Annotated in this window: 107 protein-coding genes, 2 tRNA genes, 1 riboswitch and 1 other annotated feature; of the genes, 57 read left to right on the top strand and 52 right to left on the bottom strand. The window is 54.7% G+C overall.

Annotated elements, in window-relative coordinates:
- Positions 1–463 precede the first annotated feature (463 nt).
- Positions 464–628 (top strand): hypothetical protein, encoded by a 165-nt coding sequence (locus tag VMX96_02565; protein ID HUU62791.1) that lies wholly within the window; start codon positions 464–466, stop codon positions 626–628.
- Between the two features lie 116 nt (positions 629–744).
- Here the strand turns inward: VMX96_02565 and VMX96_02560 are convergent, their stop codons facing one another.
- Together VMX96_02560 and VMX96_02555 are read right to left on the bottom strand one after the other, a co-directional pair.
- Positions 745–1,002 carry a phage integrase N-terminal SAM-like domain-containing protein gene (locus tag VMX96_02560; GenBank protein HUU62790.1) on the bottom strand — a complete coding sequence of 86 codons (258 nt, stop codon included), beginning with the start codon at positions 1,000–1,002 and terminating at the stop codon, positions 745–747.
- A 106-nt stretch (positions 1,003–1,108) separates the two neighbouring features.
- Positions 1,109–1,187 (bottom strand) — tRNA-Pro (locus VMX96_02555).
- Positions 1,188–1,300: 113 nt separating this feature from the next.
- Here VMX96_02555 and VMX96_02550 point away from each other — a divergent pair.
- From VMX96_02550 to VMX96_02520, 7 genes are all read left to right on the top strand, one after another.
- Positions 1,301–1,615 (top strand): FmdB family zinc ribbon protein, encoded by a 315-nt coding sequence (locus tag VMX96_02550; GenBank protein HUU62789.1) that lies wholly within the window; start codon positions 1,301–1,303, stop codon positions 1,613–1,615.
- Complete coding sequence (gene dtd / locus VMX96_02545) at positions 1,612–2,070, top strand: D-aminoacyl-tRNA deacylase (protein HUU62788.1); 459 nt, start codon at positions 1,612–1,614, stop codon at positions 2,068–2,070. Before VMX96_02550 ends, dtd begins: the two co-directional genes overlap by 4 nt.
- Positions 2,071–2,177: 107 nt before the next feature.
- On the top strand, positions 2,178–2,600 hold the full coding sequence (locus tag VMX96_02540) for a Fur family transcriptional regulator (protein HUU62787.1): 423 nt from the start codon (positions 2,178–2,180) through the stop codon (positions 2,598–2,600).
- Between the two features lie 68 nt (positions 2,601–2,668).
- Positions 2,669–3,307: an energy-coupling factor ABC transporter permease gene (locus VMX96_02535; protein ID HUU62786.1), complete on the top strand. Its 639-nt coding sequence runs from the start codon at positions 2,669–2,671 to the stop codon at positions 3,305–3,307.
- A gap of 9 nt (positions 3,308–3,316) precedes the next feature.
- Positions 3,317–3,607 carry a PDGLE domain-containing protein gene (locus VMX96_02530; protein HUU62785.1) on the top strand — a complete coding sequence of 97 codons (291 nt, stop codon included), beginning with the start codon at positions 3,317–3,319 and terminating at the stop codon, positions 3,605–3,607.
- A 28-nt stretch (positions 3,608–3,635) separates the two neighbouring features.
- Positions 3,636–4,403, top strand: a complete 768-nt coding sequence (gene cbiQ / locus VMX96_02525) for a cobalt ECF transporter T component CbiQ (protein HUU62784.1) — start codon at positions 3,636–3,638, stop codon at positions 4,401–4,403.
- A gap of 19 nt (positions 4,404–4,422) precedes the next feature.
- Entirely contained in the window at positions 4,423–5,148 is a 726-nt protein-coding gene (locus VMX96_02520) for an ABC transporter ATP-binding protein (GenBank protein HUU62783.1), read from the top strand.
- A gap of 38 nt (positions 5,149–5,186) precedes the next feature.
- On the opposite strand, the gene VMX96_02515 is transcribed toward VMX96_02520, so the two are convergent.
- From VMX96_02515 to VMX96_02470, 10 genes are all read right to left on the bottom strand, one after another.
- The gene (locus tag VMX96_02515) at positions 5,187–5,930 is read right to left on the bottom strand and encodes an HAD family hydrolase (protein HUU62782.1); all 744 of its coding nucleotides are present in this window, start codon (positions 5,928–5,930) and stop codon (positions 5,187–5,189) included.
- A gap of 6 nt (positions 5,931–5,936) precedes the next feature.
- Positions 5,937–6,800 (bottom strand): carboxylating nicotinate-nucleotide diphosphorylase, encoded by an 864-nt coding sequence (gene nadC, locus VMX96_02510; GenBank protein ID HUU62781.1) that lies wholly within the window; start codon positions 6,798–6,800, stop codon positions 5,937–5,939.
- A gap of 22 nt (positions 6,801–6,822) precedes the next feature.
- Positions 6,823–7,272, bottom strand: coding sequence for a DUF3795 domain-containing protein (locus VMX96_02505; GenBank protein ID HUU62780.1), 450 nt, complete (start codon positions 7,270–7,272; stop codon positions 6,823–6,825).
- A 286-nt stretch (positions 7,273–7,558) separates the two neighbouring features.
- Positions 7,559–8,404, bottom strand: a complete 846-nt coding sequence (locus VMX96_02500; GenBank protein HUU62779.1) for a glutaminyl-peptide cyclotransferase — start codon at positions 8,402–8,404, stop codon at positions 7,559–7,561.
- A 75-nt stretch (positions 8,405–8,479) separates the two neighbouring features.
- Positions 8,480–10,024: an L-aspartate oxidase gene (nadB, locus tag VMX96_02495; protein HUU62778.1), complete on the bottom strand. Its 1,545-nt coding sequence runs from the start codon at positions 10,022–10,024 to the stop codon at positions 8,480–8,482.
- A gap of 80 nt (positions 10,025–10,104) precedes the next feature.
- The gene (gene nadA / locus VMX96_02490; protein ID HUU62777.1) at positions 10,105–11,013 is read right to left on the bottom strand and encodes a quinolinate synthase NadA; all 909 of its coding nucleotides are present in this window, start codon (positions 11,011–11,013) and stop codon (positions 10,105–10,107) included.
- A 56-nt stretch (positions 11,014–11,069) separates the two neighbouring features.
- Positions 11,070–11,240: a hypothetical protein gene (locus VMX96_02485; GenBank protein HUU62776.1), complete on the bottom strand. Its 171-nt coding sequence runs from the start codon at positions 11,238–11,240 to the stop codon at positions 11,070–11,072.
- Positions 11,237–12,499 carry a tRNA (N6-isopentenyl adenosine(37)-C2)-methylthiotransferase MiaB gene (miaB, locus tag VMX96_02480; protein HUU62775.1) on the bottom strand — a complete coding sequence of 421 codons (1,263 nt, stop codon included), beginning with the start codon at positions 12,497–12,499 and terminating at the stop codon, positions 11,237–11,239. The genes VMX96_02485 and miaB overlap by 4 nt, the downstream gene beginning before the upstream one ends.
- 258 nt (positions 12,500–12,757) lie before the next feature.
- Positions 12,758–13,252 carry a hydrolase gene (locus VMX96_02475; protein ID HUU62774.1) on the bottom strand — a complete coding sequence of 165 codons (495 nt, stop codon included), beginning with the start codon at positions 13,250–13,252 and terminating at the stop codon, positions 12,758–12,760.
- A 68-nt stretch (positions 13,253–13,320) separates the two neighbouring features.
- A tRNA-Ser gene (locus VMX96_02470) sits at positions 13,321–13,412 on the bottom strand.
- Between the two features lie 101 nt (positions 13,413–13,513).
- Here VMX96_02470 and rpsB point away from each other — a divergent pair.
- The 17 genes from rpsB to VMX96_02385 all read left to right on the top strand — a co-directional run bounded on the left by rpsB (position 13,514) and on the right by VMX96_02385 (position 28,415).
- Positions 13,514–14,356 (top strand): 30S ribosomal protein S2, encoded by an 843-nt coding sequence (gene rpsB / locus VMX96_02465; protein ID HUU62773.1) that lies wholly within the window; start codon positions 13,514–13,516, stop codon positions 14,354–14,356.
- Complete coding sequence (tsf, locus tag VMX96_02460) at positions 14,353–14,850, top strand: translation elongation factor Ts (GenBank protein HUU62772.1); 498 nt, start codon at positions 14,353–14,355, stop codon at positions 14,848–14,850. The genes rpsB and tsf overlap by 4 nt, the downstream gene beginning before the upstream one ends.
- 3 nt (positions 14,851–14,853) lie before the next feature.
- Entirely contained in the window at positions 14,854–15,573 is a 720-nt protein-coding gene (gene pyrH, locus VMX96_02455; GenBank protein ID HUU62771.1) for a UMP kinase, read from the top strand.
- 9 nt (positions 15,574–15,582) lie between these two features.
- The gene (gene frr / locus VMX96_02450) at positions 15,583–16,140 is read left to right on the top strand and encodes a ribosome recycling factor (protein ID HUU62770.1); all 558 of its coding nucleotides are present in this window, start codon (positions 15,583–15,585) and stop codon (positions 16,138–16,140) included.
- 36 nt (positions 16,141–16,176) lie between these two features.
- A complete protein-coding gene (uppS, locus tag VMX96_02445) occupies positions 16,177–16,893 on the top strand; it encodes a polyprenyl diphosphate synthase (GenBank protein ID HUU62769.1) in 717 nt (238 codons plus the stop codon).
- Between the two features lie 14 nt (positions 16,894–16,907).
- Positions 16,908–17,699 (top strand): phosphatidate cytidylyltransferase, encoded by a 792-nt coding sequence (locus tag VMX96_02440; GenBank protein ID HUU62768.1) that lies wholly within the window; start codon positions 16,908–16,910, stop codon positions 17,697–17,699.
- Positions 17,684–18,808 carry a 1-deoxy-D-xylulose-5-phosphate reductoisomerase gene (locus VMX96_02435; protein HUU62767.1) on the top strand — a complete coding sequence of 375 codons (1,125 nt, stop codon included), beginning with the start codon at positions 17,684–17,686 and terminating at the stop codon, positions 18,806–18,808. The genes VMX96_02440 and VMX96_02435 overlap by 16 nt, the downstream gene beginning before the upstream one ends.
- Complete coding sequence (rseP, locus tag VMX96_02430; GenBank protein ID HUU62766.1) at positions 18,805–19,875, top strand: RIP metalloprotease RseP; 1,071 nt, start codon at positions 18,805–18,807, stop codon at positions 19,873–19,875. The genes VMX96_02435 and rseP overlap by 4 nt, the downstream gene beginning before the upstream one ends.
- Positions 19,872–20,918, top strand: coding sequence for a flavodoxin-dependent (E)-4-hydroxy-3-methylbut-2-enyl-diphosphate synthase (ispG, locus tag VMX96_02425; GenBank protein ID HUU62765.1), 1,047 nt, complete (start codon positions 19,872–19,874; stop codon positions 20,916–20,918). Before rseP ends, ispG begins: the two co-directional genes overlap by 4 nt.
- Before the next feature lie 2 nt (positions 20,919–20,920).
- On the top strand, positions 20,921–21,496 hold the full coding sequence (locus VMX96_02420) for a hypothetical protein (GenBank protein HUU62764.1): 576 nt from the start codon (positions 20,921–20,923) through the stop codon (positions 21,494–21,496).
- Positions 21,497–21,508: 12 nt separating this feature from the next.
- A complete protein-coding gene (locus tag VMX96_02415) occupies positions 21,509–23,209 on the top strand; it encodes a proline--tRNA ligase (GenBank protein HUU62763.1) in 1,701 nt (566 codons plus the stop codon).
- Positions 23,210–23,319: 110 nt separating this feature from the next.
- Positions 23,320–24,771, top strand: coding sequence for a transcription termination factor NusA (gene nusA / locus VMX96_02410; GenBank protein HUU62762.1), 1,452 nt, complete (start codon positions 23,320–23,322; stop codon positions 24,769–24,771).
- Positions 24,772–24,776: 5 nt separating this feature from the next.
- Positions 24,777–25,079 (top strand): YlxR family protein, encoded by a 303-nt coding sequence (locus tag VMX96_02405; GenBank protein ID HUU62761.1) that lies wholly within the window; start codon positions 24,777–24,779, stop codon positions 25,077–25,079.
- Between the two features lie 9 nt (positions 25,080–25,088).
- Positions 25,089–26,945 carry a translation initiation factor IF-2 gene (gene infB / locus VMX96_02400; protein ID HUU62760.1) on the top strand — a complete coding sequence of 619 codons (1,857 nt, stop codon included), beginning with the start codon at positions 25,089–25,091 and terminating at the stop codon, positions 26,943–26,945.
- A 2-nt stretch (positions 26,946–26,947) separates the two neighbouring features.
- Positions 26,948–27,313 (top strand): 30S ribosome-binding factor RbfA, encoded by a 366-nt coding sequence (rbfA, locus tag VMX96_02395; protein ID HUU62759.1) that lies wholly within the window; start codon positions 26,948–26,950, stop codon positions 27,311–27,313.
- Entirely contained in the window at positions 27,303–28,196 is an 894-nt protein-coding gene (gene truB / locus VMX96_02390; protein HUU62758.1) for a tRNA pseudouridine(55) synthase TruB, read from the top strand. The genes rbfA and truB overlap by 11 nt, the downstream gene beginning before the upstream one ends.
- A gap of 78 nt (positions 28,197–28,274) precedes the next feature.
- Positions 28,275–28,415: a DUF5679 domain-containing protein gene (locus VMX96_02385; GenBank protein HUU62757.1), complete on the top strand. Its 141-nt coding sequence runs from the start codon at positions 28,275–28,277 to the stop codon at positions 28,413–28,415.
- Positions 28,416–28,461: 46 nt separating this feature from the next.
- Here VMX96_02385 and VMX96_02380 read toward each other — a convergent pair whose 3' ends face one another.
- The gene (locus VMX96_02380) at positions 28,462–29,130 is read right to left on the bottom strand and encodes a histidinol phosphate phosphatase domain-containing protein (GenBank protein ID HUU62756.1); all 669 of its coding nucleotides are present in this window, start codon (positions 29,128–29,130) and stop codon (positions 28,462–28,464) included.
- 42 nt (positions 29,131–29,172) lie between these two features.
- On the opposite strand from VMX96_02380, the gene VMX96_02375 reads away from it, so the two are divergent.
- The 4 genes from VMX96_02375 (at position 29,173) to VMX96_02360 (ending at position 33,001) form a co-directional block, all read left to right on the top strand.
- On the top strand, positions 29,173–30,249 hold the full coding sequence (locus tag VMX96_02375; protein HUU62755.1) for an inositol-3-phosphate synthase: 1,077 nt from the start codon (positions 29,173–29,175) through the stop codon (positions 30,247–30,249).
- A gap of 192 nt (positions 30,250–30,441) precedes the next feature.
- A complete protein-coding gene (locus tag VMX96_02370) occupies positions 30,442–31,209 on the top strand; it encodes a PHP domain-containing protein (GenBank protein HUU62754.1) in 768 nt (255 codons plus the stop codon).
- Positions 31,206–32,318 (top strand): glycosyltransferase family 4 protein, encoded by a 1,113-nt coding sequence (locus VMX96_02365; GenBank protein ID HUU62753.1) that lies wholly within the window; start codon positions 31,206–31,208, stop codon positions 32,316–32,318. The genes VMX96_02370 and VMX96_02365 overlap by 4 nt, the downstream gene beginning before the upstream one ends.
- Before the next feature lie 71 nt (positions 32,319–32,389).
- The gene (locus VMX96_02360) at positions 32,390–33,001 is read left to right on the top strand and encodes a CDP-alcohol phosphatidyltransferase family protein (protein HUU62752.1); all 612 of its coding nucleotides are present in this window, start codon (positions 32,390–32,392) and stop codon (positions 32,999–33,001) included.
- Between the two features lie 16 nt (positions 33,002–33,017).
- On the opposite strand, the gene VMX96_02355 is transcribed toward VMX96_02360, so the two are convergent.
- The 4 genes from VMX96_02355 to nfi form a co-directional block, all read right to left on the bottom strand.
- Positions 33,018–34,268, bottom strand: coding sequence for a peptidase MA family metallohydrolase (locus VMX96_02355; protein ID HUU62751.1), 1,251 nt, complete (start codon positions 34,266–34,268; stop codon positions 33,018–33,020).
- Positions 34,265–35,315 (bottom strand): peptide chain release factor 2 gene (prfB, locus tag VMX96_02350; protein ID HUU62750.1). Its coding sequence is split into 2 segments (ribosomal slippage): positions 34,265–35,302 and positions 35,304–35,315, totalling 1,050 coding nucleotides; the frame shifts between segments, so codons are not numbered across the junction. Before prfB ends, VMX96_02355 begins: the two co-directional genes overlap by 4 nt.
- Positions 35,316–35,391: 76 nt before the next feature.
- On the bottom strand, positions 35,392–35,799 hold the full coding sequence (locus VMX96_02345) for a hypothetical protein (protein HUU62749.1): 408 nt from the start codon (positions 35,797–35,799) through the stop codon (positions 35,392–35,394).
- A 31-nt stretch (positions 35,800–35,830) separates the two neighbouring features.
- Positions 35,831–36,538, bottom strand: coding sequence for a deoxyribonuclease V (gene nfi, locus VMX96_02340; GenBank protein ID HUU62748.1), 708 nt, complete (start codon positions 36,536–36,538; stop codon positions 35,831–35,833).
- A gap of 441 nt (positions 36,539–36,979) precedes the next feature.
- Between nfi and rpsP the strand changes: the two genes are divergently transcribed.
- The 4 genes from rpsP (at position 36,980) to VMX96_02320 (ending at position 39,025) form a co-directional block, all read left to right on the top strand.
- Positions 36,980–37,453 (top strand): 30S ribosomal protein S16, encoded by a 474-nt coding sequence (rpsP, locus tag VMX96_02335; protein ID HUU62747.1) that lies wholly within the window; start codon positions 36,980–36,982, stop codon positions 37,451–37,453.
- Positions 37,454–37,503: 50 nt separating this feature from the next.
- The gene (locus VMX96_02330) at positions 37,504–37,731 is read left to right on the top strand and encodes a KH domain-containing protein (GenBank protein HUU62746.1); all 228 of its coding nucleotides are present in this window, start codon (positions 37,504–37,506) and stop codon (positions 37,729–37,731) included.
- Positions 37,732–37,748: 17 nt separating this feature from the next.
- Complete coding sequence (gene rimM / locus VMX96_02325) at positions 37,749–38,264, top strand: ribosome maturation factor RimM (protein HUU62745.1); 516 nt, start codon at positions 37,749–37,751, stop codon at positions 38,262–38,264.
- A 128-nt stretch (positions 38,265–38,392) separates the two neighbouring features.
- Positions 38,393–39,025, top strand: coding sequence for a redox-sensing transcriptional repressor Rex (locus VMX96_02320; protein HUU62744.1), 633 nt, complete (start codon positions 38,393–38,395; stop codon positions 39,023–39,025).
- Here the strand turns inward: VMX96_02320 and VMX96_02315 are convergent.
- From VMX96_02315 to VMX96_02265, 11 genes are all read right to left on the bottom strand, one after another.
- On the bottom strand, positions 39,002–39,442 hold the full coding sequence (locus VMX96_02315) for a F0F1 ATP synthase subunit epsilon (protein ID HUU62743.1): 441 nt from the start codon (positions 39,440–39,442) through the stop codon (positions 39,002–39,004). The two genes, VMX96_02320 and VMX96_02315, sit on opposite strands and share 24 nt — an antisense overlap.
- A gap of 289 nt (positions 39,443–39,731) precedes the next feature.
- Positions 39,732–41,126, bottom strand: a complete 1,395-nt coding sequence (atpD, locus tag VMX96_02310) for a F0F1 ATP synthase subunit beta (GenBank protein ID HUU62742.1) — start codon at positions 41,124–41,126, stop codon at positions 39,732–39,734.
- A 73-nt stretch (positions 41,127–41,199) separates the two neighbouring features.
- Positions 41,200–42,057, bottom strand: coding sequence for an ATP synthase F1 subunit gamma (atpG, locus tag VMX96_02305; protein ID HUU62741.1), 858 nt, complete (start codon positions 42,055–42,057; stop codon positions 41,200–41,202).
- Between the two features lie 107 nt (positions 42,058–42,164).
- Positions 42,165–43,673, bottom strand: coding sequence for a F0F1 ATP synthase subunit alpha (gene atpA / locus VMX96_02300; GenBank protein ID HUU62740.1), 1,509 nt, complete (start codon positions 43,671–43,673; stop codon positions 42,165–42,167).
- Between the two features lie 94 nt (positions 43,674–43,767).
- Positions 43,768–44,295: an ATP synthase F1 subunit delta gene (atpH, locus tag VMX96_02295; GenBank protein HUU62739.1), complete on the bottom strand. Its 528-nt coding sequence runs from the start codon at positions 44,293–44,295 to the stop codon at positions 43,768–43,770.
- A gap of 57 nt (positions 44,296–44,352) precedes the next feature.
- A complete protein-coding gene (gene atpF, locus VMX96_02290) occupies positions 44,353–44,850 on the bottom strand; it encodes a F0F1 ATP synthase subunit B (GenBank protein ID HUU62738.1) in 498 nt (165 codons plus the stop codon).
- Positions 44,851–44,883: 33 nt separating this feature from the next.
- Positions 44,884–45,114 (bottom strand): ATP synthase F0 subunit C, encoded by a 231-nt coding sequence (locus tag VMX96_02285; protein ID HUU62737.1) that lies wholly within the window; start codon positions 45,112–45,114, stop codon positions 44,884–44,886.
- A 29-nt stretch (positions 45,115–45,143) separates the two neighbouring features.
- The gene (locus tag VMX96_02280; protein HUU62736.1) at positions 45,144–46,040 is read right to left on the bottom strand and encodes a FoF1 ATP synthase subunit a; all 897 of its coding nucleotides are present in this window, start codon (positions 46,038–46,040) and stop codon (positions 45,144–45,146) included.
- A gap of 29 nt (positions 46,041–46,069) precedes the next feature.
- Positions 46,070–46,285 (bottom strand): AtpZ/AtpI family protein, encoded by a 216-nt coding sequence (locus VMX96_02275; protein ID HUU62735.1) that lies wholly within the window; start codon positions 46,283–46,285, stop codon positions 46,070–46,072.
- A 116-nt stretch (positions 46,286–46,401) separates the two neighbouring features.
- Positions 46,402–46,725, bottom strand: coding sequence for a hypothetical protein (locus tag VMX96_02270; GenBank protein ID HUU62734.1), 324 nt, complete (start codon positions 46,723–46,725; stop codon positions 46,402–46,404).
- A gap of 21 nt (positions 46,726–46,746) precedes the next feature.
- A complete protein-coding gene (locus tag VMX96_02265; protein HUU62733.1) occupies positions 46,747–47,250 on the bottom strand; it encodes a bifunctional nuclease family protein in 504 nt (167 codons plus the stop codon).
- A 327-nt stretch (positions 47,251–47,577) separates the two neighbouring features.
- Between VMX96_02265 and VMX96_02260 the strand changes: the two genes are divergently transcribed.
- The 3 genes from VMX96_02260 (at position 47,578) to VMX96_02250 (ending at position 53,627) form a co-directional block, all read left to right on the top strand.
- Entirely contained in the window at positions 47,578–49,929 is a 2,352-nt protein-coding gene (locus tag VMX96_02260) for an SBBP repeat-containing protein (GenBank protein HUU62732.1), read from the top strand.
- A gap of 249 nt (positions 49,930–50,178) precedes the next feature.
- Positions 50,179–52,506, top strand: coding sequence for an SBBP repeat-containing protein (locus tag VMX96_02255; GenBank protein ID HUU62731.1), 2,328 nt, complete (start codon positions 50,179–50,181; stop codon positions 52,504–52,506).
- 569 nt (positions 52,507–53,075) lie between these two features.
- Positions 53,076–53,627, top strand: a complete 552-nt coding sequence (locus VMX96_02250) for a nitroreductase family protein (protein HUU62730.1) — start codon at positions 53,076–53,078, stop codon at positions 53,625–53,627.
- Positions 53,628–54,672: 1,045 nt separating this feature from the next.
- Here the strand turns inward: VMX96_02250 and VMX96_02245 are convergent.
- The 4 genes from VMX96_02245 to pyrF form a co-directional block, all read right to left on the bottom strand.
- Positions 54,673–55,563 (bottom strand): cysteine synthase family protein, encoded by an 891-nt coding sequence (locus tag VMX96_02245; protein ID HUU62729.1) that lies wholly within the window; start codon positions 55,561–55,563, stop codon positions 54,673–54,675.
- A gap of 190 nt (positions 55,564–55,753) precedes the next feature.
- The gene (locus tag VMX96_02240; protein HUU62728.1) at positions 55,754–56,182 is read right to left on the bottom strand and encodes a thioesterase family protein; all 429 of its coding nucleotides are present in this window, start codon (positions 56,180–56,182) and stop codon (positions 55,754–55,756) included.
- A complete protein-coding gene (locus VMX96_02235; protein HUU62727.1) occupies positions 56,169–56,405 on the bottom strand; it encodes a DUF951 domain-containing protein in 237 nt (78 codons plus the stop codon). Before VMX96_02235 ends, VMX96_02240 begins: the two co-directional genes overlap by 14 nt.
- Positions 56,402–57,244: an orotidine-5'-phosphate decarboxylase gene (gene pyrF, locus VMX96_02230; GenBank protein ID HUU62726.1), complete on the bottom strand. Its 843-nt coding sequence runs from the start codon at positions 57,242–57,244 to the stop codon at positions 56,402–56,404. Before pyrF ends, VMX96_02235 begins: the two co-directional genes overlap by 4 nt.
- A 105-nt stretch (positions 57,245–57,349) precedes the next feature.
- Between pyrF and ybeY the strand changes: the two genes are divergently transcribed.
- From ybeY to VMX96_02165, 13 genes are all read left to right on the top strand, one after another.
- Complete coding sequence (gene ybeY / locus VMX96_02225) at positions 57,350–57,838, top strand: rRNA maturation RNase YbeY (GenBank protein ID HUU62725.1); 489 nt, start codon at positions 57,350–57,352, stop codon at positions 57,836–57,838.
- Complete coding sequence (locus tag VMX96_02220; GenBank protein HUU62724.1) at positions 57,822–58,799, top strand: radical SAM protein; 978 nt, start codon at positions 57,822–57,824, stop codon at positions 58,797–58,799. The genes ybeY and VMX96_02220 overlap by 17 nt, the downstream gene beginning before the upstream one ends.
- Positions 58,800–58,861: 62 nt before the next feature.
- Positions 58,862–60,535, top strand: a complete 1,674-nt coding sequence (dnaX, locus tag VMX96_02215) for a DNA polymerase III subunit gamma/tau (protein HUU62723.1) — start codon at positions 58,862–58,864, stop codon at positions 60,533–60,535.
- Positions 60,532–60,831, top strand: coding sequence for a YbaB/EbfC family nucleoid-associated protein (locus VMX96_02210; GenBank protein ID HUU62722.1), 300 nt, complete (start codon positions 60,532–60,534; stop codon positions 60,829–60,831). The genes dnaX and VMX96_02210 overlap by 4 nt, the downstream gene beginning before the upstream one ends.
- Before the next feature lie 84 nt (positions 60,832–60,915).
- On the top strand, positions 60,916–61,536 hold the full coding sequence (gene recR, locus VMX96_02205) for a recombination mediator RecR (GenBank protein ID HUU62721.1): 621 nt from the start codon (positions 60,916–60,918) through the stop codon (positions 61,534–61,536).
- 63 nt (positions 61,537–61,599) lie between these two features.
- Positions 61,600–62,244, top strand: coding sequence for a hypothetical protein (locus tag VMX96_02200; GenBank protein HUU62720.1), 645 nt, complete (start codon positions 61,600–61,602; stop codon positions 62,242–62,244).
- Positions 62,245–62,499: 255 nt separating this feature from the next.
- Complete coding sequence (locus VMX96_02195) at positions 62,500–62,784, top strand: hypothetical protein (GenBank protein ID HUU62719.1); 285 nt, start codon at positions 62,500–62,502, stop codon at positions 62,782–62,784.
- Positions 62,785–63,082: 298 nt separating this feature from the next.
- Entirely contained in the window at positions 63,083–63,661 is a 579-nt protein-coding gene (locus VMX96_02190; protein HUU62718.1) for an isoprenylcysteine carboxylmethyltransferase family protein, read from the top strand.
- Between the two features lie 167 nt (positions 63,662–63,828).
- On the top strand, positions 63,829–64,395 hold the full coding sequence (locus tag VMX96_02185; protein ID HUU62717.1) for a hypothetical protein: 567 nt from the start codon (positions 63,829–63,831) through the stop codon (positions 64,393–64,395).
- Positions 64,392–64,991, top strand: coding sequence for an FKBP-type peptidyl-prolyl cis-trans isomerase (locus VMX96_02180; GenBank protein HUU62716.1), 600 nt, complete (start codon positions 64,392–64,394; stop codon positions 64,989–64,991). The genes VMX96_02185 and VMX96_02180 overlap by 4 nt, the downstream gene beginning before the upstream one ends.
- Before the next feature lie 65 nt (positions 64,992–65,056).
- The gene (locus tag VMX96_02175; GenBank protein ID HUU62715.1) at positions 65,057–65,725 is read left to right on the top strand and encodes a DNA alkylation repair protein; all 669 of its coding nucleotides are present in this window, start codon (positions 65,057–65,059) and stop codon (positions 65,723–65,725) included.
- 8 nt (positions 65,726–65,733) lie between these two features.
- Positions 65,734–66,540 (top strand): DNA repair protein RecO, encoded by an 807-nt coding sequence (gene recO, locus VMX96_02170; protein ID HUU62714.1) that lies wholly within the window; start codon positions 65,734–65,736, stop codon positions 66,538–66,540.
- Positions 66,541–66,557: 17 nt separating this feature from the next.
- Positions 66,558–66,830: a DUF3303 family protein gene (locus VMX96_02165; protein HUU62713.1), complete on the top strand. Its 273-nt coding sequence runs from the start codon at positions 66,558–66,560 to the stop codon at positions 66,828–66,830.
- A gap of 30 nt (positions 66,831–66,860) precedes the next feature.
- On the opposite strand, the gene VMX96_02160 is transcribed toward VMX96_02165, so the two are convergent.
- The 5 genes from VMX96_02160 to VMX96_02140 all read right to left on the bottom strand — a co-directional run bounded on the left by VMX96_02160 (position 66,861) and on the right by VMX96_02140 (position 71,528).
- Entirely contained in the window at positions 66,861–67,826 is a 966-nt protein-coding gene (locus tag VMX96_02160) for a polyprenyl synthetase family protein (GenBank protein HUU62712.1), read from the bottom strand.
- A gap of 14 nt (positions 67,827–67,840) precedes the next feature.
- Positions 67,841–68,647 carry a TatD family hydrolase gene (locus VMX96_02155; protein HUU62711.1) on the bottom strand — a complete coding sequence of 269 codons (807 nt, stop codon included), beginning with the start codon at positions 68,645–68,647 and terminating at the stop codon, positions 67,841–67,843.
- On the bottom strand, positions 68,631–70,304 hold the full coding sequence (gene metG, locus VMX96_02150; GenBank protein ID HUU62710.1) for a methionine--tRNA ligase: 1,674 nt from the start codon (positions 70,302–70,304) through the stop codon (positions 68,631–68,633). The genes VMX96_02155 and metG overlap by 17 nt, the downstream gene beginning before the upstream one ends.
- 202 nt (positions 70,305–70,506) lie before the next feature.
- The gene (rsmI, locus tag VMX96_02145; protein HUU62709.1) at positions 70,507–71,319 is read right to left on the bottom strand and encodes a 16S rRNA (cytidine(1402)-2'-O)-methyltransferase; all 813 of its coding nucleotides are present in this window, start codon (positions 71,317–71,319) and stop codon (positions 70,507–70,509) included.
- Between the two features lie 14 nt (positions 71,320–71,333).
- Positions 71,334–71,528 carry a hypothetical protein gene (locus tag VMX96_02140; GenBank protein ID HUU62708.1) on the bottom strand — a complete coding sequence of 65 codons (195 nt, stop codon included), beginning with the start codon at positions 71,526–71,528 and terminating at the stop codon, positions 71,334–71,336.
- 215 nt (positions 71,529–71,743) lie between these two features.
- Here VMX96_02140 and VMX96_02135 point away from each other — a divergent pair, with 215 nt between their 5' ends.
- The 3 genes from VMX96_02135 to VMX96_02125 all read left to right on the top strand — a co-directional run bounded on the left by VMX96_02135 (position 71,744) and on the right by VMX96_02125 (position 75,001).
- A complete protein-coding gene (locus VMX96_02135; protein HUU62707.1) occupies positions 71,744–72,877 on the top strand; it encodes a GuaB3 family IMP dehydrogenase-related protein in 1,134 nt (377 codons plus the stop codon).
- Between the two features lie 118 nt (positions 72,878–72,995).
- Entirely contained in the window at positions 72,996–73,754 is a 759-nt protein-coding gene (locus VMX96_02130) for an enoyl-CoA hydratase-related protein (GenBank protein HUU62706.1), read from the top strand.
- A 188-nt stretch (positions 73,755–73,942) separates the two neighbouring features.
- Positions 73,943–75,001, top strand: a complete 1,059-nt coding sequence (locus tag VMX96_02125) for a hypothetical protein (protein HUU62705.1) — start codon at positions 73,943–73,945, stop codon at positions 74,999–75,001.
- Positions 75,002–75,242: 241 nt separating this feature from the next.
- On the opposite strand, the gene VMX96_02120 is transcribed toward VMX96_02125, so the two are convergent.
- The 10 genes from VMX96_02120 to trpE form a co-directional block, all read right to left on the bottom strand.
- Positions 75,243–76,577 carry a DUF1015 domain-containing protein gene (locus tag VMX96_02120; GenBank protein ID HUU62704.1) on the bottom strand — a complete coding sequence of 445 codons (1,335 nt, stop codon included), beginning with the start codon at positions 76,575–76,577 and terminating at the stop codon, positions 75,243–75,245.
- Between the two features lie 755 nt (positions 76,578–77,332).
- A complete protein-coding gene (locus VMX96_02115; protein HUU62703.1) occupies positions 77,333–77,650 on the bottom strand; it encodes a DUF4282 domain-containing protein in 318 nt (105 codons plus the stop codon).
- 95 nt (positions 77,651–77,745) lie between these two features.
- Positions 77,746–80,739, bottom strand: coding sequence for an SBBP repeat-containing protein (locus tag VMX96_02110; GenBank protein HUU62702.1), 2,994 nt, complete (start codon positions 80,737–80,739; stop codon positions 77,746–77,748).
- Between the two features lie 885 nt (positions 80,740–81,624).
- Positions 81,625–82,434 (bottom strand): tryptophan synthase subunit alpha, encoded by an 810-nt coding sequence (gene trpA, locus VMX96_02105; GenBank protein ID HUU62701.1) that lies wholly within the window; start codon positions 82,432–82,434, stop codon positions 81,625–81,627.
- Between the two features lie 70 nt (positions 82,435–82,504).
- Positions 82,505–83,704 (bottom strand): tryptophan synthase subunit beta, encoded by a 1,200-nt coding sequence (gene trpB / locus VMX96_02100; protein ID HUU62700.1) that lies wholly within the window; start codon positions 83,702–83,704, stop codon positions 82,505–82,507.
- On the bottom strand, positions 83,701–84,372 hold the full coding sequence (locus VMX96_02095; GenBank protein HUU62699.1) for a phosphoribosylanthranilate isomerase: 672 nt from the start codon (positions 84,370–84,372) through the stop codon (positions 83,701–83,703). Before VMX96_02095 ends, trpB begins: the two co-directional genes overlap by 4 nt.
- Complete coding sequence (trpC, locus tag VMX96_02090; GenBank protein HUU62698.1) at positions 84,369–85,136, bottom strand: indole-3-glycerol phosphate synthase TrpC; 768 nt, start codon at positions 85,134–85,136, stop codon at positions 84,369–84,371. The genes VMX96_02095 and trpC overlap by 4 nt, the downstream gene beginning before the upstream one ends.
- A 95-nt stretch (positions 85,137–85,231) precedes the next feature.
- Positions 85,232–86,242 (bottom strand): anthranilate phosphoribosyltransferase, encoded by a 1,011-nt coding sequence (trpD, locus tag VMX96_02085; GenBank protein HUU62697.1) that lies wholly within the window; start codon positions 86,240–86,242, stop codon positions 85,232–85,234.
- Complete coding sequence (locus VMX96_02080) at positions 86,235–86,816, bottom strand: aminodeoxychorismate/anthranilate synthase component II (protein ID HUU62696.1); 582 nt, start codon at positions 86,814–86,816, stop codon at positions 86,235–86,237. Before VMX96_02080 ends, trpD begins: the two co-directional genes overlap by 8 nt.
- Before the next feature lie 2 nt (positions 86,817–86,818).
- Positions 86,819–88,270: an anthranilate synthase component I gene (trpE, locus tag VMX96_02075; protein HUU62695.1), complete on the bottom strand. Its 1,452-nt coding sequence runs from the start codon at positions 88,268–88,270 to the stop codon at positions 86,819–86,821.
- 248 nt (positions 88,271–88,518) lie between these two features.
- Positions 88,519–88,818: a binding site (T-box leader), on the bottom strand.
- A gap of 234 nt (positions 88,819–89,052) precedes the next feature.
- Here trpE and VMX96_02070 point away from each other — a divergent pair.
- Positions 89,053–90,228 carry a cell division protein FtsZ gene (locus VMX96_02070; protein ID HUU62694.1) on the top strand — a complete coding sequence of 392 codons (1,176 nt, stop codon included), beginning with the start codon at positions 89,053–89,055 and terminating at the stop codon, positions 90,226–90,228.
- A 252-nt stretch (positions 90,229–90,480) separates the two neighbouring features.
- On the opposite strand, the gene VMX96_02065 is transcribed toward VMX96_02070, so the two are convergent.
- Positions 90,481–92,799 (bottom strand): PAS domain S-box protein, encoded by a 2,319-nt coding sequence (locus tag VMX96_02065; protein HUU62693.1) that lies wholly within the window; start codon positions 92,797–92,799, stop codon positions 90,481–90,483.
- A gap of 60 nt (positions 92,800–92,859) precedes the next feature.
- The gene (locus VMX96_02060) at positions 92,860–93,045 is read right to left on the bottom strand and encodes a HAMP domain-containing sensor histidine kinase (GenBank protein ID HUU62692.1); all 186 of its coding nucleotides are present in this window, start codon (positions 93,043–93,045) and stop codon (positions 92,860–92,862) included.
- A gap of 23 nt (positions 93,046–93,068) precedes the next feature.
- Between VMX96_02060 and VMX96_02055 the strand changes: the two genes are divergently transcribed.
- Positions 93,069–93,269: a hypothetical protein gene (locus VMX96_02055; GenBank protein HUU62691.1), complete on the top strand. Its 201-nt coding sequence runs from the start codon at positions 93,069–93,071 to the stop codon at positions 93,267–93,269.
- A gap of 57 nt (positions 93,270–93,326) precedes the next feature.
- On the opposite strand, the gene VMX96_02050 is transcribed toward VMX96_02055, so the two are convergent.
- Positions 93,327–93,863 (bottom strand): response regulator, encoded by a 537-nt coding sequence (locus VMX96_02050; protein HUU62690.1) that lies wholly within the window; start codon positions 93,861–93,863, stop codon positions 93,327–93,329.
- A gap of 1,883 nt (positions 93,864–95,746) precedes the next feature.
- On the opposite strand from VMX96_02050, the gene VMX96_02045 reads away from it, so the two are divergent.
- On the top strand, positions 95,747–96,001 hold the full coding sequence (locus tag VMX96_02045; GenBank protein ID HUU62689.1) for a DUF2283 domain-containing protein: 255 nt from the start codon (positions 95,747–95,749) through the stop codon (positions 95,999–96,001).
- A 33-nt stretch (positions 96,002–96,034) separates the two neighbouring features.
- Here VMX96_02045 and VMX96_02040 read toward each other — a convergent pair whose 3' ends face one another.
- Both VMX96_02040 and VMX96_02035 read right to left on the bottom strand, forming a co-directional pair.
- Complete coding sequence (locus tag VMX96_02040) at positions 96,035–96,742, bottom strand: IS6 family transposase (GenBank protein ID HUU62688.1); 708 nt, start codon at positions 96,740–96,742, stop codon at positions 96,035–96,037.
- A gap of 109 nt (positions 96,743–96,851) precedes the next feature.
- The gene (locus tag VMX96_02035; GenBank protein HUU62687.1) at positions 96,852–97,340 is read right to left on the bottom strand and encodes a hypothetical protein; all 489 of its coding nucleotides are present in this window, start codon (positions 97,338–97,340) and stop codon (positions 96,852–96,854) included.
- A 237-nt stretch (positions 97,341–97,577) separates the two neighbouring features.
- A riboswitch (cyclic di-GMP riboswitch) is annotated at positions 97,578–97,662 on the top strand.
- Between the two features lie 84 nt (positions 97,663–97,746).
- On the opposite strand from VMX96_02035, the gene VMX96_02030 reads away from it, so the two are divergent.
- On the top strand, positions 97,747–97,950 hold the full coding sequence (locus VMX96_02030) for a MerR family transcriptional regulator (protein ID HUU62686.1): 204 nt from the start codon (positions 97,747–97,749) through the stop codon (positions 97,948–97,950).
- A gap of 49 nt (positions 97,951–97,999) precedes the next feature.
- A partial coding sequence (locus VMX96_02025; GenBank protein HUU62685.1) for a PAS domain S-box protein occupies positions 98,000–99,816 on the top strand: 1,817 nt, incomplete at its 3' end.

The following is a 99,816-nucleotide window of genomic DNA, read 5'->3' as shown; positions in this document are numbered from 1 at the left end:
CAGGTACCATATAAAGACTACCGGGAAGAGGATGAGAGGTGCCACCACCACCAGAGCCACTATAATTTGCCATTCCATCTCAGTCCCTCCTTTCCTGAGGCTTCATGCCTCTTTTTTCTTTCACTATCACTATAACACCCTGATGATACAACTGACTTCCGCCGTAATACCTGTTTCTGCTTGCCGAAATGTCGCATGCCCATGATCAATGGATAGGTATTTATGCCTAGTGAGAATGATGGAAGTGGGTGGCCACCTTGATGTTAAGATAGCCTTGATCGGGCACAACGGCTGATGGCAAACCAGTGGCGACCTGCAAAACTTCAGGCTATCACTAAAGCTTACTGAACCTCTTATCCGCGATAATACCAGTCAATTGGTCGAACAGGGTATTTCCAGAGATATAGACCCGGATTTGCTCGCCTATGCCCCTGTTGGTCTTATTGAGATAATGTCGTTTCGAATGACAGTGGATAAAAAATACTCATTTGAACAAATCATGGATTTCCTTTTCGATTTCGTTATGAATGGCGTGACCCTGAAAAATGGCGGCAATCTGATTAGAAGTCAGGTGCTGGTTCACCCGTTCAGCCAGCTTCGAGATAACCGCATCACCAAGCTGGCATAAAACAGTGAAAATACTTGGCGAAGCTTGAGTAGTTCGGCCTCCTAAGGGGCTTTTCCCTCATATCAATCCGCTCTTTGTTCAGGCGCTCGATATCGCGACTCAGGGCATAGTAGATGTCAGCGCACACGCTCAAAATGCTCGGGCCCTTTCCCTGACCTCTTACCGTCATGGGTGACGGCGAGGTGGTGGAAGAACGATTGGATGTGATGCTTGGTTATGCGATTGATGTCCGAGGGGATGCCTGCGCTATCTGCCCACCGCAGAAAGCGGCGGATCTCTCCGCAGTAGTACTCGACCGTCCGGGGCCTAGTGATGACCTCTAACTCGTACCTGAAGCCTTCCAGTAGCTGCTTTGTGTTTAACCCTGTCTGCACCTTTCATTTCGGGGAGCCCGCCTGGTGCAAGTGGTCTAGACTAGCTTTACCTTTTATCTGAACTTTTACCCTGTGCAAGTGGTCTAGAATACTTATTCCCTATGTCTGGTCGGGGTGAGAGGATTCGAACCTCCGACCTCTTGCACCCCATGCAAGCGCGCTAAACCGGACTGCGCCACACCCCGCTTTTCCCAGCTATCACATTATATCGATGTCCAGCATGAAATTCAAGGCGAGCGAGTACAGACGCTTGCTTTAGCTTGCTAGAAATGCTAGAATCTTTAGTGCTACATATCCGATGCCTATCTACGAATACGAATGCAGTGTCTGCCACTCCCGTTTCGACCAAAGACAGAGATTCGATGAAGAGGCAGTGAGTATATGTCCCCACTGCCAGGGCAAGGCGAACCGCGTCTTCCATGCCGTGCCCATTCTCTTTAAGGGGAGTGGTTTTTATGTCACCGACCACGGTCGGGGGCGGGTAGCTTCTACCGGCAGGGAAAAAGCGGAGCCTGACGCCAAGGAACCCGCAAAGAAGGAAGGTGAGGATACCACACCCAAGAAACCCCCGGAGAGCAAGACCGAGGATAAAAGTAGCGTTAAGGTCAGTTGAAAGCACTACTACAAAGGGTGAGCGAAGCCTCGGTAAGTGTCGCCGGCGAGGTGGTGGGGAAGATCGGCGGGGGGCTGGTGGTATTCCTGGGAATATCCAGGGGGGACACCGAGCCGGATGCGCGGTACCTGGCGGAGAAAACGGTGAGCCTGCGCATCTTCTCCGATAGTGAAGGCAGGTTCAACCTCTCCGCTATCGATATCCGGGGCGAGCTCCTGGTGGTAAGCCAGTTCACCCTTTTAAGCGATACACGGAAAGGGAGACGCCCCAGCTTCACCCAGGCGGCACCGCCGCAGGAGGCAGAAGCACTCTTCGAGAAGTTCCTCTCCTATCTTCGCTCAAGCGGGCTTAGGGTAGAGAGCGGCATGTTTCAGCAGCACATGCTGGTTAAGATCCATAATGACGGACCGGTAACCATCATGCTCGACAGCAAAGAGAAGCACGCCGAGCATTAACAACCACCAGAAAACCCATAAAAAGCCGATACTTATTGCCTCCAGTTGCACCTGCAAACTATTGCAATTATTTCTGAACTGTGCTACCATACAACACGATGAAGGAATTGAACCGGCCCAAAGAGACGGGCGAGACACTTCGGGAGCAAGGCTACCGAATGACCCCACAGCGCCAGCTCATCCTGGCCGCCCTCCAGCAGAGTAATGACCACATAAGTGCTGAAGAGATCCATGCCCATGTCTGCGCCATATATCCCCAGGTGAATATTTCCACTATCTATCGCAACCTGGAGCTGCTGAAGAAAATGGGCCTAGTAACCGAGACCGACCTGGGGAGCGGTAGATTTCGCTATCATCCCGCCGAAAAGGGTCACCACCACCACCTGATCTGTGAGAAGTGCGGCGCCACAATAGAGACCACGGAATCCCCGTTCCTGACCTTGAGGCACACCCTGCTCAAGGAGTACCGGTTCCGGGCCAACATAAGCCATCTCGCCATCTTCGGGCGCTGCTCCAAGTGCCGGGGGTGATTTTTTTGGGTAACTATTGCAACTAGTTGCAAATACAACAAGGTGCGCTAAGACAAAGGGGGATTTGAGTGCACATCCCTGATGGTTTTCTGAACATTGCCACCGTGACCACCACCTATGCAGTATCGGCGGGCGGTATCGGCTATGGGCTCAGGGAGGCACGGAAAAAACTGGATGAAAAGCATGTGCCACTAATGGGCATAATGGCCGCCTTCATATTCGCCGCTCAGATGCTCAACTTCCCCATCATTGGCGGCACCTCGGGGCATCTCATCGGCGCTGCCCTGGCAGCCATCCTCCTCGGCCCCTGGGCTGCAATGCTTATCATGGCCTGCGTCCTCATCGCTCAGAGCCTCATCTTCCAGGACGGGGGACTGCTCGCCCTGGGGGCTAATGTCCTTAACATGGGTATTATCGCCACCTTCTCCGGCTACTACCTCTACCGCTTCACGACCCGCCTCACGGGAATGGGTAGACGGAGTCAACTCTTGGGCAGCTTCATCGCCGCCTGGTGCTCGGTGCTGCTGGCCTCTATCGCCTGCGCCATAGAGCTCTGGGTCTCAGGCGTATTGCCCATCCAGGCAGCACTACCGGCGATGGCCGGCTGGCACGTACTCATTGGCGTCGGTGAGGGGTTAATCACAGTGGCAGTGCTCAGCCTGGTAATGGCCACCCGGAGCGACCTGATGGCGCTGGAGAGGATATAGTAAGGAAAAATGCGGGTGAAATGGTGGTATATCGCTCTTGTTATTTGCCTGGCGGTAGCCTTCATCTCGCCGCTGGCCTCAACCTCCCCCGATGGACTGGAGAAGGTTGCCGAGGATCACGAGTTTATCGGGTTTGCCGAGGAGGCTCCGTTCCAGATTATCGCCGATTACCTCTTCCCCGGTATAGAGAATGAAGCCCTGGCCACCATTCTGGCGGGGATAATTGGCACACTTGTTATCTTCGGCGCTGTCTACGGGCTCGCCCGACTTCTGAGATTGAGGAAACAGCAGGAAGAATAGATATGAACAGTAATCAACGGGGATCGCCATGAAACACAGCTTTCTGGACCGCTATAGCGACCTTGACAGCTTTATCCACAGGCTGGACCCCCGCACCAAGGTCATCACCACCTTTGCATTTATCCTGTTGGTAGTGCTTACGCCACCAACAGGCTGGCAGGCCTTTGCCCTTTATTTCGCCATCATAGCCGGCCTGGTCCTCCTCTCCAGGATACCCACGCTCTATGTCCTGAAGCGGTCTCTGGTCATCGTGCCCTTCGTGCTCTTCATCGCCATCTTCATCCCCTTCCTCAAGTCAGGTGAGCCATCCGGCAGCTACAACATCTGGATATGGCAGGTATCAAGTAGCGGCCTGCTCATCCTGTGGAATGTCCTTATCAAGGCCTGGCTCTCCATGCTGAGCCTGATCCTGCTCTCCTCAACGACGAAATTCTCCGAACTGCTAAACGGGCTGGAGCAACTGCGCCTGCCAAAAGTGATGGTAATGATCCTGTCCTTCATGTATCGCTATATCTTCGTCCTGGTTGACGAGGTTATCCGGATGAAGCAGGCAAGGGACAGCCGTAACTTCGGCGGCAAGCGCACCTGGCGACTCAAGACTATCGGCAATATGGTGGGCACCCTTTTCCTTCGTAGTTATGAGCGAGGGGAACGGGTCTACGGGGCAATGGTCGCCCGCGGCTTCGATGGTGAGACGCGAACGCTCTCCACACCGCACTTCAGAATGGCAGACCTGTATTTCGCCGCCGTCTTCCTCATTTGCCTCGCACTGGTCGGATTATCCCTTCTTATCTAAGGAGCATGCTTTGGACAAGGTGGTAGAGATCGAAAACCTATCCTACAGCTACCCTGACGGGCAGCAGGCACTTTATGGTATTAACCTCGCCGTCGGTCTTGACGAGACGGTAGCGCTCATCGGGCCCAATGGCGCGGGGAAATCAACCCTGCTGCTTCACCTGAACGGCATAATGAGGAGCGATGGGACAGTGAGGATTCTCGGCATACCCCTGGAGGACAAAAACCTGAAGTGGGTGAGGAGCAAGGTGGGGCTAGTGTTCCAGGACCCCGACGACCAGCTCTTCATGCCCACCGTTTTCGACGATGTGGCCTTCGGCCCCATAAATATGGGCTATGCTGAGGAGGAGGTAAGAGGACGGGTAAGTAAGGCCCTTCAGTGGGTGGGGATGAATGGCTATGAGAAGCGTTCCCCCCACCACCTGAGCATTGGTGAGAAGAAGCGTATCTCCATTGCCACCATCCTCTCCATGAGACCCGAGATCCTAGTCATCGATGAGCCTACTGCTAACCTCGACCCTCGCGCCAAGTGGGAGCTTGTCAAGCTTGTTAAGGGGCTCCCCATGACCAAGATAGTGGCATCGCACGATCTAGAGATGGTCGCCGCTCTCTGTGAGCGCACCATCATCCTAGATGAGGGGAAGATAGTTGCCGATGATGCCACACTAAATATTATGTCAAATATTGATCTGCTGGAGAGACATGGCCTGGCACCCGCCTCACCCATCATAGAGCATCAGGCCTGATGCCTTTTACCCCACGGGTTATGGCTGAGCCCTACTTTTTACAGCTTCCTCAAGTAATTTACCAGGTCCCTCTCATCCTCGGGTATGAAAGCTTTATACCGCGATGCGCACCTCTGCTTCAGCTCTTCGGTGGCGAAGAATGCCACTATGGGATAACCGGCGATCTCAAAACAGCCCTCATCGTCCTCGCTGTCACCGATATATACGGTTCTCTTCTCATCGAGGTTTCTATGGCGAAGCGCTCTCACCAGCAGTTGCGGTTTGTTCTTGTAAATTTTCAACAGAAACTCGATCGCCCTTCCTCCGTCCTGCCTGAATGAATTGGCTATGCGGAAATCAAAGTCGCCCCTGAACCCGGCAACAGCCAGGGTGCGGTCTATGCCGTATCCGTAGCCCGATGAGAGGATACCGGAGGTATTCCCCCGCTGGTGCCAGGACCGAATCGCCCTCAGAATCCTGCGGTCGAGCTTGTGCTGGGTTTCCCTCCTGGCTGCGTACCGGTCAACCGAGCGGTGGATGAAGGAGATGGGAAGCCCGTTTATTATCCTCCAGTTGTATATCACGAACATCTCTCTTACAAAATCAAACTCTTTATCCTGACGTCCCTGCTGGTACAGGTCCTCCAGTTCCGCCCTGACCGCTAGCAGGCGGGCCGCTCTAACCACGTGTAAGGGAATGGAGGCCTTAAACAGGTCTATTGCTATAGTCTTCAGAATGGCTCTCTCGTCCGGATCCCTTATTATTGTCCCGTTCCAATCGGAGATTATGGTATCGTAGGCCATTTCTATTCACTGCCCGGTCTCAAGCTCCAGGCTCAAGTCCAATGCCTTTGCCGAGTGGGTGATGGCGCCCACCGAGATAAGGTCGACTCCGGCCCCGGCAACCTGACGCACATTCTCCAGGGTGATACCGCCGGATGCCTCGATGAGAGCGCGACCACGGGCAAGATTAACCACCTGCTTAATTTCCCCAAGCGCCATATTATCAAGCATGATAATGTCGGCACCGGCGCTCATCGCCTCTTCGGCCTCGCCAACGCTACCCACCTCCACCTCAACCTTGAGCGTTGAACCCCGGCGCGCCCGCTCGATCGCCCCCTTCAGCCCCAGGCCCAAAGAGCCAAGCGCCGCCAGGTGATTGTCCTTTATGAGCACCCAATCGCCCAGGTGCTGGCGATGGCTCTGCCCCCCTCCCATGCGAACCGCATACTTCTCCAGCACCCTCATCCCCGGGATAGTCTTTCTGGTCCCTGTTATCTGAGCCTTCGAGCCCTTCACCGCCGCGACGTAGCGTGCCGTCCCTGTTGCGATGCCGCTCAAGTGGCAGAGGAAGTTTAGCGCGGTGCGCTCTGCTTTCAATATGCTCGCCACATTCCCTGCGATAGTGGCTACCACATCCCCGCTTCGAACTCTGGCGCCGTCCTTTATCAGCACCTCCACCCGCAACGCAGGGTCAACGTGCCCAAAGACTGCCTGAGCCACTTCTATTCCTGCCAGCACGCCATCGTCTTTGACCAAGATAGAGGATCTCCCCTCAAGGTCAGGGGGAATAAGCGCCCCGGTGGTAACATCGCTGGAAGCGAGGTCCTCGGCCAAGGCATTTTCGATTACCTGCTCGACCGCTTTCCACGAACTAGCTAAAATTTCATCCATAGGCCCACACTGTTTAAATAGCTCAATCAAGGTCAAGTGGACTCTGGCAATTGCGGCATCTTTTTACTCCCCGGAACACCGCATAACCACAGTGAGGACAGTGATAGCGTTTTTCCTCCTCCTCCATCCATCTCTCAGTTCCAAGTTCCCTCCAAGTCGGTATAGCACGCAGTATCACCTTCTTTCCAACGGGAAGAGGGAAATTCTCAATGAATTGGCAGGGGAAATCAGCGCACTGATGGCACCCTTCAATACCTTTATCGATTGTGCAGGATCTGATGGGACAGGCCTGACAGAATACAAATAGTTCATCGGAGAGACATCCTTCACATTTAATATCATCTGCAGTTACACCATAAACACCTGTTAATCTCTCTTTAAACTTGACGTTGTTATCCCTGTGGGCAATAAGCACACCACAAACACCGCAGTACAGGCCACAGGGTGCCGCCAGTTTTATATTGTCCCCCATATCCTCTCCTTAATCAAATTCCAATCAACATTCCGCTCTAATTTCTCCTGACCATTTCCCGACTTTGCTAGGTGCCAGGCATATTGTAATCTTGGATGTACTCACAGCCTTTCCTCACTATAGACTCACCCCCTACCCCCGTTAAGCTGCTTTCATGAAGACCATGTGCCTTAATCAGTTAGGTAAAGGTTCAGGGAAGTCTGATTGAAAGTGAGCGCCACTGTTCTCTTCTCGAATCTTCGCCACCAAAGCTATTCCTCTTTATCTATCTGCAAAACAGCTAATCTTATAGAGCAAACAATTCAATCTCAAAGAGTTTAGGCCACAACTTCCCGGTCACAAACAACCGATTACTCTCTGCATCATACGCAATGCCATTTAGAACGTCAATCGGCTTAGCATATTCTTCAGGATTAATAAGTCCTTGTAGGTCCACCCATCCAATCACTTCGCCTGTCTGGGGTGCGATCCTCGCAATATGGTCCGTTTGCAAGACATTAGCATAGATTTCACCTTGAACGTATTCCAGCTCGTTGAGCCCGGTCACGGGACCATCGTTGTCATATATTTCAATTCGGCCGATTTCCTCCAAGGTTTCAGGCTCCAGGAAATGCAGTGTTGACGAACCATCGCTCATGATTAATCGTTCGCCATCATGCGTAATGCCCCAGCCCTCAGTCGGATAATCGAACTCCCGCAGTAACTCAAAACTGTCTTTATCGTAGATAAACCCGATACCAGATTTCCAGGTCAACTGAATGATCTTACTCCCATAAATTGTAATGCCCTCACCAAAAAATTGAGCTGGTAGCTCATGAATTTGCAGGATGTCGCCAGTTTCCAATTCTACTCTACGCAACGTGGAGTGCCCATAAAGGCCTGTCCCTTCAAACAAAGCGCCATCTTCAAAAACCAACCCCTGCGTGAAGGCATTTTGATCGTGCGGATAATTATTGACGACCTTGTATGTATAGACCGGGGTAACGTTGGAAGTTGTGGGAAGTGGAGATTCAGGAGAATTCGAGCAAGAGCAAAAATAAACCGCCCCCAACAACGCCAGGAGCCCCAAAAAGAATATCCTGGAGAGCCAGTTAATAAATATTACCCTTGCGGATAATATACGGATTACCATTTCGTCTGGTCCTTGTTAGCTATACTGAGACAATACTAAAAGCTTTGCTTCTTATATGAAGCTATAGTGTAGAAACTATGCTGTCTTCCTGAAGACGATGTGCTTGAGCCAGGCATCCAAAGGCTGTGGAAAGTCGGAGCGGAAGTGAGCGCCGCGGCTCTCCTCCCGAAATAGCGCCGCCTCCGACATAAGCCGCCCTGCCAGTATCAGGTTTGAAAGCTCATAGGAGGAGCGGTCGGTAGGCTTGTCCGCAGCCTGCTGCCACGAGGCAAGAGTGGATACCGCCTCTGTCAGACCCTCGCCCGAGCGCACGATCCCTACCCTATCCCACATGAGAGACTGAAGCGCCAACAGGCTGAGGGGAGGGAGCTTTCCTGAGACCTTTCGCCTCTTTCGTTCGCCCAGACTAAAGTGTTCCCTCTCATCACCGAGAGGGGCGCTAACCCCTTCCTTTGCTCTCTGCATAATCCGCTTGGCAAAAACCACCACCTCAAGGAGTGAATTGGATGCCAGCCGGTTGGCTCCGTGCACCCCGGTGCATGCCGTCTCACCGGTAGCGAAGAGCCCGGCAATGTTGGTCTCCCCCCACGCATTCGTCCTCACACCACCCATCATGTAGTGTGCGGCAGGCGCTACCGGTATGGGGGACTTTGTAATATCCAGGCCGTTGACCAGGCAGAAGCGATAGATATGGGGGAAGCGGGCGGTGACCCGGCGCCGGGGTAGATGAGTAACATCGAGGAAGACACGGTCGCTCCCTATCTTTTTCATCTCAGCAAGTATTCCTCTCGCCACTACATCCCGGGGTGCAAGGTCTCCATCAGGAGTGTAATCAGACATGAACTGGCGCCCTTCGACATTGCGCAGGATCCCCCCCTCGCCCCTCACCGCCTCGGATATGAGGAACGGGGTCACCCCGGGAAGGCGAAGCGCAGTGGGATGGAACTGAAAGAATTCCATATCGATAATCTCCGCACCTGCGTTGTAGGCGAGGGCGATACCATCACCGGTAGCGATATCGGGGTTGGTGGTGAAATTGAAAAGCCGCCCTGCGCCGCCGGTTGCCAGGATGACATACCGAGAGCGGAACTCCTCCATCGCCCCGGTGCGGCTATCGAGTGCCTTCACTCCCCGAACCACACCATCGTTAACGATGATCTGGTTCGCCAGGCAGTATTCCATGATCACCATCTTGGCCAGCATCGCCAGGCGGCTAAGGGTAACCTCGATATGCTCGCCGGTAGCATCGCCGCCGGCATGCAGGATGCGGGGCACGCTGTGCGCCGCCTCCCTAGCGAGGGCGACCTCGCCATCCACCGTGTCGAAGTGAACCCCAAAATCGATCAGGTCGGTAATACGGTCGGGGCCTTCATCCACAAGGATGCGCACCGCTTCCTCATCGCACAAGCCGGCCCCCGCAGCTATGGTGTCCTGGTAATGGAGCTCGGCAGAATCGCCTATCCCGATGGCAGCAGCAATACCGCCTTGGGCATGCCTGGTATTACACTCATTGATGCCAGCCTTGGTCAGCAGGAGCACGCTCCCCTGCCCCTGCGCCAGCAGCGCAGTGTAAAGCCCGGCGATGCCGCTGCCCACAATGATGTAATCGTACTCTTTCATAGCCTCACCCTATAAGCCAGCCTAGATTTCTTAACCATTCGATTGCTTGGAGACATCGTTGTGAGAAGTATGATCCCTTTCTATGTTACCTCCAGCATGCGGTCGAGGGCAAGCTTGGCTTTTACCCTCACCTCCTCAGCAACCCTCACCACATTTCGACGCTCTTCCATGGTCCTCATCACGCTCTTAAGGGTGGTCTTCTTCATGTCAGGGCACAGTAAGCCCGTGGTGAGCAGGTGGAAGGCCTTCTCCGGGTTCTCTCTTCGCAGTCCGTGAAGCAGTCCCTCCTCAGTGCCAATGAGGAATGTCCGGGCATCACTCTCTTTGACATAGCGGATCATCTGCGAGGTGCTGAGCGCGGCGTCTGCCCGGGCGATCACCTCAGCGGAGCACTCAGGGTGCACCAGCACCACAGCATCAGGGTGAAGCTCTTTGGCATGCTCGATATGGCGGGGGATCAGCCGCTGATGGGGGGGACAGAAGCCGGGGTACAGGATCATGCGCTTGTCGGTCTTTGTGGAAACATAATGACCCAGGTGCCGATCGGGGATAAAAAGGACTTCATCGTTGGGGAGCGACTGCACCACCCCCAGCCCGTTGGCCGAGGTGCAGCAGACATCGCTCAGGGCCTTAACCGCCGCCGAAGAGTTCACATAGCAGACTACCGCAGCCTCAGGATACCTTTCCTTCCACTCCCTGAGATCGGCCTCACCTATCATGTCCGCCATGGGACAGCCGGCGTCTGCCTCTGAGAGGAGCACCGTGCGCTCCGGGCTGAGGATAGCGGCACTCTCCGCCATGAAGTGGACCCCGCAGAAGACGATGACCTCGGCATCAACCTGGGTGCACTGGCGCGCCAGCTCAAGGGAATCGCCGGTTATGTCGGCGATGTCCTGCACCTCAGGGCGCTGATAGTTATGAGCAACAATCACCGCACTGAGCGACTTCTTGAGCTTTTCGATCTTTTGTTTAATTTCATCCGATTCCATCTCGACCATTCCTAGTCTTCCTTCACAATACAATATGCTGCTTTCACACCCATATATTATTCCAGAATATTCTTCTTTCCTAGCCGCCCCAACACTCCAATTTCTCGCTCAATATCTCTCAGATGTCTTTTCTTTATATGGTATCTAATTTCCTCCTTGGCCCCTTCACGCTCCCTGCATGGAGAAGCTTCCCATTTGCAATAATAGCATTTCCCTTGGTACATCATGAAACCTTCCCCTGAAGCGACCACGGACTCGTCTTCTCAATCCTGACATTTACTAACTGCCCCATGTGGTCAGATTTATCCTCAAAGAAGACGAGCTTATCCGTCCTGGTGCGCCCCCACCACTTCCCCTTTTTTCGCCCTCCCACCAGCACTTCAACTGTTTTACCCAGAAGCCTCCTATTGATCTCGGTGGCAATGCCCTCCTGAAGCGTTTCGATCTTCTCTCTGCGACGTATCTTTTCCTCAGCGGGAACATCATCCTGAAGCTCACGCGCTGCGATAGTACCGAGTCGCGGCGAGTAGCAGGCTACATGGACCGTCTCGAACCTAAGCTCCCTCAGTATATCGTAGGTCTTTTGAAACTGCCCCTCGCTCTCACCGGGGAAGCCAACGATGGCATCGGTGCTCAGGGCGATGTGGGGAATGGAACGGCGGATGCGTCCTACGAGCTGGCGATATTGCACCGCGGTATAGCCCCGCCGCATCGCCCATAAAATATCATCGTCCCCGGCCTGAAGTGGCAGACTCAGGTGCTCGCAGACCTTCTCCAGTCGGGCCATCGATTCTATGAGCCGCTCGCTCATATCCTTGGGATGAGATGTAAGAAAGCGTATCCGAGCCAACCCATCGATCCGGTCAAGCTCCGCCAGGAGCTCTGCAAGCGTGGGACAATGGGGGAGGTCATGACCGTAAGAGTCGACATTTTGCCCCAGCAGAATGACTTCCTTCGTACCATGCACGGCCAGCTCTTCAACCTCACAGACGATCTCCGCCAGGGGGCGGCTCCGCTCCCTCCCCCTTCGATATGGCACGATGCAGTAGGAGCAGAAGTTGTCGCAGCCCCGAATGATGGTCACAAAGGCGCTAGGCTTGGGCCTGAGATTTGAAAAGCCCGAATCCGATCCCCCCGGGGCCAGCCCCCGTTCTTCAAGGTATCGAGCGAACTCCCTAAAAGCCTGCGGTGCGAAAAATAGGTCCACATGAGGAAAGCGATGGCTGAGGTCATCGACACTCGAGTCCACGATGCAGCCGGTAAGGGCGAGTATCTTACCCCTCCCCAGGGATTTGAGGGCGTTAAGCTTGTTAATGACGCGGTCCTCAGCGCTCCGTCGCACCACGCAGCCATTAAGCACAATGATCTCCGCCTCATCAGCTTTCGGGCTGGGCTGGTAGCCTATTTGCTCCAAATAGCTGGAAATGCGCTCCGAGTCAGCCTTATTCATCTGACATCCGATGGTCCAGATATGATAACGTAGCACCAAGGTCTCCCATAATAATATACCCCTCATTCAGGGGTATCTCGCATTTCTCTATGGCGGTGTGCGTTTAAAAATCCGAACGGATTTCCATAAATAATTGGCTCGGCGGGCGGAAAGGACGATTTCAAGTTTTTCTAGCTCGCTTCGCTGCCGTGCCCGGCTATGCCGAACTTGGTGGCAAATATTTTCCTAAAAAATTTCTACGACTTGGCCAATTTCCTAGTTTTTCTCTTCATGTGGATAATGCCCAGCATCGTTTTAAATCTCTGCAAAAAGAATTATGTAATTGTGTCCTTGTTTCTCTGCACATTTTGGGCAGTAAGCATAATGAACATAATATTTTTTTGCTTTTTCCCCTCTGTTAGCTAAGTATCCCTCTATTTGCTTTACGTATTTTGGAATGGCATTGTATGGACCATCAAAAACTTTGCTTATGAATGTCCCAGAGATTTTAATGTTATTGGCATTAGGGACAGACCCCGTCACAGACAAATACAATTCTGACCTAAAGGGATGTGGATCAGTAAACAATACTAAAACGTCTTCTTTTTTAGGTGGTGCTGTCTTTGATTCCTCAGCCATCTTCCACATTCTGGCTATTTTCTTGCCAATCATTGGAGGAAAGGGGATGTGAAATAATAGAGGAATAGACTCTTTAATGAAATGTTTACTGTCCCAATGGTGAGTTTTTTCATCCCAACGTTTCGGATCAAATTCTGGACAACATTCGTTATTTTGTGAGTGCTTGTGCATAATTTTCAATTTTATCAACTCCTCAATTTGGATGGTGAGCCCTCGCAGAGGGCGAGCCATCTCCTAACTGGCGGAGGGAGTGGGATTCGAACCCACGACCCCGCTTTCGCAGGGTAACCGCTTAGCAGGCGGCCGCACTAGACCACTATGCGATCCCTCCCTAATTTCAATATAACATAGGGTGGTTTGTTTTTCAACGATGTTGCCTCCCCCCCTTCCCTATGCTATACTGAGGCCATAGAATCACCATAGAGGGGGAGCATGGAAGAGGTAAGGATAGAATCAGAGGATGTGTCCATTAAATCGCTACTGGCAGCGGGCGCTCACTTTGGTCACCAGACCAGTCGCTGGAACCCGCGAATGAAGAAATATATCTTCACCGCCAGAAATGGCATCCATATAATCGACCTGGAACAGACCGCCGCTATGTTATATAAAGCATCGGAGTTTGTCCGTGACCTCGTTGCTAAGGGAGAGAACATCATCTTTGTCGGCACCAAGAGGCAGGCTAAGGATGCAGTTGAGGAGGAAGCCAAGCGCTGTGGCATGCCCTATGTGAATCAACGCTGGCTGGGGGGGATGCTCACCAACTTCGCCACCATCCAGGCAAGAATCGACTATCTGGTGCGCCTGGAGGATCGCCAGGTAAGGGGAGAGTTCGATTACCTAACCAAGAAGGAGGCGATGAAACTGGGCAAGGAGATAGAGCGCCTCAACCGGCAAATGGGTGGTTTTAAGGAGATGACCAAGTTCCCCGGGGCTGTTTTCATTGTCGACCCGGCGAAGGAGAGGATCGCCGTCGCCGAGGCCAGGCGCACCGAGGTTCCTATCGTGGCCGTAGTGGATACCAACTGCAACCCCTTTGAGATAGACTATCCCATCCCCGCAAACGATGATGCTGTTAGAGCGATTAAGCTAATGTGTGGGCGGATAGCGGATGCCGCGCTTGAGGGTATGGAAGACCGCAAGATGGCTGAAGAAATGGTCTACGAGGAGGCTGAGGTGCCAGAGATTTTATCCTTCACCCCTGAAGACGACTCCACCACTGAAAGAGATTTCACCACTGGGGGCGACTCCACCTCCGAGGTTGAGGAGAGCTCATGATAACTACCCAAACAATAAAAGAACTCCGCGGAGTAACCGGGGCCGGGATAATGGACTGTAAGAAGGCCCTTCAGGAAGCGGAGGGTAATCTTAATGATGCCATAGATATTCTCAGAAAGCAGGGCTTTGCCAAGGCAGCGAAGAAGGCCCATCGGGAGGTGAGCCAGGGGCTGGTGGAGGCCTATATACACACCGGGGGGCGTATCGGGGCACTGGTGGAAGTGAACTGTGAGAGCGATTTTGTGGCGAAAACCGACGAGCTCAAGACGCTGGCCCATGACCTGACGATGCAGGTGGCAGCCACAGACCCCACGTTTTTGAGCATTGAGGGCATACCTGAGGGGGTAGAGCCCGGCGAGGCCTGTTTGCTCTCCCAGCCTTTCATTAAGGACCCTGAAAGAACCGTTCAGGACATCATCACGGAAACGATAGCCAGGGTTGGGGAGAATATAAAGATACGGAGATTTACCCGCTTCGAGCTGGGCAAGGAATAGGCGATGAAGGCTGCCAAGTATAAGCGCATGATCTTGAAACTGAGCGGCGAGGCACTTACATCAGACGGCGCATTTGGCATCGATCTGGATATCCTCTCCAATATCGCCCAACAAATAAAGCAGGTAGTTGACATGGGGGTTGAGCTTGCCATCGTGGTTGGCGGGGGAAACATCTGGCGAGGAGCAAAGGCTGGAGCGAATGGAATGGAGCGCACCAGCGCCGATTACGCCGGGATGCTGGGCACACTGCTAAATGCCCTGGCACTACAGGACGCCCTGGAGAAATGTGGGGTGACCACCAGGATCCAGAGTGCTCTAAACGTTCAGGCGGTTGCCGAACCCTATATCAGGCGCCGCGCCCTGCGCCACCTGGAGAAGGGGCGAGTAGTCATCTTCGCTTGCGGCACCGGAAACCCCTATATGACAACCGATACCGCAGCAGCGCTCAGGGCTATAGAGATCGGGGCCGAGGTATTGCTTATGGCAAAGCACCGGGTCGATGGCGTTTACGACGCCGATCCGCTAAAAAAACCCGGTGCCAAAAGGTACGAAAACATCAGCTATTCCGATGCATTAAAGCTACGCCTTGAGGTTATGGACGTAACTGCTCTTTCCCTCTGCATGGAGCATAGTCTACCCATTGTTGTCTTCGACCTCGGTGCTCACCAGAGCATTGTACGGGTAGTGACGGGCGAGGTTATTGGCACCACGGTCACCAGCTAGAGGTGGAAATTGATCGATGAGGTACTGCTAGCGGCAAACACCAAGATGGGAAAGACCATCGAGGCACTACGGAAAGAGTTGGCCACCATCCGCACCGGGCGGGCGACACCAGCGCTGGTCGATGATATCAAGGTAGATTACTACGGCACACCCACGCCGCTTAAGCAGATAGCCACCGTTTCAGTACCGGAGGCCAGGCTCCTCCTGATTCAGCCCTGGGACCGCAGCATGCTATCCAGCATAAAGAAGGCTATCCTAAAGTCAGAGCTCGGCCTCAACCCCACAAGCGATATAGATGTGATCCGCCTGACAATCCCCCAGCTATCCGAGGAGCGAAGAAAAGAATTGGCGAGGGCTGTTCACAAGCGGGCTGAGGATGGTAGAGTCGCCCTGCGAAATATAAGAAGGGATGCCCTGGAGGAGCTCAGAAAACTAGAGCGGGAGAAGGAGATCTCGCAGGACGAACAAAAACGCGCCCAGGAGCACCTTCAGGAGCTTACCGATAGCTTCATCGCCACGGTGGGCAAGGTAGCAGAGGATAAGGAAGCCGAGCTACTAGAGATTTAGTTGAGTAGCTCGAGAGTCAAGTTACGGATATAAACAGTGGTAAAACCCAAAATCAAGCATATCCCCAATCATGTTGCCATTATTATGGATGGCAACGGCCGCTGGGCCAAAAGCCGAGGGCTACCCAGGCTCGCCGGTCACCGCGCTGGAACGGAGAACGTCCGCCGCGCCGTAAAGTGCCTCTCCGATCAACAGGTTAAGTACATAACCCTGTTTGCTTTCTCCACAGAGAACTGGAGCCGCCCGCAGATAGAGGTCCAGGGGCTTATGCGCATCATGGAGGGCGTTGTCGACCAGGAAACCATAAACCTTCACAAGGATGGGGTCAAGCTCATTCACCTCGGACACCTCGATGGGCTCTCCGAGAGTCTACAGCAGAAGGTTCAAAACGCCCTCGATCTGACCAAGCACAATACCAGAGGAACCCTGTGCCTCGCCTTTAACTACGGCGGTCGCGCCGAGATCGTAGATGCGGTTAGACGTATCCTTCATGACGGCATAACACCCGACAATGTAGACGAGGCTCTAATTTCTAGCTATCTACACACCAAAGACCTGCCCGACCCTGACCTAATCATTCGCACTGGTGGCGAGATGCGCCTGAGTAACTTCCTGATCTGGCAGGCAGCCTACAGCGAGTACTACGCTACACCAACCCTCTGGCCCGACTTCGGCCCAAAGGAAATCGAGCAGGCCCTCATTGCCTACAGCGAGCGGGAGCGGCGCTTCGGGGGGCTTAAAAGGAAGGGCTGAGGCTCATAGGCGGGATGATCAGGCAAAGGGTGCTCAGTGCACTAGTTCTTTTACCCCTCATCTTTTTAGTCATCTGGTTTGGCGGCCCTGCTTATTCTTTATTGGTCACCGCTGTCGCTGCTCTGGGGGTGCTGGAATTCTGTGGTATGAAAGGCCTCTCCAGGAGGCATCCACTAACCCTTTTCGGGCTGGTCGGTGTGCTTCTCTTCATCCTGGTAGCCCATGTTGAAGCGAGCTATACTGCACCCCTCTTAACAGCAGTTGTGGCCTTTTCTCTAATCTGGCTCCTCTTCCGCTCCCCGGTGAATGGTGCCGCCACCAATTGGGCCTGGACCCTCGCTGGGATTATATATATCGGCTGGTTAATGAGTCACTTTATCCCCCTTCGGGGACTGGAGGGTGGCAGGGAGTGGGTGCTTTTTGTAGTGCTTGCCACTTTTGCTACAGATACCACCGCCTTCTTTGTCGGTAAGATATGGGGCAGGCATTCCCTCGCCATGAAGGTCAGTTCAGGGAAGACCCGGGAAGGCGCGGTGGGTGGCTTTCTGGGTGCCATCGCCGCATCGCTGATTCTGGCGCTCCTGCTAGGCATCGCCATCCCCTATTGGCAAATGGTCATCCTCGGTGCCCTTATCGGCATCTTCGCCCCGCTGGGCGACCTAGCGGAATCGATTCTCAAGCGTAGCACCGGCCTGAAGGACTCAGGAACACTGATTCCGGGTCATGGTGGCCTCCTCGACCGCCTCGATAGCATCCTCTTTACCGTGGTTGTAGTATACTACTATGTGATATGGGTAATAATGTGAAACGGCTCGCCATTCTTGGCTCAACTGGCTCCATAGGGCAGCAGACCCTCGATGTGGTTCGCTCCTTCCCCGGCCGATTTAATGTTATCGGTCTTGGCGCGGGTAGAAACGTCGCCCTTCTAGTGGAGCAGGTCAAAGAGTTCCGGCCAAAACTTGTTTCTATTGAATCAGCCAGCTCACCGGAGATATTGCATAGTAGGATGCGCCAAATTTTACCATCACAGGAGCTTGTGGCTCACCCCGATGTTGACCTAGTGGTGATCGCCATCTCGGGCAAAGCAGGTCTCGACCCCACCCTGGCAGCAATCAGGGCCAGGAAAAGCATCGCCCTGGCCACCAAGGAGGTCCTGGTATTGGCAGGGGGAACTATCACCTCCGAGGCAAAGCAGCATGGCGCCCGGATCATGCCTATCGATAGCGAGCCCAGTGCAATATGGCAATGCATGCGCGGTGAGGAGAAGGGAATCTCCAGGCTCATCCTGACCGCCTCCGGCGGGCCCTTTCGCCACCTCTCTCTGGAAGAGCTCAAAACGGTGTCTCCGCAGCAGGCTCTTGAGCATCCCACCTGGAGGATGGGGCCAAAGATCACCATCGACTCAGCCACCCTGATGAACAAGGGGCTTGAGGCTATTGAGCTAAGCTGGTTATTCGATGTCCCCACGGAAAATATCGATATCGTCATCCACCCCCAGAGCATAATTCACTCCATGGTTGAATTTGTCGACGGCTCTATCAAGGCGCAGCTAAGCCCCCCCGATATGCGCCTGCCCATTCAGTATGCCCTCTTTTATCCTGAGCGTCTGCCCAACCAGCTTCCCCACCTCGATTTTTCGGAAACAAGTTCCCTCACCTTTGAAACCCCCGACAGAGAAAAATTCCCCTGCCTGGGATTAGCGCTGGAAGCGGGTCGAAAAGGGGGTACCTACCCCGCGGTGCTTAGCGCCGCCGATGAGGTGGCAGTGTCCCTATTCCTGGAGGAGCGTATCGGATATATGGATATACCGAAGCTTGTGGCAGAAGCCCTGGAGGCACACCAGAACATCACCAACCCTAGCCTGGAGGATTTGCTCACCGCTGATGCCTGGGCCAGGGAGAGGGTGCACCGATGAGCGTATTTATAAGCATACTCATATTCTTAGCCATTCTTATCGTAGCCATAGTGGTCCACGAACTGGGTCACTTTATTACCGCCAAGCGCTGCAAAGTGAAGGTTGAGGAGCTAGGTTTGGGGTTACCTCCTCGCATCCCTCGCCTAAGTTTCAAGCGGGGGGAAACGATCTACTCGCTAAACTTTCTCCCCCTCGGCGGCTTTTGCCGCATGGCCGGGGAGGAAGACCCCGATGTACCGGGCAGCCTGGCGGGGAAGAGCTTGAAGGTGAGGTTCCTCGTCCTCAGTGCCGGGTCTCTCTTCATGCTCCTGTTTCCCGTCCTCCTGCTCCCACTCGCCTATATGATACCGATGGAACGCCCGGTGGAGGATGGGGGGGTGCAGGTCATAAGCGTCGCCACGGACTCGCCAGCCGAATTAGCCGGCATCGAAAGTGGAGACATTATCCGTGAAATCGACGGTGAAGAAGTGAAGACCCTGGACGAGGTGCATCAAGCGGTAGATACCAAGCTTGGTGAAGAGGTCAACCTGCTTCTATTACGAGATGACACCCTACTGGAGAAGACCCTGATCCCGCGGGAGGAATACCCCAAAGACGAAGGGGCTATGGGTATCCAGATGGGCTATATAATGGAAACCAGCGCCTATCTACCATGGGAAGCCATCCCCAAGGGCCTGGGCGAGTATGGGCAGTTGTTGGTGGCAGCCAAAGATGCCTTCGCCAGCCTCATTGCAGGGGAAGTGCCATTGCAAGACGCTGTAGCCGGCCCCATTGGCATAGCCCAGATGACCGGCGAGGTGGCCGAACTGGGAGCTGAGCCCCTCATCCGCCTTGCCGCTCTAATCAGTGTTAGCCTGGCCATAGTAAATCTGCTCCCCATCCCCGGCCTTGATGGGGGAAGAATCGTTTTTGTCGCTATCGAGGGTATCCGGCGGGGAAAGAGAATATCGGCGAACAAGGAGAACCTTGTCCACCTAATCGGCTTCGCCGTATTAATAATGCTGATCGTTCTGGTAAGCTATAATGATGTGATGCGCCTCATAAGGGGAGAAGGTTTCATCCAATGATACGGCGCCGCATGTCCCGACCTATTAGCATCGGAGATGTCACCGTGGGAGGGGGGGCGCCGGTGGTGGTGCAGTCGATGGCCAAGACTGACACCCGCGATGCAAGGGCAACCATCAAGCAAATTCGCAGGCTGGAAGAATTCGGCTGCCAGATTGTACGGCTGGCTGTCCCCGACGGCGAGGCTGCCGCATCCATCCCCACCATAAAGCACCTGATATCCATCCCGCTAATCGCCGACATCCATTTCGACCACCGCCTCGCCCTCCTGGCCCTGGAGGGCGGAGTCGACGGGTTGCGCCTGAATCCGGGGAACATCTCCGACCCGGAGCAGATCAAAGAGGTAGTTCTGGCAGCTAAAGAGCGGAACGTACCCATCAGGATCGGGGTGAACGCCGGAAGCTTGCCCCCCGCAGAGAACAAGGAACAGACTATCGTGGAGCGAATGGTAGGTTCAGCACTAGAGCAGATCAAGCTGCTCGAGAGCCTCAATTTCGAGCTGATCAAGGTGTCCCTAAAGGCCTTCGATGTTCCCGATACAGTGGCGGCGAACCAGGCGCTGGCTGAGCGTATGCCCTATCCCATCCACCTGGGTATCACCGAGGCGGGCACCACAAGAGGCGGAGTAATCAGGAGTGCCGCCGGCATCGGCATTCTACTGCATCACGGGATCGGGGACACCATCCGCGTGTCGCTCACCGGTGACCCGTGTGAGGAGGTGAGCGCCGGCTACGAGATCCTTAAAGCGCTCGACCTGAGCCAGCGCGGCCCCACGCTGATAAGCTGCCCCTCGTGCGGGCGCACCGAGGTGGATATAATAGGGCTGGCCAATGCTGTAGAAGATCGCCTTTCCAAGCTAAAAAAGTCGATAAAGGTGGCGGTAATGGGGTGCGTTGTGAACGGCCCCGGCGAGGCGAGAGACGCTGACGTGGGCATCGCCTGCGGCAAGGGGCGCGGCGTCATCTTCCGCAACGGGAAGCAGGTGTGCACCGTAGATGAGGCCGATTTTCTGAGCGCACTAATGGCAGAGGTGGATAGGGTATAACTATGAAACCAGAGGTCATGATAGCAATAGGGGTCGGGAGTGCGGGTTTCATTTTAGGAATTATTAACCTATTGTGGGGGCCTAAGTTACTAACACGCAGGTTAAAAGTAGAAATCCATGAGCCAACTTTAGAGGCAAAGATAATAAAGCAAAAGAATGAAATAGCTAGAATATTTATTAGAGCTGAATTTAAACTAGTACGCACGAGAGGTGAGGATGACGTTTACTTTAAATCTGCTTACGTTAGCTTAGATAATAAGCTTTACCGGCAACTGGATCACGTCTTCAATATGCCGCCGGCTGGTAAGATATATTGGACAAAGTCAACGTATATAGGCGACAATCATGAAGACTGGCTAAAGAAACTTCAACCTATGCCACTCGCAATCGCGGTTAGCTGTGACCGTAAGGACGCTTTGTCAAATTTAGATAAAGAGGTGCTTAATAATTTAGAAGAAAAAGTTAAACAACTTGAGTCAAAATATAAGATATATTGGATCGACAGCAAAGAAAACAAACGTTCATATAGACTTCCTCATAAATGGTGGGGTAAATTTGTTCCAGAAATACTTTATTGAAGGAAATAGATAGTGAGACTATCAAAGCTGTTCGGTAAGACGTTACGCCAGACGCCGGCGGAGGCGGATAATGTAAGCCATCAACTGCTGCTCAAGGCAGGGATGATACACCAACTGGCAGCGGGAGTCTACAGCTATATGCCCCTGGCCTTGCGGGCGCTCAGGAAGATCGAGAACATCATCCGTGAGGAGATGGATGCGGTAGGCGGTCAGGAGCTGCAGATGCCGGTGCTCCAGCCGCTGGAGATATGGCAGGAGACAGAGCGCGATCTGGCCTTCGGCAAGGGCCTCTTTACCCTGACCGACCGCCGCGAGCGAGCGCTCGTTCTCGGACCCACCCATGAGGAGGTGATTACCAAGCTGGTGCGGAGCAACGTGCAGAGCTACAGAGACCTCCCCTTGCTGCTGTATCAAATACAGACCAAGTTTCGCGATGAGCCGCGCCCCAGAGGGGGCCTGATGCGCGTGCGCGAGTTCGGCATGAAGGATTTATATAGCTTCGACACCAATGAGGAGGCACTGGATAGCACCTATAAAAAGTTGATCGGAGCCTACAGTAGAATCTATGAGCGCTGCGGCCTCGCTTCCGTAATGGTGGAGGCCGATAGCGGCGCCATAGGGGGAAAGGAGTCCCACGAATTCATGGTCATCGCCGAAAGCGGAGAGGATGTCATCCTCTCCTGCCCCAAATGTGACTACGCTGCGAATGTGGAGAAAGCGGAGAGCATGAAGACAGAGGTTAAAAATGGCGAGATGCTTCCCCTGGAGGAGGTGGCTACCCCGGGCAAGGTAACCATCGAAGAGGTGGCAAAGTTCCTCGGCGTCCCCGAGAGACAGACCCTCAAAGCGGTGTTCTACGCCGCCGATGGAGAGATAGTATTCGTCGCCATCAGGGGCGACCTCGAAGTAAACGAGGTGAAGCTGAAGAACGCCCTCGGCTGCCATGAGCTTCGCCTAGCCACCGAGGAGGAGGTAGCGAATGCGGGCCTGGTGGCAGGCTCCGCCTCTCCCCTAGGGCTCAGCGGTGTCAAGCGGGTTGCCGACACCTCGATAACCTCCGGGGCAAACCTGGTTGCCGGGGCAAATAAGCCCGATACACATATCAGAAACGTCAACTACCCTAGGGATTTCACCATCGACCTGATGTTGGACATCGCCACCGCCGGTGCTGGCGAGGGATGCCCCAGATGCGGCGCTCCGCTTAGCACCAGCCGTGGCATCGAGGTGGGGCATGTCTTCAAACTGGGCAGCTTCTTCAGCGAGCGGATTGGTGCCACCTTCCTCGACCGCGATGGGGTGGTGCACCCCATCCTCATGGGTTGCTACGGCATCGGCATCGGGAGACTCCTCGCAGCCGCTATCGAGCAGTATCACGATGAAAACGGCATCGTCTGGCCCGTCCCCATCGCTCCCTATCAGGTTCACCTCTGCCCACTATCCACGGACAACAAGGAGGTGGCGGCAGGCGCGGAGAGCCTCTATGCCGAGCTTAGGCGGGAGGGGCTGGAGGTTCTATTGGACGACCGCAAGGAATCGCCCGGCGTAAAACTCAACGACGCCGACCTTCTCGGTATGCCCATAAGAGCTGTCCTAAGCCCCAGAACCCTTAAAGAGGGGAGTGTGGAGGTGAAGACGAGACAGGAGAAACAGGCAGTTCTGGTGCCCCTAGAAGAGGCGAGCGCAAAAATCACGGCAATACTCTTTTCCAAATAGCCTTAAACCGAAAAAGTTGCATTATCGCTTCATTTATGCTACACTAGCGCCATAGAGAAGAGAGCGTGAAGTGGGGAGTCCCCACTTTTTTACTTAATAGGAGGATAATCTTGGCAAAGACGAAGAGCGAATTCGTGCTCGCCACCACCCAGCTCGCTGCCGAGAAGAATCTGCCTCGAGAGATCGTTCTGGAGGTTGTGGAGGCTGCCTTGGTTTCCGCTTTCAGAAAAAACAGCTTCGGAGCAACCCAGGAGATCTCGGTAAAGATCAATCCAGACACCGGTGCGATAACCGTGTTCGCCGAGAAGACAGTAGTGGATGCTGTAACCGACTCCCGCTGCGAGCTATCTCTGGATGAGGCTAAGAAAATAAACCAGCACGCTCAGCTTGATGATAAATTCATGGTGGAGGCAACCCCTCAAAATGCCGGGCGTATCGCCGCCCAGACAGCCAAACAGGTGGTGCTCCAGCGCCTGCGCGAGGCGGAGCGGGAGCTCGTCTTCGAGGAGTTCTCCGATCGCGAGAGCGAGCTCGTTACCGGGATTGTGCAACGAATCGAGCCCCGGCAGATTACCCTCGACCTGGGAAGGACCGAGGGCGTACTTCCCACCTCGGAGCAGGTTCGCACCGAGCGTTATCGCGTGGGGCAAAGGCTCAAGGCATATATTATAGAGGTCAACCGTACGGGTAGAGGACCTCAGGTCGTGGTATCGCGCACCCATCGAAATCTGCTGCTTCGCCTCCTCGAACTGGAGGTGCCGGAGCTCCATAGCGGCATCATTGAGCTAAAGTCCATTGCCCGGGAAGCGGGACATCGCAGCAAGATCGCCGTCTCTGCGCGGCAACCGGACGTCGATCCCATCGGCTCCTGTGTCGGGCTGCGCGGTATTAGAATACAAAACATCGTCAACGAGCTAAATGGCGAAAAGATCGATATAGTGGAGTGGAATCCCGACCCGGCGACCTTCATAGCCCATGCCCTGAGCCCCGCTCAGGTGGTGAGCGTTTCGGTCAATAGCGAGGAGAAGACAGCCACTGTAGTTGTGCCCGACCGCCAACTATCCCTCGCCATTGGCAGAGAGGGACAGAATGCCAGGCTCGCTGCCCGGCTAACCGGATGGCGCATAGATATAAAGAGCGCCTCAGTAGCCGAGGCGGAGGAGGCAGCACCCGCCGAACCGCCTCCTCCTGAAAAGGAAGCCTTAGTTGAGGAACCCGAGGTGCCGGTTGAAATGGAGCAACCGGAAGTCGCTGACACTGAGAAAGACGTTGCATTGCTCACCCCAGAGGAACTCGTTCCTGAGCAAGAAGCGGTGGAGACAGTCCCGGTTGGGAAGTTAGCACCGATTGAAGAAGCCCCATTTGAGGCCCCAACCCCGCAGCTTCGCTTCGCTGAGGACATCCTCCCCGCGAAAGCACCTAAACCCGATAAAAAGTCAAAGAAGGGCAAGAGGAGCAAGAAAAAGGTGGTAGAAGAAGACAGGCAAAAGGGGGTGGCCAAACCCAAGACTCGCTATGCTCCTAAAATCCCTATCGATGAAGATGAGTTCGAGGAACTGTAATCTAGATGACCACTACATCCCAGAAAAAGAAGCAGCCGCTGCCAAAACACGTGCCACAGCGTACCTGTATCGGTTGCGGTGAGGTAAAACCGAAGCGGGAGCTTATCCGCATCGTGCGCACCGAAAGCGGTAGTGTGACCATCGACCCAACCGCGAAGAGATCGGGACGAGGGGTCTATTTATGTAAAGCAAAGTCCTGCTGGGTAGCAGGGCTGAAAAAAGAGCGTCTCGACCGAGCCTTACGGACGAAGATCGCAGCGGAGGACCGCAGAGGGCTGGACCAGTACCGAGAGATGCTCCATAGTTAGCGGGGTTAAATGGCGAGAAGAAGACAGAATAGGGCTAGGCCAGCTCCAAAAAGGCGCAAATTTCCCAGGGCGAAGACGGCTGAAGAGGTAACTGCCCCCACCAAAGCGGAGGGTAAGCGCCAAATCAAGCTCCCCCCTTCCATCACCGTGAAGCAATTCGCCGATCTCGTCGAAGTGAGTGCAGTTGAAGCAATAAAGCAACTGATGAGAAACGGCATCATGGCCAGCATTAACCAGGCAATCGACCACGATACGGCAGCGATTATAGCCTCAGATCTCGGCTATGAGGTGCTAAAGGAGAGAGGGCAGGGGACGACATCAGACCAGAAACTAGAGAAGTATCGGCAGTTTCAGGAGGACGATACCGGTGTGAAAAAGCCCCGACCCCCCATAGTCACCATAATGGGGCATGTAGACCACGGTAAAACCAGCCTCCTCGATGCCATACGTGAGACCAATGTGACCACCACCGAGGTAGGCGAGATCACCCAGCATATCGGCGCCTATCAAGCAGATATCCATGGACAAATGATAACCTTCCTCGACACCCCGGGGCACGAAGCCTTTACTGCGATGCGGGCACACGGGGCTCAGATAACCGATATTGCCATCCTGGTGGTCGCCGCCGACGATGGGGTAATGCCTCAAACCCTGGAGGCTATGGCTCACGCGCGTGCCGCTGGCGTGCCCATTGTGGTTGCCATCAACAAGGTTGATAAGCCAGATGCCAACCTGCAACGGGTAAAGCAGCAGCTTGCCGACCATGAGCTGCTTATCGAGGAGTGGGGCGGCGAAGTGGTTTGCGTCCCGGTCTCGGCAAAAAAGCGAGAGGGCATCTCAGAACTCCTGGAGAACCTGCTCATCGTGGCCGAGCTTGAAGAGCTCAAAGCAAACCCAGATCGACGTGCCGCGGGCGTGGTCATTGAGGCAAAGCTGGATAAAACCAAGGGTGCACTGGCAACTGTGCTGATCCAAACCGGTACCCTGAAAGCAGGTGATCCCTTCCTGGTGGGAGACACCTGGGGCAAGGTAAAGGCAATGTTCAACGACAAGGGGAAGCACATCAGAAAGGCAGGTCCGGCGAGCCCGGTTGAGATCCTGGGGATGGATAGCGTCCCCCAGGCAGGCGATATCCTCACCGTGTTTGCCACCGAGAAGGAGGCGCGCACCCAGGCCCAGAAGCGCCAGGAGCAAAAAAGGCTTGCCCTTACCTCGGCTAAACCCCTTAGCTTGAGCAACTTCTACTCTCAAATGCATGAGGGGAAGGTGAAGGAGCTTAGTATCATCTTAAAGACCGATGTTCAGGGAAGCATCGAACCGATAAAAACCTCACTGGAGCGACTGAACAACGACGAGGTTAAGGTGAATATCCTCCACTCCGACAGCGGGAGTATCACCGAGGGCGATGTGCTCCTTGCCCTCGCCTCTAACGGGATCGTTCTCGGGTTTAACGCCCGTCCCGAGCCGGGGGCCAGACAGCTCGCCGATAGCGAGGGTGTAGACATCCGCTACTATGAGATAATCTATAACCTGGTGGACGATGTAGAGAAGGCGATGAAAGGGATGCTGGAGCCCACCTACGTCGAGGTGGTAGAAGGACACGTTGAGGTGCGAGCCATCTTTTCCGCACGAGGGAGCAAGGTGGCAGGGGTATATGTTACCGATGGCAAGATAAGCAGAGGGTCGCTGGCCAGGGTAATGCGCCAGGGTGAGACCATTTTTGAATCTAGCGTTAATAGCCTGAAGCGGTTTAAGGACGATGTCAAAGATGTTGCCAGCGGATTTGAGTGCGGCATTGGCATCGAGGGCTACAGCGACTTCGAGGCGGGTGACATAGTGGAACTCTATAAAATGGAAAAGGAATAGGGATGAGCAGGCGAACCCAGCGGCTTAACGACCTGATCCAAGAGGAGATAAGCGAACTGCTTCGCCGCCAGATTAAGGACCCTAGACTGGGCTGCTTTCTCACGGTTACACAGGTAGATACCTCCCCGGACCTGAGATATGCCAAAGTCTTTATCAGCATCATGGGCAGCGATGAGGAGAAGCAGAAGGCGATGGCTGGTTTGGCCTCCGCATCCAGCTTCCTCTACCGGGAGCTCAGGGGGCGGCTCTCATTGCACCGCACGCCGCGGCTGATCTTTTATCAGGATGATTCCATCGAGCGGGGTGCTCAGGTCCTCCACCTAATAAAAGAGGTCAAAGGCAGAGAAGAAACCGATATTGAGCGTTAACGGGATCCTCAACATCAATAAGCCCGCCAGGAAAACCTCCTTAGATATTGTCACTCTGGTGAGGCGGTGGAGCAGGCAGCAACACATTGGGCACGCTGGCACCCTGGACCCAGAAGCCACCGGTGTATTACCCATCTGCCTGGGACAAGCAGCAAGGGTGAGCCCATTTATCGTAGCAGCTAGAAAAACGTATCAGGCTGAGATTGAGCTAGGAGTAGCCACCGATACCTACGATGCAGAGGGTAAGGTGACCAAAAGGGTTGACCCCTCCCATATTACCAGAGAACAGGTAGAGGGGTTGTTTCCCTCCCTCAGTGGCACCATCCTTCAGAAACCCCCCATGTATAGTGCCCTGAAGCACCAGGGGAAACGCCTCTATAAGCTCGCCCGCGCCGGCATCACAGTGGAAAGGGAGGAGAGAAAGGTTGAGGTCTTTCGCCTGGAACTCCTCCAGTGGCATCCTCCCTTTTTTACTATCGAGGTGGAGTGTGGCAAGGGTACCTATATTCGCTCCATGGCCCACGACCTTGGCCAGGCACTCGGCTGTGGCGCCTACATCACGAGATTGGTCCGCCTTAGGTGCGGACCAATCAACATCACCGATAGTCTAACCCTTCCCCAACTTGAGGATGCCTTCCGCCATAACTACTGGCAGGACTTCCTTTACCCCATGGATATGGTGCTGGAGCATTGGATAGCCGCCATCGTGGGCGAGGAAAAGGAGCGTGCCATCAGCAACGGTCGCCCTCTGGCTCTGAACATTAGTGACGATAAAGGCCATTGCCGCGCCTACTCCCTTGACGGCCGCTTCCTCGCCGTGCTACGCTTCCTGCCGCAGGAGAGAGTATGGCAACCGGAAAAGGTATTCCCCAGTGAGCGATAGTAGAATTAGCTTTAATGAGACTTGACACATAGCTAGATAGCGGTTATAGTGCTACATGATTGAAAGGGGGTGAAACGGATGCAGGCATATTGCTTTAAATGCAGAACCAAGGTTGAGATTAAGGATTCACAAAAGGTTACCCTGAAGAATGGCAGACCGGCGACACGGGGTGTATGTCCCAAATGCGGAACAAAGGTCTTCCGCATCGGCAAATCTTGATCGGTGCTTCACCACCGGGTTGTTATCGGATGCAATAAGTGTCGTGTTAGGTCCGGCCTTGCTCTGGCAGCCTTTTCAATAATGCTTGAGCATTGGTGATGAGTATTTCATCGATCTCTATTTCATCCAGGCCAGCCGCCCGGGCAATTTGGCGGGCTAAAGGAGGGGTTAGCAGGTCTGCTTCCTCGTGAGCATCCGAGTTGATAAGGAGTTTGGCCCCGGTAAGCCGTGCCATTTGAGCCACGTGACCATTGGCGAGCGAGTGCCCCTTTCGGGCGCTAATTTCGAGGAAGATGTCAGCGTTGGCGGCCATTTCAGCCTCCTCATGAGTGATGAGGCCGGGGTGTGCCAGAATATCAACATAAGGACACTGAAGCGCTGCTTTGTTAGTGCCTTTCTGTACCGGTTCAATGATGGATTCGCCGTGGATCACCACCAGCCAGGCTCCCAGCTCTTTGGCCCGCATGGCGATCTCGCCGATTGCCTGGGGGGGGAGGTGGGTAAGCTCAACGCCTGGGATCGCCAGAATCGGCCAGTGCGCTCGCGCCAGGGCGCAATCCCCGGCGGTCTCCGCGATGACCCGCTCCAGATAGCCAAGACCTGCATGGTCGGTGAGCGCGATGGCCTGGTAGTCCTGGTCCAGGGCTCGGTGGATCAGTTCCATCGGTGATAGGGCACCATCACTGAGAGAGGTATGGGTGTGAAAATCGTACACCAAATACACCTCCAGAATACTATTATAGGCTAGGAGATAGATTTGGGCAAGATAAATGTGGCAATAATTGGCATAGGGAACTGCGCCTCGTCGCTAGTGCAAGGCGTTTACTACTACCGAGATGCGGTAGAGAATGAGCGGGTCGCCGGTCTGATGCATGTTAACCTCGGGGGCTACCATATCAGTGACATCAACTTCGTGGCCGCCTTCGATATCTCCAAGCAAAAGGTGGGCAAGGATCTAGCCAATGCGATCTATGCCCCGTTAAATAATACCTTCAAATTCTGCCAGGTGCCCCGCACCGGGGTGAAAGTATGCCGGGGGATGACCCATGATGGGCTGGGCAAATACCTCTCCCAGGTAATTGCTAAAGCCCCAGGCTCCACCGAAAATATCGTTGATATCCTCAAGGAAACCCGTACCGATGTGGTAGTCAACTACCTACCTGTAGGAAGCGAAGAGGCCACCAAGTGGTATATCGAGCAGGTGCTCACCGCAGGCTGCGGCTTTGTCAACTGCATTCCGGTGTTCATTGCGAGGGAAAAATACTGGCAGAACAGGTTCAGCGAACGAGGGTTGCCGATAGTCGGCGACGACATAAAGAGTCAGGTGGGGGCTACCATCACCCACCGCGTGCTCACCAACCTATTTCGGGAACGCGGTGTCAAACTGGAGCGAACCTATCAGCTAAACTTCGGCGGCAATACCGATTTTCTAAATATGCTGGAGCGGGAGCGACTGGAGTCAAAGCGTATCTCCAAAACCGAGGCGGTAACCTCGCAATTGGACTCCAAAATCCATCCGGATAATATACACGTAGGGCCCAGCGACTATGTCCCCTGGCTCGGAGACCGCAAATTCTGCCACATCCGCATGGAGGGACGCACCTTCGGCGACGTTCCCCTCAATATCGAGGTTAAGCTTGAGGTATGGGACAGTCCCAACTCAGCAGGGGTAGTGGTAGACGCCATCCGCTGCTGCAAGCTGGCCATGGACCGCGGTATCAGCGGGGCGCTTATCGGGCCATCGGCATATTTCATGAAATCGCCCCCGGTTCAATATACAGACGATGAAGCCAGAAGAATGGCAGAGGAATTCATCGCCGGAGATAGCGAGTGAGTCGCCACCGCCAACGCACTCTCGATACCTGACGGTACGTGGCTGGTATTCAGTTGTAAATAGTAAACGTATAATCACCTTGTTCGAGAATGTGATTTACAAAGCCTGGCAGCCCCCAATAGTAGTAAAGAAATGACGCGGATTTCCGCAATGAAGTACTAGGTGGGGCTGTCTAAGGGGTTATTACAGGGAATGCACCCATCGGAAGCGCTAAGTGAGCAAAGTGGATACGGAGCGGCGGATATCCATATCCACAGCAGCGTGAGCGATGGCATGGCGAATGTCCCTGATATACTCGAAGCCGTGGCACGCAAGGGCAATCTCGATGTCATTGCCATCACCGATCACAACGAAATCTCGGGTAGCTACCAGGCGAGGGAGCTCTCCGCAAAGCGCGACTACCCCTTCGAAGTAGTGCTCGGCATGGAGGTGAACACCCTTGAGGGGCACCTGCTGACCCTCTTTATCGAGAGCCCGGCCCCCACCCACCAGCCCCTGGCATCAACCATCAAGGCGGTCCACGCCCAGGGTGGCCTCTGTATCGTGCCTCACCCCATGAACTGGCTGACAGACAGCATCAGCCAGCGAAACCTGAATAAAATCGTTAGCAGTAGTGAACCGGATATCTATCTTGATGGCATCGAAACGTTTAACGCCACGGTCCCGGGGCGCATCAATCGGAGGGTAAAAATGTTTAGTCTAGAACACGATCTGGCGGAAACGGGGGGCAGTGACTCCCACTTCCTGGCCACCGTAGGTAGTGGTCTCACCCTGTTTCCCGGCCGAAGTGCCGAGGAACTGAGAAGAGGCCTCCTGGAGAGGACTACCCTGTCCCGGAATGGCACCAAGGTGAGGCTTAGCGACATCGGACTTATTCAAATTTTCAGGCAGCAGCACAGGAGCAGGGGATACTTCGTTCGTGGCATGCTGAAGACCTTCACCAGGTGGCTTTCTTCATGAAGATCGCTCTGGTTTCCCCCTACGATTACGCCTACCCCGGTGGGGTGGTTATCCATATCGCCAACCTCTATGAGCAGTTTACCGGGATGGGTCACGATGTAAGGATAATAACCCCTTATTCTGGTAGCAATACCTCCCTTGATAATCGCGATATTATCCCCCTGGGCAGGCCTTTCCCCATACCCTCAGGGGGCTCTATAGCCAGGGCTCCCCTATCCCCGATGCTATCCTCCCCGGTGAGGGACATCCTGGAGCGGGAAAAATTTGACATCATCCATCTCCACGAACCACTGGGCTCCAGCCTGAGTATCTGCACGCTTCGCGTGTCAAACACCATTAATGTTGGCACCTTTCACGCCTGCCACAGCGGCACCACGGGATACCGAATCATGAGCCCGTTTGTCACAAAGTGGTTCAAAAAGCTCCATGGCAAGATCGCCGTTTCAAAACCGGCAATGGATTTCATCGGCAAACATTTCCCCGGCGATTACACCATAATCCCCAACGGCATCGATGTAGCGCACTTCTCCGCTGCCGTGCCCCCTATATCCAGGTACGCCGACGGGAAATTGAACATACTCTTCGTTGGTCGCCTGGAAAAGCGCAAAGGTCTGAGGTATCTCCTGGGGGCATACAAAAGGGTAAAGCAGGAATTACCCAACACCCGGCTCATTGTGGTAGGACCGGGGAAGCACCAGAAATATGAAAAGCTGGTAAGAAAGGCGAATCTTAAGGACGTGGTTTTCACCGGATATGTGCCCAATGAAGACCTCCACACATATTATCAAACGGCAGACATTTTCTGCACCCCGGCTACCGGAGAGGAGAGCTTTGGCATCATTCTGCTGGAGGCCATGGCTGCCTCAAAGCCCATCGTCGCTTCAGCTATTGAGGGATACGCCAGCGTATTGAGCCACGGTGTTGAGGGGCTAATGGTGCCCCCCAGAGATGAGCAGGCCATCGCCAGCGCCCTGATTAAACTGCTTGGCGACGAAACCCTGCGCCGCGAGATGGGGGCAAGGGGAAGGCTAAAGGCAGAGGAATGCAGTTGGCCCAACGTCGCCAGAAGGATTAATGAGTACTATACCAGCTTGCTTAACGCCTCATAACCTCAAAAGGGCAATACTATCCACGCCTCCTGGCACACTTTGTCAGGGGGTTGGCATATTTGGGATAAAAGATGTGGCGACCTGCTGAAAGAATTAGCGATGGAGCTCACCGCCTTGCCGAGCCGGTGGGCCGGGTGGTGGCCAAGACGGGGGTGCCGCCCAACTTGCTCACCATCTTTGGCTTCTCGATCAATGTCGGCGTCGCCTGGATAATCTCCCAGGGCCACTTCCTTATCGCCGGCTTTTTAATCGTGTTGGCTGGGATCTTCGACCTCCTCGATGGGGCGGTGGCCAGGGACACCAATAGAGTAACCAAGTTCGGCGCTCTCCTCGATTCCACCCTGGACCGCTTATCCGAGTCGGTGCTTCTTTTTGGGCTTTTATGGTATTATGTCTGGCAACAAGATGCCTCCATAGAGATCATCCTCATCTTTGCTACCATTGTAGGCTCCCTGTGTATTAGCTATGTGAGGGCCAGGGCAGAGGGATTAGGGCTGGATTGCGAGGTGGGGATAATGAGGAGAACGGTCAGGGTTCTAACCCTGGCCATCGGACTCATGTTGAGCACATTCGAACCCCTTCTACTGGTGGTCCTCTGGGGTCTCGCTGTTCTTACCAATATGACAGCAGTGCATCGCCTTGTCTATGTATGGTATAAAGCCAGGAAGGGACCGCCTGGTTGAGGGCCTGCTAAAGATGCTATCGCAAACGGCGGCGGTAGGAGAGCGCCAAATAGGCAGTCAGTATCCCTAAGATTGCCACCACAACGATGAGCGCGATGTAGGGCAAAGTGATGTCCGATACTGTCTCCGCAGGGATTGGCAAAGGCTGAGGCCCCAGACCAAGGCTCTCACGCCAAAGGGCATTGAGACCATCCATGTCAAAGCTGTAGATCTCGAGCAGGGCCTCATCATAGGTGCTCCCCTCCTTGAAGACATCCAGTAGCGCTAGTATCCTATCGCTACCATAACTATCGATTAGAAACTGCACCAGGCTATAGCTTTCGGCATAGGAGAGCCTGGCCTCATCAGGGTCGGCAGGAAAGGAACTGGCAAGAGTGCGCACTGAGAAAAGGGTGTCGTGAGTGATGGCCTCATAAAGCAGTACCTTAAGATCCGACCTGAGCTCCCCCTCAGCATCCATCGCCAGCCCTTCGTCAAGCCAGGTGGGTAGATCACCGTAGGCACCGAATACACGCGGATGCACCACCATGTGCCCCATCTCATGGGCAATGGCCCTTTTGCCCCAAGCAAGGTCACCGGGAGATATACCGATGATTATGGTGCCATAATCGGGAAAGGCGACTCCACCGGTCCATTCTTGAGGGTAGACCAATGCACCCTGCAAATCCTGAGAGCTTGCATAAATATAGATCTTGACTGGCTGCTCCAGTGCAACCCCGACTTCACCGGATAGCCGCTCCAACGCCGCATCGGCAGCACCCAGAAGCTCCTGGGCAAAGGCCAGGTCACCCTTATACCATAAGGTGGTCAACTGATCGCTTTCCAGGCTCTGCCAATTATGGCTCAGGTCATCAAATTCAACTTTAGTCGGTGAGGTTTCAATTTGGTGCCCGGCAGCATCCTCAATAAGCCACCAGTAATCTACCTCCGTCCCCGGCGGCAATCCCCCTGTATCCAGCATATCCCATGTCCAGCTTGCCTCCACCTGTTGACCAGGAGTGAAATCGACGTCCACCCTACAGCTAACCGGGGTGAGGCTCCGCCTGCCCAGCCGATATTCAAGGTCGATGTCGGCTATCTCAGTAGCTGCCTCTGCCTCCAGGCTAAAGGTGATGGCGGTGGGAAATTGCGCCAGGGCATCGCTGGATATTACAGTGACCTCACCCTGAGCCAGGGTAGTTGCCGGGGTGAGGATAAAGGGAACGGGGAGGAAGATCAGGGCATGGAGAGTAAAAAACAGCAGGAGCAACCGACAAATGCGCTTCATGACCCCTTCCCCATGGCGAATTTGAGGTAGGCATCGATAAAGCCATCCAGCGCCCCATCCAGCACGGCGGAGGGGTCACTGGTTTCGTATCCTGTACGGTGATCCTTTACCATCTTATAGGGGTGTAGTACATAGCTCCTGATCTGGTTTCCCCAACCGGCGGCGACATGCTCTCCCTTTAACCTGGCCTGCTCCTCGGCACGCTTTGCCAGCTCAAGCTCAAGGAGGCGAGCGAGGAGAACCTTCAGCGCCAGCTCCTTGTTCTGGTACTGTGAGCGCTCATTCTGGCAGACAGCCACCAGACCGGTGGGGAGATGGGTCACCCGAACCGCACTGCTGGTCTTCTGTACATGCTGCCCTCCAGGTCCACTGGCCCTATAGAAGTCGACCTTCACATCATCCGGGTTTATACTAACATCCAACTCCCGCTTCGCCTCAGGAGAAACCTCCACCAGGGCGAAGGAGGTATGCCGAGCATGGTCGGCATCAAAGGGGGAGAGGCGAACCAGGCGATGCACCCCGCGCTCTGCCTTGAGGTAGCCGTAGGCATAATCTCCGGTGACCTGGATGAGGACGCTCTTAATGCCCGCCTCATCACCGGGGGAGACCTCGACTACCCTCGCCTGATAGCCACGGCGCTCCGCCCACCTGAGATACATCCTGAGAAGCATCTCCGCCCAGTCCTGAGCCTCGGTGCCCCCGGCACCGGCGTGAACCGCGAGGAAGGCGTTCCTCTTTTCGTACTCACCGCCCAGGAGCAGCTCAAACTCCATCCTTTCAAACTGAGCGGCTAACCTCTCCGCCTCGGCAGCGATCTCCTCCCCCAGCACGGGCTCCTCCTCGGCGATCGCCAGTTCTGCCAGCTCTAAAAGCTCACCGGCCCTGCCTTCTATGATGCGCCACTTATCCACCTCCCCCCTCAGCTCCCCTAGATGACGCATAACACCCCGCGCCGTCTCCTGATCCTGCCAGAAATCGGGGCGGGCTGATTCCGTCTCTATTTCAGCGATCTCACGCTCCTTGTGAGCGAGGTCAAAGACGCACCATGACTTGGGAGACGTTCTCCGCTAGCTCCTCAAGCCTTTTCTTTTGTTCTTGCACTATTTAGACCTCCTGACGGTTTCTATATGGGTTCCTCCCAATTTGGATTCCGCTCAGTTATTACCAGCTTTATATCGCCATTTTGGGGAACGAGCTTAAATGATGCCCAAGCCGGGTCTGCATTCGCTGCAATTATAACTATTTCTCCGGAGTATCCCATCACCCCTAGCTTCACCCTATAATGATCCCAGGCTCTCCCTGACGATATCCCCAGGCGATCATATAAACACAATTTCTCCTCAGCTCTCTTGCCACTGTTCTTCACCATTATTCTATAATGAATATTTTGGATAATGCTCTCACCCAATATATAAAGCTTGGGCCTGTAAAACCTTTCAACCCACCACTCACGAATAAAGCCACCTACTACAGCACCAAACAATGCTGCCAAAATGGGCCCAAGTATCAGCCATATACTTGCATCATCCATTCAATTCGTGGCCCTTCTATATCGGCAACCTTCACTGTTGCCCTTGCCCAGCCCTTGACACAGGGTGCTGTTTTCCTGAAGCGGCGAGGTGAGCCAGCCTGGTAGGCTCGGGGAGGCGATAGCCTCTCAGGCACGCCGTCACCCATTGGATGGCGGCCTCAAGGTCAACCCTGTGCCCGATGGAAACATACACCGGATTTACCCCCCTCTTTGTACGCAGCGCCGCCCCGATAACCTCATCGCCCTCGAGGAGCGGGGCATAATCGCCGGGCTCCCGTCCCAGATCACCGTGCTGGCCACACAGGATAGACTTGGCACATCCTATGGTGGGCACATCCAGCAGAAGCCCCAGGTGTGAAGCCAGCCCCAATCTCCTGGGGTGCGCGATGCCCTGAGCATCGGCTATGAATAGGTCCGGGGTCACGCTAAGCCCTTCACAGGCGGCCAGGATCAAGGGCACCTCTCTAAAGGACAGCAGCCCTGGCACATAGGGAAAGCTCAGCCGCAGCGTCGCCACACCCTGCTCCACAATCGCAAGCTCGGGAAAACGTAGCACCACCACCACCCCTCGTGCCAGCCCCCTGCTGTCCTCGCCAGAGATATCCACACCAGCAACGAGATGAGGGACCTCGAGCTCGTTACTTCTCACCACCTGAGCGGCAAGAGCTCGCTGAATTTCCTTAGCCTCCGTAACGCTTACCTGCCAGCTATGAAGATTGCGCCCTTTCACATCAGTCAATTATATCCCCTGTAATACCCACTGGCAACCTAACCCATGTTCCCATTACGATAGATAATACTATGGACAACCTATCCATTATCCTAGCTCCTCCGCTCTATGTTATTCTAATTGAGGAAGTGACCCAATAATCTCTAATAAGATTCTTCTCCCGAGGATGAGGCCGAGGCCAACAGGTCGGTCGACATTTTGGCACACGTCGGCCAATGCTTCAGGCTAAATAGGGTCAGACTGGTAAAGAGCGTCGCTTTATTTCCGTGGCAATAACAAGAGCACCTCTGCTGAGAATGCTATAGGAACAAAGCGTTACTCGACTTCTTATAGCTTCGAGACCATATCAGCTATCATGTGCCACCCATCTATCTGAACCATACCACCGCACACCAACCCATTGACATATAGCACTTTATGACCCATAATAGCAACATTAAGAGATAAGCAATGTTAAAGATACGATTGAGTCGTGTGGGTAAGAAAAAGAGACCCAGCTATCGGGTGGTGGTCGCCGATAGCCGGGCCCCGCGCGATGGCGCATTTATTGAAAACATCGGTCACTACAATCCGCTCACCGACCCCGCTACCATCGCAATCGACGAAGAGAAGGCGCTAAAGTGGCTTCGCCAGGGAGCGCGGCCTACAGAAAGGGTAGCGATCTTGCTAGCCAAGCTGGGCATCCTAGAAAAGCCCACCAAGAAACACACCGAGAAGCTTGCCAAGCAGCTCGAAGAGAAGCCGGCGAAGACGCCCAAGAAGAAACCTGCAAAGGAGAAACCTTCAGAGGAGCCTGAAGCGGTGGAGGAGCCCGCGGAGCAGGAGCCTGCCGAGGAGAAACCTTCAGTGGAGCCTGAAGCGGAGCAGGAAACTGCGGTGGAGAAGCCTGCTGATGAGGAGTCTACGGTTAAAGGAGAAGGTTAGCACACGACCCTTCCCCAAGAAGGGATCGAAAAAATAAGTAAAGGAGAAAAATGAAAGAGCTAGTCGAATTTATCGTCAAGGCAATCGTGAACAAGCCGGATGCGGTGGTGATAACCGAGGAGCAAAGCGAGGGAGGGGTGCTCCTCAAACTTCAGGTCGACTCGGAAGACATGGGGCGGGTTATCGGTAAGCAGGGCCGGGTGGTGCAGGCAATGCGCACCCTGCTACGAGTGATGGCGGCTAAGGAAGGCACCCGGGTAGAGCTCGTGGTAATGTAGTCCTGGTCAATGGCACAATGGATTCCCAATTCATTGCGGTTGGCCGGGTGATTGCGCCGCAGGGAGTGCGGGGTGAGATAAAGGTGGAGGTGATGACAGATTTCCCCGATCGGTTCTCACCCCAGGATGTGGTTTACGTCAAGGGACGGGCGGTGACCATTGAAAGGAGCAGATGGTACCGGGGGAGGGTAATCCTCAAGCTGGCCACTATCGATAACGTGGAGGATGCCGAGGGGCTCCGCGGCCTATTCTTGGAGGTGCCCCAGTCCCAGCTCCGCCCCCTGCCACAGGGTGAATATTATCAGTTTCAACTGCTGGGCCTCGAGGTGAGGACCAGCGAGGGGGAGTTGCTGGGGCGAATCGCCCGCATCCTGTCCACCGGGAGTAACGATGTTTATGTGGTACCATCCCGGAATGAGGAACTCCTCATCCCCGCCACCGAGGATGTGGTTAAATCGGTGGATCTGGAGCGGGGGTGCATCGTTATTGAGACGATCCCGGGGTTGCTGAAGGATAAAGTTCCACCCAAATAAAGCAAGTTTGGGTCGGTAAGAGAGCTTAAGGCATCTTCCACCGTGATATAAGGCTACTGCATAATTAAATAGCGCAGCCTTCAGGTATGACATCGGCCTCATTTCTAACTGGCGAAAAGGGTAAAAATATGCGGTATCAAATCCCGGAGGTGGTGATCTATCGGTTGCCGTTATATCTTCGCATCCTTACCCCCTTCGCAGAGGAGAACGCTGAGGTGGTGAGCTCTAAGGAGCTGGGAGAAAGATTACACATGACCCCGGCGCAAATTCGAAAGGATCTTAGCTATTTCGGCAAGTTCGGCAAGCAGGGCAAAGGCTATAACGTGAGCCTGCTCCGCGAAGAGCTGCGACAGATCCTGGGGCTTGACCGGGAGTGGCACATAGCTCTCATTGGGGTGGGAAGATTGGGTAAAGCTATCCTTGACTATGGCATGCTTGCGCTACGCGAGTTTACCATTGTGGCTGCCTTTGACATAGATCCACATCAAATTGGCAGAAACGTCAACGGGTTGGTGATCCAGGATCTCTCCGAGCTTGCCGACACGTTGAAAAGAAAGAATATCGAAATCGGCATTGTTGCTGTGCCCCCTTCACAGGTACAACAAGCCATTGACCGACTGGTGGAGTGTGGCATTAAAGTGATACTAAACTATGCCCCCGCCGCTGCCCGTGCGCCCAAGGACGTTCGCATCCACGAGGTAGGCCCGACGCTAGCCCTGCAAAGGATGACCTACTTCCTAAAATCCCTGGGCTCCACCTGAACCAGGCCTCTTTTTCCTCCTGCGCTCCGCTACCCTTAGCCGCATCAGAGAACGTAACAGTGCGGCCTCAGCGGCTGCAAGGTCCATTTCGGCCGGGCGTTCCTCGAGCTTCCGCTCAGCGCGTCGCTTTGCCTCCTCAGCGCGGGCAATATCGATCTCCTCAGCCCGCTCGGCGACATCGGCAAGCACGCTAACCCGATTATCCATCACCTCGAGGAAGCCACCGCTCACAAACATCGCCGTCTCCTCTCCATCCTTGCGCACCACCAGCTCGCCGGGCTGAAGCATAGTTAAGAGTGGAGCGTGGCTGGGCAGGATGCCAAGATGCCCCTCGACACCGGGTGCGATAACGATATCCACTTCATCGGAGTAGATCACGCGCTCTACGGTTACGATCTCAAACTTGAGTTTAGCCAATTTCTCGCCCTCTATGTAACATGGTACCACGCCAATGCTGATAAGCTTGCCTTATTTTCGGGTCTACTTGGTCAGCCAGCCCCCAAATCCTCTGATCGTTTGATTCTATAGACAATCTCTGAATTACAAGACCTACATTTTTAAAGCACGCGTCTTTCAAAATTACCTCTAGTTCCCGCCGAAATCCAGCTTCACTTATCTGACTCCCCTTGAAGGAATACCACAATCTCTCAATAGCCTTTGCTATTGGGCCTCTCCGTTTCCTCGCCATAACTTCACCCCCCTACCCCTATGCCGCCTCCAGTTCCTTCGCCTTCTCCACCACCTCATCGATGGTGCCCGCCATGAAGAAGGCCTGCTCGGGGAGAGCATCGTGGTTTCCATCAAGTATCTCCTTGAAGCCGCGCACCGTCTCCTTAACCGGAACGTAGCGACCTTCCATACCGGTGAAGGTCTCGGCGACGTACATAGGCTGTGATAGGAAACGCTGTATCTTGCGGGCACGCGATACGGTGAGCTTGTCCTCCTCGGAGAGCTCCTCAATGCCCAATATGGCGATTATGTCCTGCAGGTCCCGGTAGCGCTGTAGCACCCGCTGCACCCCGCGGGCCACTCCGTAATGCTCCTCGCCTACAATTAGCGGATCGAGGATTCGAGAGGTGGAGGCCAGCGGGTCGACGGCAGGGTAGAGTCCCTGCTCGGCGATGGCACGCTCCAGGGCAACCACAGCATCGAGGTGACCGAACACCGTAGACACGCCGGGGTCAGTGTAGTCATCGGCAGGTACATAGATCGCCTGGAAGGAGGTAATAGAGCCTTTTTTGGTAGAGGTTATCCTCTCCTCCAGGTCGCCCATCTCGGTAGCCAGTGTGGGCTGATAGCCCACTGCCGATGGCATCCGCCCCAGAAGCGCCGAAACCTCCATGCCGGCCATGATATAGCGATAGATATTATCAATGAAAAGCAGCACGTCCTGCCCCTCTATATCGCGGAAGTATTCTGCCATGGTTAGCCCGGCAAAGCCCACGCGCAGCCGCACCCCGGGAGGCTCGTTCATCTGCCCGAAAACGAGCACCGTTTTATCTATAACGCCGGAGGCTCTCATTTCATGCCAAAGGTCGTTTCCCTCGCGGGAGCGCTCCCCCACCCCGGCGAAAACGGAGAAGCCGCCGTGCTCGGTGGCAATATTGCGAATAAGCTCCTGGATTATAACGGTCTTACCCACCCCGGCACCGCCGAATGCTCCCACCTTGCCCCCTTTGGTGAAGGGGGTGATCAGGTCGATTACCTTAAGCCCGGTCTCCAGCATCTGGGTGGAGGTCTCCTGATCCCGAAAGGAGGGCGGGGGGCGGTGTATAGGCCAGTGTTCCTCAGCCTCAACCGGCCCCAGATCGTCCAGTGGCTCGCCGAGGACATTAAACAGCCTCCCCAGTGTGGCTGGCCCCACCGGGACACTGAGCGGCGCCCCGGTGTCGATGGCCTCGGCGCCACGCTCCAGGCCATCGGTGGGGGACATAGCGAGACAGCGAACCCAGTTGTTCCCCACGTGCTGCTGCGTCTCAAGGAGGATCTTCTCCCCTTTGAGGGGGATCTCGATAGCGTTATTCAGCGCCGGCAGCCCATCCGGGGGGAACTCTATATCCACCACCGTGCCAATAACCTGGACCACCTTTCCTTTGGCCATTCCTTTGGCCATTCCTTTGGCCATGATAACCTCCTGCCTTATTCTAAACCAGCGCCGCCGCTCCCTTTTCGCTCTACCCCAGCGCCGCCGCCCCTCCAGTGATATCCAGAAGCTCCTTCGTTATCATCTCCTGCCTCGCCTTATTATAGGTCAGGGTGAGATCATCTATGATCTCGTTGGCGTTGTCGGTTGCGCTACGCATCGCTACCATCCGCGCCGACTGCTCGCTGGCAATTGACTCGAGGATGACATGGTAGAGCCCCATCTCAACGAAGCGGGGGAGAAGCTGGTCCAGCACCTGGTCCGGTGAAGGCTCATAGATATACTCCACACTATGCCCCGGCTCGATATCCGCCGGCTCAATGGGGAGCAGCCGCCACAGCACCGACCGCTGGCTCATGGTGCTCACAAACTGGGTGTACGATATGTACACTTCATCGATGCCTCCATCGGTGTAATCATCGATGACTATTCGGGCGATGGGCTGGATATCGATTATCGAAGGACGGTCGCCAAGGCGGGTGAGATCGGCTCGCAACTCCTGCCCGGTGCGCACCATAAAATCCCTCCCCTTTCGACCGATAACCAGGATGGTCACTGGAGCCTGCTGCTCCAGGATAAAGCCCGCCGCGCTGCGGTTGACACTGGCAATCAGCCCGCCGCAAAGGCCGCGGTCGGGGGTGATATGGATAAGGGCAATCCGCTTCACCGGCCGCTTTTGGAGGAGGGGGTGAATCTCCTCGCCGGAGCGGCGCAGCGCCGCCAGGTCGGCCAGAACCTGCTGCATCTTATCGGCGTAGGGGCGAGCGGCGATGGTGCGCTCCTGAGCACGCCTCATCTTCGAGGCAGCAACCATCTCCATTGCCCTGGTGACCTTGGCTGTGCTCTGGACACTCCTTATACGGCGGCGAATCTCACGAATGGTTGGCATTCTTTGGCCTTTTGCTACCCCTTTGCCCGTTAGTGGAATAAATGCGCTATAGAAGAATCGCTATTTTCAAGGAAGATATTGATAAGCTATTATATAGTTTGAAAAATTTAGTACGGCACCTTCTCCTTGAACTCGGCGATCGCCTGCTTCAGCGACTCCTCGGTCTCATCGCTAAGCTCCTTCTCCTCAGCGATGCGCTGGCCAATCTCGGGATGGCTCGTCTCCATGAAGCGGTGGAAGCCTTCCTCAAAGCCCCTTACCTTCTCCACAGGGACATCGTCGAGGTAGCCGTTGATCACGGCGTAGAGGATGGTTACCTCTTTCTTGAGGGGCATGGGAACATACTGGGGCTGCTTCAACACCTCGGTGATGCGCTGCCCCCGCTCCAGTTGCATCCTGGTTGCCTTGTCCAGCTCGGCAGCGCCAAACTGGGAGAATGTCGCCAGCTCCCGGTACTGAGCGAGGCCCAGCCTCAACTTTCCCGCCACCCGCTTCATCGCACGGCTCTGAGCAGCGCCCCCTACCCTGGAGACGCTGAGCCCGACATTTAGCGCCGGCCGCACCCCTGCATTGAATAGATCGGTTTCCAGATATATCTGACCGTCGGTGATGGAGATCACATTGGTGGGGATATAGGCCGATATATCACCGGCCTGGGTTTCTATAATGGGCAGGGCGGTTAGCGAGCCGCCACCATACTGCGGCGCCATCTTAGCGGCGCGCTCCAGCAGGCGGCTATGGAGATAGAAGATGTCGCCTGGGTAAGCCTCGCGACCCGGTGGGCGACGCAGCAGCAAGGATAGCTCACGATAGGCCCAGGCATGCTTGGAGAGGTCATCGTAGATAATCAGGGCATCCCGCCCCTGCTCCATGAACTCCTCGCCGATGGCGCAGCCGGCGTAAGGGGCGAGATACTGCAGCGCCGCCGGGTCGGAAGCATGAGCCGATACCACGATGGTATGCTCCATAGCTCCATGGTTCTCCAGTGTTGCCACCGCCTGCGCTACCTTGGATGATTTCTGTCCAATGGCAACATATATACAGATGAGGTCGCCACCTTTCTGGCTGATGATTGCATCGAGGGCGATAGCGCTCTTGCCGGTGGCGCGGTCGCCAATAATGAGCTCTCGCTGCCCCCGCCCCAGGGGGATTATGCTATCTATAGCCTTGATCCCGGTATGTACCGGGGTATCCACCGACTTGCGAAGCACCACATTGGGCGCCACCCGCTCCACCGGGGAGGTTTTCTTATACTTCAGCGACCCCTTGCCATCCAGAGGCAGGCCCAGGGGATCGATTACCCGACCTATAAGGCCGTCACCCACCGGCACCTCGGCAATCCTGCCGGTGGAGCGCACCTCGTCCCCCTCCTTGATATCAGCCCATTCGCCGAGGATCACCGCGCCAACGCTATCCTCCTCCAGGTTGAGGGCGATACCGATCACACTGTTAGGGAACTGGAGCAGCTCATTATACCTGGCACCGGAGAGCCCATGAATGCGGGCAATGCCATCGCCCACCTCAACCACGGTGCCCACATCCACCATGGCTACCGTGGTGCCAAACTGCTCTATCTGTTGTTTTATGATCGCGGCGAAGTCATGGGCACGAGCCATTTTTTAACCTCCGATTTATTCCTTCGATCTATTTCAAGGATCAACTTTCCGATCTATCCCACCAAGCCCTTGTGGAGAACGAAAACCTTCCGATCTACTTCATCAGGCTCTCCCTGAGAGCGAGAAGCCTGGACCTAGTGCTGCCATCGATGAGCTTATCGCCCACCCTGGCCACAAGCCCCCCGATAATGGCAGGGGCGACCCTGGTGGTGAGCACGATCTCCCTACCCACCAGGTCACCGAGACGATGAACCAGCTTATCCTTTTCGTCAGGCTCCAGCGGGACGGCAGTCGTCACCTCGGCATGAGCGATCCCCCGATGTTCATCGACCAGCCGCCCGTACTCAAGAACCATATCCGACACCAAGTGAAGTCTCCCCCGGGACACCAGCAGCAGGGCCAGGTTCATTACCAGGGGGTTTAGCCCCTCGAGGCCCTGGCGCAGGATCCTCGCTTTCTCTTCAAAGTGAATCCGCGGGCTCTCCAAAAAGGTAAAAAGAAGGGGCTCTTTCAACGCTTCGGAGAGCCGCTCCAGGTCCCCGCGCCATAAATCCAATTCTTCCCGTTCCAGGGCGATCTGAAACGCCGCCTGGGCATGCCTTCTTGCCGCAGCCCGCGCCATCAGCCCTCCTTTTCTATAACCACCACTATTACCCCTTCCTCTTTAGCAACCCCACCATCACCGCTCACCACCCGGTGCCTGCTCCAGCACCTCCTCGATGAGGCGGCGATGCTTCTCCCGATCCAAGGTCTCGTTTACCACCTTCTCGGCAGCGGTTATCGCCAGGTCAACAAACTGGCGCTTGACCTCATCGATAGCCTCATCACGCTCTCGCTCGATCTCGGTGCGCGCCCGGGCGACGATAACCTCCGCGTCCTGCCTGGCCTCTCCCCTCGCCTCCTCCTTGAGGCGATCCCCCATCTGAGCCGCTTGAGCCAATATATCCTGCCCCTCCCTGCGGGCAGCCGCCAGTTGCTCCCTAACCTGCTCTTCGGTCCTGGCCATCTGTTCCTTGATCTGCTCAGCCTGCTCCATGCTCTCCTTGATTCTGTTAGAGCGCGCATCGAACGTCCTGCGCATCGGCTTATAGAGCAGGAAAAAAAGGAGGCCAAAGAGGATCCCAAAATTTATGAGCTGAGCCAGCAAAACCTGCCAGTCAATGCCTATAGCGCCCATATCAACTCGTCCTTCTAGATTGAAGTCCGGCAATCATGCGATGAAGATCAGCATAATGGCCACAATGAGGGCATAGATTGCGATAGCCTCGCAGAAGGCGATAGCCAGGATCATATTAGTCTGGATGGGACCGCGTGCCTCGGGATTTCTGCCCAACGCCTGCATGGCGCCATACCCTAACATGCCGATCCCCAAGCCAGGTCCCAGGGCACCGGCGCCAATGGCAACTGCTGCGGCGATCAACCTCATGGTTTCGGAGTCCATAATTCATCCCCCTTTCAGTTTTGTTTATATCAGTGCTCCTCGTGAGGAGCAACCGCCATAACCAGGAAAACCAGGGTCAAACCACAGAAGATAAGAGCCTGAACGAAACCTATAAAAAGCTCCAGCCCATAGAAGGGTATTGCCGCCACCCAGGGAATAAGAAACATCATCGAAAAAATAAGGATCTCCCCGGCGGTCATATTGCCAAAGAGACGGAAGGTGAAACTCATTATGCGCACCATCTCACTTACCATCTCGATAAAGCCCACGAATATATCGATAATTCCACTAAATAGCATACCCATGCCACTGCGGACCCGGCCCCGCAGCATCTGCCCCATGCCACCAAAGTACTGGCGAACATTGACAAACTTGCTCATGTAGCGGATGAAGCCATGAGACCTGAAGCCCCAATACTCGACAAAGATGAAGGAAACGAGCGCCAGCGCAAGGGGGAAATTTACATCGGTATTCGCCCCCCTGAAGAAAGGTACCAGAACCTGCTCTTCACCATTGCCATGCCACAAACCTATGCTCATGAAACCGGGGAAGAGCGCCAGCCAGGCATTAGCGATGACAAAGATGAAGATGGTAGCGACCACGGGGAAAAATTTACGCCCATTCTCCTTTCCCGCTATGCTCTCCACGAAATTCATGAGCATTTCTACAGCAGCTTCCATGACGTTCTGCAACCCATGTGGCACAAGCCTCATCTTGCGCGTAGCGGCATAGGCTATACCCCCCATTACCAGAATGGTAAGCCAGGCACCAATCATGGTATTGGTGATCGGGATGCCAAAGGGAGACCATAGCACTTCCGCAGCGAGTTCAAAACGGGGCATAGAAATGGGGAAAAAGACAGCTCCTACTGCTATCAAACCAAAGGAAATAAGGGCGATAATTCCTATCCGGCGCCATTTACCCATTCGGCGCCAACACAAACCGATACCAGCCACTAGTCTTCCTTACCCTTCCCCATAGCAGGGAGAAGCATGCGGTATGTTCCATAGAAAGCAAAAAACAAGCCCAGGCCAAGCCCGAGCAGGGTAAATAGAGGGCTAATATCAAACTTCCCATCAAGCCATAAGCCGAGATAGACCCCCCCGACGATACAACCGCCAATATAAAACCCAACACCGGTAAGCCTGAGCGCCGCTTCCCAGTGATTCATCCTCATCCCCCAAAAAATTATATCACAGGCTACGACACCGGACAACCTGCCCCCAGAAATAAAAACCCCCCGATACGTCGGGGGGTCTAACCGTATTCAACCCTGCTTCATACCTATTAGTTCGAGAAAAGGCGTGAAAAATCCCCGTTGAACTCTTTCAGGAAGTTATGAAGGTCCAGCACATCATCGGCCTCCACCGCAGCCATTTCGCTGAACTTGTCATACTCCCCTTCAGTGAGGTCGGTAACCAGCTCCGGGGTCTCCTCCTCATTGAGCACCGCAGCCACCAAACCCTGAGTCTGACAAGTGGGGCAATAGACGCTAAGAAACCAGAGGTCAGTGTAGCGTCCGAGAAACTTCACATTTTCCCCATCGTACCGCTCCCCGCACACGCTACACTTTATATTGGTGATCAAGCGCTTGATAAGTCTCTCATCCATGCTGCTACCGCCAAAGACACGCTACGATTTCCCCAGATCATCCAGGTTCAGTGTATCTACGAAGTCCTTGAAGGGGGAAAGCTTATTTAGCTCATCATCGCTGAGATCGCCCTGTTTACCGTCAGCGGGGAGAAGTATCCCCGCTTTCTCCAGCACTGACTCTTCGGCATAAATCGGCACCTCCACCCTTACCGCAAGGGCGATGGCATCGCTGGGACGGGAATCGATCTCCAGATCCCTTCCATCAACCACGATGAAGATCCGGGCATAGAAGGTATCGTTACGAAGCTCGTTTACAACGATCGAGTTGACCCTAGCCCCTAGAGCCTGGATCGCGGAGCACAACAGATCATGGGTCATCGGTCGGGGCACCTGAACGTCCTGCAATTTTATCGCTATGGAGTCCGCCTCCGCTGGACCTATCCAGATAGGAAGGTAACGCTCCCCGTCCTTTTCCTTGAGGATCACCACACGCTGATAGTTCATCAGGCTCATTCGAATGCTATCGATGGTCATCTCGATCATGGACATCCTCCACTCATAATTCTGACCCTATATAATTCTAGCGCAATATCTTTGCATATGTCAACATACCCTATCTTATCGGGTTTCAACAAACCCTACACAGTTTATGCAAGACTCGGCCCCCGCATCGGTGCCTTATAAGCCGAGGTATCGTCAGCATGATCTCGTTCAGATAGATAGTTGATACCTGGTATCGTGGATCCCGCTTCACCTATCGTTGCGAGACGCCTTGCGATAAATCAACCGCGGGGACGAGTACGCAGGTTTGACAGCCTGCCTACCCAAGAGTATCATAACACCAATAAAATAATAAGCAGGAGGGAGGCAATGAAAAAGGCAATCACTTTTACCGTGGCACTCTTCCTGGTGCTGGGCGCGGCGCTGGTGCCGGAAATGGACGGCGCCGGGTCAGCGGGGCTGGCCCAGGCCGCAGAAGTGCCAGCACAGGCCGATGCGGCGGCGGGAGACGCCGTCGGGGCAGCGCTTTTGAGTCTCCCACTCTATTTCATCGAGAACCAGGGGCAGCTGGACCAGCGCGTGGCCTACTACGTCCAGGGCCAAGACATGGGCCTCTACTTCACCGCCCGGGGTGTCACCTTCGCGATGAGCGGTCCCGGGGAGGAGGACGACTCCCAAGAGCACTATGCCATTAAGCTTGAGTTTGTGGGCGCAGACCCCGACGTCCAGCCCGTCGGAAAGGACCGGACCGAGGCCGTTTTCAGCTACTTCACGGGCTCCCCGGAGGAATGGAAGACGGGGCTTCCCACCTACGCCGGCGTTCTCTACCCTGACCTGTGGCCCGGGATTGACCTGGTCTACACTGGCGACGCCAGCCGGTTGAAGTACACTTTCCTTGTGCGGCCGGGGGCCGACCCGGGCCAGATAAGGCTGGCCTACGACGGCGCGAGCGCGGTGACCCTCAATGAAGGCGGGCAGCTTGAGGTGAGCACTCCTGTGGGCGGCTTCCAGGATGACCGGCCGGTGGCCTACCAGGTTGTCGGCGGGAAGCGAGTGCCGGTGGAGTCGAGCTACGCGCTGGACGAGGAGGCCCACAGCTACGGCTTTGATGTGGGGAGCTATGACCCAAGCGAGCTGTTGGTAATCGACCCCGCGGTGCTGGTCTACTGCGGCTACATCGGCGGCTCCGACTCTGACGCAGGCCACGGCATCGCCGTGGACGGCTCGGGCTGCGCCTACGTTACCGGATTCACCGAATCTGACCAAACCACCTTCCCCGTGGCCGTGGGGCCGGACACGACCTACAACGGCAGCACTGACGCCTTCGTGGCCAAGGTCAAGGCAGACGGCAGCGGGCTGGACTACTGCGGCTACATCGGCGGCTCCGACTCTGATAGGGGCAACGGCATCGCCGTGGACGGTGACGGCTGCGCCTACGTCACCGGCTACACCAGCTCCAACGTGACCGAGGGCTTCCCCGTAGCCGTGGGGCCGGACCTGACCCACAACGACGCCCGCGACGCCTTCGTGGCCAAGGTCAGTGCCAACGGCACCGTGCTGGACTACTGCGGCTACATCGGCGGCTTCGACGATGACTACGGCCTCGGCATCGCCGTGGACGGCTCGGGCTGCGCCTACGTCACCGGCTACACCTACTCCACCCAGGCCACCTTCCCCGATACCGTGGGGCCGGACCTGACCTACAACGGCGGCTTCGACGCCTTCGTGGCCAAGGTCAAGGCGAATCCTAATAGCACAACTCCTGAGAACAACTACGACTACTGCGGCTACATCGGCGGCTCCGACTGGGACTACGGCTGTGGCATCGCCGTGGACGGTGACGGCTACGCATATATTACCGGCGAAACCCTCTCCGACGAAACCGAGGGCTTCCCCGTTGCCGTGGGGCCGGACCTGACCTTCAACGGCGTCAGCACCGACGCCTTCGTGGCCAAGGTCAATACCGGCGGCACAGGGCTGGACTACTGCGGCTACATCGGCGGCTCCGAATACGACAGGGGCTCAGGCATCGCCGTGGACGGCTCGGGCAACGCCTATGTTGCCGGATACACCAACTCCACCCAGGCCAGCTTCCCCGTTGCCGTGGGGCCGGACACTAGCCACAACGGCCTCTACGACGCCTTCGTGGCCAAGGTCAAGGTGGAGCCTGATGACCCAACTCCTGAGAACAACTTTGACTACTGCGGCTACATCGGCGGCTCCGACTGGGACTACGGCTTCGGCATCGCCGTGGACGGTGACGGCTGCGCCTACGTCACCGGCTACACCAGCTCCAACGTGACCGAGGGCTTCCCCGTAGCCGTGGGGCCGGACCTGACCCACAACGACGACCGCGACGCCTTCGTGGCCAAGGTCAATGCCGGCGGCACAGGGCTGGACTACTGCGGCTACATCGGCGGCTTCAGCGATGACTACGGCAACGGCATCGCCGTGGACGGCTCGGGCTGCGCCTACGTCACCGGCGGGACCAGCTCCGACGAGGCCACCTTCCCCGATACCGTGGGGCCGGACCTGACCTACAACGGCGGCTTCGACGCCTTCGTAGCTAAGGTCTGCGAGACCGAGCCAATAATGCCCGTTGGCGGACTTGTAGAGCCGGTTGACCGGCTGCAGCTACTGGCGCCATGGCTGGGGCTGGCAGCGTTTATCGTCCTGTCTATGTCAGTCATAGTGATAACGCAGAGGAAGCGAGCGACGTAGGCTCTTAAAGAGTAGACGAAAAGAACATGGGGGGTGGGACAGGTGTCCCACCCCCGTTTCTTAGTATCGGCAATGGTGATAAGGTAGAGTGCCCCCTACATAATCGGGGCACCTCTTTTTCATCAGTCTCTTAAAAAATCACATAGCGGTAACTTACAGCGAGTTCAATGCACGAGTACGCAGGGTTGACGGCCTGCCTCCCCAAGAGTATCATCACACTAGTAAAATAAAAAGCATTAGGGGGGGACAATGAAAAAGGCAATCACTTTTAGCGTGGCACTCTTACTTCTGCTGGGCGCGGCGCTGGCGCCGGAAATGGACGGCGCCGAGTCAGCGGGGCTGGCCCAGGCCGCAGAAGTGCCAGCACAGGCCGATGCGGTGGCGGAAGACGGCGTCGAATTAGCGCTTTTGAATCTCCCCCTCTATTTCATCGAGAACCAGGGGCAGCTGGACCAGCGCGTGGCCTACTACGTCCAGGGCCAAGACATGAGCCTCTACTTCACCGCCCGGGGCGTGACCTTCGCGATGAGCGGTCCCGGTGAGGAGGCCGACTCCCAGGAGCACTATGCCATTAAGCTCGAGTTTGTGGGCGCGGACCCCGACGTCCAGCCCGTCGGTAAGGACCGGACCGAGGCCGTCATCAGCTACTTCAAGGGCTCCCCGGAGGAATGGAAGACGGGGCTGCCCGCCTACGCCGGCGTGGCCTACCCCGACCTGTGGCCCGGGATTGACCTGGTCTACAGCGGCGACACCAGCCTGTTGAAATACACCTTTATGGTGCAACCGGGGGCCGACCCGGGACAGATAAGGCTGGCCTACGACGGCGCCAGCGCATTGACCCTCAATGAGGGTGGGCAATTGGAGGTGAGCACGCCGGTGGGCGGTTTTATCGATGACCGGCCGGTGGCCTACCAGGATGTCGGGGGGGAGCGACTGCCGGTGGATTCGAGCTACGCGCTGGACGAGGAGGCCCACAGCTACGGCTTCGAGGTGGGGAGCTATGACCCGGGTGAGCTCTTGGTAATCGACCCCGTGGTGCTGGTCTACTGCGGCTACATCGGCGGCTTAGGCGTTGACGTGGGCAACGGCATCGCCGTGGACGGCTCGGGCTGCGCCTATGTCACGGGCTACACCAATTCCGACGAGGCCACCTTCCCCGTTACCGTGGGGCCAGACACGAGCCACAACCTCGACTTGGATGCCTTCGTGGCCAAGGTCAATGCCAGCGGCACCGGGCTGGACTACTGCGGCTACATCGGCGGCTCCGCCGATGACTGGGGCCGTGGCATCGCCGTGGACGGCTCGGACTGCGCCTACGTCACCGGCCGAACCTATTCCGACGAGGCCACCTTCCCCGTGAAAGTGGGGCCGGACCTGACCTATAACGGCAGCAGCGACGTCTTCGTGGCCAAGGTAAGCGCCAACGGCACCGGGCTGGACTACTGCGGCTACATCGGCGGCTCCGCCGTTGAATGGGGCGGTGGCATCGCCGTGGACGGCTCGGACTGCGCCTACGTCACCGGCTCCACCAGCTCTAACCAGACTACCTTCCCCGTGAAAGTGGGGCCGGACCTGAGCTACAGCGGCGGCACCTACGACGCCTTCGTGGCCAAGGTCAGCGCCAACGGCACCATGCTGGACCACTGCGGGTATATCGGCGGCGCAGATGAAGACGAGAGCCGTGGCATCGCCGTGGACGGCTCGGGCTGCGCCTACGTCACCGGATACACCAGCTCCAACCAGAGCACCTTCCCAGTATTAGGGGGGCCGGACCTGGACTTTAACGGCAACAACGACGCCTTTGTGGCCAGGGTCAGCGCCAACGGCACCGGGCTGGTCTACTGCGGCTACATCGGCGGCAACGAGTCTGACTATGGCTACGGCATCGCCGTGGACGTCTCGGGCTGCGCCTACGTCGTCGGCCGAACCTATTCTGACGAGGCCACCTTCCCTGTGGCCGGGGGGCCGGACCTTAGCTTCAACGGCGGCGGCAGCGACGCTTTCGTGGCCAAGGTCAATGCAGGCGGCGCCGGGCTGGGTTACTGCGGCTACATCGGCGGCTCCCAGGAGGACGAATGCTACGGCATCGCCGTGGACGGCTCAGGCTGCGCCTACGTCACCGGCTGGACCGAGTCCAACGAGACCACCGAAGGTTTCCCCGTGGCCGTGGGGCCAGACACTAGCTACAGCGGCGGCTACGGCGACGCCTTCGTCTCTAAGGTCAAGGCCGGCGGCACCGGGCTGGACTACTGCGGCTACATCGGCGGCTCCCAGGAGGACTTAGGCTATGGCATCGCCGTGGACGGCTCCGGCTGCGCCTACGTCGCCGGTTACACCGATTCCGACGAAACCACCGAAGAATTCCCCGTGACCGTGGGGCCGGACCTGGAATACAACAAGTTCAGCTACGACGCCTTCGTGGCCAAGGTCTGCGAGACCGAGCCAATAGTGCCCGTTGGCGGTGTCATCAAGCCGGTGGACCGGCTGCAGGTACTGGCGCCGTGGCTGGGGCTTGCGGCGTTTATCATCCTGGCTATGTCAGTCATAGTTATAACACAGAGGAAGCGGTCAACGTAGACTATTAAATAGTAGACGAGAAGAGTACGGGGGGTGGGACAGGTGTCCCACCCCCGTTTTATTTACCAGTCCAGCGTGCTACACTACAGGTTCTACTAAGCAGGAGCCATAAAGGGGCGTCCCACGTCTCATGACAGAACACCACTGAGACCCAATACCCTCCGCGTGGCCTCGATCCGCCGGTTAGGCTGGCCAAGCCTGTTGCCCGACTTGTCCGAATGAAATATCGGACTCCGATGCTGGCCAAAGTGTCGGCTCCGAACGAAGTATCGGAGTCCGTAAGACGGACCGACCTGTCGGCCTTGCTCGGAGATCGGGTAATCTAGCCATCCTACCCATTGCTTTCAGCATCCCCCTATTAACCTCGAGATTCCGAAACAGGTTCGGAACGACATGGAATGTAGCTCTATTTCCCTCGCAATGACAGCGTAAAAGCAGGCGAACGGCGACGCATCACCAATGTGCTGGATTATTACACCTCATTGTCTTCACTCTCCTATTAGGGATATACTACAGTACGGTTACTTTTTTCGGGTAAAACTGGTTCAGAATAAGGAGGAATAGAAGCGATGGAAGTTATGGAAGCAATAAAGAGCCGCCGCAGCGTACGCAAGTATACGACAGACCCAATAAGCGACAGTGATATCGAGATAGTGCTGGATGCCGCCCGCTGGGCGCCTTCGTGGGCCAACAAACAGTGCGTCAGGTGGATAGTGGTCAAGGACCCCGACACCAAATCCAGGCTTGCCGACACCCTGTCCTCCACCAACCCCGCCAGGGATGCGGTGCGGACCGTCCCCGTGGTGCTCGTCGCCTGCGCCGAGACCGGCAGGGCCGGCTTTAAGCGGGGCGAGGTGGTAACCGACAAGGGCGACTACTGGTATATGTTCGATGTCGCCTCCGCCTCCCAGAGCCTCATGCTCGCCGCGGTAGAGCTGGGACTCGCTACCGTCCACGTCGGCCTGTTCGACGCCAAAAAGGCCGAGGAGATACTTGGCGTGCCCGAAGGGGTAAGGGTCGTGGAGCTCATCCCCCTGGGCCACCCCGCCGAGCAGCCCGAAGGCCCCGGCCGCAAGGAGCTAGGGGAGATAGTCTTCCACGAGAGGTGGGGGCAGGGGTGAAGAGAGCCCAGGCAAGACTGTTGCCACCTTATCCTATTTCTTCGCTACCCTTAGCTCAACCAGCATGTTGACACCGTAACCTATCTCCACCATCAGCCCGTGCTTGCGGCATAAACTGCGGGCGATATCCACTGCCTCCTTACTGCCTATGGTTTAGACCCTTTTCAACCTCCTCATCTCGACGATCCTGGGGCATGAAGCCATCGCCTATGCCCTGTATGCGGTGCTCCTCTATACGGACGTCGCTACCGCCGAACATGACGGACGCCTCCTCAGGCTCGACAGCGTTGAGCCTGACGGCCTGTTCCAGCTCCCCGCTTCATTGATGGATTGGATGTCATCAATATTTCCTCAAATAGGTAAATACTATTGACAAACTGTCATAATTATGGTATAAACTATAATATAATATAATTATGCTTAATTTTAATATAGTATAATGTATATAAATAAAGATAATATAAGTTATGTGAGGTTGACCTGCTTCTCAAAAATCGCTCAGGGTAAGGAGGCATACTATGCAAACGTGGAGACTTAAAGGATGCATTCGCTGCGGAGGTAACGTCTTTATCGAAAATGATTCATACGGCTGGTATTTGGTATGTATCCAATGTGGCTGCCATAGAGAGTTGAATATTCCAACTGCGCGTAGGAAACAGCCGGCGGAAGAAGTGGAGGGAGCCGGCGCTGGCTACACAGAGGAAGAACTGATACACACAATGTCAAACTTGCCAAGGGGGTAACGAAGCAACTGGAAAAGGAGGAAGGGTAACGTAGTAATTAGCCCTCTAGGCGTATTAAAAGGGGCTACCTGGGAACGGGTGGCCCCTCTCTCATAACCTTTATGCCCAAGCCCTATATAGTCCCCACAGGCTAGCGTGCTTTTACCGACATTTTGCCGACAAATTGTATGTCACCCGCTGATACTATGCGGTACGCCCGGATACAAGGTCGATAAATTTATATGACAGAATGAGACGCAGCGCTACTTGGTGCCACCATGTAATACAGGTTGCTCCTCACTATCAATCAGGTTCCACTCAGCCTAATACTTGAACAGGTCCATGCTCAGGTAGCGCTCGCCCCTGTCCGGCAGGACGGTAACGACCTTGTCGTATTTCTTCGCTACCCTCAGCGCCACCAGCATATTGGCGCCGGAGCTTATGCCCACCATGAGCCCGTGCTTGTGGCACAAACTGCGGGCCATGTCCACCGCCTCCTTGCTGCCTACGGTGTAGACGTTATCCACCCTGCTCATGTCGACGATCTTGGGGATGAAGCCATCGCCTATGCCCTGAATCTGGTGCTCCTCGATACGGACGTCGCTACCGCCGAACATGACGGACGCCTCCTCAGGCTCCACGGCAATGACCTTGACATCCGGGTTTTCTCTCCTTATGACGTTGGATAAGCCCATGAGCGTGCCGCCGGTGCCGACTCCGGCTACGATGGCGTCCACCGGCCCGATCTGCTGCAGTATCTCCTCACCGGTCTTCTCCTGCGCTTTTATATTGTTCGGGTTGCTGAACTGCCGGGCTATGAAGTGCCTCGTCTTCGTGGCGATCTCCTCCGCCCGCTCGATAGCCTCCCTCAGGCTGCCGCTCCTGGAGGTGAGCACCAGCTCGGCGCCAAATGCCAGCATCATCTGCTTGCGCTCCTCGCTCATATTCTCCGGCATGACCACCACCATGCGATAACCCTTTGCCATGGCCACCATGGATAGCGAGATGCCGGTGTTGCCGCTTGAGGCCTCGACGATGGTGTAGCCCCGCTTCAGCTCCCCCGACCTCTCGGCCGCCTCGATTATCTCCAGCGCGACGCGGTCCTTAATGCTACCGCTTGGATTGACGCTCTCCAGCTTGGCATATACATTCTTTATCCTGACCAGAGGCGTATTCCCGATAGCGTCCAGCACACTGTACCCTGTGTCTTCCATATCAACCCTCTTCCTTTAGTTGAATTACCCCCCAGCTTGCTGGGGGGCATCCGTGTCGCAAATTCTCGCACATTCATAGATCTAATTCGCTCTAGAGCTCCCAAATACGCTGCCTGCCACCCGCCCTGCGACTCATCCCACCGGCAAGCTGACGTGCATTCTCACCATTTTTTACAAAAAATGAGACGTGCTAACTGGACTCAAAGACCGACTTGAATCTTGCGGGAACCTCGGCGATCTTATTCCTCTGGTAATCGAAAAACAACATCCCTGTCTTGGCCACAGCTACCTGCTTCCCGGTCTGATTGTTGGTAACCCGGTATACTATATCGCAGCCATACTTATGGAAATTGGCAACGGCGACCTCGATCCTCAGAACATCGCGGTGAAATGCCTGCGACCGGTAAACGATGGCCAGATCGGAATTGATGAAAGCGAGGCCGTCGATCACCGGCTCGGGAAAACCCTTGGCCTCTAAAAACCTCAGGTGAGCTTCATTCAATATTGCGACTAAAGAGTGGTTCCCCAGATGTCCACCGGCGTTGATGTCGTTTATACTCACCCGTACCTCAGTATCGAAATCAAACAGCTCCGGCAAGTCTATTTTAATTCGAGACATATCGAACCCCCGGTGTATCTTGATGAGCCGCACCCCCGCCTTCCGGTAGCACAGCCCTCACCCGGCGCTCGAAAACGCCCCGCGCCAGAAGCACGCGTCGGTGGCACTTCTGACACCTGACCCCGATATCAGCACCCACCCTGACCACCTGCCACTGGTCGCTGCCGCAGGGGTGCTTCTTCTTCAGGCGCACCACATCGCCAACATTTATCTCCATCTTCAGGTATGCCCCCGGTAACGGTTAATCTCATCGCGCAGCTTGAGCGCGGCGCCACGGGCGGCTGCAGCGAAATCTCCGCCCTTTCCACCCTCCCCCAGGTAAGCATAGATGATCTGACGCGAGGAGCTGATTATAGCCTTTTCCCCCCGGGCATCCACCCCATAGCGAACTGCGCTGGCCGGGTCGCCACCCTGAGCACCGATGCCCGGAATCAGCAGCGGCATCTGGGGGCAGAGCTGGCGCACTCTCCTCAGTTCCTGGGGGTAGGTAGAGCCCACCACCAGCCCCACATTGCCCAGGGCGTTCCACTCCCTGGCCCGCAGTGCCACCACCTCGAACAGTGGTCTCTCGCCCCCTTCCACCCCCGCCGACTTGCCGGAAAGCACCAGGTCCTGGAAATCGACCGAGCCTGCATTGGAGGTGCGGCATAGGATGAACACCCCCTTTTCTCTGTACTCAATAAATGGCTCCAGGGAGTCATAGCCCATATAGGGGTTCACCGTGGCGGCATCGAAGCCGAGGGTTTCAAAGAGCGCCCGGGCATAGGCCCGCGCGGTGCTGCCGATATCGCCCCGCTTGGCATCCCCGATAACCGGGATTGTATCAGGTATATAGGTAACGGTCTTCTCCAGCGCCCTGAGCCCTTCAGTACCCAGTGCCTCGTAGAAGGCGAGGTTGGGCTTGTAGGCGCATACCAGGTCTGAGGTGGCATCAACGATAGCGCGATTGAATTCCAGTACGCCCATCCCGGCTGGCATCAGCTCCGGATCGGGGTCGAGCCCAACGCAAAGCAGGCTCCCGTTGGTACGGGCAGCCTCAAGCAGCTTCTCCAAGAAGCCCATCATCCCAGAAGGATAATACCGCCCCGTCAGGCTGACGTCAAGAGCAATATATTGAAGAATTGCCCCCGCTGTGCTATGATTCCGACAGGGAGCGGTAGTGTCCCTATGTCCGGATGCAAGCTTTATGTAAAGATCGATGAGCCTTTCCAGGGACAGGTGGCTGAGGAGTGGATCAGGCGTGTGGTGGAAAAGACCCTTATCCAGGAAGAGGTGGACTCTCCGGTGGAGTTGGGGCTGGTTATCACCGACGATGAGACCATACGGCAGCTCAATCGAAGCTACCGGGGGAAGGATGAGACCACCGATGTGCTCTCCTTCGCCCTCATGGAAAACCGCCAGGGCGAGGCGGAAACCCCATTTGTGTCACCTCCCGATGGCACCACTCACCTTGGCGAGGTGCTCCTCTCCTATCCTCGGGCGGCAATCCAGGCCAGAGAGCGTAAACACTCCCTGGAGCAGGAACTGGCGCTGCTGGTGATCCATGGCGTGCTCCATCTCCTGGGATACCAGGATGAGGATGCAGCGGCTGAAGCCAGGATGAGGGCTGCGGAGAAAAGGGTACTGGGAGAAATCAGCGATGAACCTCTATTATGAGCAGCCACCCTACAGGCCACCCACGGAAGCCCACAGCCTCCTGGTCAGGGCTACCAGAAACTGCTCCTGGAACAGGTGCGAATTTTGCAGCATGTATAAGGGGGCCAAGCTGGAGCTGAGGCCAGTGGATGATGTCAAGAATGACATCCGCACCATGAAGATAGTTACCGATGAGATAAAGGAACGGGCATGGAGGAACGGACACGGTGACCGCGTGGATATGGTGGCCAGGGCCAACGGGTTATACTGGCTAAATGATGGGGAGGTAAGGCACGCCTTCATCGCCGACTCCAACAGCATCATCATGAAATCGGAGGAGCTGGCCGAGATCGTCAGCTTTCTCTACCAGACCTTCCCCACCCTGGAAAGGGTTACCAGCTACGCCCGCGCCAAAACACTGGTCAAGAAAAGCATGGAGGACCTCAAGATGCTGCGAGAGGCCGGGCTTAACCGGCTCCACGTGGGGCTGGAGACCGGCGACGGGGAGTTGCTAAGTATAATCCAGAAGGGAGCAACCCCCGATGAGATGATACTGGGCGGTCAGAAGGCTCTCCAGGCCGGATTTGAGCTCTCCGAGTACATTATGCCCGGCCTCGGTGGTCAGGAGAAGTGGGAGCAGCATGCCCGCGGCACCGCCCGCGTACTGAATGCTATAAATCCGCACTTCATCCGCCTGCGCACCCTGTTCGTTATTCCCGGCACCCCCCTCGCCGAAAGGTACGAGCGGGAAGAGTTCAGCCGGCAAACCGTTGAGGGCCTGCTCCGGGAGGTGCGCCTGCTGATAGAGGAGCTAGAGGTATCATCCGATTTTGTGGTAAGCGACCATATCGCCAACCGATACATGTGGGGGATAGACGGCAAGCCTTCACTGGACAGGGAGCGTATGCTCAAGGCAGTGGACAGCCTGATCTCCGACACCAGGGAGAGCGGCGAGAAATATCCGGTATACAGTGGACTGTAAAGGCGATAATTGAGTAAGGACATAAACAGGCGATCGATGCGGACGTAGTATAAAGGTTGCAAATGGCGAAAAAGCGAGGTAAGGTCGAAAACGGCGAAAGGATGGGAGCGCAGGTATATTATCGCAAGTGGCGCCCCCAGACCCTGGCCGAGCTAGTGGGACAGGACCACGTGACCCAGACCCTCTTGAACGCACTCAAGGCGGGACGGGTGGCCCATGCCTATCTCTTCTGCGGCCCTCGCGGGACGGGAAAGACCAGCACCGGTCGCATCCTGGCCAAGGCGGCAAACTGCCTCGAGGGCGGCAAAGGCGAGCCCTGTAACGCCTGCACCATATGCCAGACGATCACTGAGGGGCGCGCCATGGATGTAATGGAGATCGATGCCGCCTCAAACCGCGGCATCGATGAGATCCGCGAGCTCAGGGAGCGGGTCAGGTACACCCCCAATATAGCAAGATACAAGGTCTATATCATCGACGAGGTCCATATGCTCACCGAGCCCGCCGCCAACGCCCTGCTCAAAACACTGGAGGAGCCGCCGCCCCATGTCCTGTTCGTGCTGGCAACCACCGAGCCGCACAAGGTGCCGCTCACCATCCTCTCCCGGTGCCAGCGCTTCGATTTCAGGCGTATCCCCCAGGATGCCATGGTCTCCAGGCTCGCCGTCGTCTGCGCCGGGGAAGGCATCCAGATCGATGATTCATCGCTAAAGCTCATCGCCAGGAGCGCAACCGGCTCGATGCGAGACGCCGAAAACCTTCTGGAGCAATCGGTTGCCCATTATGGTTCCCGGATCGAACTCCATCAGGTTCAGGCGATGCTGGGTATCAGCGGGGACGTGCGAGCCAGGGAACTGGCAGGACACATCGTCGATAATGATATCACCGCCGGGCTTCAAACCATAAACAGCGTTACCCAGGACGGCCTCGACCTCAGGCAATTCAACCGGGAGCTGGTGGAGTATCTCAGAGGGCTGCTCCTTGTAAAGGCAGGGGCTGGAGCAGCCATCGACCTGCCCCCGGAGGAGCTCTTGGAGATGAGGAGCCTGGCGGAGAGAGCCCCCATGGCACAGCTCTCCAAAGCGGCGAAGCTATTTCGCCAGGTGGAACTGGAGCTCGATGGCTTTTCGCCCCTTCCACTGGAGCTGGCAATGGTGGAGTGCGCCCTGACCCAGGGAGGAGCGGCGACCCCAGTAACAAGCGAAAAACGGGCAATAATCGGGGAGAGGCCGGCAACCCCCACAAAGCCCGAGAAAACGGAGGGGGAACCCGCAGGCACCCCGGAGCCGACCGGGGAGAAGCCGGCAACCCCCGCAAATCCCGAGAAAACGGAGGGGGAACCCGCAGGCGCCCCGGAGCTGACCGGGGAGAAGCCGGCAACGCCCCAGAAGTTCGAAAAAAGCGATATCGAATACTTCCGCAACCGCTGGAAGGACGTGGTCAGTGCCACGAAGGGCATGGGCTCAAAGGGAAACCTGGATGCCCTCTTAAGAAGCGCCTGCGAGCCAGTGGCCCTGGAGGGGGAAACCCTGGTTCTGGGTTTTTATTACGAGTTCCATAAGGAGAAGATCGAAGACCCCAAGTATCGCCATATGGTGGAAGCGAAGGTGAGCGAGGTATTCGGGAAAAATTACAAGATTCGCTGCATGCTCACCGAGCGAAAGGCAACAAGCCGGGGACACCTGGTTGAGGCGGCGCTTCAGATGGGAGCTAAAATCGTTGAGGAGGAGGAATGAATAAAATTATAATGCGTCAGGCCCGCCAGTTTCAGGAAAAACTGGAGAAGATCCAGCAGGAGCTGGAAAAGGAAACGGTGGAAGCCAGCTCGGGCGGCGGCGCGGTAACGGTGGTGATGACCGGGCAGCAACTGGTCCAGTCGGTGAAGATCTCGCCCGAGGCGGCGGATGATACAGAGATGCTGGAGGACCTGGTGCTCACCGCGATGAACGAGGCGGTTAAGAAAGCGAAGGAGCTTGCCGCAAGCCGCCTCGGTGCCCTGACCGGCGGTCTTAATATCCCCGGCCTGACCTAAAACACACTAAAAAGTTGGGCTGGATGAACACATATCCAGATCTATGTCCTATCTACCCCAGCATGTCGATGGGGCGAAAAAGGGATGGCTGATTTGAATACCCATTCTGTGCCCACCGCCCAGCCGGTAGCCCGCCTCATCGAGGAGTTCCACAAGCTGCCGGGCATCGGCCCCAAGACCGCCCAGCGGCTCACCTACTTCCTGATTCGCATGCCCCACGAGGAGGCACGCGCCCTCGCCGAGGCTATCCTCGCGGTAAAGGACAAGATCGTCCTGTGCTCCACCTGCCAGAACATCACCGATGCCGACCCCTGTATCATCTGCCGCGGGGACGGGCGGGACCTCACCAAGATATGCGTCGTGGCCGAACCCCTGGACATCCTCCCACTGGAGCGCACCAGGGAATATAAAGGGCTTTACCATGTACTCCATGGGGTCATCTCTCCTATGGAAGGCATCGGACCCGATGACCTCAAGATCAGGGAGCTTCTATCACGGCTCCAGGACGGCGTGGTGACCGAGGTCATCCTGGCCACCAACCCCAACCTCGAGGGGGAGGCCACCTCCATGTACCTGCAGCGGCTCATCAGCCCGCTGGGAATTAGGGTCACCCGCCTCGCCCGCGGGCTACCCTTCGGCGCCGATTTGGAGTATGCCGACGAGGTCACCCTCACCCGCGCCCTGGAGAACCGCCAGGAGATTTAATAGGGCTTCACGTTCGCTTGTTTGGCCATTAGAAGACAAAGAAGAAAAACGGAGTAACTAAATATGGCACAGATATTTATAGCTCATAGTAGAAGAGATAAAGATTTAAGGGATTTCTTTTCGAATGTTTTTGGAACTACGAATGTAAAACCTGTCTTCGAAGAGTTTGAAAAAATTCTTAAAGGTAAAAGAACCTCATCCGAAATAGAAAAAGATATTCAGAATTCAAAAGCAGTATTCGTAGTTTTAAGCCAGAATGTACAGGATATACCATGTACCAGAGATTGGGTAGTTTGGGAGACAGGCGTGGCAAAAAATAAGGATATTTGGATATTCGAACCGTACCAACAGCTCGGCAATATTTCTGTTGTGATACCCTATCTGAGACATTACGTAATATTTAATACTAGTGATGCTTGGTTTGCTTACATATGCGAAATTATTAAATCTTATGATGATTCTCATGTATTGCCAACACTTCTAGTAGCAGGAGGAATAGGTGCATTATTAGCAGAAAAAGATAAAACTGGGGGCGCAGCTTTAGGAGCATTAGCAGGTTTGGTGATTTCTGACAAATCAAAAGACAGACCTACTGGGATAGGAGTAACATGTAAAAATTGCTCTTCATCCTATAATATCCATATTCAACAAGATATGAAAATGTTTAGGTGTCCAGTATGTAATACGCATTTAAAAATCGCAATATGATAAAATGATATGCCGTACCGCCTAACAGAGTATATCTAGCTCTGCTTCACTTACCCAAATGCTCGCACCTTAAAAACACGCGGAACGCTGTAATGCAGGGAGCGCCCCGGGGTGGAGAAAGGAGGACGCTCCATGAGTGATAGGAAACCGGTTGAGCACGGAGTGTTCGAGGATATAGAAGACGCCAACAGATATGAGAGGGAACCGCGGAAAGGTTTAAATACACATAGAATATAACTAAAAAGGAGGTGCGAAATGCCAAGCGCATGCGGATTAGCCTGTGAAGTCTGCGGGATTCGAGAGAAAGGGTTTTGTGCAGTTGACAGTTGCGTGCCGGGGACCGACCCCAAAGCTCCGGAGAAGGCGGAGAAGTTCAAAGCAGTAATGGGGCAACCCTGCTTCATGCTCGAGTGTGCCATAAAGAATAAGGTGGATCACTGCACAAGATGCGGCGAGTTTCCCTGCGAGGTTCATTACGAGCACGGGATTTTCAGTAAAAGAGTCCTCGACCTTATCAAGGGCGTACTAGGGAAAAAGTAAAAGGATTATGGTCAAGACCGGCCTTCTCCCTGAAAGAAATCAAGGATTATTGTAAGGCGGTGGCTGGCAAGCCGAGATGCTAAATCCGTAAATATGAGATGGAGAATAACTCGAAGCTCATGTGCAGAACCAGCCGTATATAGTGTTTAAGCTGTCTATTCTACGCCGCGGGCTGTCCCTTGGCCAGACGGTGGCTGACAGCAAGTGCCACCAAGGGGTGAGGCAGCCCGGTCGCACTTCGTAAACACGCGGAAGGATGTAATGCCAATACTGCCATAATACGGAAAGGACGGAAATCATGTCGTTTATACCGGTTTTCGAGATAGGGGTATGGAATGCCTGGATTTTTATGCTTTATATTCCTTTACATCCTCTTTTAATGATGCTAATTGATAAAGCGGTGGGGACAGGAGGTATGTCCCAAAAAATGGCGAGCGTACCGCATAACAAGACTGAAAAAAGAACCTTCTATTCTTCGATGGCAATTCTTCTTCTCCTCCTCATATACTCTGTTTTCCTGCCGTTGAAATTAGGGACAATATGGTCTTACATAGGTCTTCCCATTTACGTAGTAGGGTTGACTATGTTTATGATATCTATCGTGAATATTGCTACTACCCCACTTGGTGAACCCTTTGCCAAAGGAATATATCGCTATTCAAGACATCCTATGTCTTTCTTCGAAGTTTTAACCTTTATAGGGGTGGGTATAGCTTCAGCTTCGTGGGTTTTTCTACTGTTTTCCATTATATATACAATTATTTCGTTTATTACTGCAGTTCCTGAAGAACGCTTCTGTCTCGAGAAGTATGGCGATGCCTATCGCGAGTATATGAATAGGACCCCGAGATGGATAGGACTCCCCAAATCAGGGTAGAAGTGATAGAAGGCTCACCCCATTCATCAAACGCCTCGCACTCTGCAAAATATAGAAATGCTATAATACCATGATTGATCCAGGGCGAAAAGGCGAACTATTGCTATTTGATGCCCGCCTGAATATCAGATTTCAATGAGAATAGGAAAAACCTGGTGGGAGATTATATGGGTATAGAACCGGATAAGTTGAGAGAGAGATTGACCCCGGAAGTGAAAGCACAGCTCCTGTGTTATAACTGGGCTTCGCATGACGCAAGGTGGTATTTGAAAGTTGGTTTGGAATGTGGATTTGACGTAGCCAATAAACTAAACAAGGATGCAGTGAGATCTATAGGTAGGACAGAAATTAAGCGGCTGCTGGAGGCAACGCAGAGCAGCGAGATTAAAACTGCCGAGGACTTCATCAATATTCAAAAGATTGCCTGCGAGGTTTACTTTCCGCCCCCTATGCTGGAAGGGGAAATCAAGGTGACCGGCGAGGACTCTTTTATTGGCGTCACTACAAAATGTTACGGGTTTGAAGAGGTCCGTAAGGCTGGGGGCACTAAAACATACGAATGCGCCTGCGGCGCCCGACACGAAGGGTGGTTGGCAGCCTGTGGCCTAAGAGGTGAGGTGAGAATCCTGAGAAGCATGATGCAGGGAGACCCCGTTTGTGAGATAATGGTATCCTCTATTTTGCCCATATCCCATGATGCTAGGAATCTTACTACATTGAGGGAGGAAAGATGACAAGAAGATTTTCGTCGGTTCTCATGGTAATGGTTCTACTGGTTGGCGCAGTGTTTATGTCAGGTTGTTCTTCGGAGGAAGGAACGGCAAAAGAAGGTGATTTCGTTAAGGTTCTCTACGTAGGCACACTGGATGATGGCACGGTATTTGACTCTTCCGAATTGCACGGCGGCATAGCCCTGAACTTCACAATAGGCAAGGGCGAAATGCTCGCTAGCTTTGAGCAGGCGGTTATCGGGCTGAGCATCAACGAATCGGTAACCGTCCACATCCCTGTGGATGAGGCATACGGCCCGTATGATGAAGATCTGGTAATAACGCTGGATTGGAGCCAGATGGGGGACTATGTGCCAGAGGTCGGCGAACAATTAACCCTGTATGACACTTCTTCCGGACAAACTATTCAAGTTACCGTGCTTAATGTATCCGAGGCAGGCGTAACCGTAGATACCAACCACCGGTTGGCCGGGGAGGACCTGAATTTTGAGATCACGCTTGTGGAGATAGTAACACCACCTACACCTACACCTACACCTACACCTTCTCCAACGCCTACGCCTACGCCGACACCAACAGCAACACTAAATTCTTCATAAATAATCCGCGTAACTGCCAATACTGATCTAGTCCTGGAAGCACTGGATGTTTGGATTACCCTCGAATGACAAGCGATATCCTAGCTAGGCTTAAAGCCCTATCCGACCCCAAAGCGGTGGAGGGCATGGCACGGTATGGGATCAACCCGGAGAACACCTACGGCATATCTATCCCGAACCTGAGAAAGATAGCCAGGGAAACGGGAAAAAACCATTCTCTCGCTCAGGAACTCTGGGCTTCAGGTATCCACGAAGCGCGGATACTGGCCAGCATGATAGATGACCCGAAGATAGCTACCGAAGAACAGCTGGAAAGCTGGGTAAAAGACTTCGATTCGTGGGACGTTTGCGACCAATGCTGCATAAACCTATTCGAGAAGACCGGATTGGCCTACCGCAAAGCGGATGAGTGGAGCGAAAGCGATGAAGAGTTCGTTAAAAGAGCAGGGTTTGTACTGATGGCGCGCCTGGCTGTCTGCGACAAGAAAGCGGATGACAAGCAATTCGAGGTATTCCTTACCATTATAAGGAGAGAGGCATCCGACAATCGTAACTTTGTCAAGAAAGCGGTCAATTGGGCGCTCAGGCAGATCGGGAAACGGAACGCTAATTTGAATAGAAAGGCCATCGAGACTTCCAAAGAAATTGAAAATTTGGATTCGAGAAGTGCTAAGTGGATTGCATCCGATGCCATTCGAGAATTAACCAGTGAGTCGGTTCAGAAAAGGTTATAAGGTCAGAAATGACCGCGCCAAAGGTCTACAAAACTGAAGCCATTGTCTTAAAGCACATGAACCTGGGGGAGGCGGACAAGATCCTCACCCTCTATACCCCCAACCTGGGCAAATTCAGCGCCATCGCCAAGGGGGTGCGCCGACCCAAGAGCAAGATGGGCGGTCACCTCGAGCTGCTCACTCAATGCTCCCTGATGCTGGCGCGGGGGCAGAACCTGGACATTATCACCCAATCGGAGACAATCTCAAGCTTCCTCCCCTTAAGGAGCGACCTGTGGCGCACCAGCCTGGCCCTGTATGCCGCCGAGCTGGTGGCGCAGTTCACCGCAGAAAACGTGGAGAACTACCGGCTCTATAAGCTGCTACTCGATACTCTACACCGGCTCTCTGAGACCGATAATGGGGAGCTGACCCTGCGCTACTTCGAGGTAAACCTCCTCACCCATTTGGGCTATAAGCCCGAGCTTCACCATTGTCTGGGCTGTAAATCGTCCTTAGAGCCGAGAGGTAACTTCTTTAGCTCAAGCGGCGGCGGTGTGCTCTGCCCCGCATGCCGGGAGAAGGAGCCCCTGTCCCATCCCATCTCCCTCAACGGCCTCAAGGTGATGCGCTTCCTGCAAGAAAGTGACTACTCTAAAGCCAGCCGGTTGAGTATTAACCAGGACCTATCCCGGGAGCTGGAGAGCCTTATGCGCCACTACATCAGGTACGTTCTGGAGCGTGAGGTGAAATCAGTGGCGTGGCTGGACCGGCTAAGGAGGGAGCAGCCCCGGTACTATAGGGGCTCCGAAGGCCTCGAGGGGAATATAGCATAAAGAAAAGGAGGGGTAAAATGCTGTGGATGAGTATTTTCACTTATGAACCGGAGAAAAGGGATGAGGTCGTTAAAAGGCGACTGGAGATAGGTACAGGACTCCCCCAAGGGCTGAAATTGATTGGCGAATGGACCGATCTCACAGGTGGACGAAATTTCACTCTGACTGAGGGACCTGACGACCCTAAACTTATGCTGGCCGCTATCATGGCCTGGGATGACCTTGGTAAGTTTGACAATGTGCCGGTGATGGAGGTAGAAGAGGCACTGAAGCTTGTACCCAAGGGGTAGAGGTTAACAGATCAAGGCCCTCGGCAAGTTCTAACTCCTGCGCTCAATAACGTAGTCCGTTAACTCACGGAGAGACCGGCTGCAGGAGTTCTGCGGCAGCGTCTCCAGGGCGCGGCAGGCCTGGGATAGGAAGCCTCCGGCGATCCGGTAGCACTCATCAATAATGGGCGAGTTGCGCACTATCTCAATAATCCGAGCGACATCCGGCGGATCCTCACTTTTTTCAAATAGCTCCCTCAGGTGGTTGCCATCGGGGTTTTTCTCCATAAGCAGGATTATCGGCAGTGTCAGGGTACCCTGTATGAGATCGCTGCCCACCGGCTTTCCCATCTCCCCCTCATCGCCAATGACGTCCAGGATATCATCGATGACCTGGAATGCCATGCCAAGATTCTTCCCGTAGCTTGTGAGCGCCGTCACCGCTTCCTCCGGGGCCTGGCTCAGCACCGACCCGGTACCGGTAGCGGCGGCGAAGAGAGAAGCGGTCTTGCTATATATCTGCTCATAATAGCCCTCGCGATCCTGGCGCCAGCTATAAGCGTTAAAAGTCTCTCTCAACTGACCGCTGGATATCTCGGTCAGGGTCTTGGCGAAAAGGTTCATCACCCTGAAGTTACCAATGCTGCAGACCAGGTCGGCAGCAAGGGAGAAAAGGTAGTCCCCTAAAAGCACTGCGACGCCCTCCCCCCAAAGGCTATTCACTGCAGTCTTGCCCCGCCGCAACGAAGCCTTATCCACCGCATCATCGTGGACCAGGGTAGCATTATGGAACAGCTCGATAGCCGCAGCCATGGGTACCAATGACTCCAGGTCGTAGTAATGAAACCTGCCCGCAAGCAGTGTAAGCCCGGGCCGTATCCGTTTGCCCGTGCTCTCCAGAACATAGACCAATGGATCCGCCACCCAGGGGAGGTCCACCTGGGCAAAGCTTTTTAGCTTCTCCTCCACCATCCCCAGGCCTTCATTAATCGACTCGTAAATAGAAGCTACCGACATAAAACTCCTTTCACTCAAAGGGGCAGCCGGAAGAGCCGGGACGCGTTCGCGGTGGTGTGCTCCGCAACCACATCGCTGGGCACTCCCCTGACCTCGCTAATCTTCTCCGCGACCAAAGAAACATTCGCTGGCTCATTCCTCTTGCCCCGATAGGGCTGGGGAGCCAGATAGGGGCAATCGGTCTCAATGAGTAGCCTGTCCAGTGGTATGTGATGGGCAATCTCAAAGGCACCGGAAGAGGGATAGGTGACGGGACCTGCAATGGAAAGGAGGAATCCCATCTCAATATATCTCTGGCTAAGCTCGCTATCACCGCTAAAGCAATGGAGCACGCCTATAGATTCTGTCATTCCATCCGCTCCACCAACCCCACCTATGCCGTTAGACCACCCGGTGAGTATGCCGAGCACCTCCTCCTGAGCATCGCGGCAGTGAACGATCACCGGCAAATTGAGCCCGCGTGCTAATGCCAGCTGCTTTTTAAATGCCTCGATCTGTATCTCCTTTGGCGATAGATTGCGATAAAAGTCAAGCCCGATCTCCCCTATGGCTACCACCTTGGGTTGCCGGGCCAGCTCAGACAACCTCTCCAGGTCATCATCCCTCATCCTAGCAGCGCTATGGGGGTGAAACCCCACGGCAGCGAAAACCTCAGGGTATAGCGCCGCCAGCCTTACCGCCTCTCTGCTGGAGTCGAGGTCGCAGCCCACATCGACCATTGCCACCACCCCGGCACCCCTGGCCCTCTCCAACACCCGGTCGCGGTCTTTATTGAAAAGGCGCATATCGATGTGGGTATGAGAATCAACCAACACGGGCATGCTCCAGCCTGGCATCTTCCTCGGCCACTATTTCCTCATCCAGCTTGCTAAAAAGGGGCTGGGGAGGAGCCAGCTTTTGGCCCGGTGACAACCTGTCTATCGACCAGCCGCCATCCTCTACCCTCCCTTCAAAGCCGAGAAGCTCATGCAATTCCTGCGAGCTAAAAGGCAAGAAGGGATAAAAAAGCGTCTTGAGACACGAGATTACAGAGAGGGTCACATATAAACTGGTGGCAGCTCCTTCACGCTCATCCTCAAGCCTTTTCCAGGGAGCCTTCTCATCCAGGTAGCGATTCGCTTCCTGTGCCAGGCTCATCGCCATTCTAATCGCCTCCCTGAAGTGACACCGCCCAAGCAACCCGCCGATACTGTCGAGGGCATCTTCAGCCTTCTTAACCATGGCGTTGCTTCGCTCATCGAATTCAGCAGGCGCGGGCACCTGGCCGCCGAAGTTGCGATAGGTCATAGTAAGCACCCGATGAACCAGGTTTCCATAGGTAGCCACCAGCTCATCGTTATTGCGGCGCACAAACTCCCGCCATGAAAAATCGCTATCCCCCTCCTCGGGCATGCACACCGACAGGAAGTAGCGTAAGGGATCGGGATCATAGCGCTCCAGATAATCGGGTAGCCAGACCGCCCAGTTGCGGCTGGTAGAGAGCGCCCGCCCCCCCAGGGTGAGGAACTCGTTGGCAGGAACATCGTAAGGGAGGTTGAGCCCTCCATAGCCCAGGAGCACCGCCGGCCAGATAATGGTGTGAAAGATGATATTGTCCTTACCTATGAAGTAATAGGACCTGGCATCCCCCTGCCAGAACTGTCGCCAGCTATCCCCATCGCCACGGCGCTCCGCCCACTCCACGCTCGCCGAGAGATAGCCGATCACCGCCTCAAACCACACATAGAGTCGCTTGTTCTCGAATCCATTAACGGGCACCGGTATACCCCACTCAATATCCCTGGTTATCGCCCTATCCTTCAGCCCCTCGGCTAAATAGTTTATGGTAAAATTACTAACATTCTGCTTCCAGTGGGACTGCCCTTTCACCCATTCGGTGAGCTGGTCGTTGAATGCGCTCAGGCGGAGGAAGAAGTGCTCCGACTCCCTGACCTGCGGAGGGCAGGTGCATAATCGGCAATAGGCATCGAGCAGGTCCACCGGGTTCAGCGGCTTGCCGCACTTATCGCACTGGTCTCCCCTTGTCCCTTCAAAGCCGCAGTAGGGGCAGGTCCCCTCCACATAGCGGTCGGGCAGAAACCTGCTGCAGCTAGAACAGTAGAGTAGCGTCATGGTATCACGATAGATATATCCCTTATCCTGAAGGGTCAGAAATAGGTCTTGGGCCAGCCTTTGATGGTTGGGAGTATCGGTAGTAGTGAAAAGGTCAAAAGAGATTCCCAGCTTCCGCCACGAATCGAGAAATTCCTCGTGAAAGCGGTCAGCAATCTCTTTTGGTGGCCTGCCCTCTTTCTCCGCGCGTATTGTAATAGGGGTGCCATGCTGGTCTGATCCGGAGACCATGAGCACATCGTTGCCCTTGAGGCGATGGTAGCGGGCAAATATATCCGCTGGCAAATAGGCACCGGCGATCTGTCCCAGGTGAAGCGACCCATTGGCATAGGGCCAGGCGACCCCGATAAAGATGCGCTCAGTCATAGCTGATTTATTTTATCACAACAGAGCCTGCTGCACAAAGTAAAGGCTTGAATAATTCCCCTCACTAGGCGGTAAAAAACGCTATTATAAACGGATGATGACTCCACTATTGGGATTAAGATAAGCTTTCCAATGGGCCTAATTACTCCTTGTAATGAGAAAGGTTGTGTTTATTTAACAAGCTCAATACTCGCCGTAAAGGCTAGCTCAGTCTTATCCAGAGCCTGTAGAGCTCTCTCTTTCCAATACCTGTAGCTTTTGCCACCTGGGAGACAGCGTCCTTAGCCGAAAAGCCCTCTTGGTATAAGCGGCACAGCTCCTCTTCCGCGGAGGCACTCACTTCCTTCTCCCCTTTCGCCTTCCCTTCAACCACCAGGGTGAACTCACCTACCGGCTCGCGGAAATGGGAAAGGGCGGCGCTCACAGTCCCCCGAAAAATCTCCTCATGAACCTTGGTCAGCTCGCGGCAGACAGCGATCCGGCGGTCCCCCAGAACACCCAGGATATCCCCCAGAGCAGCTATGACACGGTGAGGCGCCTCGAAAGCCAATATAGTCCTCTCCTCATCGGCGACCTGCTCCAGCAGCCTCCTCCGCTGACCCTTCTTACGGGGCAGGAAACCGACATAGATAAACTCGCTGGCGTTTAGCCCGGAGACGGCGAGAGCGGTGACCAGAACAGAGGGGCCAGGTATGGGGACAACCGGGATGCCCCGCTCTATTGCTGACACCACCAGTTCATAGCCCGGGTCGCTTATCCCGGGCATCCCCGCTTCAGAAACCAGTGCCACATCCCCCTGCTCCAGACGACCTAGCAGGTAGGATAGCTTGGCCTCTCTACTGTGCTCGTGGTAGCTGGTTAAGGGGGTTTTAATACCATAGGCAGTGAGGAGGCGCCTGGTCTTACGGGTATCCTCCGCTGCAATGAGCGCCACCTCTCGGAGGACACGCAGCGCACGGAAGGAAATATCCTCCAGGTTGCCTATCGGGGTGGCTACGATGTAAAGGATCGGCATCAATCCAGCTCTGGCTAGATTATGGGGCTGGTGGCTTCGTATATGATCAGGTAGATCACCAAGCTTTCTCCGAAGGCCACTCTAACATCGCTGATTTTAGCTCCCTGGCTTTGAAGTTGCTGGAGGGCATCGTTTACCCTGCTGTCGTCCCTCTCCGGCTTGAACGCCCCTCTGGTGGAGAAGGACAACGTCTTAATATAGATTGCCATTGTCACTAATCCATTCTGTGTATTTGTGAACCATTATAGCTTACCGACCATTGCCTAGTCCATCCATTGGACTCTTATAGCATTTCTATTCTACCACCCTCTCATAATCCAGGGTGCACTCACTATCCGAATGAGCTCATCAGCGTTGACTTTGGGCCTCCTCCTCTGATATAGTTTCCTTTACCATTATAATTCAAGGGCGAGGAGGATAGATTATGCCTGTCCCCCAGTTCAAAGAGATGAGGCGATGCTACAGCTTTGACGAAGTGGCTCTGGTCCCAGGGGATATTACCATTAACCCGGAACAGGTAAACGTAGATTTTATCATGGGGAACCTTACCTTTCCCCTCCCCATCCTCGCCTCCGCCATGGATGCTGTGGTGGACGCCCGCTTTACCGCTTTGCTGAGCAGGCTAGGCGGTCTTGCGGTGCTCAATCTGGAAGGGGTACAGACCCGCTATGAGGATGCCGATGCGGTGTTGGCGGAGGTGGCGAGCGTCCCCGATGGCGAGGTCACCCCCTTCCTGCAAAAGGTCTACTCCGCGCCGATCAAGGAAACCCTGGTTGCCGAACGAATAAAGGAGATTAAGCGCGCCGGAGCGATTTGTGCCACCTCAGTGACGCCCCAGAACACCAAGCAATTTGCCCCTGTCGCCGCTGAGGCAGGGGTGGATATCTTCGTGGTGCAGTCCACGGTGACCTCCACTCGACACCTCTCAAAAAGCTATCACGGGCTTGTTTTCTCCGAGCTTTGCCAGCTAATGCCCGCACCGATTATTGTGGGCAACTGCGTCAGCTACAGCGCAGCATTAGCCCTGATGAGGGAGGGAATCGCCGGCGTCCTGGTCGGCGTGGGACCCGGAGCAGCATGCACCACAAGGGAGGTCCTGGGGGTCGGCGTCCCCCAGGTAACGGCGACCATGGACTGCGCCGCAGCACGGGAGCAATATCTCAAGGAAACCGGTAGGTATGTTGCCGTTATCACCGATGGCGGTATCCGCACCGGTGGCGACCTCTGTAAGGCCTTCGCCTCCGGTGCCGATGCTGTAATGCTGGGCTCGGTCCTGGCTCAGGCCCAGGAGGCACCGGGGCGAGGCTTCCACTGGGGCATGGCTAACCCCCACCCGGCATTACCCAGAGGGACAAGGATCAGGGTAGGCACCTCGGGTAGCCTGGAGCAGATACTCCTCGGGCCGGCCTCGGTTACCGGCGGAACACAGAATTTCATCGGGGCACTGCGCACCGCCATGGGCATGTGTGGTGCGCAGTCCATCAAGGAGATGCAGCGCGTCGAGATGGTGCTCGCCCCGGCGATAAAGACCGAGGGCAAGTTCTGGCAACTCCCGTAGGTCTACCCTTCCGGTAACCACAGACCCCTACCAGCCTGGTGGAAGGCGACAGAGAGCACAAACTGCGGCGCACAAACGAGTCTATTTTTGCAATCACCATCACACGAAGGAGGTCGATATGTCTGTCCTTCTGTATGAGAAGAAGGGAAGGATCGCCTATCTCACCCTGAACCGCCCCGAGAAGAGAAATGCCCTCAGTTACGAGCTGCTGGGCGAGCTGGAGAAGGCATGGATAGACTTCCGGGATGATGACGACCTGTGGGTAGCCGTCCTTACCGGCGCAGGGAGGGCCTTCTGCGCCGGGCTCGATCTCAGAGAGCGGGCGGCGCAGGGATCCTTCATAAGGCCGGGGGAGAATCGTAACGCTCTATGTCCCGGCCTTCTCAAGGTCTGGAAACCCATTATCGCTGCGGTAAACGGTCCCGCCTATGCTGGAGGCTGGCTTCTAGCCATGGAATGCGACCTGAGGATCGCCAGCGAGGACGCCCGCTTCGCCATTACTGAGGTACAGATCGGATCATCCGCCATCGGTAGCGCTCACCTCCCCCGCTATATACCAACGGCAATAGCAATGGAGATGCTCTTCACCGGAGACCCGATAAGCGCGCAGCGAGCGTACGAGGTAGGTCTCGTTAACAAGGTCGTTCCAGCCGATAAGCTTATGCCCGCCGCCACCGCCCTGGCGGAACGTCTATGTAAAAATGCCCCCCTGGCGATAAGGCTAACCAAGGAGGCTGCATTCAGGTACATCTATCCCACCGATGAGGAAGCAACGGCCACCGACACTATCATGGCCGCGGCCCTAACCAGTGAGGACCTCATGGAGGGGGCGATAGCCTATGCCCAGAATAGACCGCCAGTGTGGAAGGGCAGGTAATTCATAGCCTCGCCCACCGTCCCTGTTGGGAGAGGGATATCTGGCCGGGACTCCTCGGCCCATGAGGTCGGCGGGTCGGCTTGAGCGCAATTAAAGTAGTAATCGCTCTATCTGATTGTAACCCCCCTTTAAGGGAGCTACGATGTGCTATAATAACTAACCATTTCTCACCACTGAGGGGTTGCACGATGCAGTTTCGCAGAGAGGTAAAGAGCCAGGAGCTTCTGAGCCCTGCGCTTCAATTTGAGAGCGAGATCCAGCCAATTGAGTATCGGGAGGACCCCTTGACCGGTTCACAGAGCAGGATCAATGTAACCAGGGCGGGAAGGGTGAAGCAGGCACAGAAAGGTGAGCTAGTGGTCAAGGAGATGGTGGAGCGGACAAGGTCTGGCTGTTTCTTTTGCGCCGAGAACATACGACAGAGAACGCCAAAACTCCCGTCAAGGCTGCTCCCGGGCGGCAGGATAGAGAGGGGGGAATGCCTGCTCTTTCCCAATCTATACCCCTTTGCCGAATACCACGCCGTGGCTACCTTGACGGGGAGGCACTACCTGGAGCTGGACGAATTTACCACCGAGATGCTGGTGGATAACCTAACTGTATCGAAGGAATACATTGCCCTGGTGCACCAAAAGGACCCAGAGGCGAAATACCCCCTGTGGATCTGGAATCACCTGCCGCCCAGCGGGGCGAGCATAATACACCCCCATGTACAGATAGTGGTGGATCGTGCCCCCACGCCGGAACTGGAGAGGCTCATGGTGAAAAGCGAGGAATACCTGCAGCGGCAGGGAGCAAGCTACTGGCAGGAATTGATCCGGGCTGAGCGGGAGATTGGTGAGAGGTATATCGGGGAAAACGATTCCCTGGCGGTAATAGCCAGCTTCGCTCCCAGGGGGAATAACGAGGTTCAGGTGATATTAAAGCGTGCCGTAAACCTGATGGACCTGGATGAAGGGCAAACCGGGGATTTCGCCGCCGCTATTTTGAAAATACTGCGCTGCTACAGGGCGATGGGTATAAATTCCTTTAACCTGATCACCTATTCGGCACCGCTTGCGGAGCGCCCTGATTATTTCCTCATGAGCGCCCGCATAATATCGAGGCCGGTTTTTAGGCCGCTCTATACCAGCGATGCTGGTTCTATGGAGCGCTTCTACGATATTTGGATTATCGAGACCCTGCCCGAGGAGGTCGCCCGGGAGATGAGAGAGAGCTTTTTAAATACCCCGCCTCAATGTGGATAACAAAGCTGTATAGCTATATTCAGAGAGAATGCTGAAAAAGAGGTGCCCCGATTATATCGGGGCCGGGGGTCTCCCCGATGTATCGGGGCAGCTTTAAAGAGTCCCCCAAGATTGGGGGATTAGGGGGTTGATTGAGACTATTTTAGCAGTCTTTCAGATTATACATGTGATTGGCCAACAGCGTTTAGGCTCAGCCATCGTATAGCAATAGCACCACAGAGTTCTACGTCTTCCAATAGTGCTACTTTGGGTCCGCGGATTGTGATAAATCGTCCCACAGTGGGTTTATCACCAGGCCGGTGGGCGTCTTGGGGTGAAAGTAGGTGGACTTTTGCGGCATCCTCACCCCCTGGTCAGCCACCGCCATGATGCTGGAGATGGGGGTGGGATTAAGCAGGATGGCTAGCTGATACTCCCCGGCATCCACCCGGGAGATGGCCTCCAAACCTTCGCGGGTATACTCCAGGCATTCCTCCTCCCGCTCCGGGCTATCGATGCCCAGCATCTGGCGCAAAACCACCTGATGAAGGACATTAACATCCAGGTGCTGCAGTACGTCTGGCTGGATTGTGGGTATCATTCCCGGTCTCGCCCGCAGCAGGCACAGGTGATCCCCGTCAAGGCCATAGAGTCCGAACGCGGTCACCAGCTGCTCATTTAGGGTTTGCATCCAGCCTTCCAGGGTCTGGGATGGGATTGATGAAGGCGGGAGGAACTCCTCATCGAAGTAGGCGCTCCGCTCACGCTTCAGTTGGGCCAGCCTCTCTGGGTTGATTCCGCGCACCAGACGGTGGGTGGGCAGCATGATGAGGTTGGGGTCGCCGGCGGAGGTGAGCGTCATCATCACGAAGTTGAACGCTTCATCCCCGGTATGGGCAGTGCGTAAGGAGCGCTGCTCCTTCTGGTAGGCGAGGGCTGTCTCATAGCGATGATGCCCATCGGCGATGTAGAGGGTCTTATTGGCAAAGAAGTCGGATACCCTGGCAGTATCCTTTTCATCTGTAATCACCCACATGGCGTAGGTAACCCCGTTGCGGTCCACCGCGTTCAGGGCAGGTCTGTCCATCGCATCGGGGAATAGCGACTGGACCCCCTCTCCGTGGTGATGGAACAGCCCCATTACCGGGCTGAAGTTGGCGCGGCATGACTGTAGCAGGCGGAGGCGGTCCTCCCCCGGCTTCCTCATGGTCATCTCGTGGGGGCGAATGCCGCCGTCGCCGGAAAGGGCCTCCAGCCTTACCCTGGCGAGGAGGCTGAAGCGGCTCCTCGTGCTACCCTGATATGTAAAGCGGTGCTCCACCAGATAGAAAGCGGGACGCTGCTCACGGGTTAGCATGCCCTGGCTAAGCCAGTGCTCCAGGGTCAGGGCAGCCCTGGTGTATCTGTTGTCTTGTGGCGAATCATCGGGTCGCTCCTCTCCATACTCAAGCCTGATCACGTTGTAGGGGCTGCTGCGGTAATAGATAAGCTGCTCCGCAGTGGAGATCACATCATAAGGGGGAGTGATTACCGCGGAAAGGTCGCCGATCCGCTCGGGATTATAACGAAGACCGTAAAACGGTTGGACATCAGCCACGCTTCCCTTAATATAACAAGCTGGCCCGCAAAGGTCAATGAGGTGTATTCATGTGGTACATCAATGACACCTCACCGTTCACCGTCTTTTCCCCGTCATTGCTACGAAAAATGGAGCTACGTTCTCTGTCATTCCGAACTTGTTTCGGAATCTCATGGTCGAGATGCTGAAACGAGTTCAGCATGACAATGGGTAGGCTGGCTAGATTACCCGATCAAGTCGGGCAACAGGCTTGGCCAGCCTACCCGGCGGATCGAGGCCACGCGGCGGGTATCGGGTCTCAGTGTCGTTCTGTCATGCTACGTGGGGATTGCCAGCCCCAATATATCGGGGAGACCCCAGCCAGAGGAGATCCCCCTCTGGACTCCCCTTTCAGCAAGACTAATAGCTAACTTTCAAAAGATATAGATGGGTGACACCCTACCTGGATCATCCGGTCAAGCCGGATGATGACCCCGGGGTGTTATCCTCTTGTTATGTTGTCCCTTTTTCATAATCCAACATACCTATCATCACCCTACACGTGTAATACCTGTCACTGCCCGCCTTCCACCGTACCTGTCATTGCCCGACTTGATCGGGCAATCCATAAATTGGCTCAGCATGCTTCATGGATCATCCGGTCAAGCCGGATGATGACCCCTGACCCCCGCCAGTGGGGGACACCCCCAAACCCCCGCCAGATTCCCCTTTTACAACTGTTGCCTGGTAAAACCACGGGTGGCCTGAAGCGGATGCTCCAACCTACCCATTATCTATTCAAACGATTCCTCATCTATAGACAGCTTCTCTTCCTTCCTTTGTTTTTTAAGGATTTTCCTAATATCAGTAAGGGTTTCATTCATACGGAAAAGCAGAATCAGAATCTCGCAGTACACCCTCCAAATTATGGGGCCGAGAATTAAAGTTAGCACACCTGCTACCACCCCCTCCCATTCCCAGCCATAGTACGAGTCATTGGCATCAATAATTATAAAAACCCCCCACCCGATGATGCCGATAAGGCCTAGCCAGAACACAATCTGAATGATAATGGTTGTTATCATTCTGCGAAACGTTAAAAAATCTCCCATATTTCCCCCTTGTTATTTTAATTATCCTACTACCCTTCTCCAAGAGGAGCATATTTAGTGCCGGGTAGCCCCCTATAATCCACCTGTCTAGGGCCTTAATCCCCCCAAATACTCTGCGTGACTTCGACTAACGAAGCAATGGGGTCAACTAGTAGCTCCCTGACCAAAGTCTTCAAAAAGCTGTTTTCCGATATGAAATCCGCCACTGGTGGGCTAGTCTGGTAATACCACTCCACAAGTTGAGAGCCCAGTGTGCTTTCCAGCAGCACTTCATCCCTGAATGCCCTTAACACATTGATTTCCTCAGCCGTCGATGTGCCGTAGGCAGCGGTGGCGATGAAGCAGGAGGGAGCAGGAGGTGTTGGCGTTGGTGTAGGCGTTGGAGTAGGGGTAGGGGTGGGAGTAAGCGTTGGGGTGGGAGTAAGCGTTGGTGTCGGAGTAGGCTCAGCATAGAGCTTAGCCCAGTCAACCGCTAGCTGTCCCCAGGTGCCGCAACCGCTCCACGCCGATGCGGTAGAGTTTATTGTCACCGTTATGCTTCCACTCAACTGCTGCGCAGATATATCTATCGGGTGCTCAAACCAATTCTCAGAGGTATCTCCAGACCAATCGTAGGTGTAGACCGGGTTATCGTTCACATATACCTTGAAACTGTCGTTACCTATTCCATCAAGTACTCTTAGTTTCAGTTCTGTAGCGGTCATTCCTGTGCCGATATCTAGTGTCAATGACCCCCAGAACAGATCAGGGTTACTACACTCCGAGGAATTCACCGTGCTGCGGCAGTCATCCACCCCACCATAACCCCCTCGACCCCCTAGACTTACCTCGCCTTCCATAGGACCCCATCCTTGCAGGTTGTGGCCCACTTCGCTTGTTGTGTTGCCAATGTCTACATAGGCCACAGGAGCGGCGGGTGGTGTGAGTGTTTCGGAGACCTTGGCCACGAAGACGTCACCGTATTCGCCACCGTTGAAGGTCAGGTCCGGCCCCACTGCCACGGGGAAGGTGGTCTCGTCGGAATCGGTGCGGCCGGTGACGTAGGCGCAGCCCGAGCCATCCACGGCGATACCGATGCCGGTGTCATCACCGGAGCCGCCGATGTAGCCGCAGTAGTCCAGCCCGGTGCCGCCGGCATTGACCTTGGCTACGAATACATCCCATATGCCGTTGTATGTCAGGTCTGGCCCCACAGTCACGGGGAAGGTGGTCTCGTTGGAATAGGTCTGACCAGTGACGTAGGCGCAACCCGAGCCGTCCACGGCGATGCCTATGACGTAGTCCTTGTTGGAGCCGCCGATGTAGCCGCGGTAGTCCAGCCCGGTGCCGCCGGCATTGACCTTGGCCACGAATACATCCCATATGCCATTGTAGCTAGTGTCCGGCCCAACTATCACGGGGAAGGTGGTCTCATCGGAGAGTGTGGAGCCAGTGACGTAGGCGCAACCCGCGCCGTCCACGGCGATGCCGTAGCCCATGTCATATTCAGAGCCGCCTATGTAGCCGCAGTAGTCCAGCCCTGTGCCGCCGGCTTTGACCTTGGCCACGAAGGCGTCGTTGTCGCCGTTGTGGCTAGTGTCCGGCCCCACGGCCACGGGGAAGGTAGTATTGCCGGACAAGGTGCGGCCGGTGACGTAGGCGCAGCCCGAGCCATCCACGGCAATGCCGTTGCCTTCGTCCAAGGCATCGCCACCGATATAGCCGCAGTAGTCCAGCCCGGTGCCGCCGGCATTGACCTTGGCCACGAAGACGTCGTTGTTGCCGTTGTAGCTAGTGTCCGGCCCAACTATCACGGGGAAGGTGGTCTCGTCGGAATAGGTCTCACCAGTGACGTAGGCGCAACCTGAGCCGTCCAAGGCTATGCCCCAGCCCCAGTCATCGTCGGAGCCGCCGATGTAGCCGCAATAGAGCAGCCCAGTGCCGCCGGCATTGACCTTGGCCACGAAGGCGTCGCCGATGCCGCCGTTGTGGGTCAGGTCCGGCCCCACGGCCACGGGGAAGGTGCTCTGGTTGGACTCGGTCCTGCCGGTGATGTAGGCGCAGCCCGAGGAGTCCACGGCGATGCCGTAGCCCAAGTCATCACCGGAGCCGCCGATGTAGCCGCAGTAGTCCAGCCCGGTGCCGCCGGCATTAACCTTCGCCACGAAAGCGTCCCACTTGCTGTTGTATGTCAGGTACGGCCCAACGGTCTCGGGGAAGCTGCTCTGGTCGGACATGGTGTTGCCGGTGATGTAGGCGCAGCCCGAGCCGTCCACGGCGATGCCGTAGCCCTCGTCCCGGCCGGAGCCGCCAATGTAGCCGCAGTAGACCAGCACCGCAGGGTCTATCACCAGCAGCCTGTCGGGGTCATAGCTCCCCACCTCAAAGCCGTAGCTGTGTGCCTCTTCGTCAAGAGCGTAGCTCGCCTCCACCGGCACTCGCTGCCCGCCGACCTCCTGGTAGGCCACCGGCCGGTCGTCGTTGAAGCCGCCCGCCGGCGTGCTCACCTCCAGCTGCCCATCATCGTTGAGGGTCACCGCGCTCGCCCCATCGTAGGCCAGCCTGATCCGGCTTGGGTCGACCCCCGGGTGCACCAGGAAGGTGTATTTCAACTGGCTGACGCCGCCGCTGTAGACCAGGTCAATCCCGGGCCACAGGTCAGGGTAGGCCACGCTGGCGTAGGTGGGAAGCCCCGTCTTCCATTCTTCCGGGGAGCCCTTGAAGTAGCTGATAATCGCCTCTGTCTGCTCCTCTCCTACGGGCTGCACGTCGGGGTCGGCCCCCACAAACGCCAGCTTGAGGGCATACCGCTCTTGAGAGTAGGCATCCTCCCCAGGACCGCTCAGTACGAAGGTCACGCCCTGGGCGGTGAAGTAGAGGGTCTTGTCGCGGCCCTGCACGTAGTAGGCCACGCGCTCGTCCACCTGCCCCTGGTTCTCGACGAAATAGAGCGGGAGATTTAGCATCGTTTCCTCGACGCCGGCTTCCGTCGCCGCATCGGCTTGGGCGAGCTCCACTGACCCGGCGCTGCCCATTCCCGGCACCATCACTCCCACCGTCGAGAACACCAGCGCCAGTGCCATTGTCAAATACACTACCTTAGCTTTCATTTCTTCACCTTCCTTTTAGTTTCAAATTGAAATGCTATTAACCCACCACGAGGATATGTTTCGTGTGGAATTCTCAATTGGGTTTATATCAAAGTTTATATAGTTTATCGACATATTATCCTCACATAAATCAATATTAAGCGCATAATACCACTGGAAATACGCTGACCTGACGCCCTGATCGGGGTTGGTACAAAGTTGTGCGGCGACAAAAAAACCTTCAGCGATAGGCTTCTACACCCCGCTCAAAGGTTTATTTTAGGCAAAACCATAGATTCACCATACTTCCTTATCCGATATTCTTTTGTACGTGAATCCCCAGTTTTGCCCGCATGTGATTGTGGCCACTTGCAGGAAGCGCCCTGGCGAACGCTCATATTGAGAATAACACAAGATGCGCCATTTGTCTCTAGAAAAAGTCTGTATTTATTGTGGGGAAAGTATGTATATTTTTATGTGGGGAAAACCCTTACAAATATGCGTTTTTTTGTAGGGAGGGTCTGGCATAGGTCAATACCGCAGTGCGAGCTGCTAGGCATCAAGGATGCGGGCCGAGTCGCACCGGCAGCGCTCACAGATGATGAGGGCAATGACGGACAGAATTGTAATGAATATGTGGGTTATTCACCTCACCCCCTGTCCCCCTCTCCTCAAGGAGAGGGGGGAGAAACATAAACTGGGGGGCACCCCCAGACCCCCGGCAGGAAGCATCCTGCACCTCTTTGGGATTGCCGCCCCGATAAATCGGGGGGCGTGGCAATCTCAGGGGTTTTCTATAATGAGACATGGGGATTGCCAAGCAATGACAGATTGGCTATTTACCACCCACCCGCTAAAGGGGTATCACTGGGTTGAAGCGGATGCTCCAACCTACCCATTATCTATTCAAACGAGATCATGAGGGGACAGCGCCTTCCTGATCTCGCGGATGAAGTCTCCTGCTGCCGTGGCGGGCTGATCGCTGCTCTCTACAATATCCAGGATTCGGCTGCCTATGATCACCCCATCGGCAAGAGAGGCTACACGGCGGGCCTGCTCCGGGGTGGCGATGCCGAAGCCGACGCATAGCGGCTTTGTGGTTACGCTCCTCACTCTACCGATGAAGCCCTCCAGGTCAGGGGGCAGCACATTCCTGGCGCCGGTAACCCCCTTAAGCGATACCACATAGATGAAACCACGCGACTTATCGGTTACCAGGCGAAGGCGCTCCTCGGTAGTGGTGAGGGCCAGCAGGTAGATGAGGTCAAGGCGCTTTTTTGCTGCCACTGCCTCAAGCCCCGCACCCTCTTCAGGGGGGAGGTCGGGGACGATCAGCCCATCGATCCCCGCACCTGAGGAGTCGGCGCAAAAAGCATCCAACCCGTAGTGGAGAAGCGGGTTATAGTAGCTCATAAAAATCAGGGGAATATCCACCCTCTGCCGCAGCTCCGAGGCGACCTCCAGGCATAGCTGCGGCGTAACCCCCTGCTGAAGCGCACGGTGGCTTGCCCGTTGAATGGTGGCGCCATCGGCCAGCGGGTCGGAGAAGGGGATACCCAGCTCGATCATGTCGCACCCTCCCTCCACCAGGGCGGGCACCACCTCCAGCGTCGTCGCCACGCTGGGATAGCCCACGATTAGATAGGCGATCAGCGCCTTTCGCTTTTTTTGACCTTTACGCGTCGGGGATTTAAAAAAAGAGGCTATACGGCTCATTTATGAACCACCTCTGCCTGAGCGGTAATACCCACCGCCCGTTTTACGCGCCTGGATAGTACGAAAAGGCTCAAGGCTGATCCTCCAGTGCCCTGGCTACGATATCCATGTCCTTATCGCCGCGCCCGCTCAGATTGACGAGAATGGTCTGGTCCCTGGATAGCTCCGCGGCGAGCCTGGCGGCATAGTAGATAGCATGTGCCGGCTCGAGGGCGGGGATAATACCCTCCTTCCGGGATAGCAGGTGAAACCCCTCGAGCGCTTCCTTGTCGGTAACGGCGAAGTAGCTTGCCCGACCGCTCTCCTTGTAGTAGCTGTGCTCCGGGCCGACTCCAGGGTAGTCAAGCCCCGCCGATATGCTATGGGTCTCCCTTATCTGACCGGCCTCATCCTGCAGGATGTAGGATTTTGTGCCGTGAAGCACGCCAATACTCCCCGCGGTCAGGCTGGCACCGTGCTTTCCGGTATCGAGCCCCAGCCCCCCCGCCTCAACCCCGATGAGCTTTACCGAAGGGTGCCTAACCAGGGGGTGAAACAGGCCCATGGCATTGCTGCCCCCGCCGACACAGGCGATGGCATAATCGGGCAGGCGGCCGGTAGCCTTGAGCATTTGACGCCGGGCCTCCCTGCCGATTACCGACTGGAAATCGCGCACCATCACCGGGTAGGGATGGGGGCCAACGACGCTGCCGAGAAGGTAGTAAGTGGAATCGACATTGGTCACCCAATCGCGGATGGCCTCATTGATGGCATCCTTTAACGTCTGGCTGCCGCTGGAGACCGGCCGCACCTCGGCGCCCAGCAACCTCATGCGGAAGACGTTTAGTGATTGGCGGCGCATATCCTCCTCCCCCATGTAGACGACGCAGTCGATCCCGAGCATGGCGCAGACGGTGGCGGTCGCCACGCCATGCTGCCCCGCTCCGGTCTCGGCGACGACTCTTCTCTTTCCCATGCGCTCCGCCAGGAGTCCCTGCCCCAGGGTGTTATTGATCTTATGGGCGCCGGTGTGTGCCAGGTCCTCCCTCTTGAGGTAGATCCGCGCCCCGCCACAGTGCTCGCTGAGCTGGGCGGCGAAATATAAGGGGGTTGGCCTGCCGCCATAATCGCGGAGCAGCCCGTCGAGCCGCCCTCGAAAGTCGCTGTCCTTTCGTGCATCCCGGTAGGCCTTATCCAGGCCATCCAGGGCAGCCATCAGTATCTCAGGGACAAATTTGCCGCCGAACTGCCCGAAATGTCCCCATTTATCCGGCAAACGGGTTTTCTTCATGTTAGCTTCTCTACCAGCACTCGGTCAGCCTTACGCACCGCCTCAATAAATGCCTTGATCCTCAAGATGTCCTTTACTCCCTCGATCTCTACACTGCTGGAGACATCCACTCCCCAGGGTCGGGTCAGTCTCACCGCCTCGCCCACGTTCTGCGCGGAGAGGCCGCCGGCCATAATCACCGGGAACCTTTGTGCTGCCTCCTGTGCCACCCTCCATTGGAAGGCTTTCCCGCTGCCCCCGTAGCTCCCGGCAACATGGCAGTCCAGCAGGCAGATAAGATCAGCCCCCAGCATCTGGTAGCCAGGCGCCAGCTCGGCGAGGATATCCTGGCTGCTCTGCCCTCTTCTCACCCTGACCGCCTTTATAACCGGCCTTTCGATGTCTCTTAGGTAATCCCAGGGCTCATCGCCGCTCAGTTGCACCCGATCGAGGCCGCAGTATTCCGCGATGCGGTTAACCTCAGCGGCCGGGGCGTTCACGAATACGCCTACCGTCAGGACTTTTCTCTCTCCATGCCTCTTAACCGCCTCCACTATCTCCTTAGCCTGCTCCACATCTACCAGCCGTTTGGACGGGGCGAATACCAGCCCGATGAAGTCCGCCCCGGCATCCGCTGCCGCCAGGGCATGGGCGGTTTGGGTGATACCGCAAATCTTTACCCTGGTCATAGAAGCTCCTTCACCTTTTTATCAATATCGCCGGCAGTTACCAGCGCCTCACCGACGAGCATGGCGTCTACCCCCCATTGCCGCAACTTCTGCACATCCCCTCTATCTTTTATTCCACTCTCGCTGACCACGATGCGGTCTTGGGGGATAAGCGGGCGCAACCGCCTGGTGGTTTCCAGGTCAACGGCAAAGGTCTTGAGGTCACGGTTGTTGATGCCGATTATTTGTGCCCCGCTCATGATGGCTCGCTCCAGCTCTGCCTGGTTATGCACCTCCACCAAGCACATGAGGCCAAGCTCATGGCTCAGGGAGAGGAGCTCCGATAGCTCGCTATCGCTCAGGATGGCGACGATGAGGAGCAGGGCAGAGGCGCCGCCGGCGCGGGATTCATATACCTGATAGGGATCGAATATGAAGTCCTTTCTGAGTAGCGGGATATTATCCATTGCCTCTCCGATAGCCGCAAGATGCTCCAGGCTGCCCCCGAAGTATCTCTCCTCGGTCAGCACCGATATGGCAGCGGCGCCGTTCTGGGCATAGATCCGGGCCAATTTAACCGGGTCGAGGTCGGTGCGGAGCACCCCACGCGATGGAGAGGCCATCTTGACCTCGGCGATTAGCCGGATATCATCCCCCTTCAGCGCGGCGGCGAAATCCTTTTTCGAACCTTTTAAGCCGAGTTTCTCCAGCGCAGACAGGGGCATATCTTGCTTTCGCTTCGTCAGTTCCTCTGCTTTTGCCTCAACGATCTCATCCAAAATCATTCTTTCGACCTTTAACGGAAGCTACTATAGGGCTATTGTCCTTTTCTATGATAGGGGGCTTGAAATTGCCATCGTGTGTGCTGCGAACGAGGTTATTAAATTTGCTGGCTGAGGGTAATCAGCCCCTCGAGCTTCTCCATCGCCCTGCCGCTGTCTATCGCCTCCGAGGCTAGCCGGACGCCCTTTTCAAGGTCTTTGGCCAAATCGCCGGCGACCAGCGTCGCTGCGGCGTTCACCAGCACGATATCGCGGTAGGGCCCTTTCTCGCCACGCAGAACGCGCCTCAGTATATCGGCGTTCTCCTGTGGTGGCCCTCCCCTCAGGCTCGATAGGCCGGTCCTGGGGAAGCCGAAGTCCTCCGGGTCTATGTAGTATCTGGAAATCTCTTCCCCCTTCAGCTCGCAGACCGTGGTTTTCCCCCCCAGGGTGATCTCGTCCAGGCCATCCTCGCCGTGCACCACCAGGGCGTGCTGGCAGCCAAGGATGCACAGCACCTGGGCCATCTTCATCACAAGAGACTCCTCGAACACCCCCAACAGCTGTGATTGTGCGCCGGCGGGGTTGGTCATCGGGCCCAGGATGTTGAACACAGTACGGATGCCGATCTCTCTCCGAGAGGGGGCGGCGTACTTCATCGCCGGGTGAAAGACAGGAGCGAACATGAAGCCAATGCCTATATCCTCGAGGCACTTCTCGACCTCTGGCGCGCCCAGCTCGATCTTGACCCCCAGCGCATCCAGCACGTCGGCGCTACCGCAGCCGCTGCTCATCCCGCGGTTGCCGTGCTTGGCCACCTTGAGCCCGGCGCCGGCGACAACGAAGGCGGCGGTTGTGGAGATGTTGAAAGTCTTCGAGGCGTCGCCCCCCGTACCGCAGGTGTCTACCAGCGGCCCGGACACGGATACGGGGACCGACTTCTCCCGCATCACCCGTGCCATGCCGGCGATCTCCTCCACCGTCTCCCCCTTGAGCCTGAGCGCGGTGACGAAAGAACCGAACTGGGCCGGCGTCGCCTCCCCGTCCATTATCTCCTTCATCACGTCCGCCGCCTGCTCCATTGTGAGCGAGTTTCCTGAAACTAGAATATCGATAGCTTCTTTAATCATGGACGGGATTCTCCTTTCTCAAGAAATTCCTCAGTATATCCTTGCCCACCTCGGTCATGATGGATTCGGGGTGGAATTGAACCCCCTCCACCGGATACTCCCGGTGCCTGAGTCCCATAATAATACCACTATCCGTCCAGGCGGTCACCTCCAGGCAGTCGGGTAGGCCGTCTCTCATCACCGCCAGGGAGTGATAGCGGATAGCGGTGAAGGGATTGGGTAGCCCCTCAAGCACCCCCCGGCCATCGTGATGGATCAGTGAGGACTTGCCGTGCTTGATCTCGCCCGCCCGCGTCACGACCGCTCCGTAGCTGTATCCAACGCACTGGTGCCCCAGGCAAACACCCAGGATTGGGATATCGGGACCGAAGTGGCGAATGACATCATTGGAGATGCCGGCGCGGTCCGGGGTGCCCGGCCCCGGAGAGATCACGATGTGCTGGGGCGAGAGCTTCCCGATCTCGGCGATGGTTATTTTATCGTTTCGCGCCACGTGAACCTCCTCTCCCAGTTCACAGAGGTACTGAAAGAGGTTATAGGTGAAGCTGTCATAGTTATCGATAAGCAACAGCATCTTTAGGATACCCCCTCCGCCTGCTCGATGGCCTTAATGAGGGCCTGCGCCTTATTCATGCTCTCCTCATACTCGCGCTCGGGGACACTGTCGGCGACGATACCGCATCCTGCCTGCACGTAGGCGGTGCCCGCGACCATCACGATGGTGCGAATGGTGATGGCCGTATCGAGATTGCCCGAAAAGCTGAAGTACCCCACCGCTCCGGCATAGGGGCCCCGCTTGTCGGGCTCAAGCTCGGCAATGATCTCCATGGCACGTATCTTGGGAGCGCCTGAGACCGTGCCGGCGGGGAAACATGCTCTGAGCGCATCGAACTGTGTTAGACCTCCCTTCAGCCTCCCCTGCACATGAGACACCAGGTGCATCACATGGGAGTAGCGCTCCACATCCATGACCTGGGTAACCTCAACCGTGCCCGGCTCCGCCACCCGCCCGATGTCGTTTCGCCCCAGATCGAGCAGCATGACGTGCTCGGCACATTCCTTCTCGTCCCCTTTGAGATCCTGTTCCAGAGCCTGGTCTTTTGCAGTATCAGCCCCCCGGGGGCGCGTTCCTGCGATGGGATGTGTGGAAACCACCCCCTCCTCCACCCTTACCAGAAGCTCCGGCGAGGCGCCGATGATATCGCAGTCGTCAAGGTGGAGGTGATACATATAGGGCGATGGGTTGATGCTCCGCAGCGCCCGATAGATGTCGAAGGGAGCGGCAGTGGTAGCCTTGCTAAGCCGCTGCGATAGCACTACCTGAATGATCTCGCCGGCAGCGATGTATTCCTTAGCCTGAGCGACCCTTGCCTCGAATTCGGCCCTGGAGAGATTGGATGAGACGGGGTGCTGGGGAGTAGCAGGAGAAGGGGGAGGTGGCACCCGGTGGGGGCTCCTTTCCTGCCTGAGCGGTTGCTCCAGCCTCTCCACCAGAGAATCGATCCGTTTAACCGCCCTACTATATGCCTCCGCCACGTCGCCGTCATCGAGGTGAACGTGACTCACCACCTTTATCTTGTGTGTGAGGTGATCGAAGACGAGCACACTATCGGCAAACATAAAAAGGGACTCCGCCAGTCTCAGTGGGTCAGCATCCGGGGTGGACAGCTCCTCGAAGTGTCTCGCCGTCTCATAAGCCAGGTAGCCCACAGCCCCGCCGTGGAAGGGGGGCAGGCCGGGAACGGAAACCAATCTGTATCTGTCCAGCTCCCTTGCTATTGAAAGCAAGGGGTCAACCCCTTCCTCACCTCCCCTGAGCACGAGGTAGGGCTCAGTGCCGATAAAGCTGTAGCGTGCCAATCGCTCCCCGCCTTCGACGCTCTCCAGGAGGAAGGAATACGGGCTGCGAGCGGTCTTTAAATAGGCGGAGACCGGTGTCTCCAGGTCGGCAACGATCTCACGATATATCGGCACCAGGTTACCAAGCCTCTTCAGTTTTCTGACCTCGCTAAGTGTTGGATAGTACATTTCTACAGCCCTTTAAACTGAAACAAGTCGTTTCTCGCTACTATTCTTACTATATAAATCGATTTCATAAATGGTACTCCTATAGGAAGGTTAGACCATTTCCCATATCTTATTTAAAGAGATGGCTGAAATAGTCTCAATCAACCCCCTAATCCCCCAATCTTGGGGGACTTTTAAAGCTGGGGGACACCCCCAGACCCCCGTAGGGAATACTGGGCTCCCTTTTAACACGAAAAAACCTTCGCCCTTTAAGGGACGAAGGTTAAACCACGCGGTGCCACCCTTATTACCCCGGGGCCGACACTTCGGCCTGAACCGGGGTATCTCTATCAGGTACGCCCCGAGGCGAAAAAAACTCGGCCTACATCGAGGGATACCCTGGGCTCTGATAACGGTGCCCTCTCCGTCAAAGCCTACTCTCGCTAGATAGCGTTTTCGGTTTGAGGCTCCCAAGGCCATTCCCCCCCAGCGCCGGCATCGGGTTTCCAGCTTCCCCCGACTCTCTGGGCCTCGCCTTGAGGCGTACTAGTCTTGTTCCTAGCCTTTTCTATATTATGTTTTCCTGTTCACTATTATGAAGACCTATCTGCTTCCTGTCAATACCTCTTTATGCTTCCAGTACTTAAACTCTTACCCCGATTTAGGCCGAAGTGTCGGCCGACCTGTCAGCCTCGGGGGGAAATCTCGACCTCCGCTTGTCAATTAGGGTTGACAGGGATAGTAATAACATGATAAACTTCCGCACAATCGAGGAGATATATTTAAAGAAAGAGAGGCATTAAATGAAGCTTGTTGTTGTTGGATTGGGACAGTGTGGCAGTAGAATCGCTGATGAGTTCGCAAGGATGGGCAGGAAGGCGCGGTCTCATCGACATATCCAGATAATCAACGGCGCCTATGCGGTAAATACCGATCAAGCCGACCTTGCCGGACTGAAAACCATAAAGTCTGATTTCCATCATCGCCTTATTATCGGGGGTGGAAGAACCTTCGGCCACGGGGTAGGCAAGATAAATGAGGTGGGAGCAGCGCTGGCAAAATGGGATGGCTACAAGGTGCTGGACGCGGTAAGGAGTGGGCCGAGGTTTTATGAGACGGATGCCTTTTTACTCACTGCCGGCGCCGCCGGAGGCACCGGCTCAGGGGCATTGCCTATAATGTGCGATTTGCTGAAGGAAAGATACCCGGATAAGCCGGTTTATGCCCTCGTCGTGCTTCCTTTTATCCACGAAGAAACCTCGGAGGAAAGGTGCGTCTTCAATACCGCCACCTGCATTAAATCGGCCCACTCGGTTGCCGATGCAGTATTTCTTGCTGACAACGAGCGGTTCCTCAAAAAAGATGTCAGCCTGGTAAATCATATGGAAAGAATCAACCAAGAAATAGTGGCTCCCTTCTTCGATTTACTCTGCGCCGGTGAGGAGGTAAGCCGAAAGCATATTGGAGCAAGGACTGTCGACTCGGGTGACATAATGGAGACGTTAGAGGGCTGGTCCGCGATAGGTATAGGTACTTCCGCGCTGCGGTCAATTAGGCTACCCATAGAAAGGACTCGAAGCTTCAGGAAAAAGGGGAAAGAAACCATGAAGGGTTTAGAGGCCCTCGATCAGGCAATGTATGAGCTTTCCGTAGGCTGTGACCCCAGTGATGCGGGAAAGGCTCTGTATCTGGTCTCCGCTCCAGCCAGGGAGATGAATGTGGCCATGGTAAGAGAGATGGGTGAGATTATAAGGAATAGGGCATGCGATGCCGTGCTCAGAAGTGGCGACTATCCCAGAAACAGGAGCGATTTAACGGTAACGGTTATTCTATCCCAGCTTAGAGATGTATCAAGGGTTAAGGAGCTTTATAAACAAGTAACCAAATCATCCTCCATGATGAAGAAGAGGCAAAAGGATGCCGAGGAGAGGCTTATGGAGCTTACCAAAGCCGCGGAGGGTGTGCCCTCCCTGTTGTAGCTCTCCCCGTCAGCTTAGCTATAGAAGCGCCTCATATATTATGAGCTCGCCTTCCGGGCTTGGTTAGTAAACATTACCTTCTCATTATAGTGGGGTATTTAGGCCCATTGGAAAGCTTATCTTAAGCCCATAAATAATGGTGGAGCCATTAAGATAGCGATTTTAGCAGCCTAGTGAGGGAATTTATTTAAGCTCCTGCTCTGTGCAACAGGTTCTTCTAGGGCGTGATAGCACCCTGCGTGGTGTCTACCTTCATCCAATCCCCGCGCGATTACCGGTATGCAGCAGCTTGGCTATTTGCGCTGAGAGTGCATCTTTGCTAAAGGGCTTTTCAATTACCCCATCGATTTCCGGCAGTTCCTTCAGGCCTACCTGCACCCCCCACCCCGTGATCAGTATCACCGGCGTCTCCGGCCTTGCACCCTTAACTGCCCTCGCAACATCCCTCCCAGACATGTCAGGCATCCCCAGGTCAGCGATTACCAGCCCGTAATCCCCACGCTTAAAGGCGCGAAGCGCCTCCTTCCCGCTGCTAGCTACCCTAACCTTGCAACCAAGCTGCTGGAGCATGAGCCCCAGAACGTCACTTACCTCCGCGTCATCATCAACCAGAAGTATCTTAGCACCATTGATAACGGCAGGCTTACCCTCCGGACTCCGCTTCCCCTCCACTCCCTCGGCCACGGGTAACCTGATATAAAGGGTGGTGCCTTCCCCCTGCGCGCTCTCAACATCGATGCTCCCACCGTGCCTGGTAATAATTCCATAGGTCACACTGAGCCCCAATCCGGTGCCATGGGGAGCCCTGGTGGTGAAAAAGGGATCGAATATCCTTTCCTTTACCCCCTCAGGCATGCCCATGCCGGTATCGCTAACCGAAAGAACCACCAGGCTATCCTCCTGCTCGCTCTTAACTGTGATCTTTCCCCCCTCGGGCATGGCATCCATGGCATTGAAGATGATATTGACCAGCGCCTCCCTCAACTCAGCGTCGTTGCCCGACACAGGAGGTACCTCATTCAGATCAGCCCCTATCTCTATCTTTACACCCCCCGTCTCCACCATCTCCATTCGACGGGGTTCCACCATCTGCAAGGCACCCTCCACCAGTCGATTCAGGTCCACTACCTCGAAAGCGCGCCCCACCTTGGCCCCGGCGAAGTCACGGAGGCGGCGCACCGTTATAGCTGCGTCGATGGCGGTCTGCTCGATAACCTGGATGCCCTTCCTCAGCTTGTCATCCTCCACATCCTGCAGAGCCAGCTGTGCTCGGCCCAGGATGATGGCCAGGATGTTGTTGAAATCGTGAGCCATCCCAGCAGCCATCTCACCCAATGCCCTCAGCCTCTCTGACTGACGCAGCGCTTCCTCTGAATGCTTGCGCTCGGTTATATCTTCGGTAACGATGCCCAGGCCATCGCCTACCTTGAAAGTCCTCACCTCCAAATATACATCACCAAAGTTGGGACGAGGAATAACGTCCTCCGCGATGAAGGGCTTCCCTGTCCTTATAACCTCCAGGTACTGGTCATATCTGCCTCTCTGCTTAACACCGGGTTCCAGCTCCAGCATGTTTTTCCCTGTGAAGTCCTCTTTCTTAGCCCCATGGGGAAGATTAACCAACGGATACTTCAAGCAGGCCTCATTGAGATCAATCAGGTTTAGCTCTGAATCCCAGATGGTGTAGAAGTCGGTTGATGAGTCCATGAAGCGGCGCAGCTTCTCCTCGCTCTCCCTAAGCGCCTTATCCGCCAGCTTGCGCCGGGTGATGTCCCTGGCCACGCCTATAAATCCCACTGGCTTTCCCTCACTATCACGTACCAGAGCACCGCTATACTCGGCTTCGAATTCTCTCCCATCTTTAGTCAGAAGTGTATACTCTATGGTACCACCACTTCCCTCTGTAAATATCCTCCTGTTATTCTCCCTGGCCCTGGTTCGGTCTTTCTCAGCAACAAGCTCAAGTCCGTTTTGCCCAACAATTTCTTCCTTCCCAATGAACCCGAACATGTTAAGTGCTGCCCCATTTTGATCCACAATATTGCCTTCCAAATCGGTCAGGGTTATCCCATCGCTAATGGACTCAAACATAACGCGCAGCTTTGCCTCGCTCTCCCGCAGCGTGTCCTCCACCCGCCTGCGCTCGGTTATTTCCTCATGCGTTATGATAGCACCGATCACATTATCGCCCTTGAAGAGGGGTACCCCTCTCACGTTGAAATAGCCATCAGTCCCCCTCATTAAGGAGGGAAAATACACGTCCTTTTGCTCAAAAGGCTCTCCTTCAAGCACCCTCTTATACTCAGCGGAAAGCCCGGCATCCACAACGGTGGGGTGTGTTACAATGTTCTCCCCCACCAGGTCCTCCCTAGCTATCTTACCCTTTTCGATGCTGGATACATGATAAGTACTGACATCGACTATTCGACCGTCCTTATCGATCAACATCATGGATGCCGAGACCGTTTCAAACATGGTCCGGTAAAGCTCCTCGCTCCCCCACAGAGCCCCTTCTGCCCTCTTCGCCTTAGCGGGGATACCTTCACTCTTGTTACGAGTATAGCTATCCATCAAGCTGCTTCCTATCACCTATCATAATTGAGGAAAACCCCTTTTTCATCTTTTCACCCCCTAGCCGATGCCGCTTTCCACATCGATGCTTCCGCCATGCCTGGTGATAATACCATAGGCTATACTCAGCCCCATACCATAATTACCTTCTGTGGCAAAGAAGGGATCGAAAATCTTGGCTTTGCTCGCATCTGGAATGCCAGCACCGGTGTCGGTAACAGAGAGCACCACCTTGTTATCCTCCAGCCGAGCAACTGCTCCAGGAGCATATGACCCTGGGTTTCCACGAACTCACCGACGCTAAAATCGATGAAACCACAGTACTTCTGCCAGAACTCTTTATTCCTGCCCTTACGGATGAGCTCTATGACAGTGCTCATTTGGAAGTATCCATTACCCGTAGAGTTACCTATCAGGTGAGATTTGACCAGATTGGGATGCTGCTGGCTGATACCCAGTTGAAGAGATAAACGATTATAGAAACGGCGCTCAATGCCCCAGATCCATCCTAACCACTTCCCTGCAACTCATCGCCGCACCCTGACCACGGCATTGAGAACCTCAGTTATATCACTTACCCGGAATGGCTTTCGAATCAGAAACAAGGGCCCCAGCGACATTGCTTCCAGGGCTATGGGGTCATCCCCATGACCGGTTACGATTACCACCACGGCTTTATCATCCTTTGCCTTTATCGCAGAGAGGGCCTCCACGCCGCTTATCCCCGGCATTACCAGGTCCAGGAAAATCAAATCGAAGCGCTGCTTATCCAACTCCTCTAGGGCCTTCTCCCCACTACCCACGCACACTGCCTTAAACCCTTTCCTTGTAATAACCTCGCTAATCACCTCTAGTATTGCCGGGTCATCATCCACGACGAGCACATTGCCCTCAACCACCATCGCCTGTTTGCCAATCCAGTCATCCAGCAGGTCCTTGCGGAACCTCCAGTTCCCCCCTATCTTGGATGCAGGGATGCGGCCTCTCTGCGACAATTTATACACTGTCATATAGTTCAGTTTTAGATACTCCGCCGCTTCCTTGGTAGTCATTAAATCGCTCATAAAACCAACCCCCTTAAATACTTCCACACATGATATGATAATTTTATCTTATTTACACCTATTTACACTTAAATTTACCATGCTTCCCGCGATTTGTCAATAGCAGTGTGCTACAGCAACTTCACCCATGTCGTATTAGGTTATTGGCTAATGGCTGATTTGCGGGTAGGGCAGAGCGGATACTCGGACCCCTGTCATTGCCAGCCGCAGGCGAAGCAACCCCATCCCTGAGATTGAGATCTATTCGTCCAAGATCAGGACACGCATAGTGACCGCGATAGTGTGCCAGCGGTGAGGTGTCACTTATGCGCCCGGCGGCTAGGTTGTTCATTTATGGTTGATTAGGCACATTATTTTTAAGCATAAAGGGGGCTTTTGCATTGATGTTGAATAGATGCTATCCTCTGGGCAAGCTGTGCTTGGAGGGTAACAATGAAGCTATTGTGGTCAATTCTGAAGACAATGGGTGTAGTAATGGGATTTGCTGCTACATACGGGACTTTGGTGGCAGATGCTGAGGGGTGGGATGTGTAGGGGCTAGCTTGGCAATATTGGGCAATGATTGGGTTCACGATTTTTAGATTTCTCTGGGAGCAGTTATATGGCAACAGCATTTAGCAATTAGGAGTTTGCGTGGTGCAGATAAAGAGTTAGAACGTGAAGCAAAGCGAACACAAATAAAGAAGAATAAGATGGATATTAAACTGACAAAATCAATGTATGGAGAGATAGACCTGGAGGAATAAGAGTTGGAAGGATGTAGTGCAAGAGGGTTAAATATGAGAACCAATAATCTTAAATCTAATAATATCGATGGGTGAAGCGCCTTTTTGTAACAACAGACTTCTTCCTGTAATTCCCCTGATGCCCGACATAAAGGTTGCAGTTCGGAGGATTTATACAGAGAAGGACACAATTGTCGAGGGTTCCCAAACCACCCGATTGAACAGGCATGCGATGGTGAGGATGCCAAGCGCCCCAAGTACCACGGTTCTTTTTCCAGGAGGATAACTTCTTCCCGCAAGCACCGCACTTACCATTCTGAATCATCCAAGCTGCATCTTCTACGTACTTGGAAAACTCCACAGGAGTTCCCATTGCTCCCCCCTTCTCCATAATTTAGATGGACACAAGACAGCTTCTTCAGCCTTTACTATCGCAGCGTTTTTACTGGCATCCAAATAAGACCCCTTGAGTGGGGAACCTGCTTAATTACGCTTGGCGATAACTCATTTACTGAGGCTCCTATGCTTCGCCAAGCTCTATCAATGTGCCATACCATCGCTTGGGTATTCAGGGATAGTTTACCCGTACCGAATACTTATGTCAACACCAATACAAAAGAACTGTCGGCTAGGTTCTCTTGCATTTAGGTTGTTTTTATAAGTTTAGTTGCTAACCCCTACGAAATACTTGACAAATGTGTTATACTAAATAACAGTAGTTTGATAAATTGGAGTGGATGGTAAAATGGTAGCTGTCGTCATTCCGAACGCTACTTGTCAAATTAAAACCCCTAACCATAACTACCATTAAATAAACATAAACTAATTGAAGGTGCTTTGTCAAGGGCACTTGGTGAGTGTCAGGGAATAAAATGGTTACTGTAATGGGGGGGGGAATGAAAGGATTATGGCACCTGAAAAACCTCTTGATTTTACTACTTATGCACGGTCACGAATGCATGCTCGGGGTCTTACAGAAACCCATGTCTCGTTTTGTAGGTCACACAATAACGACAAATACGAAGTTAGGGGTGTAACGGCTTGGGTATGTAAATTACCGGATGGTCGAAATATGAAGGTTAAGACGAAAGACACCTCTGCTAAAATTATTGTAATTGATGTATTTACCTTTAGTTAAAAAGGGTAAAGGAGCTAAATATGAAGCCAAATATGTTACACATAGAAAGTGATCCAGTAGCTGATGCCGTTTATATTCAGTTTATAGATGAGCCTGTCGGGTATACAAAGGAACTCGATGATAACCGCCTTATTGATTATACCCTTAACCCTGGGTTGCCGATAGGGATTGATTTGCTTGCGGTAAGCGAAGGGGTCAAGTTAAATGACCTGCCAGAAGTTGAAACCGTAAAGAAAATATTGAAGTGTCTTGAGGTCAAATTTTATACTGAATAACTATTAATGCCTAAACAAGTAGAAGTAAGGACATTAAATATCCCTCCCTAAATATTCCACTAATCCTATCCATGTGCTAAACGGTAATTTTATTCCAGCATATACTGCTGGCGTTTTACCCTTCAATGTCATGTGGGGTCGCAGGAAATTGTAGTGAATAATAAATCCTTCAGAGATAGCTATGGCAGATTCCAATGTCTTTAATCCCCTAAAAACCTTCGTTCTCTCCTTGACCGTTCCTTGAAATCTCTCGATTATATTGGTATTTACCTCTGCTGTAAGCCCCTTTGCCCTTATATGCTCACTATCAGCACCAAATACTCTCTCAATTGCATCTGGATATGCAGGCATACCGTCCGATACTATCTGTTTAGGTAGACCTATTACACGATTGTACGCTTCAGACAATACCGCTACGGCAGACCGCATATCACGGCTTTTAGTTATATGTGTAGCTAGTAAGAAGCGACTCCTTGAATCGATAACATCCCATAGCCAGAGTTTTCCCCCTGCTACTGAAATCATAGTTTCGTCAATTACCCATCGCCACGATGATTTAACCTCTAATTTATTCAAGATGCTCTCAGATTTCTTGGAATACTTAATAATCCATCGCCATACTGTAGCAGGGTCAACAATGATTCCCTCAGTAGCGACAAGGTGTCTGCTAATATCTGCCAGCGATAGCCCATCATAGAATAGTCCTAGTGATTCACCGATTGTCTCAGTAGTGAACCGCATCCCCTCCGGTGCTAGAGTGCCAGCGAATTTACGCTTACACGCTTTGCACCAGTAATATTGAGTGCCAGCCGTAAAGCCGTATTTAGTAGTACTAGGTGATTTGCAGAATTTACAAAACATTTAACTCGCCATTTCGTATATAAAATATATTCTTAGTGCTTTCTGGTATTACATCTTTTTGATTTAATAATATACGGAAAATAAGAGTTATATTATAATCAAAATCTAAAGCACTATCGGCAAAACTACGTGAGAGTGGATAGAGAAAGGCATTATATTTGCTCCTTACTATAGCTATAGTTATGGTTGAGTTTTGTTGTATATTAAATTCAGATTTCTTCCTACCCCAACCATTACTAACTTCGTATGCATCTGAACTATAGTCATCACCTCTATCATTAGTATATCTAACAAGACATGATATTTTAAAATCCTCTCTATTTGTATTTATATACTTTAAATACCATTTTGTCTTGCCTGTATGAATTTTAATTGCCCAATAAACATGACCTATGTCGTGGATAGGATTAAATAAACCATCAATCTTACAATTCTCCAAAATATCCTGTATGGCTTGGGCGTATAGTTCTTTAGCCATCCGCCCCCATACCTTTGATAAAATATAAAAACCAATACTGGTAAATATCTCTATCACTACAGTCATATACCCCTGACCTTAACACGAGTATAACATTTGCCCTCATGTTATGCCAACCTGTACGCAAGAGTACCGTCGGCTATAATCACTTGACAAAAACATAAACCTATGGTATAAATAACAATTTTGCTATAATATTATATAGTAGAGCAGACAGACAAAACGCTGTTTGAAAATTTTCGATAATAACAAAACCGACGAAAGGTGGTAACGCAAAGCCACGGATCTAAGGCTGTAAAGCCAGGATAGCCAGGCTGCAGGAGAATGAGTTAGTCACAGCCTTTCCCGTAAGAAGTTTTTTTTGGAAACAAATAAGCTATCTTAACATAGGTTAAGGGTACTAGACATGCCAACAATGATTAACGGTCAAACTTACTTCCGGACTTTAGAAGCCTGCAAGCTGGCGGGCATAAGCCAAGCTACCTTCTTCCGCTGGCTCAGGGAGGGAGTTATAGAGGATATGGCTATTAAAGACAGAAGGGGATGGAGATTATTCACTCCGGAAGACATAGAAAGAATTAAGAGCGAGGCGAGCAAGGTTAGCCGATAGGTACTATACAGATATAAGGACATCGAGCGCAGACATGATAAGTAAGCCAATGAAAAAGCAGACGGAGATCAAAGAACACCTTGTAAATGAACTGGCAGAAATGCGCCAGCGAATCGCCGAGTTGGAGCAGGCGAAGGAGGAGCGCAAGCGGGGGGAGGAGGAGCTGAGGGAGAGCGAGGAGAAACTGCGCGTTATATTTGAATCCATGAGCGAAGGGGTTGTCATCACCGATCTGAAAGGAATAATTGTAAACGTGAATCAGGCATTACTTTCCATGTCCGGGTTGAGCAGGGAAGAGCTTGTTGGTCAAGATGGCTTGCGTCTTTTATCGACTAAAGACCGTGATAAGACCATAGATATAGGTGAGAGGGTACTTAAAAGGGAAACCAGCGCAGAAGGGATGCTTTATAATGTCTCTCCCACAAATGGTAGAGTATACGATGCTGATCTAAGCATCGGCGTGATGCGTGATATGCCGGGAAATCCCACCGGATTCGTTGCCATAGTCCGTGACGTAACCGAGCGCATGCAGGCGGAGGAGGCGCTTAGGGAGAGCGAGGTAAAGTACCGAGACCTGGTGGAGAACATAAGCGATGTCATCTACTCAGTAGATGCGAGCGGAGTAATTACATATATTAGCCCCGTGATTGAATCAGTCCTGGGATACACTCCTTCCGAGTTGAGTCGCAACTCATTCGCCGATTTCATGTATCAGGAGGACTTTCAATCCGCTATAGAGGGTTTCATGAACACCCTCTCCGGAAATACCACGACAGGTGAGTTTCGGGTTGTGACCAAGTCAGGTGAAATCCGCTGGGTGCGTTCTTCCAACCATCCCGTCTTTGAGGGGAATCGTGTAATCGGCGTTACTGGATTGTTCATCGATATAACCGAGCGCAGGTGGGCGGAGGACACGCTGCGGGAGAGCGAGGAGAAATATCGAACGATCCTCGAGAACATAGAGGACAGCTATTTCGAGATTGATATTACTGGAAACTTAACCTTTTTCAATGATTCATTATGCACCATTCTTGGATATCCGAGAGATGAATTGATAGGCATGAATAACCGTGAGTTTATGGATAGGGAGACCGCCAGGGCATTATATAAAATTTTTAACAACGTATACCGGACCGAGCAACCGGCCAAAGCATTCGATTGGGAGATTATCAGGAAAGATGGAACCAAGAGGTTCGTTGAGGCATCCATATCACTGAGGTTTGACCCCAACGGTGATCCTGCCGGCTTCCGCGGCATTACCCGCGACATCACCGAGCGCAAGCGGGCGGAGCAGGAGGTCGAGCGCTACGCCAGGAGGGTGCACGCTCTCTATACCGTCGCCCAGGCGGCAAGCCGTTCCCTCGACATGGATAAGCTCTTAAACCAGAGCTTAAAAGCGACGCTCGATGTAATGAATACCGATGTCGGCTACATCTACTTCTCAGACATGCAGGTTGGTACGCTCACCCTCAAGGCACACAGCGGTTTGTCCCAGGATTGTATTGGCAGCATCGGACTCATGAAGCTGGATGACGAGGAAATCAAGCTGGCGATTGAGTGCCATCAGCCCGTCCTTGAACTGGAAAAGGTGTTCAAAAAGACTAATCTCGACACAGTTATAGCCGCAATGAAAAAGGATGGGTTGCAGGCATACGTCACGGTACCCCTCTGGTCCAGGGGCACGCCACTGGGTTCACTGGTAATCGCCGACCGCCGCGAGCACCGGTTCAGCCCCGATGAGCTGGACCTGCTCTCAGCAATCGGCACCGAGATAGCAGTGGGCATAGAAAACGCCCTGCTGCTCCAGAGAACAAAAGAGCTATCCCTAACCGATGAGCTGACCGGCCTCTATAACCGCCGTCACTT

The organism is Dehalococcoidia bacterium, assembly GCA_035528575.1.
Taxonomy (GTDB): domain Bacteria; phylum Chloroflexota; class Dehalococcoidia; order E44-bin15; family E44-bin15; genus DATKYK01.
This window is presented reverse-complemented; position numbering and strand designations above follow the sequence as displayed.

Excerpts from the sequence above, each read along its gene's own strand:
- VMX96_02565 (HUU62791.1), top strand. The coding sequence starts at position 464 with ATGACAGTGGATAAAAAATACTCATTTGAACAAATCATGGATTTCCTT.
- VMX96_02550 (HUU62789.1), top strand. The coding sequence starts at position 1,301 with ATGCCTATCTACGAATACGAATGCAGTGTCTGCCACTCCCGTTTCGAC.
- VMX96_02530 (HUU62785.1), top strand. The coding sequence starts at position 3,317 with ATGCGGGTGAAATGGTGGTATATCGCTCTTGTTATTTGCCTGGCGGTA.
- cbiQ (HUU62784.1), top strand. The coding sequence starts at position 3,636 with ATGAAACACAGCTTTCTGGACCGCTATAGCGACCTTGACAGCTTTATC.
- VMX96_02515 (HUU62782.1), bottom strand. The coding sequence starts at position 5,930 with ATGGCCTACGATACCATAATCTCCGATTGGAACGGGACAATAATAAGG.
- nadC (HUU62781.1), bottom strand. The coding sequence starts at position 6,800 with ATGGATGAAATTTTAGCTAGTTCGTGGAAAGCGGTCGAGCAGGTAATC.
- VMX96_02505 (HUU62780.1), bottom strand. The coding sequence starts at position 7,272 with ATGGGGGACAATATAAAACTGGCGGCACCCTGTGGCCTGTACTGCGGT.
- VMX96_02500 (HUU62779.1), bottom strand. The coding sequence starts at position 8,404 with ATGGTAATCCGTATATTATCCGCAAGGGTAATATTTATTAACTGGCTC.
- nadB (HUU62778.1), bottom strand. The coding sequence starts at position 10,024 with ATGAAAGAGTACGATTACATCATTGTGGGCAGCGGCATCGCCGGGCTT.
- nadA (HUU62777.1), bottom strand. The coding sequence starts at position 11,013 with ATGGAATCGGATGAAATTAAACAAAAGATCGAAAAGCTCAAGAAGTCG.
- VMX96_02485 (HUU62776.1), bottom strand. The coding sequence starts at position 11,240 with ATGATGTACCAAGGGAAATGCTATTATTGCAAATGGGAAGCTTCTCCA.
- VMX96_02475 (HUU62774.1), bottom strand. The coding sequence starts at position 13,252 with ATGCACAAGCACTCACAAAATAACGAATGTTGTCCAGAATTTGATCCG.
- rpsB (HUU62773.1), top strand. The coding sequence starts at position 13,514 with ATGGAAGAGGTAAGGATAGAATCAGAGGATGTGTCCATTAAATCGCTA.
- tsf (HUU62772.1), top strand. The coding sequence starts at position 14,353 with ATGATAACTACCCAAACAATAAAAGAACTCCGCGGAGTAACCGGGGCC.
- pyrH (HUU62771.1), top strand. The coding sequence starts at position 14,854 with ATGAAGGCTGCCAAGTATAAGCGCATGATCTTGAAACTGAGCGGCGAG.
- VMX96_02440 (HUU62768.1), top strand. The coding sequence starts at position 16,908 with ATGATCAGGCAAAGGGTGCTCAGTGCACTAGTTCTTTTACCCCTCATC.
- VMX96_02435 (HUU62767.1), top strand. The coding sequence starts at position 17,684 with ATGGGTAATAATGTGAAACGGCTCGCCATTCTTGGCTCAACTGGCTCC.
- rseP (HUU62766.1), top strand. The coding sequence starts at position 18,805 with ATGAGCGTATTTATAAGCATACTCATATTCTTAGCCATTCTTATCGTA.
- ispG (HUU62765.1), top strand. The coding sequence starts at position 19,872 with ATGATACGGCGCCGCATGTCCCGACCTATTAGCATCGGAGATGTCACC.
- VMX96_02420 (HUU62764.1), top strand. The coding sequence starts at position 20,921 with ATGAAACCAGAGGTCATGATAGCAATAGGGGTCGGGAGTGCGGGTTTC.
- VMX96_02405 (HUU62761.1), top strand. The coding sequence starts at position 24,777 with ATGACCACTACATCCCAGAAAAAGAAGCAGCCGCTGCCAAAACACGTG.
- infB (HUU62760.1), top strand. The coding sequence starts at position 25,089 with ATGGCGAGAAGAAGACAGAATAGGGCTAGGCCAGCTCCAAAAAGGCGC.
- rbfA (HUU62759.1), top strand. The coding sequence starts at position 26,948 with ATGAGCAGGCGAACCCAGCGGCTTAACGACCTGATCCAAGAGGAGATA.
- VMX96_02385 (HUU62757.1), top strand. The coding sequence starts at position 28,275 with ATGCAGGCATATTGCTTTAAATGCAGAACCAAGGTTGAGATTAAGGAT.
- VMX96_02370 (HUU62754.1), top strand. The coding sequence starts at position 30,442 with ATGCACCCATCGGAAGCGCTAAGTGAGCAAAGTGGATACGGAGCGGCG.
- VMX96_02365 (HUU62753.1), top strand. The coding sequence starts at position 31,206 with ATGAAGATCGCTCTGGTTTCCCCCTACGATTACGCCTACCCCGGTGGG.
- VMX96_02360 (HUU62752.1), top strand. The coding sequence starts at position 32,390 with ATGTGGCGACCTGCTGAAAGAATTAGCGATGGAGCTCACCGCCTTGCC.
- VMX96_02355 (HUU62751.1), bottom strand. The coding sequence starts at position 34,268 with ATGAAGCGCATTTGTCGGTTGCTCCTGCTGTTTTTTACTCTCCATGCC.
- VMX96_02345 (HUU62749.1), bottom strand. The coding sequence starts at position 35,799 with ATGGATGATGCAAGTATATGGCTGATACTTGGGCCCATTTTGGCAGCA.
- rpsP (HUU62747.1), top strand. The coding sequence starts at position 36,980 with ATGTTAAAGATACGATTGAGTCGTGTGGGTAAGAAAAAGAGACCCAGC.
- VMX96_02330 (HUU62746.1), top strand. The coding sequence starts at position 37,504 with ATGAAAGAGCTAGTCGAATTTATCGTCAAGGCAATCGTGAACAAGCCG.
- rimM (HUU62745.1), top strand. The coding sequence starts at position 37,749 with ATGGATTCCCAATTCATTGCGGTTGGCCGGGTGATTGCGCCGCAGGGA.
- VMX96_02320 (HUU62744.1), top strand. The coding sequence starts at position 38,393 with ATGCGGTATCAAATCCCGGAGGTGGTGATCTATCGGTTGCCGTTATAT.
- atpD (HUU62742.1), bottom strand. The coding sequence starts at position 41,126 with ATGGCCAAAGGAAAGGTGGTCCAGGTTATTGGCACGGTGGTGGATATA.
- atpG (HUU62741.1), bottom strand. The coding sequence starts at position 42,057 with ATGCCAACCATTCGTGAGATTCGCCGCCGTATAAGGAGTGTCCAGAGC.
- atpA (HUU62740.1), bottom strand. The coding sequence starts at position 43,673 with ATGGCTCGTGCCCATGACTTCGCCGCGATCATAAAACAACAGATAGAG.
- atpH (HUU62739.1), bottom strand. The coding sequence starts at position 44,295 with ATGGCGCGGGCTGCGGCAAGAAGGCATGCCCAGGCGGCGTTTCAGATC.
- atpF (HUU62738.1), bottom strand. The coding sequence starts at position 44,850 with ATGGGCGCTATAGGCATTGACTGGCAGGTTTTGCTGGCTCAGCTCATA.
- VMX96_02285 (HUU62737.1), bottom strand. The coding sequence starts at position 45,114 with ATGGACTCCGAAACCATGAGGTTGATCGCCGCAGCAGTTGCCATTGGC.
- VMX96_02280 (HUU62736.1), bottom strand. The coding sequence starts at position 46,040 with ATGGGTAAATGGCGCCGGATAGGAATTATCGCCCTTATTTCCTTTGGT.
- VMX96_02275 (HUU62735.1), bottom strand. The coding sequence starts at position 46,285 with ATGAATCACTGGGAAGCGGCGCTCAGGCTTACCGGTGTTGGGTTTTAT.
- VMX96_02270 (HUU62734.1), bottom strand. The coding sequence starts at position 46,725 with ATGGATGAGAGACTTATCAAGCGCTTGATCACCAATATAAAGTGTAGC.
- VMX96_02265 (HUU62733.1), bottom strand. The coding sequence starts at position 47,250 with ATGATCGAGATGACCATCGATAGCATTCGAATGAGCCTGATGAACTAT.
- VMX96_02260 (HUU62732.1), top strand. The coding sequence starts at position 47,578 with ATGAAAAAGGCAATCACTTTTACCGTGGCACTCTTCCTGGTGCTGGGC.
- VMX96_02255 (HUU62731.1), top strand. The coding sequence starts at position 50,179 with ATGAAAAAGGCAATCACTTTTAGCGTGGCACTCTTACTTCTGCTGGGC.
- VMX96_02250 (HUU62730.1), top strand. The coding sequence starts at position 53,076 with ATGGAAGTTATGGAAGCAATAAAGAGCCGCCGCAGCGTACGCAAGTAT.
- VMX96_02245 (HUU62729.1), bottom strand. The coding sequence starts at position 55,563 with ATGGAAGACACAGGGTACAGTGTGCTGGACGCTATCGGGAATACGCCT.
- VMX96_02240 (HUU62728.1), bottom strand. The coding sequence starts at position 56,182 with ATGTCTCGAATTAAAATAGACTTGCCGGAGCTGTTTGATTTCGATACT.
- pyrF (HUU62726.1), bottom strand. The coding sequence starts at position 57,244 with ATGGGCTTCTTGGAGAAGCTGCTTGAGGCTGCCCGTACCAACGGGAGC.
- ybeY (HUU62725.1), top strand. The coding sequence starts at position 57,350 with ATGTCCGGATGCAAGCTTTATGTAAAGATCGATGAGCCTTTCCAGGGA.
- VMX96_02220 (HUU62724.1), top strand. The coding sequence starts at position 57,822 with ATGAACCTCTATTATGAGCAGCCACCCTACAGGCCACCCACGGAAGCC.
- dnaX (HUU62723.1), top strand. The coding sequence starts at position 58,862 with ATGGCGAAAAAGCGAGGTAAGGTCGAAAACGGCGAAAGGATGGGAGCG.
- VMX96_02210 (HUU62722.1), top strand. The coding sequence starts at position 60,532 with ATGAATAAAATTATAATGCGTCAGGCCCGCCAGTTTCAGGAAAAACTG.
- recR (HUU62721.1), top strand. The coding sequence starts at position 60,916 with ATGGCTGATTTGAATACCCATTCTGTGCCCACCGCCCAGCCGGTAGCC.
- VMX96_02200 (HUU62720.1), top strand. The coding sequence starts at position 61,600 with ATGGCACAGATATTTATAGCTCATAGTAGAAGAGATAAAGATTTAAGG.
- VMX96_02195 (HUU62719.1), top strand. The coding sequence starts at position 62,500 with ATGCCAAGCGCATGCGGATTAGCCTGTGAAGTCTGCGGGATTCGAGAG.
- VMX96_02190 (HUU62718.1), top strand. The coding sequence starts at position 63,083 with ATGTCGTTTATACCGGTTTTCGAGATAGGGGTATGGAATGCCTGGATT.
- VMX96_02185 (HUU62717.1), top strand. The coding sequence starts at position 63,829 with ATGGGTATAGAACCGGATAAGTTGAGAGAGAGATTGACCCCGGAAGTG.
- VMX96_02180 (HUU62716.1), top strand. The coding sequence starts at position 64,392 with ATGACAAGAAGATTTTCGTCGGTTCTCATGGTAATGGTTCTACTGGTT.
- VMX96_02175 (HUU62715.1), top strand. The coding sequence starts at position 65,057 with ATGACAAGCGATATCCTAGCTAGGCTTAAAGCCCTATCCGACCCCAAA.
- recO (HUU62714.1), top strand. The coding sequence starts at position 65,734 with ATGACCGCGCCAAAGGTCTACAAAACTGAAGCCATTGTCTTAAAGCAC.
- VMX96_02165 (HUU62713.1), top strand. The coding sequence starts at position 66,558 with ATGCTGTGGATGAGTATTTTCACTTATGAACCGGAGAAAAGGGATGAG.
- VMX96_02160 (HUU62712.1), bottom strand. The coding sequence starts at position 67,826 with ATGTCGGTAGCTTCTATTTACGAGTCGATTAATGAAGGCCTGGGGATG.
- VMX96_02155 (HUU62711.1), bottom strand. The coding sequence starts at position 68,647 with ATGCCCGTGTTGGTTGATTCTCATACCCACATCGATATGCGCCTTTTC.
- metG (HUU62710.1), bottom strand. The coding sequence starts at position 70,304 with ATGACTGAGCGCATCTTTATCGGGGTCGCCTGGCCCTATGCCAATGGG.
- rsmI (HUU62709.1), bottom strand. The coding sequence starts at position 71,319 with ATGCCGATCCTTTACATCGTAGCCACCCCGATAGGCAACCTGGAGGAT.
- VMX96_02140 (HUU62708.1), bottom strand. The coding sequence starts at position 71,528 with ATGGCAATCTATATTAAGACGTTGTCCTTCTCCACCAGAGGGGCGTTC.
- VMX96_02135 (HUU62707.1), top strand. The coding sequence starts at position 71,744 with ATGCCTGTCCCCCAGTTCAAAGAGATGAGGCGATGCTACAGCTTTGAC.
- VMX96_02130 (HUU62706.1), top strand. The coding sequence starts at position 72,996 with ATGTCTGTCCTTCTGTATGAGAAGAAGGGAAGGATCGCCTATCTCACC.
- VMX96_02125 (HUU62705.1), top strand. The coding sequence starts at position 73,943 with ATGCAGTTTCGCAGAGAGGTAAAGAGCCAGGAGCTTCTGAGCCCTGCG.
- VMX96_02115 (HUU62703.1), bottom strand. The coding sequence starts at position 77,650 with ATGGGAGATTTTTTAACGTTTCGCAGAATGATAACAACCATTATCATT.
- VMX96_02110 (HUU62702.1), bottom strand. The coding sequence starts at position 80,739 with ATGAAAGCTAAGGTAGTGTATTTGACAATGGCACTGGCGCTGGTGTTC.
- trpA (HUU62701.1), bottom strand. The coding sequence starts at position 82,434 with ATGAGCCGTATAGCCTCTTTTTTTAAATCCCCGACGCGTAAAGGTCAA.
- trpB (HUU62700.1), bottom strand. The coding sequence starts at position 83,704 with ATGAAGAAAACCCGTTTGCCGGATAAATGGGGACATTTCGGGCAGTTC.
- VMX96_02095 (HUU62699.1), bottom strand. The coding sequence starts at position 84,372 with ATGACCAGGGTAAAGATTTGCGGTATCACCCAAACCGCCCATGCCCTG.
- trpC (HUU62698.1), bottom strand. The coding sequence starts at position 85,136 with ATGATTTTGGATGAGATCGTTGAGGCAAAAGCAGAGGAACTGACGAAG.
- trpD (HUU62697.1), bottom strand. The coding sequence starts at position 86,242 with ATGATTAAAGAAGCTATCGATATTCTAGTTTCAGGAAACTCGCTCACA.
- VMX96_02080 (HUU62696.1), bottom strand. The coding sequence starts at position 86,816 with ATGCTGTTGCTTATCGATAACTATGACAGCTTCACCTATAACCTCTTT.
- trpE (HUU62695.1), bottom strand. The coding sequence starts at position 88,270 with ATGTACTATCCAACACTTAGCGAGGTCAGAAAACTGAAGAGGCTTGGT.
- VMX96_02070 (HUU62694.1), top strand. The coding sequence starts at position 89,053 with ATGAAGCTTGTTGTTGTTGGATTGGGACAGTGTGGCAGTAGAATCGCT.
- VMX96_02065 (HUU62693.1), bottom strand. The coding sequence starts at position 92,799 with ATGGATAGCTATACTCGTAACAAGAGTGAAGGTATCCCCGCTAAGGCG.
- VMX96_02055 (HUU62691.1), top strand. The coding sequence starts at position 93,069 with ATGACCCTGGGTTTCCACGAACTCACCGACGCTAAAATCGATGAAACC.
- VMX96_02050 (HUU62690.1), bottom strand. The coding sequence starts at position 93,863 with ATGAGCGATTTAATGACTACCAAGGAAGCGGCGGAGTATCTAAAACTG.
- VMX96_02045 (HUU62689.1), top strand. The coding sequence starts at position 95,747 with ATGAAGCCAAATATGTTACACATAGAAAGTGATCCAGTAGCTGATGCC.
- VMX96_02040 (HUU62688.1), bottom strand. The coding sequence starts at position 96,742 with ATGCGGTTCACTACTGAGACAATCGGTGAATCACTAGGACTATTCTAT.
- VMX96_02035 (HUU62687.1), bottom strand. The coding sequence starts at position 97,340 with ATGGCTAAAGAACTATACGCCCAAGCCATACAGGATATTTTGGAGAAT.
- VMX96_02030 (HUU62686.1), top strand. The coding sequence starts at position 97,747 with ATGCCAACAATGATTAACGGTCAAACTTACTTCCGGACTTTAGAAGCC.